The organism is Rhodoferax ferrireducens, assembly GCF_031458075.1.
GTDB lineage: Bacteria > Pseudomonadota > Gammaproteobacteria > Burkholderiales > Burkholderiaceae_C > Rhodoferax_B > Rhodoferax_B ferrireducens_A.
Map to the genome: position 1 here is coordinate 1 of NZ_JAVDXT010000006.1, position 113198 is coordinate 113198.

Below are 113198 nucleotides of genomic sequence, written 5' to 3' on the forward strand. Positions count from 1 at the left end.
CGCTGCGAGCTTCTTGGCGGTTTCGGGGGTCAGGGCAACTCGGGTTTCTCCGGTCGCCGTCTCTTGCGGCACGCCTATCAGCATTCTTGTCTCCTTGAAGAATTTGAAAACCATGGCGTATGGATTCGCCACGAAATCAATCGAAGTTCAGCAACACTTTCATCGCCTGCGAGCGGTCGGCCGCGAGGGCGAACGCACGGGCAGAGTCGCGGTACGACAGCGTGGCCGAGATCAGCGGCTTCACATCCACCAGGCCCTTGTTCAAAAACTCCACTGCCATGGCAAATTCCTCGTGGAAGCGGAAGGCGCCGCGCAGGTCGAATTCCTTGGCCACAATGACGTTCATCGGCAGGTTCATGTCTCCGCCCAAGCCCACCTGCAGGATGATGCCGCGCGGGCGCAGCGTATCCAGGGCGCCGCGCAGCGCGCGTTCGTTGCCGCTGGCTTCGAACAGCACGTCGAACGTACCCTTGTCGGCGGTGAAACGCTTCAGGCCGTCCGGTTCTTCGGCTACGTTGATGATTTCGTCGGCGCCCACCTTCTGCGCCTTGCCCAGGGGATGGTGGCTCATGTCGGTGGCCACGATGTGGGCGGCACCGGCGCGGCGTGCGGCGATGATGATCAGCGCGCCGATCGGACCGCAGCCAGTGACCAGCACCTTCTTGCCCAGCAGCGGGCCGGCGCGGCGCACAGCGTGCAGCGCCACGGACAGCGGTTCGGCCATGGCGCCTTCGCCGTCGCTGACGCGGTCGGCCAGCTTGTGCGCCTGGTGGGTGTCGACCACGATCTCTTGGCGGAACGCGCCCTGCACGTGCGGATTGCGCATGGCGCTGCCGTAGTAGCGCATGTCCAGGCAATGGTTTTGAAGGCCTTCCTGGCAGTAGCGGCACACGCCGCAGGGGCGGCTCGGACTTACAGCGATGCGTTCGCCGACGGAAAAGCCGACCACGCCTTCACCCACGGCGTCGATGACGCCGGCGACCTCATGGCCGAGCACCATAGGCTCCTGGATACGGATAGTGCCAAAACCGCCGTGGTTGTAGTAATGCAGGTCCGAGCCGCAGATGCCGCCGCAGCGCACGCGCACGCGCAGCTGGCCGGGGCCGAGTTCGGCGGTGGGAAAAGTTTCGACGCGCAGGTCGCCTGGTGCGTGGATGACGAGTGCTTCCATAGGAGTTTCTTTCAGAGCGTTGCGGTCACGCCGCCATCCACGTACAGGATGTGGCCATTGACAAAGTCGGAGGCCGCGCTGCTGAGGAAGACCGCCGCGCCGCAGAGGTCTTCCACATCGCCCCAGCGGCGCGAAGGTGTGCGGTTGACCAGCCACTGGGTGAACTCGGCGTTCTTCACCAACGCATCGGTGAGTTCGGTCTTGAAGTAGCCCGGGCCGAGGCCGTTGACCTGGATGCCGTGCTGCCCCCAGTCGATGGCCATGCCCTTGGTCAGCATCTTCACCGCGCCTTTGCTGGCGGTGTAGGGCGCGATGCCGGGGCGGCCCATTTCGCTCTGTACCGAGCAGATGTTGACGATCTTGCCGCGCCCGCGTGGAATCATGCACCGGGCCACGGCCTGTCCGACCAGGAAGACGCTGTCTACATTGGTCTTCATCAGTTCGTGCCACTGCGCTTCCTCGAACTGATCAAGCGGGCCGCGGCGCTGCATGCCGGCGTTGTTGACCAAGATGTCGATGGGTGCGATATCACGCTCGATCTGGGCCACCGCCTTGGCTACGGCCGCACCGTTGGTCACATCGAAAGCTGCTGTATGGACAGTCGCGCCCTCGGCACGCAGCGTAGCGGCAGCGGCCTCCAGTTTCTCGGTGCTGCGCGCGTTGAGCACAACGGCGGCGCCCGCCTGTGCCAGACCGCGCGCCAGCGCGAATCCGATGCCCGCGCTGGAACCGGTGATGAGGGCGGTGCGCCCGGTCAGGTCGAATTTTTGAATGAATGTATTCACGGATAAGCCCGGTCGGAGTGTGAAGAAGCCATGGATAGGCCCGCTTGCGAGGTCGACAGCAGCCAGTTCGAGACCGCCTCTATCTGCTTCGGCAAAGGTAGCATGGATGAAATCCGGAAGACGCCGGGTTCGCCGACCGGCGGCTCCAGCGCCATAAATTGGCTGGCAACCAGTTGAGGATGGAAAAAATGGCCCTGGCGTGCGCCGAGTCGCCGCGTCGCTTCTTCCATGTCGAGCTCCATGAAGACGATGCGTAAGCCCGGCACCGCGGCGCGCAGGCGTTCTCGGTAGCTGCGTTTGAGCGCGGAGCAGGTAAGCACGGCGGGGCCGCTCGAGGCCGCCAGACGCGTCCCGAGCAGGTCGAGCCAGGGCAGGCGGTCGGCGTCGTCGAGCGCGATGCCGCGTCGCATCTTGTCCACGTTCGTAGCCGGGTGGTAGTCGTCGCCTTCGATCAGCTGGCCACCGAGCACTTGCGCCAATTGGGCGGCCAGTGTGGACTTGCCGCAGCCGGCAACCCCCATCACCAGCAGCCGGCAGGTCGGTCCGTCCGCCAAATGCGCGGCCACGTCAGCTCCGCACCTGCGGCCTTACCGCATTCACCGGTGTCAGCGGCGCACCGGCCTGAGGGCCATAGCCGAGCGATGCGATCAGGTTGTCGATGGCCAATGCGGCCATGGCGCGCCGGGTGCGCACCGAAGCGCTGCCGATATGGGCTGTGAGCACCGTGTTGGGTGCAGCCAGCAAGTCGGCGTGCACCTTGGGTTCGCCTTCGAAAACGTCCAGGCCGGCGGCCGCGATGGTGCCCGCGCGCAGGGCCGCCGCCAGTGCCGCGTCGTCGACGATACCGCCGCGCGCGATATTGGTGAGTGTGGCCGAGGGCTTCATCAGTGCAATTTCGGCTGCGCCGATGGTGTGGTGGGCAGCTGGGGAATAAGGCAGCACCAGCACCAGGTGGTCGGCCTCCTTGAGTAGCGTCTGCTTGTCTACATACTGTGCGCCGGCTTCGGCCTCCTGCGCCGCGTCGAGTTTCGAGCGGTTGTGGTAGATCACCCGCATGCCGAAGCCGAGTGCGCCACGGCGTGCGATGCCGCGGCCGATGCGGCCCATGCCCAGGATGCCGAGCGTTGCTCCCTGGATGTCGCCGCCGACGAAGTGGTCGTGGATGCCGGTCTTGGTCCATGCGCCGGTACGCACGAAGCGGTCGGATTCGGCGATGCGGCGGGCCGTGGCCATCATCAGCCCGAAGCCATAGTCGGCGGTGGTCTCGGTCAGCACGTCGGGCGTGTTGGTGACGACCACGCCGCGCGCGGTGCAGGCCGCCACGTCGATGTTGTTGTAGCCGACGCCGACGTTGCACACCGCCTTGAGCTCGGGACAGGCGTCGAGCAGGGCTGCATCGATGCGTTCGCTGCCGGTGCTCATCACGCCGGATTTTCCCTGCAGGCGTTCGATGAGTTCAGTCGGACTCCAGATAGTGTCGGAAGGGTTGTCGGTGACATCGAAATACTGGCGCAGGCGGTCGGCGATGTCTGGGAAGGTGGCACGGGTGGCCAGGACGGAAGGTCGCATGGTGTTTGGGGGTCAGTTGTTGCAGCGTGCTTCGAGTGCATCGATGAAGCTGCGATCCCAGCGGCCTTCACGCATGGCGGCCATGGTTTTCTCTTCGGCCACCAGCACCGCACGGGCCTTCTCGATGATCTGTTCTGCGCCTTGGGGAGGGATCGCCAGCAAGCCATCCTGGTCGCCAACCAGGATGTCGCCGGGGTTGACCACCATGCCGCCTACACTGATCGGCACGTTGATCTCGCCAGGGCCGTCTTTGTACGGGCCACGGTGGGTCACGCCACGCGCGTACACCGGGAAGTCGCGCTCGCGGATCTCGGCCACATCGCGGATCGCGCCGTCGATGACCACGCCTGACAACCCGATCCTGGCTGCATAGAAGGACAAGATGCCGCCGACGACGGCGTTGTTCAGGTCTCCGCCGGCGTCAACCACCAGCACGTCGCCGGGGCGGCAGAACTCCAGGGCGCGCAGATAGGTCAGGTTGTCGCCGCCGCGCGAACGCGCCGTGACCGCCGTGCCGGCCATGGTTTCCTTGCCGGGACGGTGGTAGGGGCTCAGACCCGTGGTGCCGATATTGCGGTGCATGCTGTCGCTGAGCGCAGCCAGCGGGAGTGAGCGCAGGGTTTCGAGGATTTTGGTATCGGCCTGGTCGGCAGACGCATTCTTGCGCAGGGCTTTGTATTCCATGGGTGGGCTTTCGGAGCGGGTTTCAACAGGAAAGATTCAATGCAAGGCGGCCACGGCACGCCCGATGCGGGCGCAACCTTCTTCGATCACTTCGATGCTGGTGGCGATCGACATGCGGAAATACGGTGCTACGCCATAGGACGAGCCCGGGATCATTGCCACGCCTTCTGCGTCGAGCAGGTACAGGGCCACGTCCACATCGCTGTCGATCTGTTTGCCGCTCGGCGTGGTGCGGCCGATGAGACCGCTGCAATTGACGAACAGGTAGAAGGCGCCGCCAGGCGTGCGGCAGCCCAGGCCCGGGATAGCGTTGATCAGCGCCAGCGCGCGGTCCCGGCGCTGGCGGTAGGTCTCGACGAAATCTTTGAGGAAACCGTGGTCGCCCTGCAGCGCCGCCAGCGCCGCGGCCTGGCTGATGGTGCAGGCATTGCTGGTGGACTGGGACTGCAGAGTCTCCATCGCACCGATCAGGTCCGCCGGGCCGGCCGCGTAGCCGATGCGCCAGCCGGTCATGGCATAGGTCTTCGACACGCCGTTGATGACCACGCTGCGTTCGTGCAGTTGCGGCTCTATGGCCACGATGTGCGGGAGGGCCTCGCCGTCGAAACGGATGTGTTCATAGATGTCGTCGGTCATGAGCAGCACCTGGGGATGGCGCAACAGCACATTGGCCAGGGCACGCAAGTCCGCCGCGCTATAGGCTGCGCCCGTCGGGTTGGTGGGTGAATTGAGCAGCAGCCAGCGCGTGTTGGGTGTGATGGCGGCTTCCAGTGCGGCAGCGGTCAAGCGAAAGCCATCGGCCTCATCGCAGGCCACCACCACCGGCGTGCCGTCGCAGGCCAGGACCATGTCCGGATAAGAAACCCAGTACGGCGCGGGAATGACGACCTCGTCGCCAGGCTCCAGCGTGGCCGACAAGGCGTTGAAGATCGCGTGCTTGGCACCGCAGGTCACGACCACGTTGCCTGGCTTGTAGCCCAGGCCGTTTTCGCGCAGCAGCTTGTCGCAGATGGCTTGGCGCAGGGCCGGCGTACCCGCCGACATGGTGTAGCGCGTCTCGCCGCGCTCGATGGCGGCGCAGGCCGCCTGGCGGATGTGCGCAGGCGTGTCGAAGTCGGGCTCACCGACCACCAGGTTGACGATGTCGCGGCCCTGGCGGCGCAGCTCGTTGGCGCGGTCTGCTGCGGCACTGCTGGGCGATGGTTTGATGCGGCGCACTCGCGCGGCAATGCGGGAGTCGGAGGGGGAGCGGGACACGGCTTTTCCTTTGGGCTGTGAGATCGGCGTAGCCATGGCGATGGCTGGATGGACAGGCCTGAACGTTACGCGCAGTCGTTTTGGAAAGCCAAGACAAGTTCGCTCTGGCGATATAGGTAGAGCTTATGACCGGCGTTGCCCAGAGTTTTCCCGCCAGAGCCCACCGGGTTAGCACTCTGGCCGCCACGGGTGGGGCGATGCTAGGCTCGCCTTTTGCTTGCTCTCCTCTGAATGAACCTGCGTCGACTCAAATATTTCGTTAAGATCGTGGACATCGGCAGCCTCACACAGGCCGCCCAGGTCTTGTTCATCGCCCAGCCGGCGCTGAGCCAGCAACTCGCCACCCTTGAGGCCGAAGTTGGCCAGCAACTGCTGGTGCGGACCCAACGCGGCGTCACCCCCACCGAGGCTGGCAAGGCCCTGTACCGCCATGCACAGATCATCCTTCGCCAATGTGATCAGGCGTTGAGCGATATGGCCGCCGCCGGCCAGGGGCTTTCGGGCCAGGTGTCGGTGGGCATGGCGCCCGGTACCGCCGCCGCCACGCTGGCCTTGCCGCTGCTGCGCCGGGTGCGCGCGCGCCACCCGGGCATCCTGCTCTACCTGAACGAGAGCTACGGTACGACGCTGAGCGAACTCATCATGAACGGCCGCATGGACCTGGCCGTGCTCTACGGCGACAAGGCCATCCACGGGCTGAAGTTTCTGCCCCTGGTGAAAGAAGCGCTGTACTTGGTTGGCCCGGCCACCGAGCCCCAGCCCGGCGAGAACATCCGCCTCGAAGACCTGCGCGAGGTGCAGCTGCTGATGCCGCGGCCCTACAACATCGTGCGCAAGCTGGTGAACGAGGCCTTCATGCGCGCCGGCATGACGCCGCGCGTGGTGGCCGAGGTGGAGTCGGCCATTACCTTGACTGCGGCCATTGCCGATGGCCTGGGCTCGACCATCCTGCCTGCCTCCATGGCGCGTGGCTTCGTGGCCTCGGGCATGGCCTGGCAGAGCCGCATCGTCGAGCCGGTCATCGAGGCGCCGCTGGCCTTGTGCCAGTCGGACCACTTGCCCCTGTCGGAGCCGGCGCAGGCGGTGCGCGAGATCTTGCTCGAGCTGGTGAGTGATCTCCATGTCGATACGGACCCGGGCTTTCCGTCCGAGAAAGCCATGGCACTGGCGTCCGCGTCCTGATCGCGCCAAGCAGGCGCGCCAAGCGTCATAAGACGTCCTTATCCCGGCAAAGCCAAACGGTCTTGGCGTCGCGGCCCATCTCTGGGTAACTTAACGGCATTCGAACACGCTGATGCACAGCGCGTGAACGCCGCCCGCGAGGGCAGGAAACCCGAGATGAACCTACAGGAAATCAAGGCACTGATCGATGCGATGGCCGCGTCGGACCTCAGCGAGATGGCACTGACCCGCGACGGTACGCAGCTGCGTCTGGTGCGCAGGAAGACGGCGTCCGGCGCCCCCGCGCAGCAGCAGGCGCCAGACCCGCAGGCGGCAACGCCCGTGTCAACACCTGCACCAGTACGTGCCCGGCGCCAGAGTCCACAGCCAGCCGCTGCTGCCACGCCAGCGCCGAGTGCCATCACTACGCCCTTGTATGGCGTCGTGCACTGGCGTCCATCGCCCGATGCGCCACCCTTCGTTGCGCCGGGGCAGGCCATCCAAGCCGGCCAGGTGGTGTGCGTGGTCGAAGCCATGAAGGTTTTCAACGAAATCCGCACTGACGTCGATGCCACGGTGCTGGCCCTGCTGGTCGAGTCGGGTGCCGAAGTCGAAGCCGGCCAGCCGTTGTTGAGTCTGGGTTGAGCATGTTCGACACCGTTTTGATCGCCAACCGGGGGGAGATCGCCTTGCGCATCCAGCGCGCTTGCCGCAGCCTGGGGCTGCGCACTGTGGCAGTCTATTCCGAGGCTGACCGCGATGCGGTCTACGTCACCCAGGCCGACCAGGCCCTGTGCATAGGCCCGGCCTCGCCCGCGCAGAGCTACCTGAACCAGGCCGCGCTGCTGTATGCCGCCAAGCTCAGCGGCGCGCAGGCCATCCATCCGGGCTACGGCTTCTTGTCGGAGAACGCCGGTTTCGCCGCGCGTGTGGAAGCGGCCGGCCTGAGCTTCATCGGACCGCCATCGGCATGCATCCGCACCATGGGCGACAAGGTGGCCGCCAAGCGCGCGATGCGCGCGGCCGGCGTGCCCTGCGTGCCCGGACCCGACGGTTCGCTGCCCGACGACAACGCGGCCATCCTGGCCATCGCGCGCGAGATCGGTTACCCGGTGATGGTCAAGGCCGCTGGCGGCGGCGGCGGGCGCGGTATGCGCATCGTGCAGGCCGAGACCGAGCTGCTGGACGCCATGGCGCTGACCCGCGAGGAAGCCCGCCGGGCCTTCGGCAACCCCGAGGTCTACATCGAGAAATTCCTGGGCCATCCGCGCCACGTGGAGATCCAGGTGCTGTGTGATCGCCATGGCCATGCGCTGTGGCTCGGCAGTCGCGACTGCTCGCTGCAGCGGCGCCACCAGAAGGTGCTGGAGGAAGCCCCGGCACCGGGCATTGACCGCATCCTGCTGGCCAAGGTGGGCGCGCGCTGTGCCGAAGCCTGCCAGCAGATCGGCTACGTGGGCGTGGGCACCTTCGAGTTTTTGTTCGAAGACGGCGAGTTCTTCTTTATCGAGATGAACACCCGGCTGCAGGTCGAACATACGGTCACCGAGATGACCACCGGCATCGACATCGTGCAGCAGCAGATCCGCATGGCGCGCGGCGAACAGCTGGCGCTGACGCAAGACCAGGTCGGCTGTTTCGGCCACGCGCTGGAATGCCGCATCAACGCCGAAAACCCCGAAACCTTTGCCCCGGCGCCGGGCCGCATCACCGCCTGGCAGCCCCCGGGCGGTTTTGGCGTGCGGGTCGATTCCCACGTGAGCGCGGGCTACCGCGTGCCGCCCTATTACGACTCGATGATCGCCAAGCTGATCGTGCACGGCAGCTCGCGCGCCGACGCTCTGGCCCGCATGCGCCTGGCGCTGGCCGAGATGCATGTCGAGGGCATAGCCACCAATGTGCCGCTGCACCGCGAGATCATCGAAGACCCCGGCTTCCAGCAGGGCGGCGTCGACATCCACCACCTTGAACGCTGGCTGCAGCGGCGCGCCACGGGGCGTGCAACCGAAAAAGAACGTACATGAACCGCGCCAAGACCTACTCTCCGAACCTGACCCTGCTCGGCACCACGGCGCTGCTGTTCGAGGCACCCGGCCCGCTGGAGCTGGCGCCGCAACAGCGCATCTGGGCTATGGCGGGCCGGCTGCAGGCCCTACCCGAAGTGCGCGAAGCCGTGCCCGGCATGAACAACCTGATGCTGACCTTCGCCCGGCCGCCGCGCACACTGGCCGCGCTGCAGGCGCTCGAGGCCAGTGTGCTGCAGGCCTGGGAGGAAACCGAGCCCTTGCCGCTGCAGGGGCGCATCATCGAGCTGCCCGTGGTCTATGGCGGCGCGGGCGGCCCGCACCTGGCCGACGTGGTGACGCACACCGGGCTCAGCATCGACGAAGTGGTGGCGCTGCACTGTGCGCCACTCTATCCGGTGTATGCGCTGGGCAGCCATCCCGGCTACTGCTACCTGGGTGGTATGGACGAGCGCATCGCCACGCCGCGCCGCGCCGTGCCCATCGTGAACCTGCCCGGCGGCTCGGTGTCGATCGGCGGGGTGCAGACCGGCGTGTCGGCTTCGGCCGGCCCGAGCGGCTGGAACACCATCGGCAGCACCACCATGGACTTCTTCCACCCGGAGCAGGACCCACCGGCCGTGCTGCAGCCGGGCGACTGCGTGCGCTTCCGCGTTCAGGACATCGTTAGGACCTGTTAACACGATGGATACCAGATGCGTTGCTGTTCAAAGGGCCAGAGGCGAGGCGCAAAACGCAGCCGGGGTGAACCCCGGCCAGGCTGTGCAACGCTGCGGCTGGTCCTTTGGGCTGCAACCCGCCGGGAACGTGGTTAAAAAACCGCCACTCCGCGTTGCAGTCCTAGGCCAGGCGGCCAGCCTGGCCGTCGTCCCGCGCCTTGATTGGCGCTTTTTTAACCACGTCCGCACTTGCATCCATCGTGTTAACAGGCCCTAGATGATTGAAATTCTTTCCTCCACCGCACTCGCCACCGTGCAGGACGCGGGCCGCCTGGGCAGCCTGCGCTTCGGCGTTGGCACCGCCGGCGCGATGGACCAGCTGGCACTGGCCGTCGGCAACCTGCTGCTGGGCAATCCTGCAGGTGCTGCCGCGCTGGAAATCCCCGTCTATCCGTTCCAGGTTCGCTTCACCGAGGATTGCGCCTTTGCGCTCACCGGCGCCGATTGCCAGGCCCGGCTGGACCAACGCGCGCTCGCACCCTGGTGGGTCCACCAGGCGCGCCAAGGCCAGGTGCTGACGCTGGACCTGCCGCTGGCGGGCTCGGGCAGCCGAGCCTATTTGGCGCTGGCCGGCGGCATCGACGTGCCCGAAGTCCTGGCCTCGCGCAGCACCCAGCTGCGCGGCGGCTTTGGCGGGCTCGATGGCCGGTCCGTGCGGCAAGGCGATGTGCTGCGCGCGGTCAGACCGGGGGGGGAACCTGCGGTGGACTTCGGCGTTTTGCCCCCAGCCATCGCCCTGCCTTTGATACGCGACGGTCTGCCCGCCGTGCGGGTGCTGCCCGCGGCGGAATACGCCTGCTTCAAGGAAGATTCGCGCGCCGCCTTCTGGGCCGGTGCATGGAAGATCACCGCGCAAAGCGACCGCTACGGCTACCGCATGCAGGGCACGCCGCTGGTGCCGATCGAGGCGATGGAGATCCGCTCGCACGGCATCGTGCCCGGCGTGATCCAGGTGCCTTCGGGCGGCCAGCCCATCGTGCAGATGCGCGACGCCCAACCCTCGGGTGGCTACCCCAAGTTCGGCACCGTGATCGAGGCCGACCTCTGGCGGCTCGGTCAGGCCGCGATCGGCAGCCGCGTGCGCTTCGTCGAGGTCGACTATGAGGCGGCCGTGGTCGCTCTCGACGAGGTACAGGTCTGGCGGGACGAGGTCGGCCGGATGATCGATCTGCAGCGCTGGGCGCTGCAAAGGATTTGACGATGCAGACCCAAGACATAAGCCAACTGGCCGCATGGCTGGCCGAGACCGACATCGACTTCCTGGAGCTACATGGTCCGGACGAGCAGATCGAGATCCACCGGGATGGCAGCACCAACGCGGCCATCGCGCAGCCGATGCCACCCGAGCCAATACCTGCTCACAGGACGGCCCACACGCCGGTCCGCGCCACATCCGTCGGCGTGCTGCTGGACCGCATTCCCGGCCACGCCACGCCACTGTGGTTGCCCGGCAGCGCTGTCCAGGCCGGCAGCCTGCTCGGCCTGCTGCAGGTCGGGCCGCTGCTGCTGCCGGTGCACGCCCCCTGCGACGGCTGGCCGGGCGAATGGCAGGTGCCACCGGGCAGCACGGTCGGATATGGCACGACGCTTTTGGACATCGACACCGAGCCTGTGGCCGACGCAATTTAAGGAGGAGTTTGCAATGGACATCGACTTGAACGCGGACCTCGGTGAAGGCTTCGGCCCCTGGCGCATGGGCGACGATGAGGCTTTGCTGAAGATCATCTCTTCGGCCAATATCGCCTGCGGCTTTCACGCGGGTGACCCGGTCATCATGGAGCGCACGGTACGACTGGCTGCCACCCGCGGCATCGACATCGACATCGGCGCGCATGTCGGCTTCCCCGATCTCATGGGTTTCGGGCGCCGGCAGATGCAGATCGACCCGACCGAGCTGGCCAGCCATGTGATCTACCAACTGGGTGCACTGGCCGGCATCACCCAGGCCTGCGGCCGGCGCATGACACACATGAGTTTCCATGGCGCGCTCGGCAACATGGCTGCAGCCGATCCGGTGCTGGCGATGGTGCTGGTCGAAGCCGTGGCCCGCTTCGATGCGGGACTGATCATCAGCTCGTCGGCCAGCCTGGCCATCGAACGCGCGGGCGACCACCACGGGCTGCGCGTGGCCAGCAGCTTCCTGGCAGACCGCGCCTGCGATGACAACGGCCTGCTGGTGCCACGCAAGCTGCCCGATTCGGTGATCCACGACAGCGAAAAAGTGCTTGAACGGGTGACGCAACTGCTGGAAGAAGGCACGGTCACCAGCTACAGCGGACGCAAGATCCCCATGCGGGCCAGCTCCATCCTGCTGCATGGCGACACCCCTGGCTCGGTGGCCCTGGCCGAGGCCGTGCGGGCCAAGATCGAAGCCACTGGCGGGCGCATTGTGCCGATCTCGCGGCAGTCGCCATGAAGACCCGCACTCCACCCCATAGGGCACCAATGTGGCGTTTTTCTGCCTGGCCGTGCACTGTAGCGGAGCAACATAAGGGCAGCTTATCGCCTCACAGTCAATCCGTCTTGGCGCTATCGACACCGCGTCGATAAAGTCAGTCCATTCGTGGTCACGCCGCCTGCACGACGCAGGTATCCAGGCTTCGGCCCCCCACAAGAAAGAAACCCGACATGCCTTTTTCTGACTACAAAACCGCTCTCGTGACCGGTGCCTCCTCGGGCATCGGCGCGGCCACCGTTGAACGCCTCTGCGCCGAAGGCCTGCAGGTCCACGCCCTGGCCCGTAGTAGCGGTAAGCTGGCTGAACTCGCCGCGCGCACCGGCTGCATTCCCCACGCCATCGATGTCAGCGACCTGGCCAGCGTGACGCGCCTGGCCCAGGAAATCGAATTCGATGTGGTAGTCAACAATGCCGGTGTGGACCGGCCAGGCTCGATCCTGAAGGCCGACGCGGAAGGCATCGACTTGCTCATCGATGTGAACCTGCGTGCTGTGCTGCACATCTGCCGGCTGACCCTGCCCGGCATGGTGGCGCGCGACCGCGGCCACATCATCAACATCAGCTCCATTGCTGGGGCCTACAACTTCGGCGGTAACAGCACTTACCACGCAACCAAGGCCGCGGTCAGCATGTTGTCGCGCCAGTTGCGCATCGATGCTTTTGGCAAACGCGTGCGAGTCACCGAAATCTGCCCCGGCCGCGTGGCCACCGACATCTTTGCCCATGTGCACGGCGACAGCGCCGAGATCCACGAACGCTTTGTTGAAGGCTTCGAGCTACCGCAGGCCGAAGACATCGCCAACGCCATCGCCTTCGCCATTGCTGCACCGATTGCCGTCAACGTCGGCCACATGGAAATCACCCCGACGCTGCAGGTGCCCGGCGGGCTGTCGACGACACGCCCCGAACGCCCGCAAGCCTGAGGCCAGCCACGCACCCCCCGTCCTTCAGAAGCCGCGTATGAAAAACTTCGACCTGATGGCCATCCTGCTGAATGCCGAGTTCGGCGCCATGCTCCTCAAGGGCATGCGGATGACGCTGCAAATCGCCGCGGGCTCCTGGCTTTTGGCGATGGCACTGGCCCTGGTGCTGCTGGTCGTGCGGCTCATGCCCAGTCGCATCGCCGAACGCGCGGTCGGGGCCTATGTGTCCTACCACCGTAATGTGCCCACGCTGGTGCAGTTGATGCTGTGGTACTTCGGCATCTCCAGTCTATTGCCCAACGATATGCAAGGTTGGCTGTCGGAGCACAACGGAGAGGCCCTGTTCGCCATCGTCGCGCTCGGCCTGTGCCAGGCCGCCTACTTCAGCGAAGACCTGCGCTCCGGCCTGCGCTCCATACCCGACGGGCAGACCGAGGCCGCACGCGCCCTGGGCCATAGTTACCTCAGCGCGATGCGCTACGTGATCCTGCCGCAGGCGGTGCGCAATGCCGTGCCGGCACTGGTGAACCACAGTGTCTCGCTGTTCAAGAACAGCAGCCTGGCCATGGCCATCGGCGTAGCCGAGCTGACCCACGCGGTGAAGGAAATCGAAAGCCAGAGCTTCCGCACCTTCGAGGCCTATCTGGTGGCCACCCTGGTCTACCTGGGCTTCTCGCTGCTGATCATGGCCGCCGGCGCCTGGTTGTCCAAGCGCTACAGCATTGCCGGGGCGAGATAAGCATGATCGATCTGTTCAACATCCTGCGCGACAACTGGCTGCTGCTGCTGGTCGGCCAGTACCCGAATGGCCCGATGGGCGGCATTGTCTGCACGCTGGTGCTGTCGGTACTGGGCATTGTGCTGGCCTTCCCGCTGAGCGTGCTACTTGCGCTGGCCCGGCTCTCGCCCTGGCGCGTGCTGCGCTGGCCCACCACCGGCCTGGTCTACGTGGTGCGCGGCGTGCCGCTGCTAATGGTCATTCTGTGGGTGTACTTCCTGGTGCCGCTGCTGATCGGCCGCAACGTTTCTGGCTTCACCACCATGCTGTGTACGCTGGTGATTTATGAAGGCGCGTACTTGTCTGAAGTGGTACGCGCCGGCATCCAGGCGTTGCCCAAGGGCCAGCTCGAAGCCGCCCGGGCTCTGGGCAACAGCTACCTCGGCGCGATGTGGAGCGTCATCCTTCCGCAGGCGCTGTACAACATGCTGCCCAGCCTGCTGAGCCAGTTCGTGTCGGCGATCAAGGAGACCACGCTGGGCTATGTGATCAATGTGCAAGAACTGACTTTCGCCGCCAACCAGATCAACAACCAGCTGCTGACCAAGCCCTTCCACGTGTTCTTCATCCTGGCGGTGACTTACTACGTGGTCTGCTACAGCCTTACCCAGTTGGCGCAATGGTTGGAGCGGCGCGTGGCGCGCAAGCGCCGCGGCCAGCTGGGCACCGCACCCGCCGCGTTGCAGCCCGCGGGCGCAACGGTTGAATCCTGAACTTTCCGTCCAAAGAGACCACCATGATCTGTTTCAACGAAATCAACAAATGGTACGGCAGCTACCATGCCCTGATCGACATCAATGCCGAGGTCAAGAAGGGTGAGGTGGTGGTGGTGTGCGGCCCCTCGGGTTCGGGCAAGTCCACGCTGATCCGCACGGTCAACCGGCTGGAAGAAATCAAGTCGGGTCAGCTGCTTTTTGATGGCAGCGACATCCACGCGCCGATGAGCAGCCAGGCGTTGAACCGCCTCCGTAGCCGGATCGGCTTCGTCTTCCAGAGCTTCAATCTGTTCCCGCATCTGTCGGTGCTGGAGAACATCATGATGTCGCCGATGCGGGTGCGTGGCGTGGGCAGCAGCGACGCCAAGGCCAAGGCGCAGCAGCTGCTGGACCGCGTGGGCCTGTCGAGCAAGGCCGACGCCTATCCTGCGCAACTATCCGGCGGCCAGCAGCAGCGCGTGGCCATTGCCCGGGCCCTGGCCATGGAGCCGCCGGCGATGCTGTTTGACGAGCCGACCAGCGCGCTCGACCCGGAAATGGTGGGTGAGGTGCTGTCGGTGATGCGCAGCCTGGCCAACGACGGCATGACCATGATGTGCGTGACCCACGAGATGAACTTCGCGCGCGAAGTGGCCGACCAGATCTGGTTCATGGATGCCGGCCGCATCCTGGAGACGGCGACGCCGAGGGAGTTCTTCAGCAACCCGCAGCACCCGCGCGCCAAGCGTTTTCTGTCCGACCTGCGGGCGCATTAGCCACCGCAGCTTCCGAGTTTCCTCCACGTTCTTTTTTCACCCCAGGAGTTCACCATGTTCCATACCTCTCGTCTTCCCCGCATGACGGCGGTCGCCGCTCTGCTTGCTGTCAGCTTCGCCGCCCAGGCCGACCAATGGCAGGACATGGTCCAGCGCAAGGAGCTCAAGTGCGGCACCTTCGCCGACGTGCCGCCCTTTGCGGCGCCCGATCCCAAGACCCGTGAGATGGTCGGCTTCGACGTCGACATGTGCAATGCCATTGCCAAGCACCTGGGCCTGACGGCGGCCATTACGCCCTTGTCGGTGGAGGCCCGCGTGCCCGAGGTCAAGATGGGCCGGGTCGACCTGACCGTGGCCAACCTGGCCTACACCAAGAGCCGCGGTGAGCAAATCCAGTTCAGCGACCCTTACTACATCGCCAAGGAAATGCTGGCGGTGAAGGCGTCCGATCCGGGCACCACCAAGGCTGACTTCAAGGGCAAGCGCCTGAGCTCCACCAAGGGTTCGACCTCGGAGTTGTCGATCAAGATGAACGGCTCCGAGCCCGTCACCTTCCAGGACACCGGCTCTGCCTACATGGCCGTGCAGCAGAACAAGTCGGTCGGCGTTGTCGCCAACACCATGACCATCACCAAGCTGGTGAACCAGTCCAAGACCGCCGGCGTCGAGCTGAAGATGATCAAGGACCCGATGGTGTTCCAGCCTATCGGCGTCGGCATGAAGAAGGATGAACCCGTGCTGCTGGCCAAGGTCAATGCCGCGCTGGTGGCCATGGACAAGGCCGGTGAAATCGACCAGATCTGGGCCAAGTGGATCGGTCCGAACACGGAGTTCAAGCTGGTGCGCGAGGAGAAAGTTACGCCGCTGGCGGAACTGAAATTTGAACTGCTGCCCTGAGTAAAACGCAGTCCATTGGTCCGTCGAAACCAGGGTAGCAGCCGGACGCGGCCATGGCTGCTACAGCCGGAAGAACCAGCGAACCGAGTGGAAGAAGATCGGTGCTGCAAAGCACAGCGCATCGACCCGGTCCAGCAGTCCGGTGGCGCCGGTGATGGACTGGCCCTGGTTGCCCCAGTTGGTGATGCCGCGATCGCGCTTCAGCGCCTTCATCACCAGATGCCCGGCGGTACCGGCGATGCAGGCAATCAGCGCCATGGCCAGCGCCTGGCCGGGCTTGAACGGGGTGATGGCCGACAACAATCCGCCCAGTGCGCCGCCGACCGCCACGCCAATTGCCCAACTGCTCCAGTTGAAGCTCTGGCTGATGTGGGGTGCGCGCGGCGGGCGCTGCAGCTTGCGGGCCGCCAGGTGCTGTACCAGCATGCAGGTCTGCACCACCAGTACCAGGAAGAACACCAGGAACGCGCTTTTGTCCTGGTAGCCGGGAATCTCCAGCCGCACCAGCGCCGGCACATGGCTGGTGCCGTAGACGCAGACCATGATGCCCCACTGCATCTTGGCGTTGCGCTCCAGAAAGCGGTGCGGGTCGTCGGCCAGCGCGCCGACCAGCGGCAGGGCCAGAAACACATAGACCGGGATGAACACCGTGAACAGGTCGAAATGCCGGCCACCGACCAGCCAGAACTGCACCGGCAGCACCACGAAGAATGCCAGGATCAGGCTGCGGTGGTCGCCTCGGTGGGTGGGCGACAGGGTGATGAATTCGCGCAGCGAAAAAAACGCCACCATGGCAAACAGTGCAATCGCCACCACCCCGCCCAGCACCCAGCTGAGCCAGAACATGCCGGCCATGAACCATGTGTTCTGCAACAGCCGGCGCAGGTTCTGCAGCTCGTGCCCGAAGGCTGCGCCAAAGCTGTCGTCCCGGCGCTCGCGCAGTGACACCAGCAGTAACGCGCCGCTGGCCAGCACCAGCACACCAAACACCAGAATGAACAAGGCCCCGACTTGCTGGGAGGCGGTGAGGCTGCGCAGGAACTGGTTCAATTGCTCACCCCCAGGCTGCACACTTCGTGTTTTCGCCAACCCCCTTGCAGGGGGCAACACCAGCAGCCTGGCAAAGCCAGTTCTGCGGTGTTTCTGGAAGGCGTGCGTTCTGGCCTTATTTCGGGGGGTGTAATTGCCATTCGGTTTAAATATCTCTCAGCGCGATGACGTTCAGCCGCGCCCGGTCCAGGAACGCGCGGCGTTCCTCGCCGGGCTCGACCTGCATGGGCGTGCCGAAGGTTACCGAGCACAGCACCGGCACCGGGATCACCTCGCCCTTGGGCATCACGCGCTGCACGTTGTGGATCCAGGTCGGCACCAGCACCACCTGGGGGAACTGGGTGGCCAGGTTGAACAGGCCGGCCTTGAAGGGCTGGGGCTCGGGCGCATGGCCGCGCGTGCCCTCGGGGAACAGGATGATGGAGTCGCCGCTCTGCAGCGCCTCGACCAGCGGCTCCAGCGGGTCTTGCTCCACGCCTTGCGCGTCCTTGGTGCGGCTGCGGTCCACGTAGATGGCGTTGAAGACCGCGCTGGTCAGCCATTTCTTGAAGCGGGAGGCGGTCCAGTAGTCCTTGGCGGCAATCGGCCGGGTGATGCTGCGCAGCTCTTGCGGCAGCGCGGCCCACATCAGGATCAGGTCGATATGGCTCTGGTGGTTGGCAAAATAAATCCGCTGTTCGGCCTTGGGCGGGCAGCCGTGCCAGCGCGCCTGGGCGCCTGTGAGCAGCCGCACAATGGCCAATAAAACAAAACCCATGATCTTCGCAAGCATGGCAGCGATGATAAGCGGGGTCGAATTTCAGGCATCAAAAGTGGATCTGGCGCTTATTGAATAAGCGCAGGTAGCTATCGATTTTGAAGCGAACCCCGGATGACAAGGGAAATCCCTAGTTTTCAGATTACATTAATTAATGAAAAATTAATGCTATCGGCGGGGCATGGTGCCGCGCTGAGCCAACCCTTTGCTCTCACCCCACTTTTGAACGGGGAACGGCAAATCCAGGAGACTGATAGATGTTGAAGCTTTCCCAATTGGCACTTGCCATGGCCGCCGTGGTATCCGCTGGGGCCATCCAGGCCGGTGAAGTCGAAGTCCTGCATTACTGGACTTCCGGCGGTGAAGCCAAGTCGGTCGCCGAACTGAAGAAGATCATGCAGGCCAAGGGCCATGTGTGGAAGGATTTCGCCGTGGCCGGCGGCGGTGGCGACAACGCTGCCACCGTGCTGAAGAGCCGTGTGGTGTCGGGCAACCCGCCTGCTGCTGCCCAGATCAAGGGCCCAGCGATCCAGGAATGGGCTGCCGAAGGCGTGCTGGCCAATCTGGACGCAACCGCCAAGGCCGAAAAATGGGACAGCCTGCTGCCCAAGGCCGTGGCCGATGGCATGAAGTACAAGGGCAACTACGTGGCCGCTCCGGTCAACGTGCACCGCGTGAACTGGGTGTGGGCGAACCCCGAAGTGCTGAAGAAGGCTGGCGTGGCCGGCATGCCCAAGACCTATGACGAATTCTTCGCCGCTGCCGACAAGATCAAGGCCGCCGGCCTGATCGCGGTGGCCCACGGTGGCCAGAACTGGCAAGACTTCACCACCTTTGAATCGGTGGTGTTGGGTGTGGGCGGCGCCAAGTTCTACAGCGACGCGCTGATCAAGCTGGACCAGAAGGCTCTGACCAGCCCGACGATGCAAAAGTCGCTGGAAACCTTCCGCAAGATCAAGGGCTACACCGACGCTGCCTCCGCAGGCCGCGACTGGAACCTGACCACCGCCATGGTCATGCAAGGCAAGGCCGGCTTCCAGTTCATGGGTGACTGGGCCAAGGGCGAGTTCCTGGCTGCAGGCAAGGTGCCAGGCAAGGACTTCCTGTGCGCTGCCGCTCCTGGCACCGCCACGTCCTACACCTACAACATCGACTCGTTCGCCATGTTCAAGCTCAAGTCCGCCGATGCGCAAAAAGCCCAGGGCGACCTGGCTGCGGCCATCATGGGCACCGAGTTCCAGGAAATCTTCAACCTGAACAAGGGCTCGATCCCGGTGCGTCTGAACATGAACCTGGACAAGTTTGACGACTGCGCCAAAACCTCTGCCAAGGACTTCGTGGCCACCGCCAAGACTGGCAGCCTGGTGCCTTCCATCGCCCACGGCATGGCTGTCAGCCCCGCGGCTGAAGGCGCGATCAAGGATGCGGTCAGCCAGTTCTGGAACGACGACAAGATCTCGGTAGCCGCAGCGATGAAGAACATCGCTTCTGCTGCGCAAACGAAGTAACTTGCTCACCCCCAGGCTGCGCGCACTGCGTGTCGCTTCGCCAACCCCCTTGCAGGGGGCGAACCCGACGGCCCGGCTAAGCCGGTTCCGTGGGTTCTCTGGTGAAGACAGTGGCGACTATTGCGGCGGCCTTCCCCATTCCGTTGGTACGGGGTGGGGCCTTATTTTTTGAGAGCCTTCCCCCCATGAAACTGAATTTTGAGCAGGCACTGCCCAAGCTGGTAATTGCGCCCGGCTTTGTGCTGGGCTTCGCCTTTATCTATGGGCTGATGATTTGGAACGGGGTGCTGTCGCTGACCGCCTCGCGCATGCTGCCCAACTACGACGAGTTCGTCGGCCTGGCGCAGTACGCCAAACTGTTCGAGATGGACCGCTGGTGGCTGGCCCTGAAGAACCTGGGCATCTTCAGCGTGTTGTACGTGGGCGGCGCGATGCTGATCGGCATGGCCCTGGCCATCGTGCTGGACCAGAAGGTTCGCGCCGAAGGCCTGCTGCGCACCATCTACCTGTACCCGATGGCGCTGTCCTTCATCGTCACCGGCACCGCCTGGAAGTGGATGCTGAACCCCAGCCTGGGCCTGGAAAAACTGATGCACGACATCGGCTGGACCAGCTTCAGCTTCGACTGGCTGATCCAGAGCGAAACCGCTATCTACTGTGTGGTGATTGCCGGCATCTGGCAGTCGGCCGGCTTTGCCATGGCCTTGTTCCTGGCCGGCCTGCGCGGCATCGACGACAGCATCATCAAGGCCGCGCAGATCGACGGCGCCAGCCTGCCGCGCATCTACTGGCGCATCATCTTGCCTATCCTGCGTCCGGTGGTGTTCTCCACCATCATGGTCTTGTCGCACCTGTCGATCAAGAGCTTCGACCTGGTGATGGCCTTGACCGGCGGCGGCCCCGGCTATGCGACCGACGTGCCCGCCACCTTCATGTATGTGATGAGCTTTACCCGCGGCCAGATCGGCCTGGGCGCTGCCAGCGCCACCATGATGCTGGCCACCGTGGCCGCGATCGTGGTGCCCTATTTGTACAGTGAGTTGCGGAGCAAGCCCCATGATCGCTAAGAACCTGTCCCGTGTATTGATTTATGGCGTGCTGCTGCTGGCGGCGTTCTTCTTCCTGGCGCCCATGTATGTGATGCTGGCCACCTCGTTCAAGGACGCTGAAGAAATCCGCAGCGGCAACCTGTTGAGCCTGCCGCACGCGCTGAACTTCGAGGCCTGGCAACTGGCTTGGTCCACCGCCTGTACCGGCACCGACTGCCGTGGCCTGCAGCCCTTCTTCTGGAACTCGGTGCTGATCGTGTTTCCGGCCGTGATTATCTCCACGCTGTGGGGCGCGATCAACGGCTATGTGCTGAGCCTGTGGAAGTTCAAAGGCAGCGAAGTGCTGTTTGGCTTCATGCTGTTTGGTGTGTTCATGCCGTTCCAGGTGGTGCTGCTGCCGATGAGCCAGATACTGGGCTGGCTGGGTATTTCCAGCTCGGTCTACGGCCTGATCTTTGTGCACTGCCTGGCCGGTCTGGCCGGGACCACGCTGTTCTTCCGCAACTACTACGCGGCCATCCCGAAAGAGCTGGTGAATGCGGCGCGCATCGACGGCGCCGGCTTCTGGCGCATCTTCATCCGCATCATCGTGCCGCTGTCCACGCCTATCGTGATGGTCACCTTGATCTGGCAGTTCACCAATATCTGGAACGACTTCTTGTTCGGCGTGGCCTTTAGCGGCGCCGACAGCAAACCCATCACCGTGGGCCTGAACAATATGGTCAACACCACCAGCAGCGTGAAAAACTACAACGTGGACATGGCGGCTGCCGTGATCGCGGGCTTGCCCACCATCCTGATCTACGTGTTGGCAGGCAAATTCTTCGTTAAAGGACTGACGGCCGGCGCCGTCAAGGGATAAGCACATGGCATCCGCACTCAAAATTTCTGGCATCCGTAAAACCTTCGGCCACGGCGACAAAATGGTCGAGGTGCTCAAGCGCATCGATATCGACGTGGCTCCGGGTGAGTTTTTGATCCTGGTCGGTCCGTCCGGCTGCGGCAAGTCCACCTTACTGAACATCATTGCCGGCCTGGAGGAACCCACCGAAGGCGCGATCCGCATCGGCGACCGCAACGTGGTCGGCGTGGCCCCGGCCCAGCGCGATATCGCCATGGTGTTCCAGAGCTACGCGCTGTACCCCACCATGAGCGTGGCCGAGAACATCGGCTTCGCGCTGGAAATGCGCAAGGTGCCCAAGGCCGACCGCGACAAGCGCATCAACGAAGTGGCTTCCATGCTGCAGATCACCCATTTGCTGGACCGCCGCCCCGCCCAGCTGTCCGGCGGCCAGCGCCAGCGCGTGGCCATGGGCCGGGCGCTGGCACGCCAGCCCCAGCTGTTCCTGTTCGACGAACCGTTGTCCAACCTGGACGCCAAGCTGCGCGTCGAAATGCGGGCCGAAATCAAGCGCCTGCACCAGGTGTCCGGCATCACCAGTGTCTACGTGACCCACGACCAGATCGAGGCCATGACACTGGGCAGCCGCATCGCGGTGATGAAGGACGGCGTGCTGCAGCAACTCGGCACCCCGGACGACATCTACAGTCGCCCGGCGAATACCTACGTGGCCGGCTTCATTGGCTCGCCTACTATGAATATGATAGCTGGTCGTGCAGGTGGTACGGGCGCTGACGGCCTGTTTTCTATCAAAGGCGGGAATCTGCCGCTGGCCTGCCCGGCCACCGGCGTGGATACGCTGCTGGGCCTGCGCCCCGAGCACATCGAGCTGGTGGATGCGGCGCCCTGGCGCGGCGAAGTCAGCGTGGTCGAGCCCACCGGCGCCGACACCTATGTGGTGGTGAAGACCGAGGCCGGCAACGTCACCGTGCGCACCGCGCCGCAAATCAGCGTCAAGCCCGGCGACCAGGTCGGCCTGCAGGTGGCGGCCGCCCAGGTCAGCTGGTTCAACGAAAAGACCGGCGTACGCCTGTAGCCCGGTGCTGACGGGGCCGTTGCGCCCCGTCTCCCTTTCCTCAAGTCCTTGCCCGCATCGCAAGATGCTGCACCGTGCGCGTCACGGGGTTGGCGCGCACCCCACCCGAAAGTGTTGTTATGCGCTTGCGAAATCAGATTCTGGCCATTGGTTTGGCCGGTGCGGTCATGGCGTCTTTGGTCGGTGGCATGGGGCTGTTCAGCGCCGCCCGCCTGGCCGGGGCTTTTGACAATTCGGTCAGCATGGGCCAGGCCGTGCAGAGCAGTCAGCAGGCGGCGATGATGCAGGGCGCGGTGCGCGGCGATGTGCTGCGTGCATTGTTCGGCTCGATCAGCCGCGACAAAGACCAGATCAGCGGCGCCCAGAAAGACCTGGCGGACCACATCGCGCTGTTCCACACCTCGTTCCAGAAGCTGGACAGCCTGCCGTTGTCGCCGGACGTGAAGGCGGTCATCGCCGCCACCCAGCCCCAGGTCAAGCAGTACACCGAGGCCGCCAGTCGGGTGCTGGACCTGACCGCCAAGGGCGCGATGGCGGCCGGCGCTATCCCGGAGTTCAACCGGCTGTTTGCCGAGCTGGAAAAGCAGATGGCGGTGCAGGTGGTGGCCATTGACAAAGATGTACAAGCCCTGAGCGGCCGCTCCAGCCAGGTGGTCGCGCAGGCCACCCTGCTGGTCGGCACCGCCTTGGTGGTGGCCATCGTGCTGCTGGTGCTGGCCGCGCTCTGGCTGGCCCGGCACCTGGGCCGGCCCATGGCCTATGCGGTGCAGATCGCCGACCAATTGGCCGAGGGTGACTTGTCGCAGATTGTGCACCCGGTGGGCAACGACGAAACCCTGCAGCTGCTGAACGCCATGGCGCGCATGCAGACCAGCTTCAGCGGCATCGTGCGCAGCGTCAAGGCGAATGCCGAGAACGTGGCGATTGCCAGCGCCGAGATCGCCCAAGGGAATCACGACCTGTCGGCCCGCACCGAGCACCAGGCCAGCGCGCTGCAGCAGACCGCGGCGTCGATGGAGCAGCTGCGCGCCACCGTCAGCCACAACGACCAGAACGCCAAGCAGGCGAACCAGCTGGCCCTGGGCTCGTCCAGCGTGGCGGTGCAGGGCGGCGAAGTCGTGGGCCAGGTGGTCGAAACCATGAAGGGCATCAACGACAGCAGCAAGAAGATCGCCGACATCATCAGCGTGATCGACGGCATCGCCTTCCAGACCAATATCCTGGCGCTCAACGCCGCAGTAGAAGCCGCGCGTGCTGGCGAGCAGGGCCGCGGCTTTGCGGTGGTGGCCAGCGAGGTGCGCAGCCTGGCCGGCCGCTCGGCCGATGCGGCCAAGGAAATCAAGCTGCTGATCGGCACCAGTGTGCAGCGCGTCGAGCAGGGCAGCGCGCTGGTGGACCGCGCGGGCGCCACCATGGCCGAGGTGGTGGGCAGCATCCGCCGAGTTACCGACATCATGGGCGAGATCAGCGCCTCCAGCTCCGAGCAAAACGCCGGCGTGTCGCAAGTCTCCGAAGCGGTGGCCCAGATCGACCAGGCGACCCAGCAAAACGCCGCCCTGGTCGAAGAAATGGCGGCCGCAGCCAGCAGCCTGAAAGCCCAGGCGCAGGAGCTGGTGCAGACGGTGGCCGTGTTCAAGCTGGGTGAGGGTTCCTGAGGCCGCTGAGCCGATTCGTTGCCTGGCCGGGTATTCCCTATTGGTGGAATATTCAGGGAGTCTGAAGGGTTCTGGTGCGCATAATTTGGCGCATTTCGAGCGGGAGCCGGTGTATGCTGAAGGTCGATTTTTATGCCACTAATGCCCCAGGGAGCAGCTGGATGCCGACCTTCATGAATGACCGAGCGCTGTCGCGCGGAACCTCTCTTTTTCGCCAACTGACCCTCGTCACTGCCATCGCTGCGTGCTTGGCGGCTTGCCAGGAGGACCCGATGGTGGCAGGTAAGGCGCACCTTCAGCAAGAGAACTATCCTGCGGCGGTGATCGAGTTCAAGAATGCGGTCCAAGCCAATCCGAATTCGGTAGCCGCACGTCTGGCTTTGGCGGATGTGCTGGAGCGCACCTATGACTTGACGGGCACCGAGCAGCACCTGCGCAAGGCCTTGGAGGCCGGAGGCGACGCAGATGTGCTGGTGCCGCGGATTTCCCTGGTGATGCTGGATCTGAACGAGGTCGCGCAGGTCATCAACGCATTCAAAGAGCGTCGCCTGGGCTCACCCGATGCCGACAGCAATTTGCGCGCCGCGGTAGCTGTGGCGTATGTGGGGCAAAAGCAGTTTGCGGCGGCGGACGAGCAACTCAAACTTGCGGCGACCAAAACGGCGGCCACCTTGCTGGCCCGTGCCCAGCTGCTGCTGGCCCAAGAGAAGAAAGCGCAGGCCCTGGAGGTGCTGGCTGATCCATTGGTCGGGCAGGATGCGCCATGGTGGATTCTGCGCGGCTTGGGCCGCGTCTACGAGGCGAATGGTCGGCGGGAGCAAGCCGTGCAATTCATGGCCCGTGCCTATGCTGCGGCGCCGTGGCATCGGGGTGTCGCCGGGGAGTACGGGGAGTTTTTGGTGGGATCGGGTCAGGTGGACCAGGCGATCGTGATCCGCGACAAGCTCAAGAAAATAGCGCCTGGTTATTACTGGACCCATTATCTCGATGCGCTGGTGCTGTCGCGCCAAGGCCGAACCGACGAAAGCCTTGCCGCTGCATTGAAGGTGTTGAGGGTTGCGCCTGAACACTTGCCCGCGAACCTGATTGTGGCTTCTGCGGAGTTGCAAAAGGGCGATCTCCTGATGGCGAGTAAACGGTTGAACAAGATTGCATCGGAATACCCGTATTCACTGCCGCTCTTGCAAATGCTGGCTGAAGTTGCTATTCGCCAGAATAAAGCCAGTGATGCAACTGCCGTAATCAAGCGTGGCTTGGGTGTTGATCCTGGCAATGCGCGTTTGCTTTCTTTGCAGGTTGAAAATGAAGTGCGGCGCGGAGCCCCGAAAGAGGCCATGGCGATGCTGGAGAAGCTGCGCGCCAAAGAGCCGCAGAATGCCTCGTATTTGCTGCGTTTGATTGAGTTGCGGGTCGCCGCAGGTGACAAGGCCGGAGCCCGGAAGCTGCTGGACCAAGCGGCTCTTGCGGGACAGGACAACCCGGCGATTCAGGAGCGCGTGGTTGCGCTTGCATTGGCGATGGGGGACGTAGACCGCGTGCGCCAGTTGGCCGATGCAGCCATCCGCTCAAAACCCAAGGATCCGCAGTCGCATCTGACGCTCGCGGCGGCACTCGATACGCAAAAGGACTCTGCCGGTGCCTGGCGTGAAGTCTTGGCAGCACTGGATCTGCAACCGGCTTTTCAACCCGCATTGGTTGCGCTGGGCATGATGGCGAAAACGCCTCAGCAGAAAGAAGAGCTGCGAGAGCGCTATGGGAAGGCGCTGCAAGAAAAATCAGCGGGTGCGTCTACGTATCTTGAATATGCCCGCCTATTGCAAGACGTGAAAGGTGAGCCCGACCGAGTCAAGAAGGTGTTGGAGCGCGGAGTCGTGGCCCAGCCGGCATCTACCGCGCTTCGCCAAGCCTTGGTGATGGAGCAAATGCGGGCGGGGCAAACCGATGCGGCTCTCAGCGTAGCCCAGGCGGGCGCCGCCGCCAATACTGCCAGCCCGGAGGCGGTTGCTTTGCTAGCCTCTGTCTATCTGCAGTCGGGTAACCAGCTTATGGCGGCGGAAACCTACCGTAAATTGGTGGCGAATTTCCCGCAACGTTTCGAATGGCGGCTTCAGCTGGCGGAGTTGGAAGCAGCAGCAGACCGAAAGAGGGAAGCTGCGACCCTTTTGCGCGGCTTGATCACGGACCGTCCTTCAGATTCCACCGCATACATCATGTTGGCCAAGCTGACTTGGCCCGATAACCTTTCCGAGGCGCTGTCGATTGCCAAGGCACTCAGCGAGAAGGAATCCCACCAGCGAACAGCAATGCTGTTAGAGGGAGATTTGCTTTTCCTCGCCGGTAAGTACGACGACGCGCTTCAGCAATTCGGTAAAGCCGCCAAGGCCGGCGCGGTGCCAGCGGCCCGGCTGCGGAGTATCCAGGTGTTGGATAAAGCTCAGCGTGGGGATGCTGCGGAGCAGGAGCTGGCGGATAGTTTGCGCAAGTTCCCGGATGATCCTAGCGTGATTGGTTTTGCGGCGCAGCGCGCCCGTGCCCAGGGCAAGCCTGCGGTGGCGGTGGAATTCCTGAAGAAGATGGCGGCAAAAGACACCAGCAATCCCATCGTGCTCAATGACCTTGCCTGGGCCCAAGTGGAGGCCAAGCAGCCTGAGGCTCTGAAAAATGCAATCCGCGCTGCGGAGCTCGCTCCCAATAGCCCCCAAGTGCTGGATACGCTGGCCATGGCGCAGGCCCAAGGCGGCTTGCAGGCCGAAGCCATCGGCAATCTGCACACGGTGATCAATCTGGCTCCGACGGCGGTAGCGCCACGTCTGCGGCTTGCCGAGCTGTATATCAATGCCGGCAAACCGAAGGAAGCGACCCAATTGATGCGGGCGCTGGACCAGAATAAGCTGTCGGTCAAAGACAAAGAAACTGTGAACCGACTCACCAAGCTTGCAGCCTGACAAGAATGAAAAAAGCGACCCGAGGGTCGCTTTTCTTCGTGCGCTGCAAATTTAAACTTGCTTGCGCCGGCGCGATGCCATCAGGCCAGCCAGGCCGATGCCCATCAAAGCCAGTGACGTGGGTTCTGGTACATCGCTGGTCGGTGGTGTAACGGAACCAAAACCGTCCAAGTACACATAGCCCGTGTGGCCAGTGGGATTGCAGTCTGCGGCCAGCACCGACAAGGTGAACGTATGGCCCGACAAAGCGGAGTCAATGGCCAGTTGTTCGATTTGCCAATCTGCCGTGTAGAAGAAGTCGCCTAGTGTGCTGAAGCGGGTGTCTACGCCACCACCACCTGCGCCGGCATTGTAAATACGGCTGATCACGGTGGTGTTGGTTGTGTCGTCGTGCAATGTCAGCATCATCAAGGCGGATTCATCTTGGTCGTGACCGCCATTTTCCAGAACGGCCTTCCAGGCAAAGAAGATGTTCGCTTCGGTGTAGTTGCTCACCGTTTGGCTTATTGCCGATGCATATCCACCAAATGTCGTGTCTTCTACGCGGTACGAGGAATTGCCGCTATACACCGTAGTTCCCAACGCTGCGCCGATATTGGGATCGACTGTGCCGCTGGCAATGATGGCCGAGTGAGGGGCGTTGGTGTTGTATCCCGTGCCGCCTGGGAGAAAGGTCGCAGGAGACATGGCTGGGTTCAAAATACTGCTACGGTCGCCACTGCTGCCCACTGTCCAGCCCGAGGTATTTCCACTTTCAAAACCACCGTTTACAAACGAATCGGCATATGCGGGGGCCGCGAACAGTGCCGCCATTGCCATCCCTATTGCTGCTTTTTTTAGTTTCATTGTGAGCTCCAAAGTTTGTTTCTTGAAACGTGTTGGCGGTGCTAAGCCACCACGTTGCAAGTAATCCGCACGAAATGTGCCAATTCAGTAAAGTTTCGTAAAGTGTTGTTCTGTAAAGGGTTTTTGTAAAGCGTGGAAATCGGCTTTTAAAAATGTCAAGAATGTCGACACATTTGCAGCAGGACAATATTGGGCAGATGTTTTGCCGAGGAGACGGAGCGCGCAGCGGTTTTCAGGGAAAACACCTGTTTTATTGATCGTTAATTAATAAACAATTAACGCGTTCGGCGCTGCACGGCATGCCCGGATCTACCGGGCGCTGCCTGCGCTGTGCCCACACCATAACGAGACAGGAGACAAAAGCATGAAGAAGACACTCATTGGGCTGGCGGTCACCGCTGCCTTTGCCGTTCCGGCCATGGCGCAACAAAGCGTGGAGGTGCTGCACTGGTGGACCTCGGGTGGCGAGGCTGCGGCGCTGGGCGTGCTCAAGGGCAACCTGGAAAAGCAGGGCATCAAGTGGAACGACATGCCGGTCGCCGGCGGCGGCGGCGAGCAGGCCATGACCGCCGTGCGCGCCCGCGTCACCGCCGGCAATCCGCCTACCGCCGTGCAGATGCTAGGCTTCGACATCCAGGACTGGGCCAAGCAAGGCGTGCTGGCCGACCTGAACGACGTGGCCGCCAAAGAAGGCTGGGACAAGACCGTGCCCGCCGCGCTGCAACGCTTCTCCAAATTCAATGGCAAGTGGGTGGCTGCACCGGTGAACGTGCACTCCACCAACTGGGTCTGGGCCAACAAGGAAGTGCTGGCCAAGGCCGGCATCACCGCCGACCCCAAGACCTGGGACGAATTCATTGCCGACGGCGAAAAGCTGCAAAAAGCCGGCTTCATCGCCCTGGCCCATGGCGGCCAGCCTTGGCAAGAGGCCACCATGTTCGACGGCGTGGTTATCTCCACCGGTGGCGTGGACTTCTACCGCAAGGCCTTCATCGATCTGGACCCGAAATCGCTGAACTCGCCGACTATGCTGAAGGCCTTTGACCGCATGGCACAGCTGCGCAAGCTGGTCGACAAAGACTTCTCCGGCCGCGACTGGAACGTGGCTGCCGGCATGGTGATCAGCGGCAAGGCCGGTTTCCAGATCATGGGCGACTGGGCCAAGGGTGAATTCATCGGTGCCAAGAAGGTGCCGGGCAAGGACTTCTCCTGCTTCCGCGTACCCGGCACGCAGGGCGTGGTGTCGTTCAACTCCGACCAGTTTGCGATGTTCAAGGTCGGCGCCGACAAGGTGGCGGCCCAGACCAAGCTGGCCTCGGCCATCATGGACCCGGGCTTCCAGTCGGCCTTCAACGTGGTCAAGGGCTCGGTGCCCGCGCGTACCGATGTGTCCGACAAGGACTTTGACGACTGCGGCAAGAAGGGCATGAAAGACTTCGCCGAAGCCAATACCAAGAACACCTTGGTCGGCTCCATGGCCCACGGCCACGCTGTGCCGGCTTCCATCAAGAACGCCTTCTACGACGTGATCACGCGCCACTTCAACGGCCAGATCGACTCGAAAAAGGCAGTCGTCGAATTGGCCGCTGCAGCCAAGTCCTAAGCGCTGACAGGGCGGGTTTTCGCCCTGTGCTTGTGCGGGCCGACGCGCTAGCGTCGGCCTTTCCATTTCCTTCGTAAGGTTCGGAATGAAAGCTGGTTTTTTACCCAAGCTGCTGATCACGCCCAGTGCCCTGCTGGTGCTGGTCTGCGTCTACGGCTACATCATGTTCACGGTGTATCTGTCGTTCACCGCCTCAACGCTGATGCCGCAGTACGACTGGGTGGGCACGGCCAATTACGCCCGTCTGATGGGGCTGGAGAACTGGTCTGTCGCCTTGTCCAATCTGTGGGTGTTCGCGTCTTTGTACATCGTGATCGCGATGGCACTCGGGCTGACGCTGGCGATTCTGATCGACCAGAAAGTGCGCGCCGAGAGCGGCCTGCGCTCGGTGTTCCTGTACCCGATGGCGCTGTCGTTCATCGTTACCGGCACCGCCTGGAAATGGCTGCTTGATCCTGGCGTCGGCCTGGAGCACACCATGCAGACCCTGGGCTGGAGCAACTTCACTTTCGGCTGGATCAAGGATTCGGAGATGGCGATCTACTGCGTGGTGATTGCCGCCGTCTGGCAGACCACCGGCTTTGTGATGGCCATGTTTCTGGCCGGCCTGCGCGGGGTGGATTCGGAGCAGATCAACGCTGCCCGCCTGGATGGCGCCAAGAGCTGGCAGATCTACCAGCGCATCATCATTCCGCAGCTCGGGCCGGTGTTCATCTCGGCCTTTGTGATCCTGGCGCACATGGCCATCAAGTCCTATGACCTGGTGATTGCGCTGACCAATGGTGGCCCCGGCCGCTCGACCTGGCTGCCCTCGGTGTTCATGTACCAGTACACCTTTACCCGCAATGAAATGGCCGTCGGTGCGGCCAGCTCGGTACTGATGCTGATCGCCATCGGCGTGGTGGTGCTGCCCTACTTGTACGGCGAAATGCGAAAGGTCAAAAATGGATAAAACCTTGTCGCGCACTTTGCGTATTGCGCTGTACGCGGTGCTGGTCGGTACGGCGCTGCTGTTCATCCTGCCGGTGTATGTGATGGTGGTGAATTCGCTCAAACCACTGGACGAAATCCGCAGCGGCAATCTGATGTCCTTGCCGCTGGACTGGACGCTGGCGCCCTGGCGCAGCGCCTGGAGCACGGCGCAGATCGGCGTGCAGGCCACGGGGCTGAAGCCGTATTTCATCAACTCGTTTCTGCTGGTGATTCCGGCGGTGGTGATCTCCACGCTGATCGGCGCGTTGAACGGCTACATCCTGACCCAGTTCAAGATGCGCTTTGCCCATGCCCTGTTTGCGGCCATGCTGTTCTCGGTGTTCATCCCGTTCCAGATCGTGCTGATCCCGATGGCCAAGACCCTGGGCTTTCTGGGCCTCGCGGGCACGGTGAAGGGGCTGATCTTCGTCAACGTGGTCTACGGCATAGGCTTCACCACGCTGTTCTTCCGCAACTACTACGCGGCCTTTCCGGCCGAGCTGATCCGTTCGGCGCGCATGGACGGCGCCAACTTCTTCGGCGTGCTGTGGCGCATCCTGCTGCCGAACAGCGCGCCCATCATCGTGGTCACGGTGATCTGGCAGTTCACCAACATCTGGAACGAGTTCTTGTTCGGTGCCTCGTTCAGCGACTACACCTCGTTCCCGCTGACGGTGGCCTTGAACAATCTGGTGAGCAGCTCCACCGGGGTGAAGGAATACAACGTGCATTTCGCCGGCGCCTTCATCGCGGCGATTCCCACGTTGATCGTGTATCTGGTGTCGGGTAAATATTTCGTCCGCGGCCTGATGGCCGGGTCTGTCAAGGGATGAACACATGGCTTCGTTAGATCTCGTTCACATCAAAAAGAGTTTCGACAGCGTTCAGATTCTTCATGACATCAATATCTCGCTGGCCGATGGCGAGTTCCTGGTGCTGGTCGGTCCCAGCGGCTGCGGCAAGAGCACGCTGATGAATGTCATCGCCGGCCTGGAAGACCCGACCGCCGGCAGCCTGCGCCTGGACGGCCAGGACATTACCCAGGTGGCGCCGGCCGAACGCAATATCTCCATGGTGTTCCAGTCCTATGCGCTCTACCCGAACATGACGGTGGCCAAGAACATCGAGTTCCCGCTGGAGATGCGCAAGGTGGCGAAGAATGTGCGCACCGAGCGCGTCGCCAGCGTCGCCAAGCTGCTGCAGATCGAACACCTGTTGGAGCGCAAGCCACGCCAGCTCTCCGGCGGCCAGCGCCAGCGCGTGGCCATCGGCCGGGCCCTGGCGCGCGAGCCCAAGCTGTATCTGTTTGACGAGCCCTTGTCGAACCTGGACGCCCAGCTGCGGCTGGACATGCGCACCGAAATCAAGAAGTTGCACCAGCGCCTGAAAGCCACCATCGTCTACGTGACGCATGACCAGATCGAGGCCATGACCCTGGCCACGCGCATCGCGGTGATGAAAGGCGGCGTGGTGCAGCAGCTGGGCACGCCGCACGAGGTCTACAACCGCCCGGCGAACACCTTTGTCGCCAGCTTCATGGGCTCGCCGCGGATGAACCTGGCCAAGGCCCGCGTGATCGAAGACGGCGCCGGCCTGGCGCTGGAAATGCAGCAGGGCGACCGGCCGGCAGTGCGCATCGCGCTGCCCTCGGTGCCGGCCGGACTGAATGCCTACCGCGGCAAGGAAGTGATTGCCGGCATCCGCGCCGAGGCAATTGACCTGGTGCGCGATGGGGCGACCCAGAACGCCATGCACCGCCTGGTGCAAGCCCGGGTCGAAGTGATCGAGCCCACCGGCGCCGACACCCTGGTGGTGCTGAACCTGGGTGGACATGAGTTCACCGCCCGGGTCGAGCCCGACGCGCCGCTGACACCGGGCCAGGAGATGCAGTTCATGGTGGATCTGGCCAAGCTGGTCTGCTTCGATGTGCAGACCGAGCATCTGATTGCGTGAAGATTTTGTAAGCTAAATTGGCTGCCAGCGCAGGTAGTACCTGCGCTGGCAGCTATTAATTCAGTAGTATTTCAGCTGCCGTACCCCATCTGGCTGCGCCCCAGTGGTGTCAAATCCGCTGGCGTAAAGCGCCCCTCAAAGTCCACTTCGTAGTCTTCGGGCGCAAAGTCGGGTGACGACTTGCCGGCCTCGAACGCCGGCCGCTGCTTGGCCAGAAAAGCCTGGTTCTTGGCGCAGTCGGGGGCGGCGCCGATGTAGATCACGTTGCTATAGCCTTGCCCCAAGTGCTTGTCTTCCACGCCGTGGATGGTGTCGGGGTGCCACCAGACGGTGTCGCCAGCGTTGACCTTGGGGATGGGGCCGTAGGCGCGCAGCAGCAGCGCGTGGTGTTCGGGCGAGGCGACCAGGGCGCGGCCGGCGCGGGCGCCGCACAGCTGGTCTTCAGCGATGTCGTCCTGTAGCGCGCGCAGCAGCATCCAGGCCATGGCGTTGGCGATGGGTACCAGGTTCAGCGTGCCGTCGCCCGGGCCTTGCGGCGTCAGCGCAGTCCAGCCCTGGAAGGTGCGGAACATGCTGCACACGGCGGGCGAGGGGATCTCGTGGGTTTCGGTGCGGTAGGCCGCGGCAAACGGGTCGTACTGGCTAATGTCGCCACCAAACACGTGGCGGAAGACGTTCTGGTAGCCGGGGTCGATCCAGCGCTCGATGGAGCCGCCGTCCATGTGGGGCGACAAGCCCAGCGAGGCATCGCCGGGTTCGCGCTGGCGCACGCGGTCGGAGTAGGTGCATTCCTGGTCCGGGTTGAACACCGGTTGGCCGTCATGCAGGTTGTTCCACAGCCGGTTCAGCCAGCGCCGGGTCTGGGCCAGCTCGACCGACTGGCGCGCATCCATTTGCGGCTTGGACCAGTAGATGCCGTAGATCTGCGGCTTGGAGCTGGCCAGGGCGCTGAAGTACTTGTCGATGCCGCGCTTGCTGACCTGTTTGTCCAGGTAGTGGTTGTCGCTGATGTAGCTGGCCAGGTCTGCGTTCCATTGGGCCACGCGGGCGGGATCGAACACGCCGCGTATCACCACGCAACCGCGCTGCTTGATGCGGGCGATCTGCGCCGCGTCCAGTGTGTCGAGCTGGCTGAACTGCACCTCGGGCACGGGCTGCAGGCCCTGGGTGCGCTCGCGCTCTATCGCTTCCACCTGGGCTTCGATGTTGCGCGTCAGCGCTTCGAAGCGTTCTTTCAGGTCGGGAATCTGGGCGCGCAGCTGGCGCTTGGCGGCAATGATCTGGCTTTGGAAGTCGAGGTTGGGATCAGCTTGTTGCATGGAATAGCTCCAGAGGTGGCGGGGTGAAAAGTTGCTGGCGGGGCGCCAGATCGGGCTGGGCAAAGCGCGCCAGCATGCGGCTGCCCAGCGCGTGGCCGGCGCGGTGCATGTCTTCAAAACAGGCCCAGAAGGGCTGGCGTATGTACTGCGGCAGCGGGCTGCTGTAGCGCAGGACCAGCTCCATTTGTTGGCTGGCGCCCGGGCCGACCTGCAGGCCGCTGTCGTCCAGGGCGCTGAGCAGGGGCAGGATGGGCGCTTCGCGTGTCAGCACCAGGCCGTCGAATGCGCTGGCGTGGGCGCGGGTCCATTGGTAGATGGCATCCGGCGGGTCGTCCAGGCTGACCGCCTGTATGCATTCACCGGCTACGCCCAGGCGCTGGCAGGCCTGTGCGAATCCGTCGGCCAAATGCTGGTGGAAGCTGGCGTCTGCTGCCGGTAGCAGGATGCCCAGGCGCTTGCGGCCCTGCGCCACCAAGGTTTCCACTGCCATGTCGGCAAAGCGCTCGTTGGCAAAGTCCACGCTGTCGTGCGCCGGCAGTTGGGTGCGGCCATAGCTGATGAAGGGGAAGTCCATGCGCTGCAGCCAGCGCACACGCGCATCCTGCGGCGCGGTATAGGACAGCACCAGGCCGTCGGCCAGGCCGCGTTCGATCACGTACTGCACGCTGTCCAGCGCGTCGTGGCCGGCCAACTGCGGCAGCACGATCAGGTGGTAGTCGGTGTCTTGCAGCGCATCGCCCAGGCCCAGCAGAAAGTCCTTGAAGCCGAGCTGGGTGGCGTCCTGCCGGTCCTGGATGAAGGCCAGGGTATGGGTCTTGCCGGTCTTCAGCCGCACCGCTGCGCGGTCCCGCACATAGTGCAGTTCGCGGGCGGCCTGCAGCACCTTGTCGCGGGTTTCCGGCAGCACGCTGGGCAGGCCGGCCAGGGCGCGCGACACCGTGGCCGACGACAGGCCGGTGGCCTTGGCCAAGGTGGTAATACTGGCTTTTCTGGCTTGCATCTTGTCTCCTGGTGCAAATTATGTAAACGTGTACATGGCTTGTCAAGCTTTGACTTGGCTAAATGTAAACGTTATCATTCTGATTTTAAAAAATACAGGAGACCTTATGCGTTGGGCATTTATCGGAGCCAGCACGATTGCTGGCGAGTGGATGGTGGCCGCCGTACGTTCCGCCGGCGACGAGGTGGTGGTCGTGGTTTCCGGCGACCTGGCGCGGGCCCGGGCGTTTGCCAACAGCCACGGCATCGCCCACGCCGCCGCCGACGAAGCCGCGCTGGCCAGCCTGGGCGTGGATGCGATCTACATCTCCAGCACCAATGAAAAGCACGAGGCCTCGGTGCTGCATGCCGCCAGCCTGGGCTTGCATGTGTTGTGCGAGAAGCCGCTGGCAACCTCGCTGGCCGCAGCCCAGCGCATGGTGCAGGCCTGCGCCAGAGCCGGCGTGGTGATGGGCACCAACCACCATCTGCGCCACAACAGCGCGCACCGCCAGATGCGCGACAAGATCCAGCAGGGCGCGCTGGGCCGGCTGGTGTCGGCGCGCGTCAACCATTCGGTGTACCTGCCGGCGCATCTGCAGGGCTGGCGTTTGAAGGACAAGGGCGCGGGCGGCGGCGTGGTGCTGGACATCGCGGTGCACAACGCCGATTCGCTGGCCTTTCTGCTGGGCGAGTACCCGACCGAGGTGGTCGCCATGACCAGCAACAGCGGCATGGCCGAAGGCATGGAAGACAACGCCATGTCGGTCTGGCGTTTCCCCAGCGGGCTGACCGCTTTCACCCACCAGGGCTTCAATACGCCATTCGCCGATGTAGGGCTGGAAGTCCACGGCACCCAGGGTTCGCTGAAAGGCGTGGGCATCTTGCACCAGGGGCCGGACGGTCGGCTCGACTTCAAGAACGCCCAGGGCGAGCAGGCCTTGCCGCTGGACCAGGTCGACCTGTACAGCCGTGGCGTGCAGAACTTCCATCGTGCCATCCAGGGCCTGCCCCACGATATGGCCGACGGCCAGGCCGGCGTGCGCTCGCTGGCCGTGGCGCTGGCGGTGCTGGAGAGTGCGCAGACCGGCCGCAGCGTGGCCGTGCAATACCCAGGAGCCGCAGCATGATCCACCACTGCGTTTTCATCCGCTTTCGGCCCGAGATCAGCGCCGTCGCCAAGCAGGCGCTATGGGCCGAGCTGCAGGCGCTGGTGGGTGAAATACCTGGTCTGCACGAGGTGCGGGCGGGCGTGAATGCCCGCTATGAAGACCTGGACCACGGTTTTGCCGACGGCTTCATCGCGGTGTTTGACGACCGGCAGGCGCTGGCCGCCTACCAGGCCCATCCAGCCCACCAGGCGACCGGTGCCAAGCTGGTGCAGGCGGCGCTCGGCGGGCTGCAGGGTCTGATGGTGTTTGACTTGGATCTTCAGTAGTGCATCCGTAGTTCAGGTGCTGCGCCAGCTGCACTAGCCGCGGGGCGCGCAGCTTCTCCACACACCACTGCAGCGCCATCACAATGCGAGCAGGAGTGCGACAAATATGTTCAAAATTTACTGGACCGACGAAAACAACCAGGCCCGCGGGCAAGAGACGGCAGAGCTTGCGCAAGCCCTGCAGATCACCAAAGACAAACGCGACGCGGGCTACAGCTTTGTCACCATGGTCAGCGAGAACCTTCAGCACGTGGGCAAGCAGGGCGTGGACTCCGTTGTAGGCGGCAAGACGCCCGACGGCCAAGCCTACGACTGGTCCAAGGCCGGACGCGCCGGTATGCCGCGCCGAAACGACAGGGTCATCACCCAGAAAGACAACTGAGCCCGGGCTTGGTGTGTGGTTGGTTTTGCTATCAAAAAAAGAAGCTTCTTGCGCATATTGAATGTGGGCTTACGGCCAATTTCGTTCATAAAATATTTCCCTGTGAAGAGCCGAACACCGCCAGGCGTGCGCCACGGAGGTCTGCATGACGGTGCGGCAGTAGACTTCATTCCATCGCCGTTCCCCACATTCCAACCATGTCCCCTACGCCTTATCTCTCCAACAGCGCTGTCTCCGAAATCCAAGCCTGGGAGGCGCTCAAGACTTTGGGCGACGTCGCCATGGCGCAGGGCGGCTTGCAGGGGGTGCTGCAAATGTTTGTAGCAACGCTGACCGGGGCCGAAGAAGTGGCCCGTGTGAGCGAAGAAGCGGGCCACCCCGACAGCATGACGCCTGAAGTGATTGCGCAGTGGGTGACTACCGACTACGTGCCGGGCATGCAGCAGGCGTTGAAGGCTATCAAATAGATAGCTTCCAGCGTAATATTTATAAGCGCTGGAAGCCTGTTTGACCCATAAGCCGTCGGCGGAGGGCCGCAAGCCCGGCGCGTGTGGATGGTGGGAGCCTCAATAGTTCTGGTGCAGCAGCGGCGGCACCAGCCGCGGATCGCGCAGCTTGTCGACCCACCATTGCAGCGCCGGGCCGGCGCGGTGCGAATGCCAGCCCACATAGAGCAGATTCGGTTCGCGCGGGTCCTGCGTGGCCAGCGCCACCAGCGTGCCTTGGGCCAGATGCTCGCGCACTTTCTCCCGCGGTAGCCAGCCCACGCCCAGGCCTGCCACCTGGGCGGCGATCTTGGCGCGCATGCTGGGCATGGCGAGGCGCTCCTGGTGCGTCTGTACGCCGTAGCTGCGGGCGAGTGCCAGGCGCGAGGTATCGGCCACCACCACGGCGCGGTGGGCGGTGATGGCCTCCATCGACAAAGGTTGGGGTGCTTGGGCCAGTGGATGGCGGGGCGACACGGCAAACACCCATTCCAGCTGCGTCAACTCGAACCACTGCAGATGCGCCATCGCCGGCGGCTCGTTGGTGGCCGCCACCACCAGGTCGGCGCGCTGGTCCAGCAGCGCCTCCCAGGTGCCGCCCAGCACCTCGTGGGCAAAGCGCAGGCGCACGCCGCTGTTCAGCGCGTCGAAGTCGGCCACCAGCGGCAGCAGCGCCTCGATGTTCGCCAGCTCGTCGGTAGCGATGCGCAGCTCGGACTCCCAGCCGCGCGCCACCTGTTTCACGCGCTCGGTGAGTCGCCGCGCCTGGGCGTGCAGCTGCGCGCCTTGCTCGACCAGCAGCAGGCCGGCCGGCGTCAGCGCAATGCGGTAGCCGGCGCGGTCGAACAACAGGGCATCCAGCCGGTCTTCCAGCTGGCGCGCGGCGTACGACACGGTGGACGCGGCCTTGCCCAGGCGCTCGGCGGCGCGCGACAGGCTGCCGGTGGCGCGCACCGCTTCCAGCAGTTGCAGATTTTCCAGGCTCAACATGTTCGATAGTTTCGCATGAGTTCATCGAGATTATGGCGTCTGTGGCGTGGTGAATCGCCAGACACTTGCTCCATCAGCCCCCCAAGGGTTGAAATCCCCAGTAAGACATCAACGAAACAACCGAAGGAAATACCATGAACCGCTTTGAAGGAAAAAACATTTTGGTCACCGGTGGCAGCAGTGGCATCGGCGCAGCCGCCGCCATCGCCTTTGCCCGCGAAGGCGCCCGCGTCGCCATCACCGGCCGTGACGCCGAGAGCCTGGCCCGGGTCAAGGCCGAGCTGGGCCCGAACGCGCTGGCCCTGGTCAGCGAAGCCGGCGATGTGTCGGCCCAGGCCGCGCTGGTGGCCGAGTTGCAGGCGCAGATGGGCGTGATCGACGGCGTCTTCATCAACGCCGGTGTGGCCAAGTTCGGCCCGCTGGCGCAGATCGATGAGGCGCTGTGGGACAGCAGCTTTGACACCAATGTCAAAGGCCCGTACTTCTTGATCCAGCGCCTGGCGGCACTGATGACGCGTGGTGGCTCCATTGTGCTGAATGGATCCATCAACGCCCACATCGGCATGCCGAATTCCAGCGTCTACGCCGCCAGCAAGGCCGCGCTGATTTCGCTGGCCAAGACGCTCTCGGCTGAGCTGCTGCCCCAGGGCGTGCGGGTGAATGTGGTGAGCCCCGGCCCGGTGAGCACGCCGCTGTACGGCAAGCTGGGCCTGGCGCCCGACCAGCTGCAGGCCATGGCGGCCAGCATCCAGACGCAGGTGCCGCTGGGCCGCTTCGGCACCCCGGAAGAAATCGCCGCCACCGTGCTGCACCTGGTGTCCAAGGAATCGGGCTTCATCGTCGGCACCGAGATCATTGCCGACGGCGGCATGAGCCAGATGTGAGGCGAGATGCAGGCAGCTATTGATTTGATAGCTTCTTGCGCTGGTGGAATGTGCGCTGGAGGTTGATTTTCTATAAATTTTCGGCGGCGCTGCCGGGCAGGGCACGGGTACTCCAGTCGACTTGCTCCAGCGGCACCGGGCGGCCAAACCAATAGCCTTGCGCGTGGCTGCAGCCCATCTGCCGCAGGCGCTGCGCCTGGGCCGCGGTTTCCACCCCCTCGGCCACCACGGCGACGTCAAAGCCTTCGGCCATGTGCAGCACGGCGGAGACGATGGCCGCGTCCTGCGGCGAGCTGCACAGGTTGCGCACAAAGCTCCGGTCGATCTTCAGGCAGTCGAACGGCAGCAGGCCCAGGTAGGCCAGCGAAGAGTAGCCGGTGCCGAAATCGTCGATGGCGATCTTCACGCCCTGGGCGCGGATTTCGCGCAGCCGCTCCTCGGTCTGGCCGTCTTGCTCGATCAGCACCGACTCGGTCAGCTCCAGCGTCAGGTGCTGTGGCGGCAGGCCGCTGTCGTGCAAGGCCTGCTGCAGCGTGGCGCTGAAGTCGGACTGGATCAACTGGCGCGCCGACACATTCACATGCAGCTCGAAATTGGCCGGCAGCTGCGCCAGGCGCTGCGCGATGTCGCGGGTGGCCGTGCGTAAGACCCAGTCGCCCAGCGCCAGGATCAGGTCGGAGGTTTCGGCGATCGGAATGAACAGACCGGGTGGCACCAGGCCGCGCGCCGGGCTCTGCCAGCGCACCAGGGCCTCCACGCCACTGACCTGGCCGGTGGCCATCTGCACCACGGGCTGGTAATGCAGCACAAACTGGCTGCGCTCCAGCGCCTGGCGCAGCTCATTGGCCAGCCGCGCCTGCTCCAGCGATTGCTCCATCATGCCGGGTTCGAACAGCATGCAGGCACCCCGGCCCCGGCGTTTGACCTCGCCCAGGGCCACGCTGGCATTGCGCAGCCATTCCGGCAGGGCCTGGGCGGACAAGTGCCCCTGGACCATGCCGACCGAGGCGGTCACGATGACCTCGTCGCCACCCGAGGCGAACGGGTGCGAGAACAAGCGGCCGATCTCCGAACCCAGCTCGGCCGCGGCATGCGCCGGGCCCAGATGCAGTACGGCAAATTCGTCACCCCCCACCCGTGCGAGCAGTACCGGATCGGGAAACCGGGCCCGCATGCGCTCGGCGATGGCTTGCAGCAAGCGGTTGCCGGTGCCATGCCCCACGTTGTCGTTGACCGCGCGAAAGCCGTCCAGCCCCACCAGGCACAAGACTGCGGGACGGGTGTCGTCCCAGTCGACCTCTTCCAGCAGGCCCTGGCGCGTGAGCAACTGGGTCAGGTGGTCGTAGCGCAGCTGCTTGCGCATATCGTTGAATGAGTGCTGCAGGCGTTGCGCCATGGCATTGAAAGCCTGCACCAGGGTGGCGGTTTCCTGCACGGCGTTGCCCGGGGTGATCTTGGTGTCCCATTGGCCCAGCGCCAACTGGTTGGCGGCCTGGGCGGTGCGCTGGATGGGGCGGGTAACCCATCCAATCGCCCACAGGCCGAGCAGGCAGCCCAGCCCGGCAAAGCCGGCGATCCACACCAGGCTGCGCCGGCTGGCGGCGCGTATATCGCCCAGTAGATCGGATTCGGGCACCAGGGTCAGGATGCGCCAATGCAGTCCGCGGACGTCCGAGTAGGGCGCGACCCGGCCGATGTACAACTGGCCGTTGACGTCCAGCTGAAAGCCCGAGGTGCTTGCCGGCGCGGCTTCTGCGACGGTGGGCGCAGCGGCGCGCAGCACCGGGTTGGCCGCTTCCCGCAGGCGCAGGCGCTCGCCACGGGACGTGCCGTTGCGCCCATCGGCCAGCACCGAGCCGGGCTCTGAATGCGCCACCAGGCGCCCTTCGAGATCGGTGATGGCGATGATGCCGCTGCCGCGCAGCGGCTCTTCGCGCAGGAAGTGGTTCAGGCCGTCAAGCTTGATATCGGCTTCCATGACGCCGATCAGCTTGTTGCCGACCTTGACCGGGCTGGCTGCCGAGATGGTGATCTCGGCCCGCTCGTCGTAGTTGGCGTAGATGTCTGACCAGCCGGCCTTGCCGGACCGGGCAAAGGGTGCGTACCAGGGGCGCACGCGCGGATCGTAGGTGTCGTAAGAGGCGACGACCTCACTCCCGGGGTGGTCGCCTTTGTAAATGCGCAGCTGGCCCTGGGTGGACGCGTCTTTGAGCATCAGCGCGAAATGGGCTCCGGCGCCTTCGCGGCGCATGCCGGCGAGCTCCCCCGCCTCGCTGCCGAAATCCAGCACGCTCATTTGCGTGTGGTCCAGGTAGCGGTCTTGGTAGACGCCGCGCAGATGGCGGTAGATGGGGCCCAGGTCATGCGGGGTATAGAGCCCATGGCGGCTGATCGCGTCGGCAATATCGGCCTGGATGCGAAACGGCTCGTCTAAAAAATTGGCCAGCCGGTTGCTGGAGGCCACCATCAGGGCATCCAGTATGCGGGTGCTGGTGGTGTCTATCAGGCGGGCGGTGTTGGCCTGTTGCGTCAGCGCCTGCAAGGCCACGGTCACCACCAGGATCAGTGCAAACGGCACGGTGATCGCGACTCTGAGGGATGGCCGAAAATTACGCATGTGCAATTCTGCAAGAGCGGGGCTTGCGTCGATAGGTTGGCAGTAGGAGGCGGTCGCACGACAGCGTTCACCGTTCCGTCCCGCCGATGCAACGGTCGAAATCCAGTATCCCACACGCAGACCGGTACGGCAGCCAGAAATTGCGCCGAAAAGCCGCCTTAGGCCTGTTCAGTCAAGGCTGGTTTGGCCAGCGGCCGGCTCCGGCTACGCATAAACCCTGGGTTGCGCGTTCAGCGCTGCTGGGCTTTTCAGGTGGCGGACAGCAGGGTGGGGCGGTGTCCCGCTTGCGGCATGCCGCTCAGCCGGAACGTGGACACCAGTTGGGCCAAGCGGTTCGCCTGCTCGCCCAGGCTTTCGGCCGCGGCTGCAGATTGCTCGACCAATGCGGCGTTTTGCTGCGTCATCTGGTCCAGGTCAGTGACGGCGGTGTTGACCTGCGAGATGCCATCGCTTTGGGCCGAGGAAGCAGTGGAAATTTCACCGATCATGTCCGACACGCGGCGCACCGAACTGACGATTTCGGTCATGGTTTTGCCCGCATCGGCAACCAGTTGCGTGCCCTGATTGACCTTGGTGACCGAGATGTCGATCAGGCTCTTGATCTCTTTGGCGGCGCCGGCAGAGCGCCCGGCCAGGCTGCGCACTTCGCTCGCCACCACGGCAAACCCGCGGCCTTGCTCGCCGGCCCGGGCCGCCTCTACCGCGGCATTCAGCGCCAGGATATTGGTCTGGAACGCAATGCCGTCGATGATGCCGATGATGTCGGATATCTTGCGGGCGCTGACGTTGATCTCCTCCATGGTGCTGACCACATGGGCCACCGCTGCACCGCCGCGCACCGCCACGGCGGTCGCCGATGCGGCGAGCTGGTTGGCCTGCTGTGCCGAGTCGGCCGATTGCCGTACGGTGCTGGTCAGCTGCTCGGTGGACGAGGCTGCGTGCTGCAGGTTGGTGGCGGTTTGTTCGGTGCGCAGTGCCAGATCCTTGTTGCCGGTGGCGATCTCTGCGCTGGCCAGGCGAATCGACTCGGAGGAGTCGAACACCGTGGAGATCGACTGGTTCAGCTGCGCCGCCATGGCGCCCAGCGCGCGCATCAGGTCGCCTACTTCGTCGGTACGCGCACTGGATGCGTCGACCCGCAGATCGCCGCCCGCCACGCCATGCGCGACCTCCACCGCGCGGGCCAGTTCTTTCACCAGCTTGCGCTGCACCAGCCAGGACAGCCCGACCGCGATGCCTGCGACCAGCAGGCTCAGCGCACCAAGCCCGATGTTGGTGCGCTGCGAACGCTGCTGTGAAGCCTCTATGGCGGTGTGCGACCGGGCTTCGCTGCGTTCCACAATACCGGACAGGGTTTTGTTGAGGTTGGAAAACGTGGCATCGGCGTTCTGCATGGCCGCAATACCCGTATTGGGGTCCATCGACGCGAGGTCGATGGCGGCGTCTGTCTGCTTGCCGTAACTGGCGATCTGCTTGCCCAGGTCGGCGACCGCAGCCTGCAATTCGGGATTGCTGCTTTCGGTGCCGGCGAGGGTGGCCGCCACCCGCTTGATGCCATCGAGCTGGGCCGCCAGATCGGTGCGGAACGCCTTGGTCTTGGCGTCGTCCATGGAGCCGATCAGCGTCATGGTCTTGTAAACACTGGAATGCACCTGTCCCAGCTGTAGCTGGACCTGGGCGATGGTTTTGAAGTCCTCCAGACTGGACGCCGAACTCGCGAGCCCCTTGCTGGTCTCCTGGCCCATCAGTTGCGAATTGATCTGCCCGGCAAACAGTACCACCACGGCGGTTAACAAAGGCGCGGCCAGTAGTTTCAGACCTAGTTTCATAGGAGCTTCCTCAGCGTGACCGCGCAACGGCGGATGGTGGGTCCAGCCAGAGCAGCTGGTACCTCAGGGCCTGGAGTGGCTCTTGGCGCTTATTTGTAGATACCGCCGCACACCACGGCATCGTCGAGCTTTTCGCAGTACATGCTTTTGGGGGCGATCTTCTTGGTTGTGGGGTCGGTGAACTTGTAGTCCTGCCAGAACGTGCCCTTGCTCTTGGCCAGTTCCATGCGCTCCTTGACGAACTCCTTGCCGTCCACATCCTTCAGGTCGATCAGGTTCTTGCCAACCATTTTTTCATTCGCGCCATGGGCGCGCACCGTGCCGTCCAGCGCATAGATCACCAGGTAGAGGTCGCGGTCAACGAACTGGCCCGCCTTGTTGCTGATCTCGGCTGCGCCTTTGTCCTTGCCGTTGGCTTTGATGAAGGCCACCCCTTTCTTGACCATGGCCGTGGCTTCTGCTGCCGTGGCCTTGTCCTGGGCGTGGGCCAGCTGCATGAAGGGAACTGCCAGTACGCAGGCTAAAGATGCGATGAGAATAGACGGCTTCATGTGATCTCCTCTGGTTGTCTGTGAATGTGTATCACGTCAAGGTTCCTAAGCCAGTATCAACCCATTTTGCCCAGTGGGGGCTCCAGATTTTCCCCTTTTGTGTGGATGTGCGGTTGACGCCACACCACGGGGGGCTTACTGGGGATAGGGCGAGGGCGGTGGATGCCGGAAGGTGCCCGCCGTCAGCGGGAACGCCGGCAACGGCAGGCTCAGGCGCACGCACAGGCCGTGCGGCTGCACATTCAGCGCCGCGGCTGTGCCGCCGTGGCGCAGCGCAATCTCGGCCACGATGGACAGGCCCAGGCCGCAGCCGCCGGGTATCTCGCTGGCGCGCCAGAAGCGCTCGAATACCCGGGACACATCCGCGTCCGGCAAGCCTGGGCCGTTGTCCTCCACCTCGACCACGGCCTGGTCTTGCTGGCGCTGCACCCGCAGGGTGACGGTAGCGCCGCGGCCCGCATAGTGCAGGGCGTTGTCGATCAGATTGCTCAGGGCTTCGCGCAACAGCAGTTTTTCGCCCTGGGTGACCAGGCTGTCCTCGCCCTCAAAGCCCAGGTCGATGCCGGCGGCGATGGCGCGCGGTGTCCATTCGCGGGCCACTTCGCGCGCCAGCGCCGCCATGTCCAGCGGCTGCTGCTGGATGTCGGCCTCGGTACGGGCCAGCGACAGCAGCTGGTGCACCAGATGGGCACTGCGCAGCGCGCCGGCATGCACCTTGGCGAGCCGATCTTGCAGCGCCTGCGGGTCGCGCTCCGTCAGGGCCAGCTCGGTCTGGCTGATCAGCCCGGCCAGCGGGGTGCGCAGCTGGTGGGCCGCGTCGTTGATGAAGCGCTTTTCCTGGCCCAGGCTGCGGCGCACCGCGGCCAGCATCTGGTTCACGGCTGCGGCCAGGGAATGCACCTCTTGCGGCGCCTGGGTCAGCTCGATGGGCGACAAGGTGGTGAAGCTGCGCTGGGTGCGGTCGCCCAGCAGGGCTTCGAGCCGCTTCAACGGCTGCAGGCCGCGGCCGATGCCGATGTAGACCACGCTGCCAATCAGCGCACCCAGCAGCACCAGCGGCACCAGCATGTCGGCCACCAGTTCGCGGGCGATGCGCTGCTGCACGGCCAGGCTTTTGGCCACCTGCACGCGCAGCCGCTGCGGTGCGTCGGCATCGCCGTAATTGACTTCCAGCAAGGCCACGCGCACCGGCTTTTTGTCCAGCAAGGCCTCGTAGATCAGCGGCTCGCCGGCCTGCACCGGGATGTCCAGCAGCGGGTCGGGCAGCTTGCTGTTGCCCAGCACAAACTGGCCGGGTGGCGACGACACCATGTAGCTGACGCGGTCGGTCGGGTCCTGCTCGATGATGTCCTGCGCAGCACGCGGAAAGTCCACCAGCAGGCCCGAGCCCATGGGCTTGACCTGGCGCGCCAGCGATCGCACCGACTGGGTCAGCGACTGGTCGATGCCTTTTTCTGCATAGTTGAGGGCGATGCGGTAGGCCAGCAGGCCGCCGACCAGCCACAGCAGCAATTGCGGTAGCAGCAGCCAGAGCAGCAGCTGGCGCTTCAGCGAGAGGCCGGGGGCTTTGTCTTTCTGCAGGCCGGGCGGTAGCCCCAGCAGCGTCATGGCGTGGCGGTTTCCAGCATGTAGCCGAGGCCGCGCACATTGCGGATGCTCAGGCCCGAATCGGCCAGTTTGCGGCGCAGCCGGTGCACATAGACCTCCAGCGCGTTGGAGCCGGTGTTGGTGGTGTCGCTGGGGTCGTTCGGGTCGGCCTTCCAGGCCGACAGCACGTCTTCACGGCCGACCACCTGGCCGGCGTTGGCCACCAGCAGCGACAGCAGCGCCCATTCGCGCTGGGTCAGCTCCAGCGGCTCGTCGCCCAGCCAGGCCAGCGGCTGGGTGGCGTCCAGCCGGAGCCGGCCAGCCGGCAGCTCCAGCGAGCCGCCGAATGCGGGCAGGCGCGATCTGCGCAGCATGGAACCGAGCCGTGCTTCCAGCTCGGCCATATTGAAGGGCTTGGTCAGGTAGTCGTCGGCACCGGCGTTCAGGCCTTCGACCCGGTCTTCCACGCCGTCGCGCGCCGTCAGTATCAACACCGGCAAGGCCAGCAGGCGCTTGCGTATCCAGCGCAGCAGCTGCATGCCGTCGAGCAGAGGCAGGCCCAGGTCGAGCACCACGCCGTCGAAGCGGGTGGATTCCAGCAGCTCCTGGGCCAGCGCGCCATTGGCGGCCGTGGTCACCTGGTGCCCGGCCTGGCCCAATTGGGCCGCCAGGCCGTCGCGCAGCAAATCGTCGTCTTCCACAATCAGTAAATGGGCCATGGGCAGAGCATAGCAAGCCGCGGTTTACTATTGACCTCTCGGTCACCCTTAGCCAGGGTATACCGTCCCGCGTTCTGGCGCAAAGGCACTACATAAATGCTAGCTGCCCGCGCTTATTTAATCTGCGCTAGAGCCTGATTTGATGCATAAGTCTGGTTTTGGCCCTCCCAACCTCTTGAGAAGCGAGATCGCATGAAATTTGATGCCGTATTGTTTGACTGTGATGGTGTGCTGGTGGATTCGGAGCCGCTGACCAACGGCGTGCTGCGCGACATGCTGGCCGAGCGCGGCTGGGAGTTGTCGGCGGCCGAGTGCATGCGCTTCTTCGTCGGCAAGGCGGTCATGGACGAAGTGGCCAGCATCGAAAAGCACACCGGCCAGCCCGTCACCGAGGCCTGGATGAGCGAGTTCCGCAGCCGGCGCAACCAGGCGCTGCAAGACCAGCTGCTGCCCATCCCCAATATCCACGCTGCCGTGCAGGCCATCCACACGGCCTATGCGGGCGGCATTGCCTGCGCCTCCGGGGCCGACCGGATCAAGGTCGAGCTGCAGCTGCGCAAGGTCGGGCTGATCGAATACTTCGACGGCCGCGTCTTCAGCGGCCACGAAATGCCGCGCTCCAAGCCTTGGCCGGACGTCTATCTGGCGGCCGCCGCGGCGCTGCAGGCGAATCCGCAGCGCTGCGCGGTGGTCGAAGACACGGTGACCGGCGTGCGTGCCGGGGTGGCGGCCGGCGCCACGGTGTTCGGCTATGCGCCCGCCACGTCCGGCCATGTAGATGCGCAGACCCTGCGCGAGGCCGGCGCCTCGGCCACGTTTACGGATATGGAGCACCTGGCCGCGCTGCTGGTGTGAAGCGCGGAATCCAGTCCTGCAGGGCGGCTGGATTTGTCATAGTTTCTATTAATTGATTAGGTTTTATCAATTGTTCATATTTATCGATCGGACGTAAGATTGCCCTGTTCACAACGACTACACCCTACAGGAGCCCACGATGTCCATCGCCAGCCAACGCCCAGAAATCAAGACCCTTGCCAACCTCGAATCGGCCTTCGCCGGCGAGTCCATGGCCCACATCAAGTACCGCTACTTCGCCAAGCTGTCGCGTGAAGCCGGCGACGAGGCCACGGCGCTCGCCTTTGAAGCCACAGCCGACCAGGAAGTGATGCACGCCTTTGGCCACCTGGACCTGCTGTACCCCAAGGCCACGATGACCCCGGCCAAGGCGCTGCAGATCGCCATCGACGGCGAAACCTACGAGTACACCGAGATGTACCCGGGCTTCCGCGCCACCGCCGAAGCCGAGGGCAATGCTGCTGCCGTGGCCGAGATGGACGAGCAGATCGAAGAATCCAAGGTGCATGCCGCCCAGTTCAAGGCCACCCTGGAAAAAGCCCAGAAACGCTTTGCCGCTCTGGCCAAGGTGGAAGAACGCCACGCCAACCACTACAAAGCCCAGCTGGCTTCGCTGTCTGCCAGCGCGGCATAATTACTACGCTTTTCATAGCTGCTAGCGCAGGTTTTATATGCGCTAGAGGCACTTTTTATATAAAACAGAGAACCTCATCATGAAAACCTATGTCTGTATCGTTTGCGGCTTTTTGTACGACGAAGCCACGGGCCGCCCGGAAGACGGCATCGCCCCCGGCACCCTGTGGGCCGACGTGCCCGCCAGCTGGGAATGCCCGGAATGCGGCGTCGCCAAGGCGGACTTCGAAGCCGTAGAAATCTAAACTCGGCTACCTTCTACTTCCACTTTCCTGATGACCCACCCGCTTCTTATCATTGGCGCCGGCCTGGCTGGCTGGCAGACGGTGCGCGAGTTCCGCAAGCTCGACGCCGACACGCCCATCACCCTGGTCACAGCCGACGCCGGCGACTTCTACGCCAAGCCCACGCTGTCCAACGCCTTTGGCCAGAAGCGCGGCCCGGCGCAGCTGGTGACCACCCCGGCGGCCACGATTGCCCAAACGCTGAACGTCACCTTGCTGTCGCACACCCGGGTCACGGCCATCGACAGCGTCGCCAAAACTGTGCAGACCAGCGCCGGCGTGTTGGCCTACCGCGACCTGGTGCTGGCCACCGGCGCCCAGCCTATCCGCGTGCCGCTGGCCGGCGATGCGGCCGAGCAGGCGCTGTCGGTCAATTCTTTGGATGACTTCGGCGTGTTCCACCAGCGCCTGACCGCGCTGGGCGAGGGCGCTCCGAATGTTCGTATTGCCATCATGGGCGCGGGCCTGATCGGCTGTGAATTCGCCAACGACCTGGCGGGCGCGGGTTACGCGGTGACGGTGATCGATCCGGCTGACCGCCCCTTGGCGGCCCTGCTGCCGCCCACGGCCAGCGTCCAGCTGCAGGAAGCCCTGGCCGGCCTGTCGGTGCACTGGCATCTGGGCGCGACGGTGCAGGCGGTGAACCGCCAGGCCGATGCGCTGGTGCTGACCCTGTCGAACGGGCAGACGCTGGTGGCCGACATCCTGCTCAGCGCCATCGGCCTGCGCGCCGACACCAGCCTGGCCCAGGCCGCGGGCATCGCCTGCGAGCGCGGCATCGTGGTGGACCGCCAGCTGCAGACCAGTGCGCCCCACGTCTGGGCCCTCGGCGACAGCGCGCAGTACGCCAGTGCTGCCAGCCCCGGCGCGCCCACTGGCCGCACCCTGCCGTACGTCATGCCTATCATGGCGGCGGCCAAGGTGCTGGCCGCCAGCCTGCACGGCACGCCGGCCAGCCTGGAGTTCGCCGCCATGCCGGTAGCCATCAAGACCCCGGCCCTGCCCATCGTGGCCCATCCGCCCGCCCCCGGCCAGCTGGGCCAGTGGGTCGAACAGGTGCTGGGCGAATGGTGGTTTGCCTCGGAGGATCTGCCCGAGCGCGCCCACGGCTTTGTGCTGACCGGCCCGCATACCAGCAAGCGCATGGCGCTGGTGAAGCAGATGACGGCCGTGGCCACGACAACGACCTAGGGTTTACCGGCGCTAGCCGCTCCCCGCCGCCACGGCTATGATTGACGTTGACGTAAACGTCAATCATCTTTGGCGTCTTGGAGGATCTGCATGCCGGTACTGGAGTCCCAACTTTCCCCGCGCTCGGCCGCGTTCCAGGCCAACGCCGCCGCCATGCGCGCGCTGGTGGCCGACCTGCAGGCCAAGCTGGCGGCCGCGGCCCTGGGTGGCGGACCGGCGGCGCGGGCCAAGCACAGCGGCCGCAACAAGCTGCTGCCGCGCGAGCGGGTCAACCTGCTGCTGGACCCGGGCACGCCTTTCCTCGAACTCTCGCCGCTGGCCGCGCTAGGCCTGTACCCGGACCGCGACGGTACCGACAGCGCGCCCTGCGCCGGGCTGGTCACCGGCATAGGCCGCATCAGCGGCGTGGACTGCATGGTGGTGTGCAACGACGCCACCGTCAAAGGCGGCACCTATTTCCCGCTGACCGTCAAAAAGCATTTGCGCGCCCAAGAGGTGGCCCAGCAGAACCGGCTACCCTGCATCTACCTGGTGGATTCGGGCGGCGCGCATCTGCCGAGCCAGGACGAAGTGTTTCCCGACCGCGACCACTTCGGCCGCATCTTCTTCAACCAGGCCACCATGAGCGCGCAGGGCATTGCGCAGATCGCCGTGGTCATGGGCAGCTGCACCGCCGGCGGCGCCTACGTGCCGGCGATGAGCGATGAATCCATCATCGTGCAAGGCCAGGGCACCATCTATCTGGCCGGGCCGCCGCTGGTCAAGGCCGCTACCGGCGAAGTGGTCAGCGCCGAAGACCTGGGCGGCGGCGATGTGCACACCCGGCTGTCCGGCGTGGCCGACCACCTGGCGCAGAACGATATGCATGCGCTGGCGCTGGCCCGTGCGGCTGTCAAGAATTTGCATAAAAACAAGGCTGCAGCGCAGGTGGAATCTGCGCCAGCAGCTCCTAAATATGCAGCAGAGGAACTGCACGGCGTGGTACCGACCGACAGCCGCAAGCCCTTCGATGTGCGCGAGATCATTGCCCGCATCGTCGACGGCAGCGAATTCGATGAATTCAAGGCGCGCTACGGCACCACCCTGGTCTGCGGCTTTGCGGCCATCGAAGGCATGGCGGTGGGCATCATTGCCAACAACGGCATCCTGTTCAGCGAGTCGGCGCTCAAGGCCACGCACTTCATCGAACTCTGCTGCCAGCGCAAGATCCCGCTGGTGTTCCTGCAGAACATCACCGGCTTCATGGTGGGCCGCAAGGTGGAGAACGAAGGCATCGCCCGCCACGGCGCCAAGATGGTGATGGCCGTGGCCAACGCCCAGGTGCCCAAGTTCACCGTCATCATCGGCGGCAGCTTTGGCGCTGGCAACTACGGCATGTGCGGCCGCGCCTTCAGCCCGCGCTTCCTGTGGATGTGGCCGAACGCGCGCATCAGCGTGATGGGCGGCGAGCAGGCCGCCGGCGTGCTGGCCACCGTCAAGCGCGATGCCATCGAAGCCCAGGCCGGCGCCTGGAGCGCTGAGGACGAATCTGCCTTCAAGGCCCCGATCCGCCAGCAGTACGAAACCCAGGGCCACCCCTACTACGCCACCGCCCGCCTGTGGGACGATGGTGTGATCGACCCGGCCGACACCCGCCGCGTGCTGGCCCTAGGCCTGAGTGCGGCCCGTAATGCGCCGATTCCGGATACGCAGTTCGGCATCTTCCGCATGTGATGGTCGGCCGGTGGCGCGCCATGGATCGGTTACAAATGGCGGCCCGCTATTCTCCAAATAACAGTATCTGAAGGAAACCCATGCACCCTTTGTCCCAAGCCCTGCGGCATCTTGGCCTGGCGTTCGGCTTGCTGCTGATCGCTCCCGCCAGCTTTGCGCTGGACGTGGTGGAATCCCCGCCAGACCTGGAGATCCTCGACAAGCAGCTCAGCATCGGCGGGCGCACCCTGGCCTTGCCCGATGGCCACTGGTTGTATGCGAACCGCACGCAGTGGAACGCGGTGCTGCGCACGCCTCCGCCGCTGTCGATTTTTGCGGCCTACGCCATGGACGTGCAAAACGGCAGGATGCAAAGCGCCATCGTGCTGGAACTGCCGGTGCGCAGCGGCAATGCGCCCGATTGGCGCGCCGACGGCTGCTCGCAGCCCGGCCAGCTGTTCCGCGACGATTTCGGCAGCGACAGCAAGACGCCCGAGTGCCTGCAGGTATACCGCCGCCCCGGCCATCTGGTCGGCCAACAAACTGTGTTTTACAGCGACGTGCAGCAGTGGGTGCAGGCGCGTGGCATCAAGCTGCCCGGCCCGGTGTACGAGGTGGTCTATGCCAAGTACTCGCGCAACGACTATGGCCGGGTGCGGGTGTTTGTGCCCATGAAAGCCGTGGCCAATGACGAGGAAATCGTGGCCTGGGCCCAGAAGCTGCCCGCCACCCTGGCCGCCTTCATGGACAAGCGCGACAAGCAGGCCAAGCTGCCACCCATCCCGGCGCTGCCGATCGAGGCCAGCGCGCCCGTGGCAGCGGTGGCTACGCGGCCCAGCTACCCGGCAACCGGCTTTGCCGCGCTCGACGACGTGGCCCGCGTGCCCGTCAACAACGACGGCGGCCGCGAGATGTACCGCGAATTCCTGACCCGGCCATTGCCGCGGGCGTTCGTGATCTCGAACGAAACCGTGCTCTACACCGTGGGCCGCAACCCACCCGATTTGCGCGAGCCCGGCGAGCCCACTGAGCGTGCACTGGAGCGCTGCCGCAAGGTCAGCCAGTCCCCGTGCATGCTGTATGCCGTGGACGAGCGGGTGGTGTGGATTGCGGGCCCGCAGGCCAACCCACCGGCCAAGGCTGCGCCCTGAGGTTTTGAAGGCCCCGGCCGCGCCCTTGCGCGTTTGCGGCTGAGTCGGGGACCGAGCGGCATGCGGCCTGGCACAGGTTTGCATGCATGGAATAGCACGATACGAAGGGAACTGTGTGCTGAGAATCTTGAGCTTTTGCGGGTTGTTCACGGCGATGCTGGCAACCGTTGGGTGTGCATCGATTACCCATGAAACCAGCCACCCGATGCGGGTGGAAACATTCACGCAGGAGGGGCGGTCCGTACTGGGCGCCGAGTGCACGTTGACCAATGATTACCCGGCCACGACAGGCAAGTCGGGTGGGGGTGTCAGTGTGCACCGGTCCAGCAAGGATTTGGATATCGTCTGTACCTCCCAGGAGCACGGCGTAGCCACCGGGCGAGCGATCTCTCGTGCCAATGCAGGGATGGCGGGTAACCTTCTGTTTGGCGGCGGCATCGGCGTCATCATTGACCACAACAAGGGCACGGCCTATACCTATCCGACCTGGATTCGCCTGGTCTTCGGCCAGATGCGCAGTTTTGACCGGCGGGATGAAAAAGACGGCCTCGTGGTGCTGGGTACACCGTCCGATGCCGCGCCGCTGCTGGCCGACAACACCGTGCCCCCCGCCGCACCGCCTATACCGGCGGTGCGCAGCACGCCGGTGTCTGCGCCCCAGCCCGCGCAACGCGCCGCCTATATCGCAACCGGCTACGCCAAGATTGACGACGTAGATGCGATTCCGTTTCTGAACGACAACGGGCGGCAGAGTTACCGCAACTGGCTGACCAAGGGAACACCGCGTGCTTTTGCCATCTCGCCTACAGGGACTTTGGCTGCATCTTTCGGCCTCAAGCCGGTGGACGAGACATTGCCTAGCGATCCGGTGGAGCGGGCCGTGGTGGCTTGCAACCGCATCAGCAAGACCGCCTGCCGCCTGTATGCCGTGAATGGTTCGGTAGTCTGGGTGAAGGATGCGGCGCCTTGATGGCTATGCGTTCTGCCGGCCACGGTTGTTTGGAGAATATTTTGAGAGCTTCTATGTACCGACCTTACCTGGCCCGTCTTGCCGTATTGGTAGGGGGCTGTGCCGCTATCGCGCAGAGCGCCCTGGCCGTCAACGCGGCCGAGGCCGTTCCGGCCATGGAATTGGCCGATCAGCAAATCCAGGTTGGCTCGCGCACCCTGCGCTTGCCCGTAGGCCAATGGAACTACATTGCCCAGACCCAGGGCGCTGTGACAGCCGGTGGCCGCAATATCGGCTCTACCTACACCGCCTATGTGATGGATGTGCAAGGTGGGGAAATGCGCAGCGGCATTGTCCTGACATTGCCATCCGGTAGTTTTCCGGCATCCAGTTGGTTGAATGAGCCATGCAAGGACGACAAAGCCTTGTTTAAGAATGATTTTGGGGGCAGTTTCTCGCAGCCCGAGTGCCTGTTGGTGTATCGGCGGAGCGGCCATTTGCTGGGTGCGGTAACGGGTATTTATGCCCAGGCGCAGCAATGGGTGAAGGCAACGTCGGTCAAACTGCCGGGGCCTGTCTATGAAGTGGTTTACAGCAAGTACGCAAACAACGACTACGGGGTGATACGGTTTTTTATTCCGGTGAACCGCGTGGCCAATGACGAGGCCATCGCCAGTTGGGCCCAGCAGCTACCCGGGCAACTGCGGCGGATTTTTGAAAACCGAGATTCTCTGGCTGCACTGTCCATGCTACCGGTTGTACCTGAAAAGGTGAAAGTGCCGCCATCCGTGGCGGTAGCGGACGGCCGCCTGCAGGACATCGATGCGATTCCTTACATCAACGACAAGGGTCGGGAGCGGTACCGGGTGTGGTTGAAGCACGCGCCACCGCGCGCTTTCGCCCTATCGCCGACTGGTTCTTATGCCTACACCAGCGGTGCGAGTCCGGCCGATGAAACCTTACCTTCGGCCCCGGCGGAGCGGGCGCTACTGCTGTGCAACCGCAACAGCAAGACGCCGTGCCAGCTGTATGCCGTGGACAAGGCCGTGGTCTGGGTGAAGGACGGTAGCCCGGTGGCCGGAACGCCGTAAATGCCATGAACAGCGTGACCGCATGGCTGCATACGCAGATCCAAAGCAGCACCTATCTGGACCTGCCCACGTTGCTGGCCCTGGCCGCCGCCCTCGGTTGGGCCAGCGGCATACGTCTGTACGCCGTGGTGTTCGCCACTGGCACGGCGGGTGTGTTGGGGTGGTTGCCTTTGCCGCCTGGACTGCAGCTGCTGCAGCACCCGGCGATGCTGGCGGCCAGCGGGGCCATGCTGTTCGTCGAGTTTTTTGCCGACAAGATTCCGGGGCTGGACAGCCTGTGGGATGCGCTGCATGCCGTCATCCGCATCCCCGCCGGTGCTGCGCTGGCCGCCGGGGTCTTCGGCGCTGATAACGCCACCATAGGGGCGGTGGCGGCCTTGCTCGGCGGCTCGCTGGCGGCGACTTCGTTCGCCACCAAGGCGGTAACGCGGGCGGCGGCGAACACCTCGCCCGAGCCGTTTTCCAACATCGGCCTGAGCCTGCTGGAAGACGGCCTGACCTTGGGCGCGCTGTGGCTGGCCACGCACTACCCGGTCGCCTTTGGCATCAGCCTGTGTGTGGTGCTGGCCATCAGCGTGTGGCTGCTGGTGGTGTTGTGGCGGTTTTTGATGGCGCTGGTCCGGCGCGTACGGGCCTGGTTTGGAGTTAACTATGTTTGAAAAAATCCTGATCGCCAACCGCGGTGACCAGCGGCTCCGCCGCGCAGCAGCGAAGCTACATTGCCTGGCACACGTAGTGTGTGCAGACGATCTCACCGCGAAGGAAGCCCATGTTTGACAAAATCCTGATCGCTAACCGCGGTGAGATCGCCTGCCGTGTGGCGGCAACCTGCGCGCGGCTGGCCATCAAAACCGTGGCCGTGTATTCCGACGCCGATGCCCAGGCCGCCCACGTCGGCGCCTGCGACGAGGCCGTGCATATCGGCGGCAGCGCACCCAAGGACAGTTATCTGCTTGGCGAGCGCATCATCCAGGCGGCGCTGCATACCGGGGCGCAGGCCATCCACCCCGGCTACGGCTTCCTCAGCGAGAACGCCGGCTTTGCCCAGGCCTGTGCCGATGCCGGCCTGGTCTTCATCGGTCCGCCGGCTGCCGCCATCCAGGCCATGGGCTTGAAGGCCGAATCCAAGCAGCTGATGGCGCGCGCCGGCGTGCCCCTGGTGCCCGGCTACCACGGCGCCGACCAGGACCCGGCGCTGCTGCAGCGCGAGGCCGATGCCATCGGCTACCCGGTGCTGATCAAGGCCAGCGCCGGTGGTGGCGGCAAGGGCATGCGGGTGGTCGACAGCGCGCCGGACTTTGCCGCAGCCCTGGCCAGCTGCCAGCGCGAGGCCAGCAGCAGCTTTGGCAACACCGCCGTGCTGGTGGAGAAATACGTGCAGCGCCCCCGGCATATCGAGGTGCAGGTCTTTGGCGACAGCCATGGCAATGTGGTGCATTTGTTCGAACGCGATTGCTCGGTGCAGCGCCGGCACCAGAAGGTGCTGGAAGAAGCACCAGCGCCCGGCATGAGTGAAGCCTTGCGCCAGCAGATGGGCGCGGCGGCCGTGGCGGCAGCCCGCGCCGTGCATTACGTGGGTGCGGGCACGGTGGAGTTCATTGTCGAGCAGCAGGCCGACGGGAAGATGGACTTCTTCTTCATGGAAATGAATACCCGGCTGCAGGTCGAACACCCGGTGACCGAGGCCATCACCGGGCTCGACCTGGTGGAGTGGCAGTTGCGCGTGGCGGCGGGCGAGCCCTTGCCGCTGGCGCAGAGCGACCTGCAGATCAGCGGCCACGCCATCGAGGCCCGCATCTGCGCCGAGACGCCCGACCAGCAGTTCCTGCCGGCCACCGGCAGCTTGCAGGTGTTCGCGCTGCCCGCGCATGTGGCGTTCACCCGCGGCGCGGTGCGGGTGGATACCGGCGTGCGCGCGGGCGATGCGGTGTCGCCGTTTTACGACCCGATGCTGGCCAAGCTCATCGTCCACGGCGCCACCCGCGCCCAGGCGCTGGCGCGCATGGACCAGGCCTTGTCGCAGCTGCATGCGGTGGGCGTGGCGACCAATGTGCAGTTCCTGCGCCATGTGCTGCAGAGCCCGTCGTTCGCCCAGGCGCAGCTGGACACGGCGCTGATCAGTCGCGAGTCGGCCGTGCTGTTCCAGCAGGAGCGTGTCGGCCTGCCGCTGGCGGTGGCGGCCTGCGTGGCGCAGACCCTGCGGGCCGAGGCGGCGTTGCAAACCGCCGACCCGTTCAGCCGCCGCGATGGCTGGCGCGCCTATGGCGAGCTGCTGCGCGGGTTTGCTTTTGAGTTCCATGGCGAGGCGGTGGAGGCCAGCTTGCGCTACCTGCACGACGGCCTGCTGCATCTGACGGTGGGCGACACGGCGGGGCCGCTGCAGTGGGACGCCAGTGCCGACGGCATGGTGCTGCAGTTCGCCGGCCAGCGCCAGACCGTGCATTTTTATCAGAATGGGCCGGTGGCGCATATCCATACTGCGCAAGGTGCTACACAAATCATAGTGGTTGACCGCTTCGCCCAGGCCACGGCGGTGCACGCCACGGCCGGGCGTCTGACGGCGCCCATGCCGGGCCGGCTGGTGGCGTTTGCGGTGCAGGTGGGCGCCACTGTCACCCAGGGCCAGCCGCTGGCGGTGATGGAGGCCATGAAGATGGAGCACACGATTGCCGCGCCCGGCGACGGCGTCGTCGCCGAGCTGCTGTTCGCCCCGGGCGACCAAGTGGCCGAGGGCGCCGAGCTGTTACGTCTGGAAGCCAATGCCTGAGCGCTGGCGCGGCGCACTGCGGACACAATAGAAAGACCTGAAACAAGAGGACATCGGATGCGGATCGCGTTGTACGGGGCGGATGGCCCCGCGGAATTCTGGACAGACGGTTTGCGCGCCCTATGGCCGCAGGCCGAGGTAGCGCACTGGGTGCCGGGCAGCCCGCCGGCCGATTACGCGGTGGTATGGGCGCCGCCGCAGGCTTTCTTCGACGAGCAGCCGGGCCTGAAAGCCGTGTTCAACCTGGGTGCGGGCGTCGACGCCTTGCTCAAGCTGCGCATTCCGCCGCAAACCCAGCTGGTGCGGCTGGACGACGCCGGCATGGCGGTGCAGATGGCCGAGTACGTGTGCCATGCGCTGATCCGGCATTTCCGGGCGCTGGACGCCTATGCGGCCGACACCCACGCGGGCCGCTGGACGCAACGGCCTACGCGGGCGCGGGCCGATTTTCCGGTCGGCATTCTGGGCGCGGGCGTGCTCGGGCAGCGGGTGGCGCAGGCGCTACGCGGCTTCGACTTTCCGGTCAATGTCTGGAGCCGCCAGCCCAAGCAGCTGGATGGCGTGCGCGGCTTTGCGGGCGCTGCGCAGCTGGACGACTTTCTGGCCGCATCCAAGGGCCTGGTGTGCCTGCTGCCGCTGACCGTGGATACCGAGAACATCCTGAACCGGCGCAGCCTGTCACGGCTGCAGCCCGGCGGCTATGTGGTCAACGTGGCGCGCGGCGCGCATCTGGTAGAGGCCGACCTGCTGGCGCTGCTGGACAGCGGCCATCTGGCCGGCGCCACGCTGGACGTGTTCCGCAACGAGCCGCTGCCGGCCGCACACCCGTTCTGGGCGCACCCCAAGATCAGCATCACCCCGCATACCTCGGCCCGCACGCTGCGCGAAGAAAGCCTGGTGCAGATCGCCGGCAAGCTGCAAGCGCTGCTGCAAGGCCTGCCGGTGGCGGGCATGGTGGAACGCGAAAGAGGTTACTGAATGCCATTGCCCTCCAGAGTCAAACTTGTCGATGTCGGTCCGCGCGACGGCCTGCAGAACGAAAAGCAGATGGTGCCCGCTGCCGTCAAGATCGAGCTGGTGCAGCGCCTGCAGAACGCCGGCCTGAAGGAGATCGAAGTCACCAGCTTTGTGTCGCCCAAATGGGTGCCGCAGATGGCCGACAACGCCGAGGTGATGGCCGGCATTGCGCGCCAACCCGGCGTGCGCTATTCGGTGCTGGTGCCGAACCAGCAGGGCTTCGAGGCGGCGCAGAAGACGCAGCCCGACGAGATCGTGGTCTTCGCTGCGGCCAGCGAGGCCTTCAGCCAGCGCAACATCAATTGCAGCATCGCCGAAAGCATTGAACGCTTCCGCCCGGTGGTAGCAGCGGCACGCGCGCAGAATATGTATGTGCGCGGCGCCATCTCCTGCGCTGTGGGCTGCCCGTACGAGGGTGAGATTGCACCCGAGCGCGTGGCCCAGGTGGCGCGGCTGATGCGCGAGATCGGCGTGCAGCATGTGGGCGTGGCCGACACCATAGGCGTGGGCACGCCGCTGAAGGTGCAGCGTGCGCTGGAGGCGGCCTTGCAGCATTACGGCTTGGACGAGATTTCCGGCCATTTCCATGACACCTATGGCCAGGCGCTGGCGAATACGTTGGCGGCGCTGCAGCTGGGGGTGTGGCAGTTCGACGCCTCGGTGGCCGGCCTCGGCGGCTGCCCGTATGCCAAGGGCGCGACCGGCAATGTGGCGACCGAAGACGTGGTCTACCTGCTGCACGGCATGGGCATAGACACGGGCATCGACCTGGAGCTGCTGGTCGATGCGGGCCAGTTCATCAGCGACTATCTGGGTAGAAAATCCAACTCCCGCGCCGCCACGGCGCTCTGGACCAAGAGGTTGAACTGATGTGTGGAGCTGAACTGAAATCGCTGCCCGAAAGCGTGCAGCGCGTGGTGGCGGCATTGCAGGCCAGCGGCCATGCGCAGCTGCCGCGCATGCTGGAAGACGCGGCGCGCACGGCCCAGCAGGCGGCCGATGCGCTGGGCATCGTGGTCGGGCAGATTGCCAAGAGCATCATCTTTCGCCGCCTGTCGGACGACGCGGCGGTGCTGGTCGTCACTTCGGGCGACCGGCGTGTCGACGAGCACAAGGTGGCGGCCTTGGTCGGCCCGGTGGGGCGGGCGGATGCGGCCTTCGTCAAGGCCCGCACCGGCTTCACCATTGGCGGCGTGGCACCGGTGGCGCATGTGTATCCGCCGGTGACCCTGATCGACCGCGAGCTGTTCCGCTTTGCCGAGATATGGGCCGCGGCCGGCCATCCGCATGCGGTGTTCGCGCTGGCGCCGCAGGACCTGGAGCGGCTCACCGGTGCGCCGGTGGCCGACGTGGTGCTGGCTGCAGCTTGAATACTATGGATTTGATAGCTGCTGGCGCAGGTGCAGAAAGTGCCAGCAGCCTGAATGATGCCGAAGTGGCGTCGCCCTGCGTGCGGGTCTGCAAGATGGATGCAGCCGGCGTGTTCTGCACTGGCTGCTGGCGTACGCTGGACGAGATTGCGGCCTGGGGCCGTATGGACGCGCCCGCGAAGCGGGCGGTCTGGGAGGTCATCGCCGAACGTGCTTTGGCTTAGTGACCCGAAGCGCCCGAGGCGCCAAAGCCGGTTTCCGAACGCACCTGCTGGGTCTTGAACGCGTCGCGCTCCTTGGCGGCTTGCGGGCTGCGGTCGAGTACCGAGAACAGCCAGATGCCGAGAAAGCCGATGCTCATGGAGAACAGTGCCGGCGAGGTGTAGGGGAACCAGGCCGAGCCCTTGGGGTAGCCCAGGGTGGCTTCCCACACCGAGGGCGACACGACGGTCAGGCCCACCGACGAGATCAGTCCCATGAAGCCGCCGATCACCGCGCCGCGCGTGGTGCAGTCCTTCCACAGTACCGACATGAACAGCACCGGGAAGTTGGCCGAGGCCGCAATCGCGAAGGCCAGCGACACCATGAAGGCGATGTTCTGCTTCTCGAAGGCAATGCCCAGCAGCACGGCGATGATGCCCAGTGCCACGGTGGTGATACGCGAGACCTTGAGCTCGGAGGCGCTGTCGGCCTTGCCCTTCTTGAACACGGTGGCGTACAGGTCGTGCGATACCGCGGAGGCGCCCGACAGCGTCAGCCCCGCCACCACCGCCAGGATGGTGGCAAAGGCCACGGCCGAGATGAAGCCGAAGAAGATGTTGCCGCCCACGGCCTTGGCCACCAGCACGGCTGCCATATTGCTGGAACCGCCGCCGCCCTTGATCACGCCCTTGATGGTGTCGGCGAACTCGGGATTGGTCAGCACCAGGGTGATGGCGCCAAAGCCGATGATGAAGATCAGCAGGTAGAAGTAGCCGATCCAGGTGGTGGCCCAGAGCACGGACTTACGCGCTTCCTTGGCGTTCGGCACGGTGAAGAAGCGCATCAGGATGTGCGGCAGGCCGGCGGTGCCGAACATCAGCGCCATGCCGAAGGAGATGGCCGAGATCGGGTCCTTCACAAAACCGCCCGGACCCATGATGGCCAGGCCGATCTTGGCGGCTTCTTCGAGTAGCTTGCCGTCGTTGGCGGCGATCTGGGTCTTGACCTGCACCGCCTTGGCAAACAGCGCTTCGGGGCTGAAGCCGAACTGCGCAAGCACGGCGATGGCCATGAAGGTGACGCCGGCCAGCAGCAGGCAGGCCTTGATGATCTGCACCCAGGTGGTGGCCGTCATGCCGCCGAACAGCACATAAATCATCATCAGCGCGCCGACGATGACCACCGCCAGCCAGTAGTCCAGGCCGAACAGCAGCTTGATCAGCGCGCCTGCGCCGACCATTTGCGCAATCAGGTAGAAGGCCACCACCACCAGCGTGCCGGAGGCTGCAAACATGCGGATCGGCGTCTGCTGGAAACGGTAGGCGGCTACGTCGGCAAAGGTGAACTTGCCCAGGTTGCGCAGCCGCTCGGCCATCAAAAAGGTGATGACCGGCCAGCCGACCAGGAAGCCGATGGAGTAGATCAGGCCGTCATAGCCCGAGGCCATCACCGCCGCAGAAATGCCCAGGAAGGAGGCGGCCGACATGTAGTCGCCCGCAATCGCCAGGCCATTCTGGAAGCCGGTGATGCCGCCACCGCCGGTGTAGAAGTCGGAGGCCGATTTGGTCTTGGCCGCGGCCCATTTGGTGATGAACAAGGTGCCCACCACGAAGATGCCGAACATGCTGATCGCCACCCAGTTGGTGGGTTGCTTGTCGACCTGGCCCAGGTCGGCGCCGGCTGCACATGCCGCGCCCGCGGCGGCCAGAAGTGCCCAGGCGGCCAGCGCTTTGAAGATGGTTTTCATTGGGCTGCATCCTTCAGGATTTCGGCAGTCAGGCGGTCGTATTCGCTGTTCGCCCGGCGCACATACAGGCCGGTGATCAGGATGGTGAAAACAATCACCCCCAAGCCGATAGGAATGCCGATGGTGGTGACGCCAGCGCCTATGGGCTGGGACAGAAAGGGTTTGTTGAATGCGATCAGCGCGATGTAGCCGTAGTACACGAACATCATCAGCGCGGTCAGCGTCCAGCCAAACGTGCCGCGCTTGCGCCGCAGTTCGTGGTACTTGGGGTTGGCCTCTATTCGGGCCACGATCGGGTCGGTCATGGTTGTCTCCTTGGGTGTGTCAATCGCGCCGCCACCGGACTGGTGGGGCCTTGTTGAAGTGGCGCGAGTGTGGGGAGGGGCGCTGACCATGAACTGACGGATAGCCACCTATTCACGGCGTGCAACGCAGATACCACCGTGTTCGCCCAGCGCGGGAAAAATCAGTCCGAGGGTTTGCACTAGGGTTGTAAGCGTTTGTACGTTTTTGTCAGGAAACGGTCAGCAAGGGTTCCAAGAATGCGCCTCAGGCCGCCCTTGAGGCGGCCCTTAACTACATCAGGAGACAAGCACCATGGCTACAAGCACTATGGCGACACATGTGGGCGCGGCGCCCAGGCCCATGTCGGGCGAGGAAAAGAAGGTCATCTTCGCGTCCTCCCTCGGCACGGTGTTCGAGTGGTATGACTTTTACCTGTACGGCTCGTTGGCCGCCATCATCGCCAAGCAGTTCTTTGGCGGGCTCGATCCCACGTCGGCCTATATTTTTGCGCTGCTGGCGTTTGCCGCCGGCTTTCTGGTGCGGCCGTTTGGTGCCATCGTGTTCGGCCGCCTGGGCGACATGATCGGACGCAAGTACACCTTTCTGGTGACCATTCTGATCATGGGCTTGTCGACCTTCGTGGTCGGCCTGCTGCCCACCTATGCATCCATCGGTATTGCCGCTCCCATCATCCTGGTCGCCTTGCGCATGCTGCAGGGTCTGGCTCTGGGTGGCGAGTACGGCGGTGCCGCCACCTATGTGGCCGAACACGCGCCGCATGGCAAGCGGGGTGCCTACACGGCCTGGATCCAGACCACGGCAACGCTGGGCCTGTTCTTGTCGCTGATCGTGATCCTGGGCTGCCGCGAAGCTCTGGGCCCCGAGTTCGAAGTCTGGGGCTGGCGCATTCCGTTCCTGGTGTCCATCGTGCTGCTGGGCGTGTCGGTGTGGATCCGTTTGAGCATGAACGAGTCGCCTGCCTTCCAGAAGATGAAGGCCGAAGGCAAGACCTCCAAGGCGCCGCTGACCGAGTCCTTCGGCCAATGGAAGAACCTGAAGGTGGTGATTCTGGCGCTGATCGGTTTGACCGCCGGCCAGGCCGTGGTCTGGTACACCGGCCAGTTCTATGCGCTGTTCTTCCTGACCACGATTGCCAAGGTGGATGCCACCACGGCCAATCTGTTCATCGCCGTGGCCCTGGTCATCGGCACGCCGTTCTTCATCTTCTTCGGTGCGCTGTCCGACAAGGTGGGTCGCAAGCCCATCATCATGGGCGGTTGCCTGATTGCGGCGCTGACCTACTTCTCGGTGTTCCCCGCCTTGCTGCAGTACGCCAACCCCGCCTTGGTGGCCGCGCAGAAGTCGGTGCCTGTGGTGATTACCGCCGACCCGAAGCAGTGCTCGTTCCAGGGCAGCCCGATTGCGCGTGACATTGACTTCACCAGCTCGTGCGACATCGCCAAGCGCACCTTGACGCAGAACTACATCCCCTACACCAACGTGAACGGTGCTGCGGGTAGCGTGGCCACCATCAAGCTGGGCGATAAGGAAATCCCCTCGGTGACCGGCATCTTGAACGAGAAGCGCGATGCGTTCTCGGCCGAGGGCAAGAAGTCCATCGACGAGTTCCGCAAGACCGTGGTCGATACCGCCAAGGCCGCGGGCCTGACCACCAAGGCTGACAATGCCGCGATGAACAAGCCCATGGTGCTGCTGATCCTGGTCTACCTGGTGATTCTGGTGACCATGGTTTACGGCCCCATCGCCGCCATGTTGGTCGAGATGTTCCCGACCCGCATCCGCTACACGTCCATGTCTCTGCCGTACCACATTGGTAACGGCTGGTTCGGCGGCCTGCTGCCGACCACCGCGTTCGCCATGGTGGCGGCGACCGGCGACATCTTCTACGGCCTCTGGTACCCGGTGGTGGTGGCGGCTGCGACCTTCGTGATCGGCATGCTGTTCATCAAGGAAACCAAGGACGTGGATATCTACGCCAACGACTAAGCTGTGCCATGGGCTTCGGCCCGTGCTCCGCAAGCCCTCCAGCCGGAGGGCTTTTTTTGTTGCGGGTTGAGGCGCTGCTAGTCGGCGATGCGCATCACCACACGCCCCTCTATGCTGCCGTGGCGCATGCGGTCGAGGATGGCGTTCACGTTGTCCAGGCTGTCCTCGGTATAAATGGTGCGCACCTTGCCTTCGCCGGCGAATTCCAGCGCTTCCTGCAGGTCTTTACGGGTGCCGACAATCGAGCCGCGCACGGTTTTGGCATTCAGCACCATGTCGAAGATCGGCAGCGCAAAGTCTCCGGGCGGCAGGCCTACCAGTGCCATGGTGCCGCGCTTGTGCAGCATGCCCAGGCCCTGGGCAAAGGCTGAGCGGGATACGGCGGTGACCAGCACGCCGTGCGCGCCCCGCAAGGTGCGTTGCACCTCCAACACCGGGTCTTGTGTCAGGGCGTTGATCACCATGTCGGCACCCAGCTGGGTTGCCAGCTGGAGCTTGGCGTCGTCGACATCGACCGCAATCACATGGAAACCCATGGCCTTGGCGTACTGCACGGCCAGGTGCCCGAGCCCGCCGATGCCGGAGATGGCGATCCAGTCTCCGGGCTTGCAGTCCAGGCCCTTCAGACCCTTGTAGACCGTGACCCCCGCGCAAAGCACCGGCGCTATCTCTGAAAACTCGCGGTTGGCAGGCAGGTGGCCGATGTAGCCGGGATCGGCCAGCACATATTCGGCATAGCCGCCGTTGACGGTATAGCCTGTCATCTGCTGTGCGTCGCACAGGGTTTCCCAGCCGGTGATGCAGTGTTCGCAATGGCCGCAGGCGGTGTGCAGCCAGGGCACGCCCACGCGGTCGCCTTCTTTCACCGTCTTCACGCCGGCGCCAATGGCGGCCACAAAGCCCACGCCCTCGTGGCCGGGGATGAAGGGCAGGGTCGGCTTGACCGGCCAGTCGCCCTCGGCGGCGTGCAGGTCGGTATGGCAGACGCCCGAGGCCACCACTTTCACCAGCACCTGGCCCGCGGCCACCTCGGGTAGCGGGACTTCCTCGATCTGCAAGGGTTGGCCGAAGGCGTGGACGACGGCAGCTTTCATTGTGCGCATGGCGGGCTCCTGAAAAAGCGGATGGGAAGGCGTGTGCGCGGTCATTGCCGCGCAGGCCCCGGGGATTCACTTTAGGCGACCCATCGGCCCCCGGCTTTGCGCTGGATCAAGCTTCTTGCAAGACCTTGAACACGTTCTAAAGACCGAATAACCCCCGGGCGCGCAACGCCCGGCGTGCTCCCTACAATGGTCCGCCTTACCCCTCCGAGCACCGCACTTATGACCCAGGGAACCATCCGCATCCGCGGAGCGCGACAGCACAATCTCAAGAATCTGGACCTGGACATCCGCACCGGCGAACTCACGGTGGTGACCGGCCCCAGCGGGTCCGGCAAGTCGAGCCTGGTGTTCGATACCTTGTTCGCCGAGGGGCAGCGCCGCTACGTAGAGACCTTCTCGGCCTATGCGCGCCAGTTCCTGGACCGTATGGACAAGCCGGCGGTGGACAAGGTCGAGGGCGTGCCCCCGGCCATCGCCATCGACCAGACCAACCCGGTGCGCTCCAGCCGCTCCACCGTCGGCACGATGACCGAGCTGAACGACCATCTGAAGCTGTTGTTCGCCCGCGCTGGCAACCTGTTCGACCGCGTCACCGCGCTACCGGTGCGGCACGACACGCCGGAGAGCATTTACGCCGAGCTGTGTGAGCGCGCGGCGGCGGCACAAGACCCTCGGGTGGTACTCACTTTCCCGGTGGAGCTGCCCGGCAATACAACGGCCGAAGAAGTCGCCCAATGGCTGTCGGCCAGCGGTTTCACCCGCGTGCAGGCCGAGCGCGAGGTGGCGGTGGAGGCGCCTGCCACGCCCGCCAAACCCAGCAAGAAGGCCGTGGCCCCGGCCACCCGCAAGGTGCTGGACGTGGTGGCCGACCGCTTCCGCATCGCTGGTGCCGAAAAGTCCCGTGCGCTGGAAGCGATTGAGGTGGCCATCAAGCGTGGCGGCGGCCGCCTGAATGTGTATGTGCTGCCGGCCGAGGAGGGCGCTGAACCCCAGCTGTGGAAGTTCTCTACCGGCCTGCACTGCGCCGAAAGCGATGTGCGCTACACCGACCCGATTCCGTCGATGTTCTCCTTCAACTCGCCGGTCGGCGCCTGCGAGACCTGCAAGGGTTTTGGCCGCGTGATCGGCGTGGACTACGGCCTGGTGATCCCGAACGACAAGCTGACCCTGCGCTCCGGCGCCATCAAGCCCATGCAGACCCCCGCCTGGCAGGAATGCCAGGACGACCTGATGCGCCACGCCGAGGCGGCCGGCATCCCGCGCGACACGCCGTATTACAAGCTCACGCCCGAGCACCAGCACTGGGTGATCAACGGGTCACCCAACTGGAACGGCAAGTGGAACCAGCACTGGTTCGGCGTGAAGCGCTTCTTCGAATACCTGGAAACCAAGTCCTACAAGATGCATATCCGGGTGCTGCTGTCCAAGTACCGCAGCTACACCACCTGCTCTGCCTGCGCGGGCGCCCGGCTGAAGACCGAGAGCTTGCTGTGGCGCCTGGGCAGCGTGGAGGATGCGAATGCGGTGTTAGACCCCGCCAAGCGCCATCTGCCCCAGGGCGTGTCCTGGAGCCGCGCCCAGCTGGAGGCCTTGCCCGGCCTGTGCCTGCACGACCTGATGCTGCTACCCATAGACCGGCTGCGCCGCTTCTTCGATCTGCAGGCCGAGCGCATCCTGGGCATGCATACCGAGCGCAGCAGCCAAAGTGGTGACGAGCAGGCGCTGAAGCTGTTGCTCGATGAAATCACCACCCGTCTCAAATACCTGTGCGACGTAGGCATCGGCTACCTGACGCTGGACCGGCAAAGCCGCACGCTGAGCGGCGGCGAGGTGCAGCGCATCAACCTGACCACGGCGTTGGGCACCTCGCTGGTGAACACCTTGTTTGTGCTGGACGAGCCCAGCATCGGCCTGCACCCGCGCGACATGCACCGCATCATCGAGGCCATGCAGCGCCTGCGCGATGCCGGCAACACCCTGGTGGTGGTCGAGCACGACCCGGCGGTGATGCTGGCGGCCGACCGCATGATAGATATGGGCCCGGGCCCCGGCGCGCGCGGCGGGCAAATCGTCTTCGACGGTACGACAGACGACCTGCGCCACGCCAACACCTTGACCGGCGCCTACCTGGGCGGACGCAAGACCATAGGCATGGGCTTCAAGAAGCTGGTGACCGACGCCACGCCGCGCCTGGTGCTGGAGGGCGCGCGGCAAAACAATCTGCAGAACGTGTCGGTTGAATTCCCGCTGCAGCGCCTGGTGTGCATCACCGGCGTCAGCGGCTCGGGCAAGTCCACGCTGATCCAGGATGTGCTGGCCCCGGCTTTGATGCGCCACTTTGGCAAGGCCACCGAAACCCCGGGCCTGCATGACCGGTTGCTGGGCGCCGACTACCTCAGCGAAGTGGTGTTTGTGGACCAGTCGCCCATCGGCAAGACTGCGCGCTCCAACCCGGCCAGCTATGTGGGCGCCTGGGATGCCATCCGCGAGATTTTTGCCAACGCCGCGCTGTCGCGCCAGCGCAGCTACACCGCCAGCAAGTTCAGCTTCAACAGCGGCGATGGCCGTTGCCCTACCTGCGGCGGCTCGGGCTTCGAGCATGTGGAAATGCAGTTCCTCAGCGACGTGTACCTGCGCTGCCCGGACTGCGATGGCAAGCGTTACCGGCCCGAGATTCTGGAGGTGACGATAGAGCGCCGTGCCGTGGCCGATGCCCGCCTGGTCCAGCTGAACGTGGCCGACGTGCTGGACCTGACGGTGGCTGAGGCTGCTATTATTTTTGAAGGCGACCGCGACGTCATACGTGCGCTGCAGCCGATTGTGGATGTAGGCCTGGAATACGTGAAGCTGGGCCAGCCAGTGCCCACATTGAGCGGCGGCGAAGCCCAGCGCCTGAAGCTGGCCGGCTTTTTGGCCGAGGCGGCGAAAAGCAATGGCCGGCAGCCGGTGGCCAAGAAGGGCACGCTGTTCCTGTTCGACGAGCCGACCACCGGCCTGCACTTTGACGACATCGCCAAGCTGATGCGCGCGCTGCGCAAGCTGCTGGACGCTGGCCATTCCATGGTGGTGATCGAGCACAACCTGGACGTGATCCGCGCCAGCGACTGGCTGATCGATATGGGGCCGGAGGGCGGCTACGGCGGCGGCCTGGTGGTTGCCCAGGGCATGCCCGAGGAGGTGCGCCTGCACGCCACCTCCCATACCGGTGCCGCGCTGCGCGAGTACGAGTCGACGCTGGGCATCGGCGCCCAGGTGGTGAAAGAAAAGACGCCCGCCTGGCTGGCGAAGCAGGCGGCGCGCGTAGTGCCGCCGAATGCGATCCAGATCGTCAACGCCAAGGAGCACAACCTGAAGTCGCTGAGCGTGGACATTCCGCGCGGCCAGTTCAATGTGGTCACCGGCGTCAGCGGCTCCGGCAAGTCCACGCTGGCCTTCGACATCCTGTTCAACGAGGGCCAGCGCCGCTACCTGGAGTCGCTGAACGCCTATGCGCGCAGCATCGTCCAGCCAGCGGGCCGGCCCGAGGTGGACGCGGTCTACGGCATTCCCCCCACCGTGGCCATCGAGCAGCGCCTGAGCCGTGGCGGCCGCAAGTCCACCGTGGGCACGACCACCGAGGTCTGGCACTTCCTGCGCCTGCTCTACGTGAAGCTGGGCATACAGCATTGCGTGAAAGACGGCGCGGCGGTACAGCCGCAAACGCCGGACAGCATTGCCGCCCAGCTGCTGAAAACCTTCCGCGGCCAGCACATCGGCCTGCTGGCGCCGTTGGTCATCAACCGCAAGGGCGTCTACACCGAGCTGGCCGATTGGGCACGGCCGCGTGGCTACAGCCACCTGCGTGTCGACGGCGACTTCTTGCCGACCACCGGCTTCCCGCGCATCGACCGCTTCAAGGAGCACACGGTAGAGCTGCCGGTGCTGAGCCTGGATGTCGGCCCCGGCAACGAGGCGCGGCTGCGCGAAGGCCTGGCCACGGCGCTGGAGCATGGCAAGGGCGTGGTCCATGTGCTGGTCGGCATCGACGGCCTGAAGGAAGCCATGGCCGACGGCCTGCCAACCGCCCATATCGGCAAGGTGATGGTGTTCTCCAGCAAGCGCGCCTGCCCGGTGTGCAGCACCAGCTACGCCGAGCTGGACCCGCGTTTGTTCAGCTACAACAGCAAGCACGGCTGGTGCCCCGACTGCGTGGGCACGGGCGTGAAGTTGACCAAGGACCAGCGTGCCGTGTTCGACGACTCGGTGCGTGCCGACGACCAGGGCGGCCGCGAGCAGACCTTTGCCGAGCCCGAGGTGGAAGACCTGCACGACGTGGCCTGCCCCACCTGCCAGGGCACGCGTCTGAACGCCACGGCCCGGGCCGTGCGCTTCGCCAACGTCGGCATCACCGACCTGGCGCGCCTCAGCGTGACCGACATCCGCCAGTGGGTGCAGGCGCTGCAGGTTGCCGGTGAAATGAGCCAGCGCGAAACCGACATCGCCCGCGACCTGGTGCCCGAGATCCAGAGCCGCCTGGAGTTTCTGGAAGAAGTCGGCCTGGGCTATCTGACGCTGGACCGTGGCGCCCCCACCCTCAGCGGCGGCGAGGCCCAGCGCATCCGGCTGGCGGCCCAGCTGGGCAGCAATCTGCAAGGCGTCTGCTACATCCTGGACGAGCCAACCATCGGCCTGCATGCACGCGACAACCACATCCTGCTGAACGCGCTGCACAGCCTGAGCAGCAAGGGCAATACCCTGGTGGTGGTGGAGCACGACGAAGACACCATCCGCCGTGCCGACCACATCATCGACATCGGCCCCAGCGCCGGCAAGCGCGGTGGCCGGCTGGTGGCGCAGGGCAAGGTGGCGGATATTTCCGATGCCAGCGAATCCGTGACCGGCCGCTACCTGCTGCACGCCATGCGCCATCCCTTGAAGGCGCGGCGCGTGGTGGAGGCGTTCGACCCGGCCGCCGTGGCGGTACCGGTGGCCGATCTGCCCTACGAAGCACCCACGGCCAAGACCAAGGCCGCAGCTAAGAAGAAGGCTGCAGCAGACGCCGCCATCGAGGCCGTGGCCATCGCCGAGCCGCTGCAGTGGCTGACCGTCAGCGGCGCCACCATGCACAACCTGCAGAACGTCAGCGTGCAGATTCCGCTCAAGCGCCTGGTGGCTGTCACCGGCGTCAGCGGCTCGGGCAAGTCGACGCTGGCCCGCGACGTGCTGTTGGCTAACGTGCAGACCGCCGTGGTCCAGCGCAGTACCAAGGCTGGGCGCGACAGCTGGGCCGCCGGCCAGCGCCCCGCCTGGCTGGGCTGTGCGGATGTGGCCGGCTTTGCCGCCATCGACCGCGTGCTGGAAGTCGACCAGACGCCCATCGGCAAAACCCCGCGCAGCTGCCCGGCCACCTATATCGGCTTCTGGGACACCATCCGCAAGCTGTTTGCCGACACGCTGGAAGCCCGCGCCCGTGGTTACGGCCCGGCGCGCTTCTCGTTCAACACCGGCGACGGCCGCTGCCCCAGCTGCGAAGGCCAGGGCCTGCGCACCATTGCCATGAGCTTCATGCCCGACGTGAAGGTGAAGTGCGAAACCTGCGTGGGCGCGCGCTTCAACCCCGAGACCCTGGCCGTCACCTGGCGCGGCAAGAGCATTGGCGACGTGCTGCAGATGGAGGTGGACGAAGCTGTCGATTTCTTCGCCGTGATGCCCGTCATCGCCTACCCGCTGCAGCTGCTAAAGGACGTGGGCCTGGGCTACCTGACCATAGGCCAGCCATCGCCCACCCTGAGCGGCGGCGAGGCCCAGCGCATCAAGCTGGTGACCGAGCTGGCCAAGGTGCGCGACGACATCACCCGCCGCGGCCAGAAGGCCCCGCACACCCTGTACGTGCTGGACGAGCCCACCGTGGGCCTGCACATGGCCGACGTGGAAAAGCTGATACGCGTGCTGCACCGCTTGGTCGATGGTGGTCACAGCGTGGTGGTCATCGAGCATGACCTGGACGTGGTCGCCGAGTCTGACTGGATCATCGATCTGGGACCGGACGGCGGCAACGCCGGCGGCCGCATCGTGGCGGCCGCGCCGCCGGAGGCGGTGGTAGCGCTGGGCACGGCGACTGGGGTGGCGTTGGCCGGCGTATTGGCGCGGTGAGTTCGCAGGCCGTAGACCCGTCGACGGCCCCGATACAAAGAAGGGGGAGCGTTTCTGGAATAGCCCTTCTCACCTGAAACCGGTGGACTTGGCACCATGTACCGGCGCTGCTACAAGTCCGTTGCTATTGATGTTGTAAGCCCGTGACCGGCTTTTCCAACGTCGTGGATGTGCCGATTGAAATGAAAAAGATGTCGCTTTTTTTTACAAATTTTGCTTCAGGCAAGCCCTAGGAATTCGTAAGTAATTGAATTTAGTGTGTATATGGATTTGGTCTACTTTATGCATTGCCAGGATGCACACAGGAGACAACCATGGTCCTCAATAAATTGCTTGTTGCGTTCACGTTGACTACTTCGGCGTTCGTCGCCCAGGCGGGGCCGGTGCCTTTGTATAGTTATCCGGATCCTGCTTCCTTTGCGGTGCAGTATGGCGACTTTTACTCCTTCTCGCTTCCCATACTTAGTTCGTCCGTCGAAGGCTATACGAAAGCCAGCGTCAACTACGGTAGTGGCTCGGCTTATTACATCAACACCGCCAACACAATCCAAGATGCACTGGTTATTGGAACGGGTTCGGGCGGCAACCAAAATAACCAGGATTTAGGATTGACGGGCTTCGTGCAGAACGGCTACGACTTCCCGAACGCAGCTGGTAACAGCTTGCTTAATTTTGATACCAATACGGCAGCAGAGCCCGGGCCGGGAGCGGTAAGCGGCAGTAACAAGGCGGGCACCTGGGACATCGATCTGAGCGCCTTGCGCCAGTATCTGACCAAGGGCGGCATCTTGTACGACATGGTCGCCTATTTCAACAACAACCAGCAAAATCGTACCGTCGAATCGAACAACCTCTGGGCCAAGGCGGAAATCACCTTGACCGACACGGATGGTGGTGGGGGCAGCACGGTTCTCAAGTTCGAGGATGCCAGCAGCGGACATAACAACTATGTGCTGTCCGGCGGGCCTGTCACGCTGTGTTTTGCCGAACCCGACAGCGTCGGACAGAATGTGGCGCGCACGGAGGTTTCTTGCGCGGGTCCCCATGGCTCTGAGTCCACCTACGAACACAACCTCGGTCAGAACGACGTGGCCTACGGCCTGACGTCGCTGGCTTTGAACGACGTCATCCGGGACCTGAACAGCGACTACGACCTGATGAGCGTGCGCGTTATGTTCGAGGGACTCAACAATGGGTTCGAAAACCTGTACCTCGGTGCGGCCTGTGTTGACCGCGAATGCACTATTACCAACACTGTCCCGGAGCCCGGCAGCCTGGCGTTGCTGGGTCTGGGTTTGCTCGGTCTGGCGATTCCCCGGTTTCGTCTCGCCCTGCTGGCACGGACCGCATAAAAAATTAATCCCTTGTTCGGTAGAAGGCAGCCCTGGTGGCTGCCTTTTGTGTTTAAAGCTGCGTCTAAGCCACCGGCAACTGGCTCGACGCCTTGATCTCGCGCAGCGCCAGGCTGGAGTGGATCAGGCTGATGCCGGGCGTGCCGCGCAGCACAGTCTCCACGAAGTCGCTGTAGGCATCCAGGCTGGGCGCGACCACCTGCAGCAGGTAGTCGGCCTGGCCGGTGACCTTGTGGCAGGACAGCACCTCGGGGCGCTGCAGGATGGTTTCCTCAAAACGCTGGATCGACTTGTCCGTCACCACGCCAAAGGTCAGCTGCACAAAGGCCAGGATGTCCAGGCCGAGCTTGCGGCGGTTCAGCTGCGCCTGGTAGCCGGTGATGAAGCCTTGCTCTTCCAGCCGCTTGAGCCGGCGCCAGCACGGGGTGACGCTGAGCGCGACCTGCTCGGCCAGCTGCGGCGTGGACAGGCTGCTGTCGGCCTGCAGCAGCCGCAAAATAGTGCGATCTATTGCATCCAGCGCGTGAATGGAGATGTTTGTGCTCATGGATTGCCAAAAATGGGTTGCTTCTATGCGCATGTTAGCGTTGGTAGCGCACAGAAAGCAAAGCTATTCCGCGCCACCGGCCGCATACTTTGCAGACCTTCACCAGCCTCCATCTCTGCACCATGATCACTGTCTACAACCACCAGCACGCCCTGCACCAGGGCCAGTTCGAGATGTTTCGCGGCCAGCTCGTGCCCTGCTTCGAGGTACCGGCGCGGGCCGACTATGTGCTGCAGGAACTGCAGGCCCGCAGCTTTGGCGAGATCCAGGCGCCGCAGGACTGCGGCTTGGAACCCATCCAGCGCATCCACAGCGGCCGCTACTTGGACTTTTTGGCCAGCGCCTGGAGCGAATGGGTGGCGCTGGACCCGGCGAATGCGGCGCGTGATGCCTTGCCCTCGGTGTGGCCGGTGCGCAGCTTTCGGTCCGATGTGTTGCCGGCCAATTTCTCGGCGCGCATGGGGCTGTTTTCGTACGACGCGGGTACGCCGCTCACGTCTGGTACCTGGACTGCGGCCTATGCGGGTGCCAGCTGTGCGGTGACGGCCGCGCAGCTGGTCGGCGCCGGTGCGCGCTCGGCGTTTGCGCTGACCCGGCCGCCGGGCCACCATGCGGGCGCCGACTTCTTTGGCGGCTACTGCTTTCTGAACAATGCTGCGATTGCTGCGCAAAGCCTGCGCGATGCGGGGGCGCAAAAGGTGGCGGTGCTGGATATTGACTACCACCACGGCAATGGTACGCAATCGATTTTTTACGAGCGCGCCGACGTATTTTTCGCCAGCCTGCACGGCGACCCGCATACCGAATACCCGTTCTACCTCGGCTATGCCGACGAGACCGGCGCGGGGCCGGGGCTCGGCCATAACCTGAACCTGCCGCTGCCACGCGGCACCGACTTTGCGCGCTGGCGCGATGCGCTGCAACTGGCCCTGCGGCGCATCGCCCAGAGCGGTGCGCAGGCGCTGGTGGTGTCGCTGGGGCTGGATACCTTCGAGGGCGACCCGATCTCCGGCTTCACGCTGCGCAGCGAAGACTATCTGCGCGTCGGTGCCGACCTGGCCGCCGCCGGCCTGCCTACGGTGTTCGTGTTCGAGGGGGGCTACGCAGTGGAGGAGGTGGGCGTCAACGCGGTGAATGTGCTGGCCGGCTTTGCCCAGCACAGCGCCTGATGTATTGCTGCGTTTGCTCCTGAATACATAGCGGCTGGCGCAGGTGCTATCTGCGCTGCAGCCCTGTTTTTTTATACAAGTCGGCGCGGGGTCTGCCCGGCGCCCATGTGTGGCACGGAGTACGAAATACAGATACTTTAAGGTGGGTAATAAGGGTTTTTACTAGAGTTCCTCTGCAAGAAAGTACAACAACTCGCTTTTTCGGTATCGCTGTTTGCAAGAGCTGTCTCTACGATTGCGGCACCGACCAAGTGCATTGAATGCGCTAGCGGAATACGTCAAAAACCATCAGGAGACACTCCATGAAACTGAAAATCTGCGCCGCTGTTGTCACCGCGATGCTCGGATCCGCCAGCGCATTTGCTGCGACCGAATTGGTCATCGCCACCGTGAACAACGGCCACATGATCACCATGCAAAAGCTGACCAAGCACTTCGAGTCTGCCAATCCCGACATCAAGGTCAAATGGGTCACGCTCGAGGAAGGCGTGCTGCGCCAACGCGTCACCACCGACATCGCCACCAAGGGCGGCCAGTTCGACGTGATGACGATCGGCCTGTACGAAGCACCGATCTGGTCCAAAAAAGGCTGGCTGGCCCCCATCGCCACCGATGCCGCCTATGACGTGGACGACATGCTGCCGGCTATCCGCAACGGCCTGACCTTGGACGGCAAGCTGTACGCGGCGCCGTTCTACGGCGAAAGCTCGATGACCATGTACCGCTCCGACCTGGTGAAGGCCGCCGGCCTGACCATGCCCGCCAACCCCACCTGGACCGAGATGGCCAACATCGTGTCCAAGATCCACGACCCGGCCAAGGGCGTGTACGGCCTGTGCCTGCGCGGCAAGCCGGGCTGGGGCGACAACATGGCCTTCCTGAGCACCATGGTCAATACCTACGGCGGCCAGTGGTTCGACATGTCCTGGAAGCCGCAAATCGACTCCAAGCCCTGGCATGACGCGATCAACCAGTACGTGGACCTGATGAAGAAGTACGGCCCTCCAGGCGCTTCGGCCAACAGCTTCAACGAAAACCTGGCCTTGATGAACGAAGGCAAGTGCGGCGTGTGGATCGATGCGACGATTGCCGCGTCCTTCGTCAGCGATCCCAAGCAGTCCAAGGTGGCGGACAAGATGGCCTTCACCCAGGCGCCTGTGGCCGTGACCCCCAAGGGTTCGAACTGGCTGTGGTCGTGGAATCTGGCCGTGCCAGCGTCTTCCAAGAAGCCGGCTGAAGCACAGAAGTTCATCGCCTGGGCGACCTCCAAGGAGTACGTGAACCTGGTGGCCAAGGAAGAAGGCTGGAATGCCGTGCCCACCGGCACCCGCAAATCCACCTATGCGAACCCCGAGTTCCAGAAAGTGGCCAAGTTCGCCACCGAAGAGCTGAAGGCCATCAACAGCGCCAACCCCAATGACAGCACCTTGCCCAAGTCGCCGTATGTGGGCGTGCAGTACGCCGCGATCCCTGAGTTCCAGGCCATCGGCATTGCTGTGGGCCAGCAAATGAGCGCTGCGCTGTCGGGCAAGGTCACGGTAGATGCGGCTCTGAAGACTTCGCAAACCGCTGCGGAACGCGAAATGACCAAGGGCGGCTACTTCAAAAAGTAAGTCGGCCAGGCCACCGGGTGTGATGCCCGGTGGTTGCCATTTGCGGGCTTGCGCTGTGTACGCCTGGCGGGGCTGCGGCAGGACCGGGTCCGCTGCAGTGCCGTTCCGCTGGACCGCGGGCAACCGAAAAATGGGCTCCCCCATCCGCCTCCACGCCAGGGCCGGTGCTACGGGCCCGCTACCGAAAGCTACACCATGAGCCGATTTCTCCCCCGTGCCTTGATGGCACCGTCGATCGTCACCCTGTTCCTGTGGATGATCGTTCCGCTGGTGATGACGCTGTACTTCTCCGTCATCCACTACAACCTGATGCAGCCTGGCGAGACCGGCTTCGTCGGACTGGAAAACTTCCATTACTTCATCACCGACCCTGACTTCTGGCCGTCGGTGATGCACACCCTGCAGCTCCTGGGCTCGGTGGTGGTGATCACCGTGGTGCTGGGCGTGGGCCTGGCGCTGCTGGTCAACGAGCCGTTTCCCGGCCAGGGCATCGTGCGCGTGCTGCTGATCTCGCCGTTCTTCGTGATGCCCACGGTGAATGCGCTGCTCTGGAAGCACATGATGATGAACCCGATCTACGGGGTGCTCGCCCATGTGTGGAATTTCTTCGGTCTCACGCCGATCGACTGGATGAGCGACTTTCCGCTGCTGTCGGTGATCATCATGCTGTCCTGGCAATGGCTGCCGTTTGCCTGCCTGATCTTCATCACCTCGCTGCAGTCGCTGGACCGCGAGCAGATGGACGCCGCCGGCATGGACGGCGCCACCAAATTCGACAAGTTCTACTACCTGGTGCTGCCCCATATGGGCCGCTCCATCGCCGTGGTGGTGATGATCGAAATGATCTTCCTGCTCAGCGTGTTTGCCGAAATTTTCACCACCACCGGTGGCGGCCCGGGCAACGACAGCACCAACCTGGCCTTCCTGATCTTCAAGCAAGCGCTGATGAACTTTGACGTAGGCGTGGCCTCGGCCGGCGCCTTGTTCGCGGTGATTCTGGCCAACATCGCCTCGGTGTTCCTGGTCCGGCTGGTTGGCAAGAACCTGGACTGAACCGGAGATCCACCATGATGAAAAAAACACCTTTCCCCATCATCCGCACCGTGTCCGCCTGGGGCGTGGCGCTGTTCCTGTTCTTCCCGCTGTTCTGGCTGACCATTACCGCGTTCAAGACCGAGGGCCAGGCGATTGCCGCCGAGCTGTTCTTCTCGCCCACGCTGGCCAGCTTCGCCGAAGTGCAGGTGCGCAGCGACTACCTGCTGTTCGCCAAGAACTCGTTGATCACCAGCCTGGTCTCGACCATTCTGGGCATCCTGATCGCCGTGCCGGCGGCCTACTCAATGGCCTTCTTCCCGACCAAGAGGACCCGCGACATCCTGCTCTGGATGCTGTCGACCAAGATGATGCCGGCCGTGGGTGCGCTGGTGCCGGTGTATGTGATGGCGCAGACCGTCGGCATGCTGGATTCGCTGACCGCGCTGATCATCGTGTTCACCTTGTCGAACCTGCCGATCATGGTCTGGATGCTGTTTAGCGCCTTCAAGGAAGTGCCCAAGGACATCCTGGAAGCCGTGCGGCTCGACGGCGCCTCGGTGTGGGAAGAGTTCCAGCACGTGATCCTGCCGCTGACCATGGGCGGCATCGCGTCCACTGGCCTGCTATGCCTGGTGCTGTCGTGGAACGAGGCCTTCTGGGCCTTGAACCTGACCTCGGCGAATGCCGGCACGCTGGCTTCGTTGATCGCCTCGTATTCCAGCCCCGAAGGCCTGTTCTGGGCCAAGCTGTCGGCGGCCTCGCTGATGGCCATCGCGCCCATCATCGTATTCGGCTGGTTCAGCCAAAAACAACTGGTCCAGGGCCTCACCTTCGGCGCAGTCAAGTAACTGTTTCACCGTCCGGGGCCATGCCCCGGACTGCACCCCCATTCAAGGATTCCATCATGTCTTTTCTGCAACTTCGCGGTGTTGAAAAATTCTTTGGCGAGCACCGGGCCATCAAGGGCGTCAATCTGGATGTCGAGAAGAACGAGTTCATCGTTTTCGTCGGCCCGTCGGGCTGCGGCAAGTCCACCCTGCTGCGCATGATTGCCGGCCTGGAAAGCATAGACGGCGGTTCGCTGCACGTTGACGGCAAGGACATCACGCACCTGCCGTCCAGCCAACGCGAGCTGGCCATGGTGTTCCAGAGCTACGCCCTGTACCCGCACATGACGGTGTTCGACAACATGTCGTTCGCCCTCAAGCTGGCCAAGGTGCCGGTGGACGAGATCAAGCAAAAGGTCGAGCGCGCCGCCGAGACGCTGAACCTCACGCCCTACCTGAAGCGCACGCCCAAGGAGCTATCGGGCGGCCAGCGCCAGCGCGTGGCCATCGGCCGCGCCATCGTGCGGGCGCCGAAGATATTCTTGTTCGACGAACCGTTGTCGAATCTGGACGCCGCCCTGCGCGGCCAGACCCGTGTGGAGATCCACAAGCTGCACCGCGCGCTCGGCGTGACCACCATCTACGTGACCCACGACCAGGTCGAAGCTATGACCCTCGCCGACCGCGTGGTGGTGCTGCGCGATGGCGCGATCGAACAGGTGGGCGCGCCGCTGGAGCTGTACGACAAGCCGGCGAACCAGTTCGTCGCCCAGTTCATCGGCATGCCGTCGATGAATATCGTCAAGGCGGCCCAGCTGTCGCAGTTCGGCACCCTGGCCGGCCAGGCCGCGGGCCGGGTGCCGGCCGATGGCCTGATCGGCGTGCGTCCCGAAGGCGTGCGTGTGCTGCCGGTGGGCCATGCCGGTGTGCCCGGCAAGGTCGAGCTGATCGAGGCCCTGGGCGCTGACACCCTGATCCATGTGGATGTGATGGGCACGTCGATGATTTCGCGCCAGGCCGAGCGCACCCATTTGCGCATCGGCGACCCGGTGGCGCTGGAGTTTGACCTCGACACCCTGCATTGCTTCGACCATGCGGGCCGCACGGTTTCACTGGCTTAACTTTCTGCGGATTTTTTACCATGGCTACTACTTCCAACCACCTTGTGATGTTGCATCTGGGCGTGGGTTCGTTCCACCGTGCGCACCAAGCCTGGTACATGCACCGCCTGCGCTTGCAGCAGGCCGACAGCGGCGACCAGTGGTCGCTGGCCGGCGGCAATACCCGTCCCGACATGCCCGAGACCGTGGCGGCCCTGGCGGCCCAGGGCGGCGTCTACACGCTGGAAACCGTGACCCCTGCGGATGAGCGCCACTACGAGCGCATCGAATCGATCCGCCGCATCATTCCTTACGAGCCCAGCCTGGCCGGCCTGGTCGCGGTGGGCGCCGATGCGAACACCCGCATCATCTCGTTCACCGTCACCGAAGCTGGCTACTACCTGGACGCACAAGACCATCTGGACCTGGGCGTGGCCGATCTGGCCGCCGATCTGGAGCGGGCCAAGCAAGGCCTGCCCGGCAGCTGCATTTACGCCGCACTGACTGCCATTCTGCGGGCCCGCATGGCCGGTGGCGGCGGCAAGCTCACCCTGCTCAATTGCGACAACCTGCGCCACAACGGCGACCGGGTACGCAAGGGTTTGCTGTCCTTCATCCTGCTGGCGGGCGACACAGCCTTGCATGCCTGGGTGCAGGCCAACACGACCTGCCCGAACGCCATGGTCGACCGCATCACGCCGCGTCCGGCACCCGAGCTGCGGGCTCGCGTGCGTGCGGCCACCGGCTGGGACGATGCGGCGCCCATCATGGGCGAGTCCTTCATCCAGTGGGTGATCGAGGACAACTTCTGCAACGGCCGGCCCGATTGGGAAAAGGTGGGTGTGCAGATGGTGGAATCGGTGGCGCCGTTCGAGGAAGCCAAGATCCGCCTGCTCAACGCCACCCACAGCTGCATTGCCTGGGCCGGCACCCTGGTCGGCTACCAGTACATCCACGAAGGCACGCTGGACCCGCGCATCCGCCAGATGGCGTTCGACTATGTGACGAATGACGTGATGCCCTGCCTGGACACGCCCGAGCACCCGTGCCCGCTGGACCTGGCCGCCTACCGCGACGTGGTGCTGGACCGTTTTGGCAATGCAGCGATTCTGGACACCAACCAGCGCGTGGCCGCGGACGGCTTCTCCAAGATTCCGGGCTTCATCGCCCCGACGGTGCGCGAATGCCTGGCGCGCGGTGCCAGCATCGACTCGGTGGCCGTGCTACCCGCCTTGTTCCTGGCCTTTTTGCAGCGCTGGCACCGGGGCGAACTGGCCTATGTGTACCAGGACCAGGCCATGGACCCGGCCGTCGCCCACGCCATCTGCGACGCGGCCGATCCGGTGGTCGCGCTGGCGGGCAACACCAGCTTCTGGGCCGAGCTGGCGGGCGATCCGCGCCTGGTCGCCGCGCTGCAAAAAGCCACTCTCCAAGTCAACCAATTTTCCAAGGATCCACAATGAGCAACCCCCAACGTCTGATCGGACAACACGCCTTGCTGACCGGCACCGCCGGCGGCATTGGCCTGGCTGCGACCACCGCCTTCTTGCGCGAAGGCGCGCACTGCACCGCCGTCGATCTGGCGGCTACGCCATCCGCCGAGCTGCAAGCCCTGCTGGCGCAGTACCCCAGCCACTTCCAGTACCTGAGCGCCGACGTGTCGCGCCAGGACAGCATTGCCGCCATGGTGGCCGCTGCCCGGGCCAAGTTTGGCACCATCACCACGCTGCTGAACAACGCGGCCGTGTTCAGCCTGGGCGACATTCTGGAGATCACCGAGAAGCAGTACGAGGTGATCTTCAACGTCAACGTCAAAGGCATGTTCTTCGTGATGCAGGCTGTGCTCAAGCAGATGGTGGCCGACGGCTGCAAAGGCAGCGTCACCAACCTGGCATCGCAGGCCGGTCGCCGTGGCGAGGCCCTGGTGGCCCACTACTGCGCCAGCAAGGCCGCGGTCATCAGCTACACCCAGTCGGCCGCGCTGGCCATGGCGCCGCACGGCATCCGCGTCAACGGCATCTCGCCGGGCGTGATCGACACCCCGATGTGGAAAGACGTGGACGCCCAGTTCGCCAAGGCCGAAGGCCTGCAGATCGGCGAGAAGAAGAAAGCCGTGGGCCTGGCCGTACCGCTGGGCTACATGGGCGCACCCGAAGACGTGGCCCGGGCCGCGGTTTTCCTGGCCAGCCCCGAGGCTTCTTACATTACCGCCCAGACCTTGAATGTGGACGGTGGTAATGTGATGAGCTAAGTACAAAGGAGACAAGCATGGTCAGCCTGCGCCAACGCGCCCGCGAACCGGAGCTGGAGCATGACATGGGCCGCGACCCGACCCTGGGTTACGAGCCGCGTGAAAGCCACAGCAGCCTGCGCTATCTGGAGCACGGCATACCTACGCCGCTGGTGCGCTGGCACCAGCACGAGGAATGCGAGCTGCACCTGATCGTGCAAACCCGGGGCAAGCTGTTCGTGGGCGACTACATCGGCCATTTCGAGCCCGGTAACCTGGTGCTGACCGGGCCGCGCCTGCCGCACAACTGGATTTCCGGCGACGACCCCGATGAGGTGGTGCATCTGCGCGACATGGTGCTGCAGTTCTCGGAAGCCCCGCTGCGCCAGGTCGGCAGCGAGGTGGGGGAGCTGCAGGCCGTGCTACCCCTGCTGGAACGGGCCCGCCACGGCATCGAATTCTTCGACATGAGCGAGATGGCGCGCGATGCGCTGGTCCGCATCAAGCACAGCCATGGCCTGGCCCGGTTTGGCGAGTTCCTGATGCTGCTCGACAAGCTGGCCCAGTGCACCGACTACCGTCTGCTATCCACGGTGCAGATGCAGAGCTATGACGACGACGCCTCCCTGGCGCAGGTCAGTGGCATCGTCAGCTTCCTGACCGAGCACAGCGCCGAGCAGTTCACCATGGCCGAGGTTTCGGCGCGCTTCCATATGACCGAAAGCCAGTTCTCGCGCTATTTCCGGCGCGCCACCGGCAACACCTTTACCGACTTCATGAACCGCCTGCGCATCAACCGCGCCTGCCAGCTGCTGATGGAAACCGACCGCTACATCAACAATGTCTGCTACGACGTGGGCTTTAACAACGTGGCCAATTTCAACCGGCGCTTCATGCAGATCAAGGGCATGACGCCCAAGGACTTCCGCCGCCAGGCCGAAGCCCGCTTTGGCAGTAAAAACCCCTAGCGCTATATAAAACATAGCTGTTTGCGCAATAGGAATATGCGGTAGAGTTAGTTTGTCTATAAAACTAACTCCGCTTGTGCAAAGCCCTATGCACTCCCCGTACCCTCTACATACATAAGGCCATGCCATGTACCTTGGACTCGATTTAGGCACCTCCGAACTCAAAGCCCTGCTGCTGGCAGACGACCACCGGGTCGTCGCCGTGGCGCATGCGCAGCTCACCGTGCAGCAACCCCAGCCGTTGTGGTCCGAGCAAGACCCCTACAGCTGGTGGCGGGCGCTGGAGTCGGTCATGGACCAACTGGCCAACGGCCACCGCACAGCTTTGTCGGCGGTGCGGGCCATCGGCCTGTCGGGCCAGATGCATGGCGCGGTGCTGCTGGATGCGCAAGACAAGGTGCTACGCCCGGCGATCCTGTGGAACGACGGTCGCAGCGGCGCCGCCTGCGTGGCCTTGACCCAGGCCGTGCCCGAGCTTGCCCAGATCACCGGCAACCTGGCCATGCCGGGTTTTACCGCGCCCAAGCTGTGGTGGCTGCGCGAGAACGAGCCCGACATCTTCAACCGCACCGCCCGCGTGCTGCTGCCCAAGGACTATCTGCGTTTGCTGCTGACTGGCGAGGCGGTGACCGACTGCTCCGATGCCTCTGGCACCCTGTGGCTGGATGTGGGCGCACGCCGCTGGTCGGCACCGCTGTTGGCGGCGTGCGGCCTGGACGAGTCGCACATGCCGCGCGTGGTCGAGGGCAGCGCCGTCGCGGCCGGCCTGTCGGCCGCCATCGCCGCCCGCTGGGGCCTGCGCGCCGGCCTGCCGGTGGCCGGTGGCGGCGGCGACAACGCGGCCAGTGCCGTCGGCATGGGGGTCGTATCCCCGGGGCAAGGTTTTGTGTCGCTGGGTACCTCGGGCGTGGTGTTTTTGGCTACCGACAGCTTCCGCCCGAATCCGGCGCAGGCCGTGCATGCCTTCTGCCATGCGCTGCCGCAGCGCTGGCACCAGATGTCGGTGATGCTGTCGGCCGCCAGCGCCGTGAGCTGGGCCACCAAGCTACTCAAGTTCGAGAATGAGGCCGCGCTGCTGGCCGCGGCCGCCCAGCTGTCGCCCAGCGCGCGGGCCCAGGCGCCGCTGTTTCTGCCCTATCTGTCGGGCGAGCGCTCTCCGCACAACAACCCGAACGCGCAAGGCGTGCTGTTCGGCCTGACCCACAGCCATGACGCGGCGGCCATGGCCTATGCCGTGGTCGAGGGTGTGAATTTCGGCCTCTGTGACGGCTGGCGCACCCTGGCCACCGACCAGCCCATCGGCGCGCTGTCGGTGGTGGGCGGCGGCGCCCGCAGCGCCTGGTGGTCGCAAGAGCTGGCCAACACCCTGGGCGTGCCGCTGGTGACCCAAGAGGGCGGTGCCACCGGCGGCGCACTCGGCGCGGCACGGCTGGCCTGGCTGGCCGACGGCGGCGTGGAGGCCGAGGTCTGCCTGAGCCCACCCGTGGCCCAGCGTTTCGATCCGGTAGCCCAGCCGACTGCCGAGGCCGCGCGCTACCAGCGTTTCCGGGCGCTGTACCAGGCCTTGCGCAATAGTTTTTAAGCCTTTTTGGCCTCTGGCGCTTATAGATCCTGCGGAAGCAGCTATTGAATCCATAGCGATTGCCGGCTGGGCCACAATCGCGTATGCCCCATCCCCCTGCGTCCGAATGGCAGGTGCTGCACATCCATCCTGCGGCACCGGCTAAACCCGCGGTCGGCGCGCCCTGCAACGGCTGCGGCGTCTGCTGCCTGTCGGCGCCATGCCCGCTCGGCATGCTGCTGTCGCGCCGCCGCACCGGCGCCTGCGCGGCCCTGCGCTGGGACGGTGAGCACAGCCGCTATCTGTGTGGCGCCATCAGCCAGCCTACGGATGTGCTGGCTCCGCGCTGGCGCTGGACGGCGCCGTTGCTGGGCCGCTGGGCCCGGCGCTGGGTCGCAGCGGGTGTGGGCTGTGATTCGAGCTTGCAGGTGGGGCCACCGCCCCCGGTTTAGCCCGCGCTTTGCAGCGCCAGCCCCGCATGCTCGCGCAGCGGGTGGAAATGGATCTTCGGAAAACGCTCCTGCGCCAGCCGCACGTCGTAGGGCGAGGTGCAGAGGTAGGCCAGGGTTTCGGCTGCGTCATTCGCCATGCGCATCGGGTAGGCGTCGGTAAAGGCGCGCAGCTCGGCTGGGGTGTCGGCGGTGATCCAGCGGGCGCCGGTGTACTGGCAGCCTTCCAGGCGCACATCGGCGTCGTATTCGGCTTTCAGGCGGTGCTGCACCACTTCAAACTGCAGCTGGCCCACGGCGCCCAGCAGCATGGGGCCGCCGACGTTGGGGCGGAACACCTGGATCGCGCCTTCTTCGCCCAGCTGGGCCAGGCCTTGCTGCAGCTGCTTGGTGCGCAGCGGGTTCTTCAAGATCACGGTCATGAACAGTTCGGGCGCGAAGAAGGGCAGGCCGGTGAACTGCAGGCTGGCGCCGTCGGTAATCGTGTCGCCCAGCTGCACGCCGCCATGGGTGGTAAAGCCGATGATGTCGCCCGCATAGGCTTCGTCCACGGCTTCGCGGCGCTGGCTCAGGAAGGTCACCACGCTGGTCGGGCGCAGCTCTTTGGCGGTGCGCTGCACCCTGAGCTTCATGCCCGGCGTGTATTTGCCGGATGCCATGCGCACAAAGGCAATGCGGTCGCGGTGCGCCGGGTCCATATTCGCCTGCACCTTGAACACTACGCCGGCGAAGGCTTTGTCTTCGGGCTGGATTTCCTTGACCACCGGCTGGCGGTTCACCAGGGTGGTGCTGGTGCGCGGCTGCGGCGCAGGCGCCAGATCGACCAGGGCGTCGAGCACTTCCATGACCCCGAAGTTGTTCACGCCGGAGCCGAAGAACACCGGTGTTTGCTTGCCGGCCAGGAAGGCCTGCAAGTCCCAGGCGGGGGAGGCGCCGGCGGCCAGCTCCATGCTTTGCTCGGCGGTTTCGAACTCGTGGCCGAAGCGCTTCAGCAGTTCGTCGCGGTTGTCCAGGGCGATGGTTTCAAACTCCTGCGGCAGGCGTTCCTTGCCGGAGTCGAACACCGTCATGGTCTGGGTACGCAGATTCATGATGCCGCCAAAGGTCTTGCCCTGGCCGACCGGCCAGGTCATGGGTACGCAGGGCATGCCGAGTTCGCGTTCGATCTCGTCCAGGATGTCCAGCGGCTCGCGCACTTCGCGGTCCATCTTGTTGACGAAGGTGATGATGGGCGTGTCGCGCTGGCGGCAGACTTCGATCAGGCGGCGGGTCTGGGCTTCCACACCGTTGGCCGCGTCGATCACCATCAGCGCCGAGTCCACCGCGGTCAGCACGCGGTAGGTGTCTTCCGAGAAGTCCTTGTGGCCGGGTGTGTCCAGCAGGTTGATCACGTGGTCGCGGTACAGCATCTGCATCACCGACGAGGCTACCGAGATGCCGCGCTGCTTCTCGATTTCCATCCAGTCGCTGGTGGCGTGGCGGGTGGCCTTGCGGGCCTTCACAGAACCGGCGATCTGGATCGCGCCCGAGAACAACAACAGCTTTTCGGTCAGCGTGGTTTTACCCGCATCCGGGTGGGAAATGATCGCAAACGTGCGGCGGCGGCGGGTTTCGGAGGCGTAGGACAAGGTGGTTTCCAGGGCAAAAACAGGGCGCTGCCGGGTGGGCAGGCAACCCGCGATTTTAACCAGCGGCCCCGCCGTATAGCATCGAGCCCTTGCCAGGGAGTTTTGCAGAGAGTCCCTAGACCTTGGCTCCCGCCTTGATCAGCGCAGCCCGCACCTCTTGTTGATCGCCGAAGGTTGCCAGGATCAGCGCGCTGATGCTCCTTTGTCCGGGGTCGACCGCATTGGGGCTCGCGCCCGCCTTGAGCAGCGGGCCCACGGCAGCGCTGTTGTAGTGCTTGATGGCGTCGATCAAGGCTGCGTCGAGTTCCTTGCGCCCTGAGAAGGCGTTGGAGTCGAGCCGAAATTGGACCTGTCCCTCGCAATGGGCGCGCACCGCTTCGCCCAAGGAGCCCACCCGGTCACATGGGTCCATCAGATTCCCGGCTTGGGGGCTGGCAGCACGCAGCGCCAGTTGCAAACCCATGTAGTTGCCGTTCGACGCATACGTCGTGTCATCCGAGAGCAGAAAGGCGGAGTGCCCATCGGCGTTCGCCGTCTGCACCACCAACTGCAAGCGCACATCCTGGTCGCCTGCCAGGCCCTGCGGCAGCGTGAGTTGAAAGATGCCATCGCTGCGCAGGGCCACGGGGTCTTTTGCCAGATCAACCACCCAGGGCAGGGGCTCGCTTTGCGCCAAGGTGGTGGTGGTGCCGTCGCTGGCGGCCTGGCTCAGCACCAGACGAATGCTTTCCACCCGGCAGTTGACAGCCGGTTTACAGGCACTCGCTGGCGCGAGCGCCAGCTGCTGAATGCGCATGCGCAACTCCCCGCGGTTCACTTGTGCCTGGCCTTGCAGGTGGACGCGCAAGTGCCCATCGTCGAGTAGCCAGTTGCTTAGCAGTACTGCAAACTCCGGTGTGCGCACGCGCGTGCTCAGGCGCCAGGACGCATCGGTTTCGTCCACGCCGCGCACGCGCTCCACCCCCGCTACCGCAGCATCTTCGACCACCGACACGCTGTCCGTCGACATGGTCATGACCGGCCAGTCCTCGGGCGGCGCATCCGGCGACCACATGGGTAGCAGCAAGCGCCAAGCTACCCAGCCCACCGCGCCGAGGGACAGTGCGAACGCACCGCGCCGGACCCAGCGAAGGCCACTTCGGACGCGTGCTGGCGACGGAAGCCTAGACGCATAGTCCGGCTCAGGCAGTTCCGAAGTCGACGGGGCGTTGGTATCTGGTTGTAACGAATCCGAGGCTTCGTCTCCGCTGTCTAAGCCGGTTGCGCGGGACGTTTCGGCTTGGGTCTCAATGTGAAAAGGCCATGTCGCTTCATCTCCCTGGAGCACCAGGGAAACGTACCAAAGGTCGTCCTCTGAACCCGGCAGATCGGTGGGAAGGGTGAATTCGACCGTGACGGCCTGCACCATGAGCTCGCCGTCCACCAGCGAGGGGACCGGGCTGGCCATAAATTTGCGCTCCCAGACGCGCCCAAAGCCACTCATATCCTCGTCCGGCGAATCAATGGTCGCCAGCAGCGTCCATGCCTGCGCCCTCAGAGGCCGGGTCAGGGTGAAGGTTGCCATCGTGGGCACGCCATGGGGCACCGGGTCCTGCGAGAGTTGCAGTGTGACGCCATTGCCGCGCAGGCGGCTGAGCCAGAGCAATAGGGTGCCTACGGCAAGCCCCACACCCGTGAGTGCCGCCACGCCTTTGAACCATTCCGCAAGGCCAGGCTCGGGCATGACCAACCCCCAGGCCAGCGCGTTCCAGACGATGGCGATCACTGCCAACATCGGTGCGCCAGTGCCGGGTGAGGTTTTGCGGTGGGACATCGTATTTTTCATATGGGGCATTTTCACCGCACCCGCACCTCCTCAAATTTTGCCCTTATGCGCGTTGCGGGCCACGGTGCCGACCCCGAGGACGCAGCGCTTGAGGAGCTCGGCCAGATGCCCATCGTGGTCGTTCAAATTGGCACATTGCTTGCATCTTATCTTGGATACAAGTTGGGATGCTTTAAAATGGTGCAAACCGAAATCCTGGAAACTGGCGATATAGCTGATCGTCTTGGTGGCCACGCCCCTTCGGCCTGGTTGTCGCGGTGTGACTCGCCTTTTGCGAATGCGCTGGAGGGGGCTTTGTCCGGCCTGCAATTTGCGGTCAAAGACAATCTGGATGTGCAGGGGCTACCGACCACGGCGGCCTGTCCGGCCTTTGCCTACGCGGCTACAGCCCACGCCGCTGTGGTGCACAAGCTGCTCAAGGCTGGTGCGTCGCTGCTGGGTAAGACCAACCTGGACCAGTTTGCCTGCGGCCTGAATGGCACGCGCTCGCCTTTTGGTGCGGTGCCGAATGCGTTCGACCCCGCCTATGTGTCGGGGGGCTCCAGCTCGGGTTCGGCCTATGTGGTGGCCACCGGGCAGGTCGACTTTGCGCTGGGTACGGATACCGCCGGCTCGGGGCGGGTGCCGGCCGGGCTGAACAATATTGTGGGCATCAAGCCGTCCAAAGGGCTGATCAGTAGCCGCGGCCTGGTGCCGGCCGCTCAGAGTGTGGACTGTGTGTCCATTTTTGCCCGCACTGTGGGCACGGCTGCCCGGGTGCTGGAGGCGGCCATGGGCTATGACGCGCTGGACCCGTATTCGCGCGACCTGGTTTTGGCGCGTACCGCCTTTCCTGCACGGTTCCGGTTTGGTGTGCCGTCGGAGCTGGTGTTCTTTGGGGATGCAGCCGCAGAGGTGGCGTTCCAGCAGGCCATGCAGCGCCTGGTGGAGATGGGCGGCACGCCCGTGTCCATCGATTACGCACCGCTGGCGGCTGCGGCTGCGCTGCTGTACGACAGCGCCCTGGTGGCCGAGCGCTATGCCGCCGTGCGCGGTTTCTTCGACGCCCATGCCGACCAGGTGATGGAGCCGGTGCGCAGTATTCTGGCGGCCGGGCAGGGCTACAGCGCAGCCGATGTGTTTGACGCGCAGGCGCGGCTGCGTGCTTACGGGCAGCAAGCCGCCGCCATGTGGGCGGGCAGGAGCGCCATCGACCTGCTGCTGGTGCCCACGGCTCCCACTCACTACACGATTGCCCAGATGCAGGCCGACCCGGTGGTGCTGAACCGCAACCTGGGCGCCTATACCAACTTCGTTAATCTGCTGGACTACGCGGCAATCTCCGTGCCCAGCAGCATCCGGCCCGACGGCTTGCCGTTTGGCATCACGCTGATCGGCCCCTGCGGTAGCGACTGGCAGCTGGCCGAACTGGGCCAGCGATACCACCACGCCAGCGGCATGCTGCAAGGCGCGGTGGACCTGCCCCTGCCTGCGCCGCAGAGTATTCCGGGCCTGCAGCCACAGGCGGTGGCGCGTGTGGCTGTCGTGGGCGCCCATCTATCGGGTATGCCCTTGAACAGCCAATTGACCGAGCGCCAGGCCACGCTGCTGGCCAGCACCTTGACCGCCCCCGACTACCAGTTGTTTGCTTTGCCTGGTACTGTGCCGCCCAAACCCGGTCTGCTGCGCGTAGCCCCCGGCTTGGGCAGGCAGATCGTGGTGGAGGTATGGGAGATGCCGTTAGCGCATTACGGTTCGTTCGTTGCGCTCATTCCTGCGCCCCTGGGTATCGGCACCTTGGCTCTGGCTGATGGCAGCACGGTACAAGGTTTTATCTGCGAACCGCAGGCTTTGCAGGGGGCTACGGACATTTCGCATTTCGGCGGCTGGCGTGCGTACATGGCCAGCGGCAGCCATGCCGGGTGATTTTTCAGCGAAAGGCGCGGTGATGACGGAGCAGCAAATGGAAACCTATGTCGATGCGGCCGCCACCGCGCTGGGCCTGGAGCTGGGTGATGCGCGCTCTGGCGTGCTGCGCTACTACGCCCTGGCTGCGGGCATGGCCGAGCTGGTGCAGGCCGTGCCCTTGACGGTGCAGGACGAGTCACCCATGGCCTTCATTCCTGTGTCGCCCGGAGATGCGCCATGACGTCCACTAAGGCATGGTGGCAGCAGGACGCCACCCGTATGGCTCACGCCGTGGCGGCCCGTGAAGTGACGGCCACACAGTTGGTGCGAGCCTGCCTGGACCGGATTGCGGCCACCGACCGGCGCGTCAACGCTTTCACCGACCTGGTGTCGGCGCGCGCCCTGGAGCGTGCGGCGCGAATCGACAGCGGCCTGGCCGATGGTTCCCAGGCCGTGTTGCCCTTGCTCGGCGTGCCGTTTGCGGTGAAAAACCTGTTTGACATCGCCGGCCTGCGCACCCTGGCCGGCTCGAAGATCGAGCGCGACAGCCCACCCGCCACGCAAGACGGCCTGCTGGTGCAGCGCATGGAGGCGGCTGGCGCCATCCTGATCGGCGCGCTGAACATGGACGAATACGCCTACGGCTTCACCACCGAGAACAGCCACGAAGGCGCGTGCCACAACCCGCACAACCTGGACCTTACGGCCGGCGGCTCGTCGGGCGGAAGTGCTGCTGCAGTGGCAGCCGGCCAGGTGCCTTTGACTCTGGGCTCGGACACCAATGGCTCGATCCGCGTGCCGTCCTCTCTGTGCGGCATCTTCGGCCTGAAACCCACCTTTGGGCGCCTGCCGCGCACCGGCAGCTTTCCGTTTGTCACCAGCCTGGACCACCTGGGGCCGTTCGCGCGCAGCGTGCGCGACCTGGCGTTGGCCTACGACGCGATGCAGGGTGATGAGGAAAAAGGGCTGCACCGGGACGCAGGATGTGCGCAACGTGCTACAGAATTTGTAGTAGATGAGCTGGACCTGGGCATCCAGGGCTTGCGGATTGGCGTGCTGGGCGGCTATTTCCACGACAACGCCTTGTCCGAGGCCCGCAGCGCCGTGGCCAAGGTCGCCAAGGCCCTGGGGGCGCGCGATACGGTCGAGCTACCGCTGGTCGAAGCCGGCCGCGCCGCGGCCTTCCTGATCACCAATTCAGAAGGTGCAGCCTTGCATCTGGACAATTTGCGCGCGCGTGCCAGCGACTTCGAGCCCCTATCGCGCGACCGCTTTCTGGCCGGCGCGCTGATCCCTGCGGCCTGGGTGGCGCGGGCCCAGCGAGTGCGCACCCGGTATGCGCGGGCCGCCGCCCAGGTGTTTGAAAAGTACGACCTGCTGCTGGCACCCGCCACGCCATGCGCCGCTACGCCGATTGGCGCCGAGCGCATGCATCTGAACGGACGCGACCTGCCGCTGCGCCCGAACATGGGTGTGCTGACGCAGCCGATTTCCTGCATCGGCCTGCCAGTCTGTGCGGTACCGGTGTGGGGTGCGCATCCGGTCTTGCCGATAGGCGTGCAGGTGATTGCTGCGCCCTGGCGCGAAGACCTGGTGCTGCGCGCCGCCGCGGTGTTGGAGGCGGCTGGCGTGTGCCGCGCTCCAGTAGCCAAACTTTGAGGGATCCCTATGGACCACGCTATCAATTTGCCCGGAGTGCTGGCCGAGGTGCAGGCCGTGTTCGACCGCTACGAAGATGCCTTGGTGAACAACCGCGTCGAGGTGCTGGACGAGCTGTTCTGGAACAGCCCGCACACCCTGCGCTACGGCGCTACCGAGAACCTCTATGGCTTCGATGCGATCCAGGCCTTCCGCGCCGGGCGCCCGGCCCAAGGTTTACAGCGCAGTCTGCTGAAGACGGTGATCACCACCTACGGGCAAGACTTTGCTACCGCTAACGTGGAATTCCAGCGAGAAGGCAGCAGCGCAACCGGCCGCCAGAGCCAGACCTGGCTGCGCACGCCAGAGGGCTGGCGCGTCGTGGCGGCGCATGTGAGTTTGCTGGCCTGAGCCCGGGCACATATTTTGCATCCTGTCTTGTATCCAAGATAACGCGCTGCCTTGCGCACCATTTCGGTAACCCACCTTCTGGAGAAAAGCATGAACTCTGACAGCCTGAACCGCCGCAAGTCCCTCCAAACGCTGGCCGCCCTGACGGCTGCGGGCACCCTGGGTAGCTGGGCGCCACGCGCCCTGGCGCAGAAGCCGCTCACCGTGGGTGTGATCTACGTCGGTCCGCGCGACGACTATGGCTACAACCAGGCGCACGCGCAGACCGCTGCCGAGATCAAGAAGCTGCCCGGCGTGAAGGTGGTGGAAGAAGAAAACGTGCCCGAGACCTCGGCCGTGCAAAAGACCATGACCGGCATGATTGCCCAGGATGGTGCCAGCCTGCTGTTCCCCACTTCCTTCGGCTACTTCGACCCGCACATCCTGGCGCTGGCGCCAAAATACCCCGATGTCCGCTTCTCGCACTGCGGCGGCATGTGGACCGAGGGCAAGCACCCGAAGAACGTGGGCAGCTTCTTTGGCTACATCGACGAATGCCAGTACCTGAACGGCGTGATTGCCGGCCATATGAGCAAGAGCGGCAAGATCGCCTTCGTGGCGGCCAAGCCGATTCCGCAGGTGCTGCGCAACATCAACGCCTTCACCCTGGGTGCGCGATCCGTCAAGCCCGGCATCACCTGCAGCGTGATCTTCACCGGTGACTGGTCGATGGCGGTGAAAGAGGCCGAGGCCACCAACAGCCTGGCTGACCAGGGTTGCGATGTGTTCACCATGCACGTGGACGGCCCCAAGGTCATCGTGGAAACCGCCGCCAAGCGCGGTAAGATGGTCTGCGGCTACCACGCCAGCCAGGCCAAACTGGCGCCGAATGCCTACCTCACCGGTGCCGAATGGAACTGGTTCACCGCCTATAAAACCGCCATCGATGCGGCCCAGGCCGGCAAGCCGCACCCCAACTTCCTGCGCGGCGGCCTGAAAGAGGGCTACGTGAAGATGTCGCCCTACGGCAGCATGGTCACCGACGCGGCAAAGAAGCAAGCCGATGGCATCAAGGTGCAGATGGTGGCTGGCAGCTTCGACATCTTCAAAGGCCCGCTAAAGGACAACAAGGGCGCCACCGTGATCGCTGCTGGCAAGGTACTCAAGCAGACCGACCCGGTTTTGGAGGGAATGAACTACCTAGTGGAAGGCGTGCAAGGCAGTTTTTAAATCCCGCCAATCCCGCCCACAGGAGCTCGCATGCACTCCACTGCCAAAGACATCCTGCTGCCGGTCACGGCGATCCTGCTGGCACTGCTGCTGTTCGGCGTCTTCGTCTGGTTCGCGGGCGTCAACCCGGTGGACATGTGGCTGACGCTGTTCAAGGGCGCGTTCGGCGACTGGTTCTCCTGGCAGAACACGCTGCAACGCTCGGCGCCGCTGATGCTCACCGCCTTGTGCGTGGCGCTGCCGGCGCGCGCTGGCCTGGTCATCATTGGTGGCGAGGGGGCTCTGGTGCTGGGCGGCCTGGCCTGTGCCGCAGTGGGCACCATGCTGCCGCTGCCGGCGAATCTGCTGGGCACGGTGATCGCCTGCGCTGCTGGCGCTCTGGCCGGGGCGCTGTGGATCATGCTGGCGGGCTGGCTGCGCCAGGCGCGCGGCATCAACGAGACCATCAGCAGCCTGCTGCTGGCCTATGTGGCGATCGGCGTCTTCAAGCATCTGGTCGAAGGCGCGCTGCGCGATCCGGCCAGCCTGAACAAGCCCGCCACCCACAGCCTGCCCGAGGGCTTGCTGATCGCCGGCATTGCAGGCTCGGACGTGCACTGGGGGCTGGTGCTGGGCGTATTGGCCTGCGTGGCGCTGGGGCTGTGGCTGCGCTGGACGGCATCCGGCTTTTCGATCCGCGTGGTGGGCGGCAACCCGCGCGCTGCGCAGCTGGTGGGCTTGCCCGCCACGCAATTGATTCTGACGGCCTGCGCACTTGGCGGTGCCAGTGCTGGCCTGGCCGGCGCGGTGGAAGTGGCCGCCGTGCACACCAATGCGAATGCCGCACTGATTGCCGGATACGGCTATGCCGGCATCCTGGTGTCCTTCATAGCCCGACACAACCCTGTTGCCATCGTGCCGGTGGCCATTTTGTTCGGCGGCTTTGGCGCTGCCGGCAGCCTGCTGCAGCGCCGGCTCGGTTTGCCCGATGCCTCGGTGATGGTGTTGCAGGGCATCGCCTTCGTGCTGATTCTGGCCAGCGAGGCGCTGCGCGATGTGGACTGGAAGCTGCTGTTTTCCAAGATGCGTAAACCGGCTATTGCTGGCGTGGAGGCAACATGACTGCTGACCAATGGGTGGCTCTATTCGCTGGGATTGTGGGGGGTGCTTTACGCGTTGGAACGCCCTTCCTGTTCGTGAGTTTGGGTGAATGTTTGACGGAGAAATCCGGCCGCATCAACCTGGGACTTGAAGGCGTTCTCGTGCTGTCAGCCATGAGCGCCTTCGGCGGCGCCTACCTCACCGGTTCGCCCTGGCTGGGTGTGCTGTCCGGCGCCTGCGCCGGCGCCTTGCTGGCGACTCTGCACGGCGTGCTGTGCTCGCTGCCGCGGGTGAACGACGTGGCCACCGGCATTGCGCTGATGCTGTTGGGCACCGGCCTGGCTTTCTACCTGGGCAAGCCGCTGATACAGCCGCAGGCGCCGCAGATTCCGGCCATTCCGCTCGGTGGCTGGAGCAGCTCCAGCGTAGTGCAGTCGGCACTGCAGATCAATGCCCTGCTGCCCATCGGCATCGCGCTGGCGGTGGGCCTGTGGTGGGCCTTTGCGCGCACGCGCTGGGGGCTGCTGGTGCGGCTCGCGGGCGACTCGGCGAATGCCACGCGGGCGCTGGGTTATTCGGTGTCGGGCATCCGCATTGCGGCCACGGCCGCCGGTGGTTTCATGGCGGGTTTGGGCGGTGCGTCGCTGACCCTGTTCTACCCCGGCAGCTGGAATGAAGGCATCTCCAGCGGCCAGGGCCTGATCGCGGTGGCACTGGTGATTTTTGCGCGCTGGAGCCCGCTGCGCTGTGTGGGTGCGGCCATGCTGTTCGGCGGCGCCGGCGCCATCGGCCCGGCGATGCAGTCGGTGGGCATAGGCTGGGGCTACCACCTGTTCAATACCGTGCCCTATGTGCTGACTTTGGTAATTCTCGTGCTGACTTGCAAGCCCGGCAGCGTGGCCGTCGGCAGCCCGGGCGAGCTATCTTCTACGAGGTAAATACCATGGCCTATGTTGCTGCCAACCCCTACGCCTGGCCCTACAACGGTCAGCTGCGCCCCGACAACACGGCGCTGATCGTCATCGACATGCAGACCGACTTCTGTGGTGTCGGTGGCTATGTCGATGTGATGGGTTATGACATCTCGCTGACGCGTGCGCCGATTGCGCCGATTGCCCATGTGCTGGCGCGGTTGCGCCCGCTGGGCTACCACATCATCCACACCCGCGAAGGGCATAGGCCGGACCTGTCGGATTTGCCAGCCAACAAGCGCTGGCGTTCGCGCCAGATCGGTGCGGACGGCGTAGGTATTGGTGACGTCGGCCCCTGCGGGCGCATCCTGGTGCGCGGCGAACCGGGCTGGGAAATCATCCCCGAGCTGGTACCTTTTCCGGGCGAAGTCATCATCGACAAGCCCGGCAAGGGCTCGTTCTACGCCACCGACCTGGACATGGTGCTGCGCCAGCGCGGCGTGCAAAACATCATCCTGGCCGGCATCACCACCGATGTGTGCGTGCACACCACCATGCGCGACGCCAACGACCGCGGCTACGAATGCCTGCTGCTGTCCGATTGCACGGCCGCCACCGACCCGGCCAACCACCAGGCGGCGCTGAACATGGTGACCATGCAGGGTGGCGTGTTTGGCGCGCATGCGACATCGGCCGCACTGCTCGACGTTGTTTAACCCGAGGAAGCCCATGGCCGCAGACTCCACCCCGATTGGCGCGCTTCCCGCTGGCACCGGCGCTCTGGCGCTGGAGACCTATCTGCTGACCAAGCGCTTCGGCAGCTTTACCGCGATGGACAGTGTGTCGATGCGCGTGGAGCCCGGCACCGTACATGCGCTGCTGGGCGAGAACGGTGCCGGCAAGAGCACGCTGGTGAAATGCGTGGCGGGCTTCCAGCGCGCGGAGGAGGGCAGCATCATGCTCGACGGACGCGAGCAGGCGATCGCGAATCCCATCGTCGCCCGCAGCCTGGGCATCGGCATGGTTTACCAGCATTTCACGCTGGCGCCGGGCATGACGGTGGCCGAGAACCTGCTGCTGGCCGGTGGCACCCTGCCGGCGGTGATCGACTGGACCGCCAAGCGCGCCGAGCTGAAAGCCTTTCTGGCCACCACGCCGTTCAGCCTGGACCTGGACGCGCGCCCGGCCGAGCTGGCCGCCGGTGAAAAGCAGAAGCTGGAGCTGCTGAAGCAGCTGTACCTGAAGCCGCGCCTGCTGATACTGGACGAACCCACCTCGGTGCTGACGCCGCAAGAGGCCGACGAGGTGCTGGGCCACGTGCGCGCCTTCGCCCAGAGCGGCCAGTGCAGCGTGCTGATCATCACCCATAAGTTCCGCGAGGTGCTGGCCTATGCCGATGGCGTGACCGTGCTACGCCGTGGCAAGGCGGTGCACCACGGCCGCGTGGCCGATGCTGCACCACAAGAGTTAACGCGCACCCTGGCCCAGGCGATGATGGGTGAAAGTTCAGAGAAAAATAGTGCTCTGGCGCAGGAATTACCTGCGCAGCGTGCTACACAAAATGCAGCAAATGACGGGCCTATCGCTTTGCAGGTAGACGACCTGAAAGCCCAGGGCGACCGTGGCACTTTGGCACTGCACGGCCTGAGCCTGGCGGTGCGCAAGGGCGAGGTACTGGGTGTGGCCGGTGTCTCCGGCAACGGCCAGCGCGAGCTGGTGGAGGCGCTGGTCGGCCAGCGCGTGCGCCTGGGTGGCCGCGTGCAGGTGATGGGTGAGGACTACGCGGCGCGGCGCTCTGACAACCACCGCCTGAAGGTACGCAGCCTGCCGGAAGAGCCGTTGCGCAATGCCTGCGTAGGCGACCTGTCGGTGGCAGAGAACATGGCGCTGCGCGACTTTGACCAGCCGCCGCTGAACCTCGGTGGCTTGCTGCGCTTTTCCACCTGGCGCAGCCGGGCGCGCGACTGGATCAAGGAATACGGCGTGAAGACCCAGGGCGAGGGCGCACCCATCCGTAGCCTGTCGGGCGGCAATGTGCAGCGCGCGGTGCTGGCGCGCGAGCTGGCCGGCGACATCAATGTGCTGATCGCGGCGAACCCGGTGTTCGGCCTGGACTTCGCCGCCGTGGCCGAAATCCACAGCCGCATCCTTGGCGTGCGCGACCGCGGCGGTGCGGTGCTGCTGATCAGCGAAGACCTGGACGAATTGCTGGAGCTAGCCGACCGCATCGTGGTGATGAGCGAAGGCCGCATCGTGTTCGAAACCCCGGCCGCCACCGCCGAGCGCCACGTGTTGGGTGCCCACATGGGCGGTGGCCACGACGACCACAAGGAGGCCGCATGAGCCTGAACATCCCCGCGCTGCCGTTCGACTACCCGTTGGATATGGCCCGCGCCGCTCTGGTCATCATCGATATGCAGCGCGACTTCATCGAACCCGGCGGCTTTGGCGAAACCCTGGGTAATAACGTGGCCCTGCTGGAAGCCATCGTGCCGGCCAGCCAGGCGATGCTGGCGGCCTGGCGCCAGGCCGGGGGGCTGGTGGTGCATACCCGCGAGGCGCACAAGCCGGATCTGTCCGACTGCCCGCCGGCCAAGTTGAACCGGGGGAGCCCGGCGCTGCGCATCGGCGATGTGGGAAATATGGGGCGTATTTTGATTGCCGGCGAGCCGGGCAACCAGATCATCGACGCACTGGCGCCGGTGGCGGGCGAGATCGTCATCGACAAGCCGGGCAAGGGCGCGTTCTACGCCACCGGCCTGCACGAGATGCTGCAGCAGCGCGGCATCCAGCAGCTGCTGTTCATGGGCGTGACCACCGAGGTCTGCGTGCAAACCACCATGCGCGAAGCCAATGACCGGGGCTATGACGGCCTGCTGCTGGAGGACTGCACCGAGAGCTACTTTCCGCAGTTCAAGGCGGCCACGCTGGAGATGGTGCGGGCCCAGGGCGGCATCGTCGGCTGGACAGCACCCAGTACGGCGGTGCTGCGGGCATTGGCCGCGCTGTGAGCGGGTTACGTGGCGCCTGCTAAAGTTTGCCCTGTGCACTCCTTGACTCCAACCCCCATTTCCCCTGTAGAACCCGCCGTATACCGGTCGCGCGCAGAAGAGGTGTATGCCCAGCTCAAGCGCGACGTGGCCGAGTTCAAACTTGTACCTGGCGACCGCTTTACCGAAAACGAGATCAGCGAACGTCTGGGCGTGTCGCGCACCCCCGTGCGCCAGGCGCTGACCCGGCTGCAGCAAGAGGGTTATGTGGAGGTGCTGTTCCGCAGCGGCTGGCGTGTGCTGCCGTTCGACTTTGACCAGTTCGAGCAGCTATACGACTTGCGCATGGTGCTGGAGACTACCGCCGCCCACCGCCTGTGTGAAGGCGGCGCGGGTGCGGCCGCTCCGCATATCCAGATCAACCACCAGTTGCTGGATGACTTGATCGCCATCTGGCTGGTGCCCGTGGCCCAGCGCAGCACCGACACCTTGCAGGTCGCGCAGTGGGACGAGGAATTCCATTGCGCACTGGTGCGGGCCGCTGGCAATACCGAGATGGCCCGCGTGCACAGCGACGTGACCGAGCGCATCCGCATCATTCGCCGGTTGGATTTCACCAAGCAGGCGCGCATCACCGCCACCTACGACGAGCACGCGAAGATTCTGAAGGCCATCCGCAGCCGGCGCGGCGACCAGGCCGCGATGCTGCTGCGCGCCCATATCCAGGCCAGCCAGGCCGAGGTGCGCAAGATCACGTTGCACCAGGTGCATGTGGCCCGGCAGGTGGGCCAAAGCCCGGCGACTTAAGTCGTCGGCGAACGCAGCTCGCGGCGCAGGATCTTGCCTACATTCGACTTGGGCAGCTCTTTGCGGAACTCGATGGACTTGGGCAGCTTGTAGCCGGTGAGTTGCTGCTTGCAGAACAGCATCACATCGGCCTCGGTAAGCGCTGGGTCGCGCTTCACCACAAACACCTTGATGGCTTCGCCCTGTTTCTCGTCGGGCACGCCGATAGCCGCGCATTCGACCACGCCAGGGCACAGCGAGATCACGTTTTCCAGCTCGTTCGGGAACACGTTGAAGCCGCTGACCAGGATCATGTCCTTCTTGCGGTCGACGATGCGGGTATAGCCGCGCTCGTCCATCATGCCGATGTCGCCGGTGCGCAGATAGCCGTCAGCGGTGAACGAGCGGGCGGTTTCCTCCGGCTGGTTGTAGTAGCCCACGGTGACGTTCGGGCCCTTGATGCAGATTTCGCCGGCCGCGCCCAGCGGCAGGTCGGTGCCGTCGTCGTCCTTGATCGCCAGGTCGATGCTGGGCAGGGGCAGTCCGATGGTGCCGCTGAAGGTCTTGGCCAGTACCGGGTTGTTGGTGCCGATGGCGCAGGTTTCGCTCATGCCCCAGCCTTCGACCATAGGGCAGCCGGTGGCCTCCAGCCAGCGCTGGGCCGTGCCCTCGGAGGCCGCCATGCCGCCGGCCTGCGACACGCACAGCTGCGAGAAGTCGATGGTCTTGAAGTCCGGCTGCAGCAGCAGGGCGTTGAACAAGGTGTTGACCGCGGGCAGCAAGTGGAAAGGCCGCTTTTTCAGCGTCGCGATGAACTTGCCGAAGTCGCGCGGATTCGGGATCAGCGTCATGTGCGAGCCCAGGCGTATGCCCATCAGGCACAGGGTCAGCGCGAAGATGTGGTACAGCGGCAGGGCGGCGATGCAGTTGACCTTGTGCGGGTCACCGACCCGCGCCAGCGCCGGCTTGAACCAGGCCTCGGCCTGCAGCACGGCGGCCACGATGTTGCGGTGGGTGAGGATCGCGCCCTTGGACAGGCCGGTGGTGCCGCCGGTGTACTGCAGAAAGGCCACCGAATCCAGCGTGCTGGCCGTGCGCTGCAGCTGGCGGCCGCGGCCGTCGGCCAGGGCGGCGTTGAAGTGGGTGATCTTCAGCCGGGTGCTGGGGCTCAGGGTGAAGGCGGGCACCATCTTCTTTACATGGCGGACCATGAAGTTGACCACCGCACCAAAGACCGCGCCCAGCAGGTCGCCCATGCTGGCCAGCACCACATGCTGGACCTGGGTGCGGTCCACCACTTCTTCCAGGGTGCGGGCGAAGTTCTCCAGGATCACGATGGCGGTGGCGCCCGAGTCCTTCAGCTGGTGCTCCAGCTCGCGCGGGGTGTACAGCGGATTCACGTTCACGCAGGTATAGCCGGCGCGCAGCACGGCCGCCATGGTGACGGCAAATTGCGGAATATTCGGCAGCATGATGGCGACCCGGGCGCCGGGAGCCAGGCCCTGGGCTTGCAGCCAGGCACCGAGCGCTGTAGACAGCTGGTCGAGCTCGCGGTAGGACATCCAGCGCTCCATGCAGACCGAGAACGGGTTGTCGGCGTGCTTGGCGAACGACTCGTCCAGCAGCTGCGTCAAGGAGCCATAGGCGTTGACATCGATCTCGTGCGCCACGTCGGCGGGGTAGTTCTTCAGCCAGGGTTTGTCCATGCGGTGTCTCCGTCGGTTATCAGTTGGGGCCATTCTGGGAGGGGAGTGTCAGCAGGTGTTACCGGGCAAGCCCCTAGGGTCTGCAGGCCCGGGTCGCTTGGGTGACATAGTTGGCGCGCTGAGACAATAGGCCGATGGAACACCCGCACGACACCGACCAGCGCCTGACCGCGCTGGAGATCAAGGCCAGCTTCAGCGAAGACCTGCTGGAGCAGCTGGAACAGATCATCATCCGCCAGCAACAGCAGATCGACCTGCTGGTGCGCGAGGTCGCCGACCTGCGCCAGCCCTCTACCGACGGCGGCCTGGGCGCGCCGCGCAGCCTGCGCGACGACCTGCCACCGCATTACTAAATCTACATAAGAAAAAAGCCTCTAGCGCAGGTGTGGATTGCGCTAGCAGCTTCTTTTTTTATAGCAAATGGAAAGTGCGGCGCGGCGCTTTTCCGAGGGGCTGCGCTTGACGGTCTGATGCATCCCTGTGGTCGGCAAGCTCAGCGCAGGGCCAATGCGTGCTTTGCCTGGGGCGCTACGCGCAAGCCACCGTCTTTCAGCCGGAAGAACCGGACCGACTCCAGCAACTCAAAAGACTGCCGCTTCAGGCTGCTGGCGGCGGACGCCATTTCTTCGACCAGGGCCGCGTTCTCTTGCGTGAAAGAGTCCATGTGCCGGATCGCATCGCTGATCTGTGACACCCCGGAGGACTGGTCCGCACTGGCCGCGCTGATCTCCTTCATCAGGGTCTCGAATTTGTGTACCGAGTGGGTGATGGCCTCCATGGTGGCTCCGACGCGGTGGATCAGGTCCGAACCGATATTGACCCGCTCCACGCTGGTGTTCACCAGGTGCTTGATGTCCTTGGCTGCCGCCGCACTTTTGCTGGCCAGGTTGCGGACCTCGCTGGCGACGACCGCAAAGCCTCGGCCCTGTTCGCCCGCGCGCGCGGCCTCCACTGCCGCGTTCAGGGCCAGGATATTGGTCTGGAACGCGATCGCGTCGATCAGGCCGGTGATGTCGGAGATTTTTTGCGAAGACTCGTTGATGCCCTGCATGGTCTCGATCATGTGGCTGACGGCCATGGCCCCCTCTTTGGCGTGCGTGGACGCGGTGAGCGCCAGCTGGTTGGCCTGTAGCGAGTTTTCCGCGTTCTGCCGCACGGCGCCGGACAGCTCTTCCATCGATGCGGTGGTTTGCTCCACCGTGCTGGCCAGGTTTTCCGTGCGGTCGGACAGGCTCATATTGCCCTGCGCGATTTCATTGGAGGAGTGGGCCACCCCGTCGGCACCCTGCATGACCGTGGTGACGACCTGGACCAGGTTCTGCTGCATGTTTTCCAGCGACAGCAGAATCTTGCCGATCTCGTCCTGGGCCGTGACCCGGATGGGCGTGCCCAGGTCGCCCGCACCTATGCTGTCGGCCGCGGTCACGGCGGCGTGCAGCCCTCTGGATATGCCGCCCGACAAGGCCAGGCAGGTAGCGACCGCCACGCACAGCGTTACCACCAGAAAGCCCGCGCCGGTCAGGTAGAGCTGCCGAAAGGCCGCATCTACCTGCTGCTGTGAGTCCTTGGCCGCGTCGGATTGTTGCTGCACCAGCACCTGGGTGGCGGCCAGCAGCTGGTCGGTCAGCGGCAGAAATTTCTCTTGCAGAATTTCCCGCGAGCCGCCGACGTCACCCTCGGAGCGCAGGCCGTTCATTTCATTGCGCACCGCGGTCCACGCAGTGAAAAGGGTGTCGAATGTCTTCAGCGTGCCAGAGGCTGCGCTTGGCGTGGCCGACGCCAGCAGCGCCTGGTGGCTCTGCGCGATCTTGGTGTCCGACGCCTGGATGGCTTCGCCAAATAGCTTGCCCAGGCCGCTGCCATCCGAGAAGCCGATGGCAATGGTGCGTACCGCGTTCTGGCGGATATGGCCGTCCAGTGCGTTGGCGGTCTGCATGGTGTCGTTCTGCTGCAGCATGTCGGCGGAGGCCAGCGAAGCGGTTTGCAGCTTCAGGAAGGCGGCGACTGCAAACAGCACAAAGATGCCCATCACAACCGAAAAACTCACCCCCAATCTTTGCGAGATGCTTAAATTTTTCATGGAGCACTTTCAGAGGAAGAATCACGTTAGCGTGCGCGCTCCCATGCGCCCAGGGGCAAGCCCGCACTGCTGCTCGACAGCCTGCGCAGGAGGGCGAGGAGGGAAAGGTGGGGGCAACCTTGGCGGGTCTGCCCCCGGGGGGCTTACTTGCCCCAGATCGTCTTGTACTGCGTGCGGTAGCCGTTGTCTGGGTCAAAGATGTTGTTGGGTCCGCCATCCTTGCCCACGTTGTCCGGCGTCACCAGGTGCACCTTGGCAGAGTAGCCAGACCAGGGGGCCTTGGCGAATGCACGGTTCAACTCGTCCACCAGTTGCCAGCCTTGCATGTTCAGTGGTTCGGGCACGGTACCGGCCTGGTAGCGCTTGGAGCGGATGCGCTGGTAGGCGGCTTCCGATCCGTCGCCCGCGGACACGGCCTTGGGTTCGCCATCGCCCTTCTTGCCGGCCGCGCGCAACGTGGGGCCCATGAAGTCGAAGTACAGGTCGTTGATGGCCAGCGAGTGCGTCCACTTGTCGCCAAAGCGCTGCAGCAGCGAGGTGGTCAGCTGGGGCATGCGGGTGGAGCTTTCCGAGATCGGGCTGTCTTCAAAGCTCAGCACGGTGCAGCCGCCACATTTCTTGATGATGGCCTCCATGGCGCGGGCCTTGAACATGGCGATCTCGTACTGCGAGTCGGTAAAGATCACCACACCGGCCTTGCCGTTGGAGTCCGCCACCGCCCACGAGGCGGCGGTTTCCGACACGTCAGCAGGCAGGGTGGTCACGTTGGCGAACAGGCCGGCGGTCGGGTTCGGGCCGGGTTGCTCGCCAGAGTGCCAGCCCACCAATGGAATACCGGCTTTGGCGGCGGCGGCGAAAGCCACTTTTTGTTCCGAGGTGTCAAAGCCGCCGACCACGATGCCGTCCGGCTTCAGCGCCAGCGCCTGGTTTAGCGCGGCGGTGCGTCCGCTGACCGAGCCTTGTCCGTCAATCACCCGCATGTTCCAGCCAATCGCCTTGCCGGCTTCCTGCACACCTTGCCAGGTGCCGAGGTGGCCGCCGTTCTTCAAATCACCTGCCACGTACACCACGGTCTTGCCTGCAGCCGCCTTGGGGCCGGTGGTGGGGCCGTCCCATTTGTCGACGGGCACGGTCGCGGCGGTTACGCGCTTTTTTGCCGCGTCCAGAAAATCATCGGCCAGGGCGTGGCCGGCCAGGCCGAAGGCCGCGGTGGCCAGCACGATGGCGCGCAGAGGGAATGTCAGTGTCTTCATATTTGTCTCCTGTTGGTTTAGTGGGAATTGACACGGGTGGTTGCACCGTCGGGTGACGGCGCGGCTGGGGCAACCGCCATATGCAGCTCGGCAATACGGCGTTTGATGGATTGGCCACGCTTGCGCTGTGCGTAGCCTGCGATACCGATGGAGACCAGCAAGGTCAGTCCGTTGAACAGGGGCTCGACGAAGAAGGCGCCGCCAAACTGCTGGATGCCCGAGATGCCGACGGCCAGAATCGCCACGCCCACCAGGCTGCCCCAGACGTTGACGCGTCCGGGCCGGATGGTGGTGGAGCCGAGGAAGGCACCGACCAGGGCCGGTAGCAAGAATTCCAGCCCCACGCCGGCCTGGCCGATCTGCAGCCGCGAGGCCAGCACCACACCGGCAAAAGCCGACAAGGTGCCCGAGGCGACGAAGGCGCCCATCACGCATTTCTCCAGCGCAATGCCGTTGAGCACGGCGGCCTTGGGATTCGAGCCAATCACATACAGCGCCCGGCCAATCGGGGTGTGCTCACTCACCAGCCACAGCACCACCGCAATCGCCAGCACATAGAAGGCGGTGATGGGCAGGCCCAGGAAGTCCGAGCCGGCAATGTTCAAGAAGCCATCGGGCAGCTCGCCCAGCACCTGGCGGCCGCCGCTGTGCCACAGCGCCACGGCGTACAGCACGGTACCGGTGCCCAGTGTGGCAATGAAGGAGTCGATCTGCGCCTGCTCCACCAGAATGCCGTTCAACAGGCCGAACAGCGCGCCGCACAGCAGCACCACCAGCACCGCCGCAGGCCAGGGCAGGCCGAACTTGGTCTGCAGGCTGATCGCCAGGATGTGCCACAGCACGATGCCGTAGCCCACGGTCAAATCGATCTTGCCGGTCATCATCGGGATGGTGGCGGCCAGCGCCAGGATGGCGATCACCGATTTGTCGCTGAGGATGGAGCGCAGGTTGAACAGCGTGGGAAAGCTGTCCGGCAGCAGGATGGAAAACAGCAGGATCAGGCCGAGCGCCAGGGCCGGCAGGCCGTATACCGGGATCAACTGGCCGATGCCGGCCAGCAAGCCTTTGTGCTGGCTGTCGAAGGATGGGTCCGGCTCTAGCGCCGTGGCTTTGATGGAACTGCTCATGGTGTGGTTGTCTCCGTTAATTGGCTTGTTGTTGTGTTTTGCTGGCCTGATGCGGCGACCAGCAGGCCGGCCACGCTGAGCGCATCGCCGGTGAGTTCGGTGGCGACCTGGCCGTCGCGGAAGACCAGGGCGCGGGTGCAGACGTTGGCCACCTCTTCGAAGTCGGTGGACACCACCAGCACGCAGACGCCGGCATTGGCCTGCTCGCGCAGGATGTCGTAGATCTGGCGCTTGGCGCCCACGTCCACGCCGGCGGTGGGTTCCTCCAAAATCAATAGCGGCAACCGTAGGTTGATCCAGCGCGCTAGCACTACTTTTTGCTGGTTGCCGCCGCTGAGGTTTTGCACATCGGCCTGGGGCGCGGGCGGGTTCACGTCAAACTGCTTGATCAGTGCGCGGGCCTGTTTTTCCTCGGTGGTGCGGCGCAAGCGGGCCAGCAGCGAGCCCAGCACCAGGGCCGGGTTGGGGAACAGGTTTTCCTGCACGCTCAAGTTGGCACCCAGGTTTTCCGCCAGCCGGTCAGCCGCCACCAGGCCCACGCCTAGCGCGATCGCGTGCGCCGGGTTGCGCGGCGCGATGGCCTTGCCGCCCAGCAGCATGCGGCCTTGCGACACCTCGGCCAGGCCGAACAGCGCGCGGCTGATGGCCTCGTGGCCGGCACCGCGCAGGCCGATCAGGCCCAGCACTTCGCCCTTGCGCGCATCCAGGCTTACCGGGCCCGCATTGGCCGAATACACCTGGTCCAGCTGCAGCACCACCTCGCGGCTGCGCGCATCGGCCTTGGCCAGAGTGCCGGAAAATTTGCGGCCCACGATCAGCTCTACCAGCTCGGTATCGGTGGTCTGGGCCGTGGTGCGGGTGCCGACCAGTTTGCCGTCGCGCATTACCGCAGCGCGGTCGGAGATGTCCATGATCTCGTCCAGGCGGTGCGACACGTAGATCATCGCTACGCCCTGGCTTTTGAGTTGGCGCAGCAGCTCGAACATGCGCTGCACATCGGCCATCGGCAGGCTGGCCGTGGGCTCGTCCAGTACCAGCACCTTGGCCTGGGTGTCCAGTGCCCGGCCTATGGCCAGCAGCGACTTCTCGGCACGGGTCAGCGTGAAAACACGGCGCCGCGGGTCGATGTCGCAGCCCACGTGGCCCAGCACGCGGGCGGCGTTGCGCTCGGCCTGCTTCCAGTCGATGAAGCCGTGGCGCTTGGGGAAGCCCATGCCCAGGGCTACGTTCTCGGCCACCGTCATCCACTCCACCAGGCCCAGGTCCTGGTGGATGAAGGCGATGCCCTGCTGGTCCTTGGGGCGGGCACGCCAGGTGGATTCGGCTTCGCCCTGCAGGCTGATGCTGCCTACGTCCTGCGTATAGACCCCGGCCAGGATCTTGATCAGCGTGGACTTGCCCGCGCCGTTCTCGCCCAGCAGTGCCAGGATTTCGCCCTGGAACAGGTCGATGGACACGCCATCCACCGCCTGGGTACCGCCAAAGCGCTTGCCCAGGTTCTGGATGCTGACAACCGGCGCGTTCATAGCACCACCACCCGCGACACGTCGGGCTCGCGCTGGGTGGCGATGAAGCGGTCGAACTTCAGCGTCTCCATGTTGAAGTAGCCTAGCTTGTCGTTGTCCTGGCTTACAAAGGCCAGGGGCTTGGTGGGGTGGTAGCTGAGCGCGATGGCGCGGGCTTCCATGGGGATGTGGGCCAGCTCCTTCAGCGTCACCGGATCGACTACGCTGAGCGAGCGCTCGCCGTAGTTTGTCACCACGATGCGGCCATCGCGGTACAGATACAGACGGGTGGCGTCGTCGCGGCTTGGCGCAGTGCGCGTCACCTGCATGGTCGCGGTGTCGATGGCGGCCAGCGTGTTGCTCCAGCGGCAGGTGACGTAGAGAGTTTTCTCGTCTTCACTCAACGCATAACCCTCGGGCTTATCGCCGGGTGCGCAGGCCTGCGGGGCGAAGGTCGCGTCATAGGGTTTGATCTTGGTCACGGTGTGCGACAGCAGGTTCATGGCGTAGGCGGTCTGGCCGTCACGCGTCAGCGCGAACAGGTGGGACTTGATGCCGCCGGTGGGCACGGCGCGGCGTGGCGCGGTGTCGGTGGCCGGGTGGTCCAGCACCACCAGTTGGGCGCGGTCCTCGCTCAGCGCGTAGAGACGGTCCTGGTCGTCGATCTGCATGCCGTGCAGGCGGTTGAACGGCGCGATGTCGATGGTGCGCGCCAGGCGTTTTTCGGCGATGTCGATCTGGAAGATGCTGGTGCCGCCTTGGCCCAGGTGGCCCGATGTCTCCACGCCGTAGTGGCCGATGTAGGCGTAGCGCTGCGCCGCGTCCACCACAAATTCATGCGGAAACTCGGGTAGCTGCACGCTGTGCAAGCGTGTGCCGCTATCAATATCGTAGTAGCTGAAGCAGTGGCTGCACTTTTCCACCAGCAGCAGGATTTCTTTGGACATGGTTTTTCAGTTTCCTCGGGTGTGGAGGGTGATGCGGTACAGCGAGGTGCTGGCCGCGATGAAGAGCTGGTTGCCTTGCGGCCCACCAAAGCAGAGGTTGCCGATCTTTTCCGGCACCGCGATCTTGCCCAGCAGCGTGCCGTCCGGGTGGTAGACCTGCACGCTGTCTTCGCTGCTGGTGTAGATCCATCCCTGGGTGTCGAGGCGAAAGCCGTCCGACAGACCGGGGCTGACTTCGGCGAAGACACGTGGGTTGTGCAAGCTGTTGTCTGCCCCTACATCGAACACGGCGATGTGGTGGTGGCCCTGGCCCGCGGGCGCCAGGGCTGCAGATGTGTCGCTCACGTACAGCAGCGACTCATCGGGCGAGAACGCCAGGCCGTTCGGTTCCTGTACCCAGGCGCTGGCGGCAGTCAGCACACCGGTGGCGGGGGTGAAACAGAACACTTGGTTGGCCGCCTGCTCTGGCGCAGCCTTGTGGCCTTCGCGGTCGCTCAGGATGCCGTAGGGCGGGTCGCTGAACCAGACCGTACCGTCGCGCTTGACGACAATGTCGTTGGGCGAGTTCAGGCGCTTGCCCAGATAGCGGTCCACCACGATGGCGTCGGGCGTGTCGGCCTGGATGCGGCCATCGCGCATGGGTGTACGCACAATCGCGCGCTGGCCGTGTGAGCAGTGCAGCAGGTCGCCATTCAGGTCGCGCGTGTGGCCGTTGGTGAACTCTACGTTGTCACGCCACACGCTCATGCCGTCGGCGGCGGACCAGCGCAGCATGCGGTTGTTCGGGATGTCGCTCCACAGCACTGCGTCGTCCTCGCGCAGCCATACCGGGCCTTCGCTCCAGATGGCGCCGCTGCACAGCTTCTCCAGCCGGGCATCCTGCACCACGGGCGCGAGTCGGGGGTCGAAGATTTCGATCATGGTCAAGCGCCGATCAGGCCCCGGTGTAAGCGGTCTTCACCGTCGTGAAGAACTCCTGCGCATAACGCCCCTGCTCACGCGACCCGTAGCTGGACCCCTTGCGCCCGCCGAACGGCACGTGGTAGTCCACGCCCGCGGTCGGCAGGTTCACCATCACCATACCGGCCTGGCTGTGCCGCTTGAAGTGGGTCGCGTACTTGAGGCTGGTGGTGGCAATGCCCGCCGACAGGCCGAAGGGCGTGTTGTTGGACTCGGCCAGTGCGGCTTCGTAGTCTTTGACGCGGATCACGCTGGCCACCGGGCCAAACACTTCTTCGCGGTTGATGCGCATGGCCGCCGTGGTGTCCAGCAGCAGTGCAGGTGCCATGTAGAAGCCTTCGGTGGTGCGCTCCAGGCGGGTACCGCCGGCGACCAGCTGGGCGCCTTCGGCCTGGCCGATCGCCACGTAGTCCAGATCCTGCTGCAGCTGCGACAAGGACGACACCGGGCCGATGTCGATGCCGGCGGCCAGGGCGTCGCCGATCTTTAGCGTGGCCATGCGGGCTTGCACGGCGTCGACGAACTTGCCGTAGATGCCGTCGGTGACGATCAAACGGCTGGAGGCGGTGCAGCGCTGGCCGGTGGAGAAGAAGGCGCTTTGCACGCTGAGCTCGACGGCCTGGGCCAGGTCGGCGTCGTCCAGGATGATTTGCGGGTTCTTGCCGCCCATCTCCAGCTGGACCTTCTTCAGGTTCACCGCGCACTGCTGGGCGATACGGCCACCCACGCCTTGTGAGCCGGTGAAGCTGATACCGCTGATGCCAGGGTGGTTCACCAGCGGGTCACCGATGACGGAGCCGCGGCCCATCACCAGGTTGAACACGCCGGCGGGGATGCCGCTGCGGCTGATGATCTCGGCCAGGGTCCAGGCACAGCCGGGGACCAGGTCGGCGGGCTTCAAGACCACGCAGTTGCCGTAGGCCAGGGCCGGGGCGATCTTCCAGGCCGGAATGGCGATGGGGAAGTTCCAGGGGGTGATCAGGCCGACCACGCCCAGCGGTTCGCGGGTGATTTCCACGCCGACACCGGAGCGTACCGAGGGCACGATCTCGCCGGTCAGGCGCAGGCATTCGCCAGCGAAGAACTTGAAGATATTGCCAGCACGGGTGGCTTCGCCAATGCCCTCAAGCTTGGTCTTGCCTTCTTCACGGGCCAGCAGCGTGCCCAGCTCTTCGCGGCGGGCCAGGATTTCGGTGCCGATCTTGTCCAGCGCATCGGCGCGGGCCTGCACATTGCCGGTAGACCAGGCGGGGAAGGCGGCTTGCGCCGCCTGCACGGCCGCGTCCAGCTGGGCCGCGTCGCCCTGGGTGTACTCGCCAATCACGTCGGCCAGGTTCGACGGGTTGATGTTGGGGGCGTAGCTGCTGCCGGCCACCCAGGCGCCGTTGATGTAGTTGTCGTGTTTTTGGGTCATGGTGATGCTTTAGGTGTTCCAGTGCAGTACCAGCGGGTCCAGCCTGCGGGCGATGTCTATCAGGCCTTTGCGCACCTCGGGGTGCATGGGCGGAAACGGGTGGCGCCCGGCTTCGCAGGCGATTACACCGCCCTCGGCCATCAAGGCCTTGGCCGTGAGGATGCCACCCTGGCGGTTCTCGTGGTTGATCAGCGGCAGCCAGCGCTGGTACAGCCTGAAGGCCTCGTCGTGCTGGCCAGCACGGTGGGCTTCGACAATCGGGCGTATGCCGTCGGGAAAGGCGCCGCCGGTCATGGCGCCGGTGGCGCCTGCGTCCAGATCGGCCAGCAGGGTGATGGCTTCTTCGCCGTCCCACGGGCCTTCAATTGCATCGCCGCCCAGGCGGATCAGCTCGCGCAGCTTGCTGGCGGCACCGGCGGTCTCGATCTTGAAGTAGCTCAGCTGCTCGATCTCCTGGGCCATGCGGGCCAGGAAGGCGGCCGACAGCACGGTGCCGCTGGCGGGGGCGTCCTGGACCATGATGGGGATGGAGATCGCGTCCGACAGCCGGGCGTAGAACTCGTAGATCTGCGCTTCTGGCACGCGGAAGGTGGCGCCGTGGTAGGGCGGCATCACCATCACCATGGCTGCGCCCATGTCCTGCGCACGGCGGCTGCGGGCTGCGCAGATGGCCGTGCCGTAGTGGGTGGTGGTGACGATCACCGGCACCCGGCCGGCCACGTGCTCCAGCACGCTGCGGGTGATCAGCTCGCGCTCGTCGTCCGACAGCGAGAACTGCTCGGAGAAATTGGCCAGGATGCAGATGCCATTCGAGCCGGCGTCGATCATGAAGTCGATACAGCGCTTCTGGCCTTCCAGGTCCAGCGATCCATCGGCGTGGAAGATGGTGGGCGCAACGGGAAACACGCCCTGGTAACGGGGAGGGGAGGGGGATCGCATGGTGCTCAATAGTGCTCGTTGATGTTGCGGAAGGGGCCGAACTTGGCGCGCTGGTAGGCCTGTGGCGGCTGGCCGGCAAAGTTCTCGGGAATCGCAAAGCCCTGCGGGCGTAGCGCCACGTCAGGGTAGAGCTTGGTGCGGTTCGGGTTTTGCCCGCGCGGGGTGGTGTCGTCGTTCACAAAGGCGGCGATGTCCAGCGCCTCGGCAGGGGTGAGCTGCGGTTTGTCGGCGCTGGCGCCAAACGGCATGGACGCGCGGATGTAGCGCGCCAGCAGCGGCACGGCAAACATGTGGCCGGCGTTGTCATAGGTATCGCTGCCGGCCAGCGGTGGGAACATATAGCCGCCGCCTTGTGCAAAGTCGGGCTTGCGCTGGCCGCCGGCATCCACGCCGTGGCAGGCCTGGCATTTGCTGGCATACAGCTTCTGGCCGCGCACCGGATCGGCGGCGCGGGCGATGGCCTTCATGGGCAGCAGGCCCGCGCCGTCCATGGCGGCGCCGGGCTGGGTGTCCTGGGCCAGCCAGCGCAGATAGGCCAGGACGGCCTGGAACTCGGGGGCCTCTACCTTGATGGGTACTGCGCCGGCGCCAAACATGCCCATCGCGCGTTGCTCCAGCGAGATGATCTTGCCCGACTTGATGTCGAACTTGGGGTAGTCGTTGACGGCGTTGACCAGGGGCAGGGTGAACTTCTTGCTGCCGGGCAGGCCGGACGGACCGGCCTGGTGGCAGTTGACGCAGTTCAGGCTGTTCCAGTTCATGCGCTTGGATGCATCGGGGGCCAGCTTGCCCACGCGGGTGGAGGTGTTGCGCAGGATGTCGATGCCATCGCGGATCTGGTCGCCCGCTGGGCCTGCCGGAATGCGCGCCTCGCTGGGCTCGCGCCAGGGCTGCTGCGGCCGGGCGGCATAACGTGCCAGCAGGGCTTGCGCATCGGCGGTAGGCAATGCGTCGCCCACCTTGTGCGGGGCCACATCGAAAGCCAGGGCGAAGCCCGGGACACACAGCAACAGGGATAACAAGGCGCAGCGCATGGGCTCTTATTCCACGATGTTGAACTGGTCGAGGAACTCGGTGTTCAGCGTCAGGCCCAGGCCCGGCGTGTTGTCGTCGAGTTGCACAAAGCCGTTCTCGGCCACCGGCTCGCCTTTGAAGATGTAATAGAACAGCTCGTTGCCGACTTCCACGTCGAACATCGGGAAGTATTCGCTCATGGGCGACGCGATGGTGCTCATGGTCAGGTGGTAGTTGTGCATCTGGCCGGCGTGCGGAATCACCGGCACGCTGTAGGCCTCGCACAGCGCGTTGATCTTGTGCGCGGCGGTGATGCCGCCGACGCGGTTGGTGTCGTACTGCACTACGCTCACGGCCTTGCGTTCCAGCAGCTGCTTGAAGCCGTAGAGGCTGAATTCATGCTCGCCACCGCTGATGGGCACGATGTTCATGGCGTTGAGTTCGGCGTAGCCGTCGATGTCGTCGGCGATCACCGGTTCTTCCAGCCAGCGCGGTTCAAACTTGGCCAACTTGGGCAGCATACGTTTGGCGTACTCCAGGTTCCAGCCCATGTAGCACTCCAGCATCAGGTCGGCGTCGTAGCCAATCACTTCGCGCACGGCTTCCACCGACTTCAGGTTCTCGGCCACGCCGTGCTGCAGGTGCGCCGGGCCGTAGCCGAAGCGCATCTTGAAGGCGGTGAAACCCTGGTCCTTGAAGGTCTGGGCTTCCTTTTGCATCTCGGCCAGATCGGTGCGGTACAGCTTGCTGTAGTAGCAGGGGATCTTCTCCTTGGTGCGGCCACCCAGCAGCTTGAACACCGGCTTGTTGACCGACTTGCCCAGGATGTCCCAGATGGCGAGGTCGATGGCCGAGATCGCGCCCATGGTCACGCCCTTGCGGCCCCAGGCGTGGGTGGCGCGGTACATGCGCTGCCACAGGTATTCGTAGTCCCAGGGGTCCTGGCCGATGACCAGCGGTGCCAGGTATTCGTCGATGATGGCCTTGGCGATCTTGGGGGCTAGCGCCACGTTGCCGAGGCCGACGATGCCGTCGTCGGTTTCGATCTCCACCACCGTCCAGGAGTGGAAGCGGAAGGTGCTCATGCTTTCGGTCTTGGAATACACCAGGTCCATGGCGTTGGAGCAGAAATTGCCTTGGGGTGGAACGGTCTTGCCCTTCCATTCGAAAACACGGGCGCGGACGGATTTGATTTTCATGCAGAGTCTCCTGTTTCAGTGGTTGTGCGTAGCCAGGCCCATGCGGGCGGCAATGCGGAATGCGTTGTAGGTGGCGTTGACGTCGGCCTTGCCTTGGCCGGCGATGTCGTAGGCCGTGCCGTGGGCCGGCGTGGTGATGGGCACGGGCAGGCCGCCCTGGACTGTCACGCCCTTGCTGAAGCCCATCAGCTTGATGGCGATCTGGCCCTGGTCGTGGTACATGGTGACGATGGCCTGGTACTCGCCGTCGCGGGCCTTCAGGAAGATGGTGTCGGCCGGGAACGGGCCGGCAATCGCCAGGCCCTGGGCATTCAGCGCGGCGACGGCCGGGGCGATGATGTCTACCTCTTCGCGGCCGCAGGTGCCGCCGTCGCCGCCGTGCGGGTTGAAGGCCGCCACCGCCACCTTGGGTGCCGCCACGCCCGCCGCCTGCAGCGAACGGTAGATCAGCTGTGTAGCTTGCTGGATGCGCTCCTGGCTCAGGTAGCTGGCCGCGTCTTTCAGCGGGATGTGCGAGGACACGCGCGAGGTCCACAGATCGCCCAGGGTGTTGAACTCGCAGAAGTAGCTGGTCACACCCAGGTACTGGGCAAAGTGGTGCAGCTCGTCTTCGTGCTGCAGGCCGCCTTGCTTCATGGCGAACTTGTTCAGCGGGGCGAAGCAGATGGCATCCACCTCCTTGCGCTGGGTTGCGTCCATGCAGGCATTCAGCACCTGCAGTACCGACGCGCCACCTGTGGCCTGGGCCTGGCTGCGCTGCACCTGGGCGGCATCCACGGTGTCCATTGCCAGCCACGCGGCCTGGCCGGTGTCGGCGCGGCTGCGGACTTCGGCAAAGCTGCTGACCGGCGTGGTTTCTACCTGCACGCCAGCGATCTTTTGCCCATCGGCCCACAGCCAGGGGTCGCCCACCAGCACGATGTTGGCGTGCTGGGTGGCATCGGTCTGGCCCAGCAGGCGGGCGATCAATTCCGGGCCAATGCCTGCGGGGTCGCCGAGAGTCAGGGCAACGACGGGTTTACGGTTTTGCATGGTTTCTCCTCAAATGCTCAATCAAGCTTGATGTTCTTGCGCTGGATCAAATCGCCGAAGCGTTTGTATTCAGCGTTGTGAAAGTCCTGGAATTTGGCCTGCGCCATCGGCGTGATCTCGGCGCCTATGCCTTCCAGCCGGGTGATGGTTTCGGGCATGGCCAGCACCTTGTTGACTTCGGCCAGCACCCGCTCCTGCACCGCCTTGGGCGTGCTCGACGGCATGTAGATGCCGTACCAGGCGCTCATCTCCACGCCTTTGACGCCGGACTCGGCCAGGGTTGGCACATCGGGCAGCTGGGCATTGCGCTTGGGCGCGGCAACCGCCAGGGCCTTGATCTTGCCGGCCTTGATCTGGCCGATCACCGAGGGCAGGGTGTC

At 64.5% G+C, this 113198-nt stretch carries 104 protein-coding genes (1 of these 104 running past the window's edge); 67 read left to right on the forward strand and 37 right to left on the reverse strand.

The features are described 5' to 3' along the window. Window positions 1–136 precede the first annotated feature (136 nt). The 6 genes from J2X19_RS23200 to J2X19_RS23225 are packed head-to-tail and all read right to left on the reverse strand — an operon-like array spanning window position 137 to window position 5502. Window positions 137–1171, reverse strand: a complete 1035-nt coding sequence (locus J2X19_RS23200) for an L-idonate 5-dehydrogenase (RefSeq protein ID WP_310376893.1) — start codon at window positions 1169–1171, stop codon at window positions 137–139. 11 nt (window positions 1172–1182) lie between these two features. Beyond that, complete coding sequence (locus J2X19_RS23205) at window positions 1183–1956, reverse strand: SDR family NAD(P)-dependent oxidoreductase (RefSeq protein ID WP_310376894.1); 774 nt, start codon at window positions 1954–1956, stop codon at window positions 1183–1185. Beyond that, window positions 1953–2522: a gluconokinase gene (locus tag J2X19_RS23210; protein ID WP_310376895.1), complete on the reverse strand. Its 570-nt coding sequence runs from the start codon at window positions 2520–2522 to the stop codon at window positions 1953–1955. The genes J2X19_RS23205 and J2X19_RS23210 overlap by 4 nt, the downstream gene beginning before the upstream one ends. 1 nt (window position 2523) lies before the next feature. Further along, window positions 2524–3525, reverse strand: a complete 1002-nt coding sequence (locus J2X19_RS23215; protein ID WP_310376896.1) for a 2-hydroxyacid dehydrogenase — start codon at window positions 3523–3525, stop codon at window positions 2524–2526. Between the two features lie 12 nt (window positions 3526–3537). Continuing rightward, on the reverse strand, window positions 3538–4209 hold the full coding sequence (locus J2X19_RS23220) for an RraA family protein (RefSeq protein WP_310376897.1): 672 nt from the start codon (window positions 4207–4209) through the stop codon (window positions 3538–3540). Between the two features lie 36 nt (window positions 4210–4245). Then, window positions 4246–5502 carry an aspartate transaminase gene (locus J2X19_RS23225; RefSeq protein WP_405048735.1) on the reverse strand — a complete coding sequence of 419 codons (1257 nt, stop codon included), beginning with the start codon at window positions 5500–5502 and terminating at the stop codon, window positions 4246–4248. A 195-nt stretch (window positions 5503–5697) separates the two neighbouring features. On the opposite strand from J2X19_RS23225, the gene nac reads away from it, so the two are divergent. The 12 genes from nac (at window position 5698) to J2X19_RS23285 (ending at window position 15897) form a co-directional block, all read left to right on the forward strand. Then, the gene (nac, locus tag J2X19_RS23230) at window positions 5698–6648 is read left to right on the forward strand and encodes a nitrogen assimilation transcriptional regulator NAC (RefSeq protein WP_116608815.1); all 951 of its coding nucleotides are present in this window, start codon (window positions 5698–5700) and stop codon (window positions 6646–6648) included. 156 nt (window positions 6649–6804) lie between these two features. Further along, window positions 6805–7272, forward strand: coding sequence for an acetyl-CoA carboxylase biotin carboxyl carrier protein (gene accB / locus J2X19_RS23235; RefSeq protein WP_116608816.1), 468 nt, complete (start codon window positions 6805–6807; stop codon window positions 7270–7272). A gap of 2 nt (window positions 7273–7274) precedes the next feature. After that, window positions 7275–8651 (forward strand): acetyl-CoA carboxylase biotin carboxylase subunit, encoded by a 1377-nt coding sequence (gene accC, locus J2X19_RS23240; RefSeq protein ID WP_116608817.1) that lies wholly within the window; start codon window positions 7275–7277, stop codon window positions 8649–8651. Continuing rightward, window positions 8648–9331, forward strand: a complete 684-nt coding sequence (pxpB, locus tag J2X19_RS23245) for a 5-oxoprolinase subunit PxpB (protein WP_310376899.1) — start codon at window positions 8648–8650, stop codon at window positions 9329–9331. Before accC ends, pxpB begins: the two co-directional genes overlap by 4 nt. A 256-nt stretch (window positions 9332–9587) precedes the next feature. Then, window positions 9588–10568 carry a 5-oxoprolinase subunit C family protein gene (locus J2X19_RS23250; RefSeq protein ID WP_310376900.1) on the forward strand — a complete coding sequence of 327 codons (981 nt, stop codon included), beginning with the start codon at window positions 9588–9590 and terminating at the stop codon, window positions 10566–10568. Window positions 10569–10570: 2 nt separating this feature from the next. Then, entirely contained in the window at window positions 10571–10999 is a 429-nt protein-coding gene (locus J2X19_RS23255) for an acetyl-CoA carboxylase biotin carboxyl carrier protein (protein WP_310376901.1), read from the forward strand. A 13-nt stretch (window positions 11000–11012) separates the two neighbouring features. Continuing rightward, on the forward strand, window positions 11013–11786 hold the full coding sequence (locus tag J2X19_RS23260) for a LamB/YcsF family protein (RefSeq protein ID WP_310376902.1): 774 nt from the start codon (window positions 11013–11015) through the stop codon (window positions 11784–11786). 212 nt (window positions 11787–11998) lie between these two features. Further along, the gene (locus J2X19_RS23265) at window positions 11999–12751 is read left to right on the forward strand and encodes an SDR family oxidoreductase (protein WP_310376903.1); all 753 of its coding nucleotides are present in this window, start codon (window positions 11999–12001) and stop codon (window positions 12749–12751) included. A 37-nt stretch (window positions 12752–12788) separates the two neighbouring features. Then, window positions 12789–13490 (forward strand): amino acid ABC transporter permease, encoded by a 702-nt coding sequence (locus tag J2X19_RS23270; protein ID WP_116608823.1) that lies wholly within the window; start codon window positions 12789–12791, stop codon window positions 13488–13490. A gap of 2 nt (window positions 13491–13492) precedes the next feature. Further along, window positions 13493–14242, forward strand: a complete 750-nt coding sequence (locus tag J2X19_RS23275; protein ID WP_310376904.1) for an amino acid ABC transporter permease — start codon at window positions 13493–13495, stop codon at window positions 14240–14242. Window positions 14243–14265: 23 nt separating this feature from the next. Continuing rightward, complete coding sequence (locus J2X19_RS23280; RefSeq protein WP_310376905.1) at window positions 14266–15000, forward strand: amino acid ABC transporter ATP-binding protein; 735 nt, start codon at window positions 14266–14268, stop codon at window positions 14998–15000. A 54-nt stretch (window positions 15001–15054) separates the two neighbouring features. Further along, entirely contained in the window at window positions 15055–15897 is an 843-nt protein-coding gene (locus J2X19_RS23285) for an ABC transporter substrate-binding protein (protein ID WP_116608826.1), read from the forward strand. Between the two features lie 60 nt (window positions 15898–15957). Here J2X19_RS23285 and J2X19_RS23290 read toward each other — a convergent pair whose 3' ends face one another. Next, entirely contained in the window at window positions 15958–16947 is a 990-nt protein-coding gene (locus J2X19_RS23290; RefSeq protein WP_310376906.1) for a phosphatidate cytidylyltransferase, read from the reverse strand. A gap of 145 nt (window positions 16948–17092) precedes the next feature. Further along, the gene (locus tag J2X19_RS23295) at window positions 17093–17719 is read right to left on the reverse strand and encodes a lysophospholipid acyltransferase family protein (protein WP_310376907.1); all 627 of its coding nucleotides are present in this window, start codon (window positions 17717–17719) and stop codon (window positions 17093–17095) included. Between the two features lie 242 nt (window positions 17720–17961). Here J2X19_RS23295 and J2X19_RS23300 point away from each other — a divergent pair, with 242 nt between their 5' ends. The 6 genes from J2X19_RS23300 (at window position 17962) to prsT (ending at window position 26798) form a co-directional block, all read left to right on the forward strand. Further along, the gene (locus J2X19_RS23300) at window positions 17962–19212 is read left to right on the forward strand and encodes an ABC transporter substrate-binding protein (protein WP_092757706.1); all 1251 of its coding nucleotides are present in this window, start codon (window positions 17962–17964) and stop codon (window positions 19210–19212) included. A 185-nt stretch (window positions 19213–19397) separates the two neighbouring features. Further along, window positions 19398–20279: a carbohydrate ABC transporter permease gene (locus tag J2X19_RS23305; RefSeq protein WP_116608829.1), complete on the forward strand. Its 882-nt coding sequence runs from the start codon at window positions 19398–19400 to the stop codon at window positions 20277–20279. Further along, a complete protein-coding gene (locus J2X19_RS23310) occupies window positions 20269–21123 on the forward strand; it encodes a carbohydrate ABC transporter permease (protein WP_116608830.1) in 855 nt (284 codons plus the stop codon). Before J2X19_RS23305 ends, J2X19_RS23310 begins: the two co-directional genes overlap by 11 nt. A gap of 4 nt (window positions 21124–21127) precedes the next feature. Next, a complete protein-coding gene (locus tag J2X19_RS23315) occupies window positions 21128–22198 on the forward strand; it encodes an ABC transporter ATP-binding protein (protein WP_310376908.1) in 1071 nt (356 codons plus the stop codon). 119 nt (window positions 22199–22317) lie between these two features. Next, a complete protein-coding gene (locus tag J2X19_RS23320) occupies window positions 22318–23853 on the forward strand; it encodes a methyl-accepting chemotaxis protein (RefSeq protein ID WP_310376909.1) in 1536 nt (511 codons plus the stop codon). Window positions 23854–23966: 113 nt separating this feature from the next. Further along, complete coding sequence (gene prsT, locus J2X19_RS23325; RefSeq protein ID WP_310376910.1) at window positions 23967–26798, forward strand: XrtA/PEP-CTERM system TPR-repeat protein PrsT; 2832 nt, start codon at window positions 23967–23969, stop codon at window positions 26796–26798. A gap of 51 nt (window positions 26799–26849) precedes the next feature. On the opposite strand, the gene J2X19_RS23330 is transcribed toward prsT, so the two are convergent. Continuing rightward, window positions 26850–27644: a PEP-CTERM sorting domain-containing protein gene (locus tag J2X19_RS23330; RefSeq protein WP_310376911.1), complete on the reverse strand. Its 795-nt coding sequence runs from the start codon at window positions 27642–27644 to the stop codon at window positions 26850–26852. 364 nt (window positions 27645–28008) lie between these two features. On the opposite strand from J2X19_RS23330, the gene J2X19_RS23335 reads away from it, so the two are divergent. The 4 genes from J2X19_RS23335 (at window position 28009) to J2X19_RS23350 (ending at window position 32172) form a co-directional block, all read left to right on the forward strand. Next, on the forward strand, window positions 28009–29247 hold the full coding sequence (locus J2X19_RS23335; protein ID WP_116608833.1) for an ABC transporter substrate-binding protein: 1239 nt from the start codon (window positions 28009–28011) through the stop codon (window positions 29245–29247). Between the two features lie 85 nt (window positions 29248–29332). Then, entirely contained in the window at window positions 29333–30199 is an 867-nt protein-coding gene (locus tag J2X19_RS23340) for a carbohydrate ABC transporter permease (protein WP_116608834.1), read from the forward strand. Beyond that, entirely contained in the window at window positions 30192–31052 is an 861-nt protein-coding gene (locus J2X19_RS23345; protein ID WP_116608835.1) for a carbohydrate ABC transporter permease, read from the forward strand. The genes J2X19_RS23340 and J2X19_RS23345 overlap by 8 nt, the downstream gene beginning before the upstream one ends. A 4-nt stretch (window positions 31053–31056) precedes the next feature. Further along, window positions 31057–32172 carry an ABC transporter ATP-binding protein gene (locus tag J2X19_RS23350; protein ID WP_310376912.1) on the forward strand — a complete coding sequence of 372 codons (1116 nt, stop codon included), beginning with the start codon at window positions 31057–31059 and terminating at the stop codon, window positions 32170–32172. A 71-nt stretch (window positions 32173–32243) separates the two neighbouring features. Here J2X19_RS23350 and J2X19_RS23355 read toward each other — a convergent pair whose 3' ends face one another. Both J2X19_RS23355 and J2X19_RS23360 read right to left on the reverse strand, forming a co-directional pair. Continuing rightward, window positions 32244–33491: a YbiU family protein gene (locus J2X19_RS23355; RefSeq protein WP_310376913.1), complete on the reverse strand. Its 1248-nt coding sequence runs from the start codon at window positions 33489–33491 to the stop codon at window positions 32244–32246. Continuing rightward, window positions 33478–34491 (reverse strand): LacI family DNA-binding transcriptional regulator, encoded by a 1014-nt coding sequence (locus J2X19_RS23360; RefSeq protein ID WP_310376914.1) that lies wholly within the window; start codon window positions 34489–34491, stop codon window positions 33478–33480. The genes J2X19_RS23355 and J2X19_RS23360 overlap by 14 nt, the downstream gene beginning before the upstream one ends. A 106-nt stretch (window positions 34492–34597) precedes the next feature. On the opposite strand from J2X19_RS23360, the gene J2X19_RS23365 reads away from it, so the two are divergent. The 4 genes from J2X19_RS23365 (at window position 34598) to J2X19_RS23380 (ending at window position 36756) form a co-directional block, all read left to right on the forward strand. After that, window positions 34598–35599 carry a Gfo/Idh/MocA family protein gene (locus J2X19_RS23365; RefSeq protein ID WP_310376915.1) on the forward strand — a complete coding sequence of 334 codons (1002 nt, stop codon included), beginning with the start codon at window positions 34598–34600 and terminating at the stop codon, window positions 35597–35599. Beyond that, the gene (locus tag J2X19_RS23370) at window positions 35596–35907 is read left to right on the forward strand and encodes a Dabb family protein (RefSeq protein WP_310376916.1); all 312 of its coding nucleotides are present in this window, start codon (window positions 35596–35598) and stop codon (window positions 35905–35907) included. Before J2X19_RS23365 ends, J2X19_RS23370 begins: the two co-directional genes overlap by 4 nt. Window positions 35908–36013: 106 nt before the next feature. Further along, a complete protein-coding gene (locus J2X19_RS23375) occupies window positions 36014–36289 on the forward strand; it encodes a hypothetical protein (protein ID WP_116608841.1) in 276 nt (91 codons plus the stop codon). Window positions 36290–36486: 197 nt separating this feature from the next. Continuing rightward, on the forward strand, window positions 36487–36756 hold the full coding sequence (locus J2X19_RS23380) for a hypothetical protein (protein WP_310376917.1): 270 nt from the start codon (window positions 36487–36489) through the stop codon (window positions 36754–36756). 99 nt (window positions 36757–36855) lie between these two features. Here J2X19_RS23380 and J2X19_RS23385 read toward each other — a convergent pair whose 3' ends face one another. Then, the gene (locus tag J2X19_RS23385) at window positions 36856–37764 is read right to left on the reverse strand and encodes a LysR family transcriptional regulator (RefSeq protein ID WP_310376918.1); all 909 of its coding nucleotides are present in this window, start codon (window positions 37762–37764) and stop codon (window positions 36856–36858) included. A 134-nt stretch (window positions 37765–37898) separates the two neighbouring features. Here J2X19_RS23385 and J2X19_RS23390 point away from each other — a divergent pair, with 134 nt between their 5' ends. Beyond that, complete coding sequence (locus J2X19_RS23390) at window positions 37899–38648, forward strand: SDR family oxidoreductase (protein ID WP_310376919.1); 750 nt, start codon at window positions 37899–37901, stop codon at window positions 38646–38648. Window positions 38649–38718: 70 nt separating this feature from the next. On the opposite strand, the gene J2X19_RS23395 is transcribed toward J2X19_RS23390, so the two are convergent. The 5 genes from J2X19_RS23395 to J2X19_RS23415 all read right to left on the reverse strand — a co-directional run bounded on the left by J2X19_RS23395 (window position 38719) and on the right by J2X19_RS23415 (window position 45951). Further along, window positions 38719–41265, reverse strand: a complete 2547-nt coding sequence (locus J2X19_RS23395; RefSeq protein WP_310376920.1) for a bifunctional diguanylate cyclase/phosphodiesterase — start codon at window positions 41263–41265, stop codon at window positions 38719–38721. A 248-nt stretch (window positions 41266–41513) separates the two neighbouring features. Continuing rightward, window positions 41514–43094, reverse strand: a complete 1581-nt coding sequence (locus J2X19_RS23400) for a methyl-accepting chemotaxis protein (RefSeq protein ID WP_310376921.1) — start codon at window positions 43092–43094, stop codon at window positions 41514–41516. 89 nt (window positions 43095–43183) lie between these two features. Continuing rightward, a complete protein-coding gene (locus tag J2X19_RS23405) occupies window positions 43184–43645 on the reverse strand; it encodes a cache domain-containing protein (RefSeq protein ID WP_310376922.1) in 462 nt (153 codons plus the stop codon). A gap of 135 nt (window positions 43646–43780) precedes the next feature. Further along, window positions 43781–45253 carry a sensor histidine kinase gene (locus J2X19_RS23410; protein ID WP_310376923.1) on the reverse strand — a complete coding sequence of 491 codons (1473 nt, stop codon included), beginning with the start codon at window positions 45251–45253 and terminating at the stop codon, window positions 43781–43783. Further along, window positions 45250–45951: a response regulator gene (locus J2X19_RS23415; RefSeq protein WP_092757728.1), complete on the reverse strand. Its 702-nt coding sequence runs from the start codon at window positions 45949–45951 to the stop codon at window positions 45250–45252. Before J2X19_RS23415 ends, J2X19_RS23410 begins: the two co-directional genes overlap by 4 nt. A 192-nt stretch (window positions 45952–46143) precedes the next feature. On the opposite strand from J2X19_RS23415, the gene J2X19_RS23420 reads away from it, so the two are divergent. The 15 genes from J2X19_RS23420 (at window position 46144) to J2X19_RS23490 (ending at window position 59175) form a co-directional block, all read left to right on the forward strand. Continuing rightward, on the forward strand, window positions 46144–46806 hold the full coding sequence (locus tag J2X19_RS23420) for an HAD family hydrolase (RefSeq protein WP_310376924.1): 663 nt from the start codon (window positions 46144–46146) through the stop codon (window positions 46804–46806). Window positions 46807–46945: 139 nt separating this feature from the next. After that, the gene (locus tag J2X19_RS23425; RefSeq protein ID WP_310376925.1) at window positions 46946–47440 is read left to right on the forward strand and encodes a rubrerythrin family protein; all 495 of its coding nucleotides are present in this window, start codon (window positions 46946–46948) and stop codon (window positions 47438–47440) included. A 79-nt stretch (window positions 47441–47519) separates the two neighbouring features. Continuing rightward, the gene (locus J2X19_RS23430; protein ID WP_116608852.1) at window positions 47520–47684 is read left to right on the forward strand and encodes a rubredoxin; all 165 of its coding nucleotides are present in this window, start codon (window positions 47520–47522) and stop codon (window positions 47682–47684) included. A gap of 30 nt (window positions 47685–47714) precedes the next feature. After that, on the forward strand, window positions 47715–48914 hold the full coding sequence (locus tag J2X19_RS23435) for an FAD-dependent oxidoreductase (protein WP_310376926.1): 1200 nt from the start codon (window positions 47715–47717) through the stop codon (window positions 48912–48914). Between the two features lie 90 nt (window positions 48915–49004). Further along, window positions 49005–50627: a carboxyl transferase domain-containing protein gene (locus J2X19_RS23440; RefSeq protein WP_310376927.1), complete on the forward strand. Its 1623-nt coding sequence runs from the start codon at window positions 49005–49007 to the stop codon at window positions 50625–50627. An 80-nt stretch (window positions 50628–50707) separates the two neighbouring features. Then, window positions 50708–51757: a hypothetical protein gene (locus tag J2X19_RS23445; RefSeq protein WP_310376928.1), complete on the forward strand. Its 1050-nt coding sequence runs from the start codon at window positions 50708–50710 to the stop codon at window positions 51755–51757. 406 nt (window positions 51758–52163) lie between these two features. Further along, the gene (locus tag J2X19_RS23450) at window positions 52164–52727 is read left to right on the forward strand and encodes a hypothetical protein (RefSeq protein WP_310376929.1); all 564 of its coding nucleotides are present in this window, start codon (window positions 52164–52166) and stop codon (window positions 52725–52727) included. Between the two features lie 53 nt (window positions 52728–52780). Next, entirely contained in the window at window positions 52781–53797 is a 1017-nt protein-coding gene (locus J2X19_RS23455; protein ID WP_310376930.1) for a hypothetical protein, read from the forward strand. 5 nt (window positions 53798–53802) lie between these two features. Next, a complete protein-coding gene (locus J2X19_RS23460) occupies window positions 53803–54456 on the forward strand; it encodes a DUF4126 domain-containing protein (protein ID WP_310376931.1) in 654 nt (217 codons plus the stop codon). Beyond that, window positions 54449–54574, forward strand: a complete 126-nt coding sequence (locus tag J2X19_RS23465; RefSeq protein WP_310376932.1) for a hypothetical protein — start codon at window positions 54449–54451, stop codon at window positions 54572–54574. Before J2X19_RS23460 ends, J2X19_RS23465 begins: the two co-directional genes overlap by 8 nt. Further along, a complete protein-coding gene (locus J2X19_RS23470; protein ID WP_310376933.1) occupies window positions 54567–56564 on the forward strand; it encodes an acetyl/propionyl/methylcrotonyl-CoA carboxylase subunit alpha in 1998 nt (665 codons plus the stop codon). Before J2X19_RS23465 ends, J2X19_RS23470 begins: the two co-directional genes overlap by 8 nt. Before the next feature lie 57 nt (window positions 56565–56621). Continuing rightward, complete coding sequence (locus tag J2X19_RS23475) at window positions 56622–57542, forward strand: 2-hydroxyacid dehydrogenase (RefSeq protein WP_310376934.1); 921 nt, start codon at window positions 56622–56624, stop codon at window positions 57540–57542. Further along, entirely contained in the window at window positions 57543–58451 is a 909-nt protein-coding gene (locus J2X19_RS23480; protein WP_310376935.1) for a hydroxymethylglutaryl-CoA lyase, read from the forward strand. Further along, a complete protein-coding gene (locus J2X19_RS23485) occupies window positions 58451–58951 on the forward strand; it encodes a YbaK/EbsC family protein (RefSeq protein ID WP_310376936.1) in 501 nt (166 codons plus the stop codon). Before J2X19_RS23480 ends, J2X19_RS23485 begins: the two co-directional genes overlap by 1 nt. 5 nt (window positions 58952–58956) lie before the next feature. Further along, complete coding sequence (locus J2X19_RS23490) at window positions 58957–59175, forward strand: DUF1289 domain-containing protein (protein ID WP_310376937.1); 219 nt, start codon at window positions 58957–58959, stop codon at window positions 59173–59175. On the opposite strand, the gene J2X19_RS23495 is transcribed toward J2X19_RS23490, so the two are convergent. Then, window positions 59172–60899, reverse strand: coding sequence for a cation acetate symporter (locus tag J2X19_RS23495; RefSeq protein ID WP_310376938.1), 1728 nt, complete (start codon window positions 60897–60899; stop codon window positions 59172–59174). The genes J2X19_RS23490 and J2X19_RS23495 overlap by 4 nt on opposite strands. Next, complete coding sequence (locus J2X19_RS23500; protein ID WP_116608865.1) at window positions 60896–61204, reverse strand: DUF485 domain-containing protein; 309 nt, start codon at window positions 61202–61204, stop codon at window positions 60896–60898. The genes J2X19_RS23495 and J2X19_RS23500 overlap by 4 nt, the downstream gene beginning before the upstream one ends. Window positions 61205–61496: 292 nt before the next feature. Between J2X19_RS23500 and J2X19_RS23505 the strand changes: the two genes are divergently transcribed. Then, window positions 61497–63191, forward strand: coding sequence for an MFS transporter (locus J2X19_RS23505; RefSeq protein WP_310376939.1), 1695 nt, complete (start codon window positions 61497–61499; stop codon window positions 63189–63191). Between the two features lie 77 nt (window positions 63192–63268). On the opposite strand, the gene J2X19_RS23510 is transcribed toward J2X19_RS23505, so the two are convergent. Then, window positions 63269–64294, reverse strand: a complete 1026-nt coding sequence (locus J2X19_RS23510; protein WP_310376940.1) for a zinc-dependent alcohol dehydrogenase — start codon at window positions 64292–64294, stop codon at window positions 63269–63271. Between the two features lie 219 nt (window positions 64295–64513). Between J2X19_RS23510 and uvrA the strand changes: the two genes are divergently transcribed. Both uvrA and J2X19_RS23520 read left to right on the forward strand, forming a co-directional pair. Then, on the forward strand, window positions 64514–70426 hold the full coding sequence (gene uvrA / locus J2X19_RS23515) for an excinuclease ABC subunit UvrA (protein WP_310376941.1): 5913 nt from the start codon (window positions 64514–64516) through the stop codon (window positions 70424–70426). A gap of 314 nt (window positions 70427–70740) precedes the next feature. After that, window positions 70741–71778, forward strand: coding sequence for a PEP-CTERM sorting domain-containing protein (locus J2X19_RS23520; RefSeq protein ID WP_310376942.1), 1038 nt, complete (start codon window positions 70741–70743; stop codon window positions 71776–71778). Window positions 71779–71842: 64 nt separating this feature from the next. On the opposite strand, the gene J2X19_RS23525 is transcribed toward J2X19_RS23520, so the two are convergent. Continuing rightward, on the reverse strand, window positions 71843–72325 hold the full coding sequence (locus tag J2X19_RS23525) for an Lrp/AsnC family transcriptional regulator (RefSeq protein ID WP_310376943.1): 483 nt from the start codon (window positions 72323–72325) through the stop codon (window positions 71843–71845). Between the two features lie 122 nt (window positions 72326–72447). Here J2X19_RS23525 and J2X19_RS23530 point away from each other — a divergent pair, with 122 nt between their 5' ends. The 10 genes from J2X19_RS23530 to J2X19_RS23575 all read left to right on the forward strand — a co-directional run bounded on the left by J2X19_RS23530 (window position 72448) and on the right by J2X19_RS23575 (window position 83280). Beyond that, window positions 72448–73494, forward strand: a complete 1047-nt coding sequence (locus J2X19_RS23530; RefSeq protein WP_310376944.1) for a histone deacetylase family protein — start codon at window positions 72448–72450, stop codon at window positions 73492–73494. Window positions 73495–73796: 302 nt separating this feature from the next. Further along, window positions 73797–75107, forward strand: a complete 1311-nt coding sequence (locus J2X19_RS23535) for an ABC transporter substrate-binding protein (RefSeq protein ID WP_310376945.1) — start codon at window positions 73797–73799, stop codon at window positions 75105–75107. Between the two features lie 195 nt (window positions 75108–75302). After that, window positions 75303–76160, forward strand: a complete 858-nt coding sequence (locus J2X19_RS23540) for a carbohydrate ABC transporter permease (protein ID WP_116608872.1) — start codon at window positions 75303–75305, stop codon at window positions 76158–76160. Window positions 76161–76177: 17 nt separating this feature from the next. Further along, window positions 76178–76990 (forward strand): carbohydrate ABC transporter permease, encoded by an 813-nt coding sequence (locus J2X19_RS23545; protein ID WP_116608891.1) that lies wholly within the window; start codon window positions 76178–76180, stop codon window positions 76988–76990. 56 nt (window positions 76991–77046) lie between these two features. After that, window positions 77047–78090, forward strand: coding sequence for an ABC transporter ATP-binding protein (locus tag J2X19_RS23550; RefSeq protein WP_310376946.1), 1044 nt, complete (start codon window positions 77047–77049; stop codon window positions 78088–78090). A gap of 47 nt (window positions 78091–78137) precedes the next feature. After that, window positions 78138–79532 carry a D-arabinitol 4-dehydrogenase gene (gene dalD / locus J2X19_RS23555; RefSeq protein WP_310377048.1) on the forward strand — a complete coding sequence of 465 codons (1395 nt, stop codon included), beginning with the start codon at window positions 78138–78140 and terminating at the stop codon, window positions 79530–79532. Beyond that, window positions 79529–80320, forward strand: coding sequence for an L-iditol 2-dehydrogenase (locus tag J2X19_RS23560; RefSeq protein WP_116608875.1), 792 nt, complete (start codon window positions 79529–79531; stop codon window positions 80318–80320). The genes dalD and J2X19_RS23560 overlap by 4 nt, the downstream gene beginning before the upstream one ends. Before the next feature lie 17 nt (window positions 80321–80337). Continuing rightward, window positions 80338–81267: an AraC family transcriptional regulator gene (locus tag J2X19_RS23565; protein ID WP_116608876.1), complete on the forward strand. Its 930-nt coding sequence runs from the start codon at window positions 80338–80340 to the stop codon at window positions 81265–81267. Between the two features lie 127 nt (window positions 81268–81394). Continuing rightward, window positions 81395–82849, forward strand: coding sequence for a xylulokinase (xylB, locus tag J2X19_RS23570; RefSeq protein WP_310376947.1), 1455 nt, complete (start codon window positions 81395–81397; stop codon window positions 82847–82849). An 83-nt stretch (window positions 82850–82932) separates the two neighbouring features. Further along, window positions 82933–83280 (forward strand): hypothetical protein, encoded by a 348-nt coding sequence (locus J2X19_RS23575; RefSeq protein ID WP_310376948.1) that lies wholly within the window; start codon window positions 82933–82935, stop codon window positions 83278–83280. Here the strand turns inward: J2X19_RS23575 and J2X19_RS23580 are convergent. The 3 genes from J2X19_RS23580 to J2X19_RS23590 all read right to left on the reverse strand — a co-directional run bounded on the left by J2X19_RS23580 (window position 83277) and on the right by J2X19_RS23590 (window position 86964). Beyond that, window positions 83277–84905: a peptide chain release factor 3 gene (locus J2X19_RS23580; protein ID WP_116608879.1), complete on the reverse strand. Its 1629-nt coding sequence runs from the start codon at window positions 84903–84905 to the stop codon at window positions 83277–83279. The genes J2X19_RS23575 and J2X19_RS23580 overlap by 4 nt on opposite strands. A gap of 115 nt (window positions 84906–85020) precedes the next feature. Next, complete coding sequence (locus J2X19_RS23585; protein WP_310376949.1) at window positions 85021–86730, reverse strand: hypothetical protein; 1710 nt, start codon at window positions 86728–86730, stop codon at window positions 85021–85023. A gap of 30 nt (window positions 86731–86760) precedes the next feature. Beyond that, window positions 86761–86964: a hypothetical protein gene (locus J2X19_RS23590; protein ID WP_310377053.1), complete on the reverse strand. Its 204-nt coding sequence runs from the start codon at window positions 86962–86964 to the stop codon at window positions 86761–86763. On the opposite strand from J2X19_RS23590, the gene atzF reads away from it, so the two are divergent. The 11 genes from atzF (at window position 86908) to J2X19_RS23645 (ending at window position 97663) form a co-directional block, all read left to right on the forward strand. Further along, window positions 86908–88635 (forward strand): allophanate hydrolase, encoded by a 1728-nt coding sequence (gene atzF / locus J2X19_RS23595; RefSeq protein ID WP_310376950.1) that lies wholly within the window; start codon window positions 86908–86910, stop codon window positions 88633–88635. The two genes, J2X19_RS23590 and atzF, sit on opposite strands and share 57 nt — an antisense overlap. Before the next feature lie 22 nt (window positions 88636–88657). Then, the gene (locus tag J2X19_RS23600; RefSeq protein ID WP_310376951.1) at window positions 88658–88858 is read left to right on the forward strand and encodes a DUF4089 domain-containing protein; all 201 of its coding nucleotides are present in this window, start codon (window positions 88658–88660) and stop codon (window positions 88856–88858) included. Further along, window positions 88855–90276: an AtzE family amidohydrolase gene (locus J2X19_RS23605; RefSeq protein ID WP_310376952.1), complete on the forward strand. Its 1422-nt coding sequence runs from the start codon at window positions 88855–88857 to the stop codon at window positions 90274–90276. Before J2X19_RS23600 ends, J2X19_RS23605 begins: the two co-directional genes overlap by 4 nt. A 9-nt stretch (window positions 90277–90285) precedes the next feature. Beyond that, entirely contained in the window at window positions 90286–90666 is a 381-nt protein-coding gene (gene hpxZ / locus J2X19_RS23610; protein ID WP_310376953.1) for an oxalurate catabolism protein HpxZ, read from the forward strand. Between the two features lie 90 nt (window positions 90667–90756). Further along, window positions 90757–91875 (forward strand): BMP family ABC transporter substrate-binding protein, encoded by a 1119-nt coding sequence (locus J2X19_RS23615; protein WP_310376954.1) that lies wholly within the window; start codon window positions 90757–90759, stop codon window positions 91873–91875. A gap of 30 nt (window positions 91876–91905) precedes the next feature. Then, window positions 91906–92976, forward strand: a complete 1071-nt coding sequence (locus J2X19_RS23620) for an ABC transporter permease (RefSeq protein WP_310376955.1) — start codon at window positions 91906–91908, stop codon at window positions 92974–92976. Next, window positions 92973–93893, forward strand: a complete 921-nt coding sequence (locus J2X19_RS23625; protein WP_310376956.1) for an ABC transporter permease — start codon at window positions 92973–92975, stop codon at window positions 93891–93893. Before J2X19_RS23620 ends, J2X19_RS23625 begins: the two co-directional genes overlap by 4 nt. A 5-nt stretch (window positions 93894–93898) precedes the next feature. Next, window positions 93899–94582: a biuret amidohydrolase gene (biuH, locus tag J2X19_RS23630; protein WP_310376957.1), complete on the forward strand. Its 684-nt coding sequence runs from the start codon at window positions 93899–93901 to the stop codon at window positions 94580–94582. A 13-nt stretch (window positions 94583–94595) separates the two neighbouring features. Further along, entirely contained in the window at window positions 94596–96209 is a 1614-nt protein-coding gene (locus J2X19_RS23635; protein ID WP_310376958.1) for an ABC transporter ATP-binding protein, read from the forward strand. Then, complete coding sequence (locus J2X19_RS23640; protein WP_310376959.1) at window positions 96206–96877, forward strand: cysteine hydrolase family protein; 672 nt, start codon at window positions 96206–96208, stop codon at window positions 96875–96877. The genes J2X19_RS23635 and J2X19_RS23640 overlap by 4 nt, the downstream gene beginning before the upstream one ends. Window positions 96878–96919: 42 nt before the next feature. Further along, entirely contained in the window at window positions 96920–97663 is a 744-nt protein-coding gene (locus J2X19_RS23645) for a GntR family transcriptional regulator (RefSeq protein WP_310376960.1), read from the forward strand. Here the strand turns inward: J2X19_RS23645 and J2X19_RS23650 are convergent. Beyond that, window positions 97660–99348, reverse strand: coding sequence for an AMP-binding protein (locus J2X19_RS23650; RefSeq protein ID WP_310376961.1), 1689 nt, complete (start codon window positions 99346–99348; stop codon window positions 97660–97662). The genes J2X19_RS23645 and J2X19_RS23650 overlap by 4 nt on opposite strands. 134 nt (window positions 99349–99482) lie before the next feature. On the opposite strand from J2X19_RS23650, the gene J2X19_RS23655 reads away from it, so the two are divergent. Then, entirely contained in the window at window positions 99483–99701 is a 219-nt protein-coding gene (locus tag J2X19_RS23655) for a SlyX family protein (protein ID WP_116608882.1), read from the forward strand. A gap of 140 nt (window positions 99702–99841) precedes the next feature. Here the strand turns inward: J2X19_RS23655 and J2X19_RS23660 are convergent, their stop codons facing one another. The 12 genes from J2X19_RS23660 to J2X19_RS23715 all read right to left on the reverse strand — a co-directional run. Next, window positions 99842–101395: a methyl-accepting chemotaxis protein gene (locus J2X19_RS23660; protein WP_405048738.1), complete on the reverse strand. Its 1554-nt coding sequence runs from the start codon at window positions 101393–101395 to the stop codon at window positions 99842–99844. 176 nt (window positions 101396–101571) lie between these two features. Further along, entirely contained in the window at window positions 101572–102681 is a 1110-nt protein-coding gene (locus J2X19_RS23665; RefSeq protein WP_310376963.1) for an ABC transporter substrate-binding protein, read from the reverse strand. 17 nt (window positions 102682–102698) lie between these two features. Next, complete coding sequence (locus tag J2X19_RS23670; protein ID WP_310376964.1) at window positions 102699–103808, reverse strand: ABC transporter permease; 1110 nt, start codon at window positions 103806–103808, stop codon at window positions 102699–102701. Beyond that, on the reverse strand, window positions 103805–105334 hold the full coding sequence (locus J2X19_RS23675) for a sugar ABC transporter ATP-binding protein (RefSeq protein ID WP_310376965.1): 1530 nt from the start codon (window positions 105332–105334) through the stop codon (window positions 103805–103807). The genes J2X19_RS23670 and J2X19_RS23675 overlap by 4 nt, the downstream gene beginning before the upstream one ends. Further along, the gene (locus J2X19_RS23680) at window positions 105331–106260 is read right to left on the reverse strand and encodes a YncE family protein (RefSeq protein ID WP_310376966.1); all 930 of its coding nucleotides are present in this window, start codon (window positions 106258–106260) and stop codon (window positions 105331–105333) included. The genes J2X19_RS23675 and J2X19_RS23680 overlap by 4 nt, the downstream gene beginning before the upstream one ends. A 6-nt stretch (window positions 106261–106266) precedes the next feature. After that, window positions 106267–107181, reverse strand: coding sequence for an SMP-30/gluconolactonase/LRE family protein (locus tag J2X19_RS23685; RefSeq protein WP_310376967.1), 915 nt, complete (start codon window positions 107179–107181; stop codon window positions 106267–106269). 13 nt (window positions 107182–107194) lie between these two features. After that, window positions 107195–108634: an aldehyde dehydrogenase family protein gene (locus J2X19_RS23690; RefSeq protein WP_310376968.1), complete on the reverse strand. Its 1440-nt coding sequence runs from the start codon at window positions 108632–108634 to the stop codon at window positions 107195–107197. Between the two features lie 9 nt (window positions 108635–108643). Next, a complete protein-coding gene (locus tag J2X19_RS23695) occupies window positions 108644–109573 on the reverse strand; it encodes a dihydrodipicolinate synthase family protein (protein WP_310376969.1) in 930 nt (309 codons plus the stop codon). Between the two features lie 5 nt (window positions 109574–109578). After that, window positions 109579–110595, reverse strand: coding sequence for a c-type cytochrome (locus tag J2X19_RS23700; protein ID WP_310376970.1), 1017 nt, complete (start codon window positions 110593–110595; stop codon window positions 109579–109581). An 18-nt stretch (window positions 110596–110613) separates the two neighbouring features. Continuing rightward, the gene (locus J2X19_RS23705) at window positions 110614–111786 is read right to left on the reverse strand and encodes an L-rhamnonate dehydratase (RefSeq protein ID WP_116607435.1); all 1173 of its coding nucleotides are present in this window, start codon (window positions 111784–111786) and stop codon (window positions 110614–110616) included. Window positions 111787–111801: 15 nt separating this feature from the next. Further along, window positions 111802–112818, reverse strand: a complete 1017-nt coding sequence (locus tag J2X19_RS23710; protein ID WP_310376971.1) for a 4-hydroxythreonine-4-phosphate dehydrogenase PdxA — start codon at window positions 112816–112818, stop codon at window positions 111802–111804. 17 nt (window positions 112819–112835) lie between these two features. Further along, window positions 112836–113198: the end of a Bug family tripartite tricarboxylate transporter substrate binding protein gene (locus J2X19_RS23715; RefSeq protein ID WP_310377049.1), read on the reverse strand. It continues 570 nt past the right edge of the window; the window shows 363 of its 933 coding nt (coding positions 571–933); the start codon falls outside the window, past its right edge; its stop codon occupies window positions 112836–112838.

Bases quoted from the DNA above. Each gene is read 5' to 3' on its own strand.
- J2X19_RS23200 (WP_310376893.1), bottom strand. From the start codon at position 1,171: ATGGAAGCACTCGTCATCCACGCACCAGGCGACCTGCGCGTCGAAACT.
- J2X19_RS23215 (WP_310376896.1), bottom strand. From the start codon at position 3,525: ATGCGACCTTCCGTCCTGGCCACCCGTGCCACCTTCCCAGACATCGCC.
- J2X19_RS23220 (WP_310376897.1), bottom strand. From the start codon at position 4,209: ATGGAATACAAAGCCCTGCGCAAGAATGCGTCTGCCGACCAGGCCGAT.
- J2X19_RS23225 (WP_405048735.1), bottom strand. From the start codon at position 5,502: ATGGCTACGCCGATCTCACAGCCCAAAGGAAAAGCCGTGTCCCGCTCC.
- nac (WP_116608815.1), top strand. From the start codon at position 5,698: ATGAACCTGCGTCGACTCAAATATTTCGTTAAGATCGTGGACATCGGC.
- accB (WP_116608816.1), top strand. From the start codon at position 6,805: ATGAACCTACAGGAAATCAAGGCACTGATCGATGCGATGGCCGCGTCG.
- accC (WP_116608817.1), top strand. From the start codon at position 7,275: ATGTTCGACACCGTTTTGATCGCCAACCGGGGGGAGATCGCCTTGCGC.
- pxpB (WP_310376899.1), top strand. From the start codon at position 8,648: ATGAACCGCGCCAAGACCTACTCTCCGAACCTGACCCTGCTCGGCACC.
- J2X19_RS23250 (WP_310376900.1), top strand. From the start codon at position 9,588: ATGATTGAAATTCTTTCCTCCACCGCACTCGCCACCGTGCAGGACGCG.
- J2X19_RS23255 (WP_310376901.1), top strand. From the start codon at position 10,571: ATGCAGACCCAAGACATAAGCCAACTGGCCGCATGGCTGGCCGAGACC.
- J2X19_RS23260 (WP_310376902.1), top strand. From the start codon at position 11,013: ATGGACATCGACTTGAACGCGGACCTCGGTGAAGGCTTCGGCCCCTGG.
- J2X19_RS23265 (WP_310376903.1), top strand. From the start codon at position 11,999: ATGCCTTTTTCTGACTACAAAACCGCTCTCGTGACCGGTGCCTCCTCG.
- J2X19_RS23270 (WP_116608823.1), top strand. From the start codon at position 12,789: ATGAAAAACTTCGACCTGATGGCCATCCTGCTGAATGCCGAGTTCGGC.
- J2X19_RS23275 (WP_310376904.1), top strand. From the start codon at position 13,493: ATGATCGATCTGTTCAACATCCTGCGCGACAACTGGCTGCTGCTGCTG.
- J2X19_RS23280 (WP_310376905.1), top strand. From the start codon at position 14,266: ATGATCTGTTTCAACGAAATCAACAAATGGTACGGCAGCTACCATGCC.
- J2X19_RS23285 (WP_116608826.1), top strand. From the start codon at position 15,055: ATGTTCCATACCTCTCGTCTTCCCCGCATGACGGCGGTCGCCGCTCTG.
- J2X19_RS23295 (WP_310376907.1), bottom strand. From the start codon at position 17,719: ATGCTTGCGAAGATCATGGGTTTTGTTTTATTGGCCATTGTGCGGCTG.
- J2X19_RS23300 (WP_092757706.1), top strand. From the start codon at position 17,962: ATGTTGAAGCTTTCCCAATTGGCACTTGCCATGGCCGCCGTGGTATCC.
- J2X19_RS23305 (WP_116608829.1), top strand. From the start codon at position 19,398: ATGAAACTGAATTTTGAGCAGGCACTGCCCAAGCTGGTAATTGCGCCC.
- J2X19_RS23310 (WP_116608830.1), top strand. From the start codon at position 20,269: ATGATCGCTAAGAACCTGTCCCGTGTATTGATTTATGGCGTGCTGCTG.
- J2X19_RS23315 (WP_310376908.1), top strand. From the start codon at position 21,128: ATGGCATCCGCACTCAAAATTTCTGGCATCCGTAAAACCTTCGGCCAC.
- J2X19_RS23320 (WP_310376909.1), top strand. From the start codon at position 22,318: ATGCGCTTGCGAAATCAGATTCTGGCCATTGGTTTGGCCGGTGCGGTC.
- prsT (WP_310376910.1), top strand. From the start codon at position 23,967: ATGCTGAAGGTCGATTTTTATGCCACTAATGCCCCAGGGAGCAGCTGG.
- J2X19_RS23330 (WP_310376911.1), bottom strand. From the start codon at position 27,644: ATGAAACTAAAAAAAGCAGCAATAGGGATGGCAATGGCGGCACTGTTC.
- J2X19_RS23335 (WP_116608833.1), top strand. From the start codon at position 28,009: ATGAAGAAGACACTCATTGGGCTGGCGGTCACCGCTGCCTTTGCCGTT.
- J2X19_RS23340 (WP_116608834.1), top strand. From the start codon at position 29,333: ATGAAAGCTGGTTTTTTACCCAAGCTGCTGATCACGCCCAGTGCCCTG.
- J2X19_RS23345 (WP_116608835.1), top strand. From the start codon at position 30,192: ATGGATAAAACCTTGTCGCGCACTTTGCGTATTGCGCTGTACGCGGTG.
- J2X19_RS23350 (WP_310376912.1), top strand. From the start codon at position 31,057: ATGGCTTCGTTAGATCTCGTTCACATCAAAAAGAGTTTCGACAGCGTT.
- J2X19_RS23355 (WP_310376913.1), bottom strand. From the start codon at position 33,491: ATGCAACAAGCTGATCCCAACCTCGACTTCCAAAGCCAGATCATTGCC.
- J2X19_RS23360 (WP_310376914.1), bottom strand. From the start codon at position 34,491: ATGCAAGCCAGAAAAGCCAGTATTACCACCTTGGCCAAGGCCACCGGC.
- J2X19_RS23365 (WP_310376915.1), top strand. From the start codon at position 34,598: ATGCGTTGGGCATTTATCGGAGCCAGCACGATTGCTGGCGAGTGGATG.
- J2X19_RS23370 (WP_310376916.1), top strand. From the start codon at position 35,596: ATGATCCACCACTGCGTTTTCATCCGCTTTCGGCCCGAGATCAGCGCC.
- J2X19_RS23375 (WP_116608841.1), top strand. From the start codon at position 36,014: ATGTTCAAAATTTACTGGACCGACGAAAACAACCAGGCCCGCGGGCAA.
- J2X19_RS23380 (WP_310376917.1), top strand. From the start codon at position 36,487: ATGTCCCCTACGCCTTATCTCTCCAACAGCGCTGTCTCCGAAATCCAA.
- J2X19_RS23385 (WP_310376918.1), bottom strand. From the start codon at position 37,764: ATGTTGAGCCTGGAAAATCTGCAACTGCTGGAAGCGGTGCGCGCCACC.
- J2X19_RS23390 (WP_310376919.1), top strand. From the start codon at position 37,899: ATGAACCGCTTTGAAGGAAAAAACATTTTGGTCACCGGTGGCAGCAGT.
- J2X19_RS23395 (WP_310376920.1), bottom strand. From the start codon at position 41,265: ATGCGTAATTTTCGGCCATCCCTCAGAGTCGCGATCACCGTGCCGTTT.
- J2X19_RS23400 (WP_310376921.1), bottom strand. From the start codon at position 43,094: ATGAAACTAGGTCTGAAACTACTGGCCGCGCCTTTGTTAACCGCCGTG.
- J2X19_RS23405 (WP_310376922.1), bottom strand. From the start codon at position 43,645: ATGAAGCCGTCTATTCTCATCGCATCTTTAGCCTGCGTACTGGCAGTT.
- J2X19_RS23410 (WP_310376923.1), bottom strand. From the start codon at position 45,253: ATGACGCTGCTGGGGCTACCGCCCGGCCTGCAGAAAGACAAAGCCCCC.
- J2X19_RS23415 (WP_092757728.1), bottom strand. From the start codon at position 45,951: ATGGCCCATTTACTGATTGTGGAAGACGACGATTTGCTGCGCGACGGC.
- J2X19_RS23420 (WP_310376924.1), top strand. From the start codon at position 46,144: ATGAAATTTGATGCCGTATTGTTTGACTGTGATGGTGTGCTGGTGGAT.
- J2X19_RS23425 (WP_310376925.1), top strand. From the start codon at position 46,946: ATGTCCATCGCCAGCCAACGCCCAGAAATCAAGACCCTTGCCAACCTC.
- J2X19_RS23430 (WP_116608852.1), top strand. From the start codon at position 47,520: ATGAAAACCTATGTCTGTATCGTTTGCGGCTTTTTGTACGACGAAGCC.
- J2X19_RS23435 (WP_310376926.1), top strand. From the start codon at position 47,715: ATGACCCACCCGCTTCTTATCATTGGCGCCGGCCTGGCTGGCTGGCAG.
- J2X19_RS23440 (WP_310376927.1), top strand. From the start codon at position 49,005: ATGCCGGTACTGGAGTCCCAACTTTCCCCGCGCTCGGCCGCGTTCCAG.
- J2X19_RS23445 (WP_310376928.1), top strand. From the start codon at position 50,708: ATGCACCCTTTGTCCCAAGCCCTGCGGCATCTTGGCCTGGCGTTCGGC.
- J2X19_RS23450 (WP_310376929.1), top strand. From the start codon at position 52,164: ATGGCGGGTAACCTTCTGTTTGGCGGCGGCATCGGCGTCATCATTGAC.
- J2X19_RS23455 (WP_310376930.1), top strand. From the start codon at position 52,781: ATGTACCGACCTTACCTGGCCCGTCTTGCCGTATTGGTAGGGGGCTGT.
- J2X19_RS23460 (WP_310376931.1), top strand. From the start codon at position 53,803: ATGAACAGCGTGACCGCATGGCTGCATACGCAGATCCAAAGCAGCACC.
- J2X19_RS23465 (WP_310376932.1), top strand. From the start codon at position 54,449: ATGTTTGAAAAAATCCTGATCGCCAACCGCGGTGACCAGCGGCTCCGC.
- J2X19_RS23470 (WP_310376933.1), top strand. From the start codon at position 54,567: ATGTTTGACAAAATCCTGATCGCTAACCGCGGTGAGATCGCCTGCCGT.
- J2X19_RS23475 (WP_310376934.1), top strand. From the start codon at position 56,622: ATGCGGATCGCGTTGTACGGGGCGGATGGCCCCGCGGAATTCTGGACA.
- J2X19_RS23480 (WP_310376935.1), top strand. From the start codon at position 57,543: ATGCCATTGCCCTCCAGAGTCAAACTTGTCGATGTCGGTCCGCGCGAC.
- J2X19_RS23485 (WP_310376936.1), top strand. From the start codon at position 58,451: ATGTGTGGAGCTGAACTGAAATCGCTGCCCGAAAGCGTGCAGCGCGTG.
- J2X19_RS23490 (WP_310376937.1), top strand. From the start codon at position 58,957: ATGGATTTGATAGCTGCTGGCGCAGGTGCAGAAAGTGCCAGCAGCCTG.
- J2X19_RS23495 (WP_310376938.1), bottom strand. From the start codon at position 60,899: ATGAAAACCATCTTCAAAGCGCTGGCCGCCTGGGCACTTCTGGCCGCC.
- J2X19_RS23500 (WP_116608865.1), bottom strand. From the start codon at position 61,204: ATGACCGACCCGATCGTGGCCCGAATAGAGGCCAACCCCAAGTACCAC.
- J2X19_RS23505 (WP_310376939.1), top strand. From the start codon at position 61,497: ATGGCTACAAGCACTATGGCGACACATGTGGGCGCGGCGCCCAGGCCC.
- J2X19_RS23510 (WP_310376940.1), bottom strand. From the start codon at position 64,294: ATGCGCACAATGAAAGCTGCCGTCGTCCACGCCTTCGGCCAACCCTTG.
- uvrA (WP_310376941.1), top strand. From the start codon at position 64,514: ATGACCCAGGGAACCATCCGCATCCGCGGAGCGCGACAGCACAATCTC.
- J2X19_RS23520 (WP_310376942.1), top strand. From the start codon at position 70,741: ATGGTCCTCAATAAATTGCTTGTTGCGTTCACGTTGACTACTTCGGCG.
- J2X19_RS23525 (WP_310376943.1), bottom strand. From the start codon at position 72,325: ATGAGCACAAACATCTCCATTCACGCGCTGGATGCAATAGATCGCACT.
- J2X19_RS23530 (WP_310376944.1), top strand. From the start codon at position 72,448: ATGATCACTGTCTACAACCACCAGCACGCCCTGCACCAGGGCCAGTTC.
- J2X19_RS23535 (WP_310376945.1), top strand. From the start codon at position 73,797: ATGAAACTGAAAATCTGCGCCGCTGTTGTCACCGCGATGCTCGGATCC.
- J2X19_RS23540 (WP_116608872.1), top strand. From the start codon at position 75,303: ATGAGCCGATTTCTCCCCCGTGCCTTGATGGCACCGTCGATCGTCACC.
- J2X19_RS23545 (WP_116608891.1), top strand. From the start codon at position 76,178: ATGAAAAAAACACCTTTCCCCATCATCCGCACCGTGTCCGCCTGGGGC.
- J2X19_RS23550 (WP_310376946.1), top strand. From the start codon at position 77,047: ATGTCTTTTCTGCAACTTCGCGGTGTTGAAAAATTCTTTGGCGAGCAC.
- dalD (WP_310377048.1), top strand. From the start codon at position 78,138: ATGTTGCATCTGGGCGTGGGTTCGTTCCACCGTGCGCACCAAGCCTGG.
- J2X19_RS23560 (WP_116608875.1), top strand. From the start codon at position 79,529: ATGAGCAACCCCCAACGTCTGATCGGACAACACGCCTTGCTGACCGGC.
- J2X19_RS23565 (WP_116608876.1), top strand. From the start codon at position 80,338: ATGGTCAGCCTGCGCCAACGCGCCCGCGAACCGGAGCTGGAGCATGAC.
- xylB (WP_310376947.1), top strand. From the start codon at position 81,395: ATGTACCTTGGACTCGATTTAGGCACCTCCGAACTCAAAGCCCTGCTG.
- J2X19_RS23575 (WP_310376948.1), top strand. From the start codon at position 82,933: ATGCCCCATCCCCCTGCGTCCGAATGGCAGGTGCTGCACATCCATCCT.
- J2X19_RS23585 (WP_310376949.1), bottom strand. From the start codon at position 86,730: ATGAAAAATACGATGTCCCACCGCAAAACCTCACCCGGCACTGGCGCA.
- atzF (WP_310376950.1), top strand. From the start codon at position 86,908: ATGGTGCAAACCGAAATCCTGGAAACTGGCGATATAGCTGATCGTCTT.
- J2X19_RS23600 (WP_310376951.1), top strand. From the start codon at position 88,658: ATGACGGAGCAGCAAATGGAAACCTATGTCGATGCGGCCGCCACCGCG.
- J2X19_RS23605 (WP_310376952.1), top strand. From the start codon at position 88,855: ATGACGTCCACTAAGGCATGGTGGCAGCAGGACGCCACCCGTATGGCT.
- hpxZ (WP_310376953.1), top strand. From the start codon at position 90,286: ATGGACCACGCTATCAATTTGCCCGGAGTGCTGGCCGAGGTGCAGGCC.
- J2X19_RS23615 (WP_310376954.1), top strand. From the start codon at position 90,757: ATGAACTCTGACAGCCTGAACCGCCGCAAGTCCCTCCAAACGCTGGCC.
- J2X19_RS23620 (WP_310376955.1), top strand. From the start codon at position 91,906: ATGCACTCCACTGCCAAAGACATCCTGCTGCCGGTCACGGCGATCCTG.
- J2X19_RS23625 (WP_310376956.1), top strand. From the start codon at position 92,973: ATGACTGCTGACCAATGGGTGGCTCTATTCGCTGGGATTGTGGGGGGT.
- biuH (WP_310376957.1), top strand. From the start codon at position 93,899: ATGGCCTATGTTGCTGCCAACCCCTACGCCTGGCCCTACAACGGTCAG.
- J2X19_RS23635 (WP_310376958.1), top strand. From the start codon at position 94,596: ATGGCCGCAGACTCCACCCCGATTGGCGCGCTTCCCGCTGGCACCGGC.
- J2X19_RS23640 (WP_310376959.1), top strand. From the start codon at position 96,206: ATGAGCCTGAACATCCCCGCGCTGCCGTTCGACTACCCGTTGGATATG.
- J2X19_RS23650 (WP_310376961.1), bottom strand. From the start codon at position 99,348: ATGGACAAACCCTGGCTGAAGAACTACCCCGCCGACGTGGCGCACGAG.
- J2X19_RS23655 (WP_116608882.1), top strand. From the start codon at position 99,483: ATGGAACACCCGCACGACACCGACCAGCGCCTGACCGCGCTGGAGATC.
- J2X19_RS23665 (WP_310376963.1), bottom strand. From the start codon at position 102,681: ATGAAGACACTGACATTCCCTCTGCGCGCCATCGTGCTGGCCACCGCG.
- J2X19_RS23670 (WP_310376964.1), bottom strand. From the start codon at position 103,808: ATGAGCAGTTCCATCAAAGCCACGGCGCTAGAGCCGGACCCATCCTTC.
- J2X19_RS23675 (WP_310376965.1), bottom strand. From the start codon at position 105,334: ATGAACGCGCCGGTTGTCAGCATCCAGAACCTGGGCAAGCGCTTTGGC.
- J2X19_RS23680 (WP_310376966.1), bottom strand. From the start codon at position 106,260: ATGTCCAAAGAAATCCTGCTGCTGGTGGAAAAGTGCAGCCACTGCTTC.
- J2X19_RS23685 (WP_310376967.1), bottom strand. From the start codon at position 107,181: ATGATCGAAATCTTCGACCCCCGACTCGCGCCCGTGGTGCAGGATGCC.
- J2X19_RS23690 (WP_310376968.1), bottom strand. From the start codon at position 108,634: ATGACCCAAAAACACGACAACTACATCAACGGCGCCTGGGTGGCCGGC.
- J2X19_RS23695 (WP_310376969.1), bottom strand. From the start codon at position 109,573: ATGCGATCCCCCTCCCCTCCCCGTTACCAGGGCGTGTTTCCCGTTGCG.
- J2X19_RS23705 (WP_116607435.1), bottom strand. From the start codon at position 111,786: ATGAAAATCAAATCCGTCCGCGCCCGTGTTTTCGAATGGAAGGGCAAG.
- J2X19_RS23710 (WP_310376971.1), bottom strand. From the start codon at position 112,818: ATGCAAAACCGTAAACCCGTCGTTGCCCTGACTCTCGGCGACCCCGCA.